This window comes from Palleronia sp. LCG004 (assembly GCF_032931615.1).
GTDB lineage: Bacteria > Pseudomonadota > Alphaproteobacteria > Rhodobacterales > Rhodobacteraceae > Palleronia.
In genome coordinates, this window is sequence record NZ_CP136759.1 from 903,640 (window position 1) to 1,016,048 (window position 112,409).

At 66.0% G+C, this 112,409-nt stretch carries 113 protein-coding genes and 2 tRNA genes (2 of these 115 only partly in view); 83 read left to right on the forward strand and 32 right to left on the reverse strand.

From position 1 onward, the window contains the following. Together ligA and recG are read left to right on the forward strand one after the other, a co-directional pair. Positions 1-679: the 3' end of an NAD-dependent DNA ligase LigA gene (ligA, locus tag RVY76_RS04335; protein ID WP_317376103.1), read on the forward strand. Its footprint begins 1,610 nt before the window's first position; only the last 679 of its 2,289 coding nucleotides appear in the window; its start codon lies beyond the left edge, outside the window; the stop codon is at positions 677-679. Further along, a complete protein-coding gene (gene recG / locus RVY76_RS04340) occupies positions 676-2,760 on the forward strand; it encodes an ATP-dependent DNA helicase RecG (protein ID WP_317376105.1) in 2,085 nt (694 codons plus the stop codon). Before ligA ends, recG begins: the two co-directional genes overlap by 4 nt. Here recG and RVY76_RS04345 read toward each other — a convergent pair. Further along, positions 2,744-2,998, reverse strand: coding sequence for a hypothetical protein (locus RVY76_RS04345; protein WP_317376106.1), 255 nt, complete (start codon positions 2,996-2,998; stop codon positions 2,744-2,746). The two genes, recG and RVY76_RS04345, sit on opposite strands and share 17 nt — an antisense overlap. Positions 2,999-3,271: 273 nt before the next feature. Between RVY76_RS04345 and trkA the strand changes: the two genes are divergently transcribed. The 5 genes from trkA (at position 3,272) to RVY76_RS04370 (ending at position 8,283) form a co-directional block, all read left to right on the forward strand. Next, entirely contained in the window at positions 3,272-4,648 is a 1,377-nt protein-coding gene (gene trkA / locus RVY76_RS04350) for a Trk system potassium transporter TrkA (protein WP_317376108.1), read from the forward strand. Position 4,649: 1 nt separating this feature from the next. Beyond that, positions 4,650-6,158 carry a potassium transporter TrkG gene (locus RVY76_RS04355; RefSeq protein WP_317376110.1) on the forward strand — a complete coding sequence of 503 codons (1,509 nt, stop codon included), beginning with the start codon at positions 4,650-4,652 and terminating at the stop codon, positions 6,156-6,158. A gap of 111 nt (positions 6,159-6,269) precedes the next feature. After that, positions 6,270-6,509: an RNA chaperone Hfq gene (hfq, locus tag RVY76_RS04360; RefSeq protein ID WP_317376112.1), complete on the forward strand. Its 240-nt coding sequence runs from the start codon at positions 6,270-6,272 to the stop codon at positions 6,507-6,509. Positions 6,510-6,543: 34 nt separating this feature from the next. Then, the gene (gene hflX / locus RVY76_RS04365; protein ID WP_317376710.1) at positions 6,544-7,794 is read left to right on the forward strand and encodes a GTPase HflX; all 1,251 of its coding nucleotides are present in this window, start codon (positions 6,544-6,546) and stop codon (positions 7,792-7,794) included. A gap of 57 nt (positions 7,795-7,851) precedes the next feature. Then, positions 7,852-8,283: a PaaI family thioesterase gene (locus tag RVY76_RS04370; RefSeq protein ID WP_317376113.1), complete on the forward strand. Its 432-nt coding sequence runs from the start codon at positions 7,852-7,854 to the stop codon at positions 8,281-8,283. 3 nt (positions 8,284-8,286) lie between these two features. Here RVY76_RS04370 and rocF read toward each other — a convergent pair whose 3' ends face one another. From rocF to RVY76_RS04395, 5 genes are all read right to left on the reverse strand, one after another. Continuing rightward, the gene (gene rocF, locus RVY76_RS04375; protein ID WP_317376115.1) at positions 8,287-9,207 is read right to left on the reverse strand and encodes an arginase; all 921 of its coding nucleotides are present in this window, start codon (positions 9,205-9,207) and stop codon (positions 8,287-8,289) included. A 7-nt stretch (positions 9,208-9,214) separates the two neighbouring features. Further along, positions 9,215-11,035: a translational GTPase TypA gene (gene typA, locus RVY76_RS04380; protein ID WP_317376116.1), complete on the reverse strand. Its 1,821-nt coding sequence runs from the start codon at positions 11,033-11,035 to the stop codon at positions 9,215-9,217. Positions 11,036-11,125: 90 nt separating this feature from the next. After that, a complete protein-coding gene (locus tag RVY76_RS04385) occupies positions 11,126-11,983 on the reverse strand; it encodes a mechanosensitive ion channel family protein (protein WP_317376711.1) in 858 nt (285 codons plus the stop codon). A gap of 70 nt (positions 11,984-12,053) precedes the next feature. Continuing rightward, on the reverse strand, positions 12,054-12,656 hold the full coding sequence (locus RVY76_RS04390) for a YitT family protein (RefSeq protein ID WP_317376118.1): 603 nt from the start codon (positions 12,654-12,656) through the stop codon (positions 12,054-12,056). 29 nt (positions 12,657-12,685) lie between these two features. Then, positions 12,686-13,900: an NADP-dependent isocitrate dehydrogenase gene (locus tag RVY76_RS04395; RefSeq protein WP_317376119.1), complete on the reverse strand. Its 1,215-nt coding sequence runs from the start codon at positions 13,898-13,900 to the stop codon at positions 12,686-12,688. Between the two features lie 147 nt (positions 13,901-14,047). Between RVY76_RS04395 and RVY76_RS04400 the strand changes: the two genes are divergently transcribed. The 3 genes from RVY76_RS04400 (at position 14,048) to RVY76_RS04410 (ending at position 15,438) form a co-directional block, all read left to right on the forward strand. Further along, positions 14,048-14,206 (forward strand): YqaE/Pmp3 family membrane protein, encoded by a 159-nt coding sequence (locus tag RVY76_RS04400; protein WP_317376120.1) that lies wholly within the window; start codon positions 14,048-14,050, stop codon positions 14,204-14,206. 211 nt (positions 14,207-14,417) lie between these two features. Then, positions 14,418-15,011 (forward strand): NAD(P)H:quinone oxidoreductase, encoded by a 594-nt coding sequence (gene wrbA, locus RVY76_RS04405; protein ID WP_317376122.1) that lies wholly within the window; start codon positions 14,418-14,420, stop codon positions 15,009-15,011. Between the two features lie 97 nt (positions 15,012-15,108). Further along, positions 15,109-15,438 carry an SMR family transporter gene (locus tag RVY76_RS04410; protein ID WP_317376123.1) on the forward strand — a complete coding sequence of 110 codons (330 nt, stop codon included), beginning with the start codon at positions 15,109-15,111 and terminating at the stop codon, positions 15,436-15,438. Here RVY76_RS04410 and RVY76_RS04415 read toward each other — a convergent pair. Continuing rightward, positions 15,435-16,088, reverse strand: a complete 654-nt coding sequence (locus RVY76_RS04415; RefSeq protein ID WP_317376124.1) for an alpha/beta hydrolase — start codon at positions 16,086-16,088, stop codon at positions 15,435-15,437. The genes RVY76_RS04410 and RVY76_RS04415 overlap by 4 nt on opposite strands. Positions 16,089-16,256: 168 nt before the next feature. Here RVY76_RS04415 and RVY76_RS04420 point away from each other — a divergent pair, with 168 nt between their 5' ends. The 11 genes from RVY76_RS04420 to RVY76_RS04470 all read left to right on the forward strand — a co-directional run bounded on the left by RVY76_RS04420 (position 16,257) and on the right by RVY76_RS04470 (position 24,674). Continuing rightward, complete coding sequence (locus RVY76_RS04420; RefSeq protein WP_317376126.1) at positions 16,257-16,718, forward strand: Rrf2 family transcriptional regulator; 462 nt, start codon at positions 16,257-16,259, stop codon at positions 16,716-16,718. 30 nt (positions 16,719-16,748) lie between these two features. Further along, entirely contained in the window at positions 16,749-17,795 is a 1,047-nt protein-coding gene (locus RVY76_RS04425; protein ID WP_317376127.1) for a cysteine desulfurase family protein, read from the forward strand. Between the two features lie 42 nt (positions 17,796-17,837). Further along, positions 17,838-19,379 (forward strand): Fe-S cluster assembly protein SufB, encoded by a 1,542-nt coding sequence (gene sufB / locus RVY76_RS04430; protein WP_317376128.1) that lies wholly within the window; start codon positions 17,838-17,840, stop codon positions 19,377-19,379. Between the two features lie 6 nt (positions 19,380-19,385). After that, on the forward strand, positions 19,386-19,592 hold the full coding sequence (locus RVY76_RS04435) for a hypothetical protein (protein WP_317376129.1): 207 nt from the start codon (positions 19,386-19,388) through the stop codon (positions 19,590-19,592). 20 nt (positions 19,593-19,612) lie between these two features. Then, positions 19,613-19,933, forward strand: a complete 321-nt coding sequence (locus RVY76_RS04440; RefSeq protein WP_317376712.1) for a heavy metal-binding domain-containing protein — start codon at positions 19,613-19,615, stop codon at positions 19,931-19,933. Positions 19,934-20,039: 106 nt separating this feature from the next. Continuing rightward, complete coding sequence (gene sufC, locus RVY76_RS04445; RefSeq protein ID WP_317376131.1) at positions 20,040-20,795, forward strand: Fe-S cluster assembly ATPase SufC; 756 nt, start codon at positions 20,040-20,042, stop codon at positions 20,793-20,795. Then, the gene (locus RVY76_RS04450; protein WP_317376133.1) at positions 20,795-22,093 is read left to right on the forward strand and encodes a SufD family Fe-S cluster assembly protein; all 1,299 of its coding nucleotides are present in this window, start codon (positions 20,795-20,797) and stop codon (positions 22,091-22,093) included. Before sufC ends, RVY76_RS04450 begins: the two co-directional genes overlap by 1 nt. Position 22,094: 1 nt before the next feature. Next, the gene (locus RVY76_RS04455) at positions 22,095-22,589 is read left to right on the forward strand and encodes a YIP1 family protein (RefSeq protein WP_317376134.1); all 495 of its coding nucleotides are present in this window, start codon (positions 22,095-22,097) and stop codon (positions 22,587-22,589) included. Beyond that, positions 22,586-23,179 (forward strand): Yip1 family protein, encoded by a 594-nt coding sequence (locus tag RVY76_RS04460; RefSeq protein ID WP_317376136.1) that lies wholly within the window; start codon positions 22,586-22,588, stop codon positions 23,177-23,179. Before RVY76_RS04455 ends, RVY76_RS04460 begins: the two co-directional genes overlap by 4 nt. 11 nt (positions 23,180-23,190) lie before the next feature. Further along, positions 23,191-24,411, forward strand: coding sequence for a cysteine desulfurase (locus RVY76_RS04465; RefSeq protein ID WP_317376137.1), 1,221 nt, complete (start codon positions 23,191-23,193; stop codon positions 24,409-24,411). 186 nt (positions 24,412-24,597) lie between these two features. Continuing rightward, positions 24,598-24,674, forward strand: a tRNA-Arg gene (locus RVY76_RS04470). Between the two features lie 153 nt (positions 24,675-24,827). On the opposite strand, the gene glpX is transcribed toward RVY76_RS04470, so the two are convergent. The 3 genes from glpX to RVY76_RS04485 form a co-directional block, all read right to left on the reverse strand. Then, entirely contained in the window at positions 24,828-25,799 is a 972-nt protein-coding gene (glpX, locus tag RVY76_RS04475; protein WP_317376138.1) for a class II fructose-bisphosphatase, read from the reverse strand. Positions 25,800-25,896: 97 nt separating this feature from the next. After that, a complete protein-coding gene (locus RVY76_RS04480) occupies positions 25,897-27,183 on the reverse strand; it encodes a homoserine dehydrogenase (protein ID WP_317376139.1) in 1,287 nt (428 codons plus the stop codon). A 38-nt stretch (positions 27,184-27,221) separates the two neighbouring features. Continuing rightward, positions 27,222-27,554, reverse strand: coding sequence for a hypothetical protein (locus tag RVY76_RS04485; RefSeq protein WP_317376140.1), 333 nt, complete (start codon positions 27,552-27,554; stop codon positions 27,222-27,224). A gap of 120 nt (positions 27,555-27,674) precedes the next feature. Here RVY76_RS04485 and RVY76_RS04490 point away from each other — a divergent pair, with 120 nt between their 5' ends. Continuing rightward, positions 27,675-28,178 carry a hypothetical protein gene (locus tag RVY76_RS04490; protein ID WP_317376141.1) on the forward strand — a complete coding sequence of 168 codons (504 nt, stop codon included), beginning with the start codon at positions 27,675-27,677 and terminating at the stop codon, positions 28,176-28,178. Positions 28,179-28,180: 2 nt separating this feature from the next. Here RVY76_RS04490 and RVY76_RS04495 read toward each other — a convergent pair whose 3' ends face one another. From RVY76_RS04495 to RVY76_RS04505, 3 genes are read right to left on the reverse strand one after another with little or no spacing between them, the layout of a single operon-like run. Then, on the reverse strand, positions 28,181-28,735 hold the full coding sequence (locus RVY76_RS04495) for a hypothetical protein (RefSeq protein ID WP_317376142.1): 555 nt from the start codon (positions 28,733-28,735) through the stop codon (positions 28,181-28,183). A 2-nt stretch (positions 28,736-28,737) separates the two neighbouring features. Further along, positions 28,738-29,265 (reverse strand): pilus assembly protein, encoded by a 528-nt coding sequence (locus RVY76_RS04500; RefSeq protein ID WP_317376143.1) that lies wholly within the window; start codon positions 29,263-29,265, stop codon positions 28,738-28,740. Continuing rightward, a complete protein-coding gene (locus RVY76_RS04505; protein WP_317376144.1) occupies positions 29,262-30,881 on the reverse strand; it encodes a TadE/TadG family type IV pilus assembly protein in 1,620 nt (539 codons plus the stop codon). Before RVY76_RS04505 ends, RVY76_RS04500 begins: the two co-directional genes overlap by 4 nt. A 224-nt stretch (positions 30,882-31,105) precedes the next feature. On the opposite strand from RVY76_RS04505, the gene RVY76_RS04510 reads away from it, so the two are divergent. The 3 genes from RVY76_RS04510 to rpoD all read left to right on the forward strand — a co-directional run bounded on the left by RVY76_RS04510 (position 31,106) and on the right by rpoD (position 35,747). Beyond that, positions 31,106-31,528, forward strand: a complete 423-nt coding sequence (locus tag RVY76_RS04510; protein ID WP_317376145.1) for a hypothetical protein — start codon at positions 31,106-31,108, stop codon at positions 31,526-31,528. Positions 31,529-31,651: 123 nt separating this feature from the next. Beyond that, complete coding sequence (gene dnaG / locus RVY76_RS04515; RefSeq protein WP_317376146.1) at positions 31,652-33,598, forward strand: DNA primase; 1,947 nt, start codon at positions 31,652-31,654, stop codon at positions 33,596-33,598. Between the two features lie 148 nt (positions 33,599-33,746). Next, positions 33,747-35,747: an RNA polymerase sigma factor RpoD gene (gene rpoD, locus RVY76_RS04520; protein WP_317376147.1), complete on the forward strand. Its 2,001-nt coding sequence runs from the start codon at positions 33,747-33,749 to the stop codon at positions 35,745-35,747. Here the strand turns inward: rpoD and RVY76_RS04525 are convergent. Beyond that, a complete protein-coding gene (locus tag RVY76_RS04525) occupies positions 35,741-36,343 on the reverse strand; it encodes a DedA family protein (protein WP_317376148.1) in 603 nt (200 codons plus the stop codon). The two genes, rpoD and RVY76_RS04525, sit on opposite strands and share 7 nt — an antisense overlap. 86 nt (positions 36,344-36,429) lie before the next feature. Here RVY76_RS04525 and RVY76_RS04530 point away from each other — a divergent pair, with 86 nt between their 5' ends. The 10 genes from RVY76_RS04530 to RVY76_RS04575 all read left to right on the forward strand — a co-directional run bounded on the left by RVY76_RS04530 (position 36,430) and on the right by RVY76_RS04575 (position 42,046). Next, positions 36,430-36,852, forward strand: coding sequence for a secondary thiamine-phosphate synthase enzyme YjbQ (locus tag RVY76_RS04530; protein WP_317376150.1), 423 nt, complete (start codon positions 36,430-36,432; stop codon positions 36,850-36,852). Further along, positions 36,849-37,217, forward strand: a complete 369-nt coding sequence (locus RVY76_RS04535) for a hypothetical protein (protein ID WP_317376151.1) — start codon at positions 36,849-36,851, stop codon at positions 37,215-37,217. Before RVY76_RS04530 ends, RVY76_RS04535 begins: the two co-directional genes overlap by 4 nt. Positions 37,218-37,332: 115 nt before the next feature. Continuing rightward, positions 37,333-37,800, forward strand: coding sequence for a transcriptional regulator NrdR (gene nrdR / locus RVY76_RS04540; RefSeq protein ID WP_317376152.1), 468 nt, complete (start codon positions 37,333-37,335; stop codon positions 37,798-37,800). Continuing rightward, positions 37,797-38,879 carry a bifunctional diaminohydroxyphosphoribosylaminopyrimidine deaminase/5-amino-6-(5-phosphoribosylamino)uracil reductase RibD gene (gene ribD, locus RVY76_RS04545; RefSeq protein ID WP_317376154.1) on the forward strand — a complete coding sequence of 361 codons (1,083 nt, stop codon included), beginning with the start codon at positions 37,797-37,799 and terminating at the stop codon, positions 38,877-38,879. The genes nrdR and ribD overlap by 4 nt, the downstream gene beginning before the upstream one ends. A 48-nt stretch (positions 38,880-38,927) precedes the next feature. Continuing rightward, on the forward strand, positions 38,928-39,530 hold the full coding sequence (locus RVY76_RS04550) for a riboflavin synthase (RefSeq protein WP_317376156.1): 603 nt from the start codon (positions 38,928-38,930) through the stop codon (positions 39,528-39,530). An 82-nt stretch (positions 39,531-39,612) separates the two neighbouring features. Further along, on the forward strand, positions 39,613-40,719 hold the full coding sequence (ribB, locus tag RVY76_RS04555) for a 3,4-dihydroxy-2-butanone-4-phosphate synthase (RefSeq protein ID WP_317376158.1): 1,107 nt from the start codon (positions 39,613-39,615) through the stop codon (positions 40,717-40,719). Further along, the gene (locus RVY76_RS04560) at positions 40,719-41,234 is read left to right on the forward strand and encodes a 6,7-dimethyl-8-ribityllumazine synthase (RefSeq protein ID WP_317376160.1); all 516 of its coding nucleotides are present in this window, start codon (positions 40,719-40,721) and stop codon (positions 41,232-41,234) included. Before ribB ends, RVY76_RS04560 begins: the two co-directional genes overlap by 1 nt. Next, a complete protein-coding gene (gene nusB / locus RVY76_RS04565; protein ID WP_317376162.1) occupies positions 41,231-41,689 on the forward strand; it encodes a transcription antitermination factor NusB in 459 nt (152 codons plus the stop codon). The genes RVY76_RS04560 and nusB overlap by 4 nt, the downstream gene beginning before the upstream one ends. Further along, entirely contained in the window at positions 41,686-41,907 is a 222-nt protein-coding gene (locus RVY76_RS04570; RefSeq protein ID WP_317376163.1) for a hypothetical protein, read from the forward strand. Before nusB ends, RVY76_RS04570 begins: the two co-directional genes overlap by 4 nt. Before the next feature lie 4 nt (positions 41,908-41,911). Continuing rightward, a complete protein-coding gene (locus RVY76_RS04575) occupies positions 41,912-42,046 on the forward strand; it encodes a hypothetical protein (RefSeq protein WP_317376165.1) in 135 nt (44 codons plus the stop codon). Here the strand turns inward: RVY76_RS04575 and RVY76_RS04580 are convergent, their stop codons facing one another. Further along, positions 42,047-42,817, reverse strand: a complete 771-nt coding sequence (locus tag RVY76_RS04580; RefSeq protein WP_317376168.1) for a hypothetical protein — start codon at positions 42,815-42,817, stop codon at positions 42,047-42,049. Continuing rightward, the gene (locus RVY76_RS04585; RefSeq protein ID WP_317376169.1) at positions 42,814-44,067 is read right to left on the reverse strand and encodes a hypothetical protein; all 1,254 of its coding nucleotides are present in this window, start codon (positions 44,065-44,067) and stop codon (positions 42,814-42,816) included. The genes RVY76_RS04580 and RVY76_RS04585 overlap by 4 nt, the downstream gene beginning before the upstream one ends. Before the next feature lie 345 nt (positions 44,068-44,412). Between RVY76_RS04585 and RVY76_RS04590 the strand changes: the two genes are divergently transcribed. Then, positions 44,413-44,871, forward strand: a complete 459-nt coding sequence (locus RVY76_RS04590; protein WP_317376171.1) for an MmcB family DNA repair protein — start codon at positions 44,413-44,415, stop codon at positions 44,869-44,871. Here RVY76_RS04590 and RVY76_RS04595 read toward each other — a convergent pair. Continuing rightward, positions 44,868-45,068, reverse strand: a complete 201-nt coding sequence (locus tag RVY76_RS04595; protein WP_317376173.1) for a DUF6324 family protein — start codon at positions 45,066-45,068, stop codon at positions 44,868-44,870. The two genes, RVY76_RS04590 and RVY76_RS04595, sit on opposite strands and share 4 nt — an antisense overlap. 120 nt (positions 45,069-45,188) lie before the next feature. On the opposite strand from RVY76_RS04595, the gene RVY76_RS04600 reads away from it, so the two are divergent. Further along, a tRNA-His gene (locus RVY76_RS04600) sits at positions 45,189-45,265 on the forward strand. A gap of 8 nt (positions 45,266-45,273) precedes the next feature. Here RVY76_RS04600 and RVY76_RS04605 read toward each other — a convergent pair. Further along, positions 45,274-45,564 carry a DUF6476 family protein gene (locus RVY76_RS04605; RefSeq protein ID WP_317376174.1) on the reverse strand — a complete coding sequence of 97 codons (291 nt, stop codon included), beginning with the start codon at positions 45,562-45,564 and terminating at the stop codon, positions 45,274-45,276. Between RVY76_RS04605 and RVY76_RS04610 the strand changes: the two genes are divergently transcribed. From RVY76_RS04610 to RVY76_RS04620, 3 genes are all read left to right on the forward strand, one after another. Further along, positions 45,563-46,594 carry a pseudouridine synthase gene (locus tag RVY76_RS04610; protein WP_317376176.1) on the forward strand — a complete coding sequence of 344 codons (1,032 nt, stop codon included), beginning with the start codon at positions 45,563-45,565 and terminating at the stop codon, positions 46,592-46,594. The two genes, RVY76_RS04605 and RVY76_RS04610, sit on opposite strands and share 2 nt — an antisense overlap. 157 nt (positions 46,595-46,751) lie before the next feature. Further along, positions 46,752-47,648, forward strand: coding sequence for an RNA polymerase sigma factor RpoH (gene rpoH, locus RVY76_RS04615; protein WP_317376178.1), 897 nt, complete (start codon positions 46,752-46,754; stop codon positions 47,646-47,648). A gap of 113 nt (positions 47,649-47,761) precedes the next feature. Next, the gene (locus RVY76_RS04620) at positions 47,762-48,742 is read left to right on the forward strand and encodes a Gfo/Idh/MocA family oxidoreductase (protein WP_317376179.1); all 981 of its coding nucleotides are present in this window, start codon (positions 47,762-47,764) and stop codon (positions 48,740-48,742) included. 27 nt (positions 48,743-48,769) lie between these two features. Here RVY76_RS04620 and RVY76_RS04625 read toward each other — a convergent pair whose 3' ends face one another. The 5 genes from RVY76_RS04625 to RVY76_RS04645 all read right to left on the reverse strand — a co-directional run bounded on the left by RVY76_RS04625 (position 48,770) and on the right by RVY76_RS04645 (position 54,695). Next, the gene (locus RVY76_RS04625; protein WP_410796010.1) at positions 48,770-50,587 is read right to left on the reverse strand and encodes a M3 family oligoendopeptidase; all 1,818 of its coding nucleotides are present in this window, start codon (positions 50,585-50,587) and stop codon (positions 48,770-48,772) included. Positions 50,588-50,648: 61 nt separating this feature from the next. Then, positions 50,649-51,587, reverse strand: a complete 939-nt coding sequence (locus RVY76_RS04630; RefSeq protein ID WP_317376180.1) for an amidohydrolase family protein — start codon at positions 51,585-51,587, stop codon at positions 50,649-50,651. Then, on the reverse strand, positions 51,580-53,175 hold the full coding sequence (locus RVY76_RS04635) for an ATP-dependent DNA ligase (RefSeq protein ID WP_317376183.1): 1,596 nt from the start codon (positions 53,173-53,175) through the stop codon (positions 51,580-51,582). The genes RVY76_RS04630 and RVY76_RS04635 overlap by 8 nt, the downstream gene beginning before the upstream one ends. A 22-nt stretch (positions 53,176-53,197) precedes the next feature. Continuing rightward, positions 53,198-54,208, reverse strand: coding sequence for a ligase-associated DNA damage response exonuclease (locus RVY76_RS04640; RefSeq protein ID WP_317376185.1), 1,011 nt, complete (start codon positions 54,206-54,208; stop codon positions 53,198-53,200). 67 nt (positions 54,209-54,275) lie between these two features. Next, the gene (locus RVY76_RS04645) at positions 54,276-54,695 is read right to left on the reverse strand and encodes a BLUF domain-containing protein (RefSeq protein ID WP_317376186.1); all 420 of its coding nucleotides are present in this window, start codon (positions 54,693-54,695) and stop codon (positions 54,276-54,278) included. A 142-nt stretch (positions 54,696-54,837) separates the two neighbouring features. On the opposite strand from RVY76_RS04645, the gene RVY76_RS04650 reads away from it, so the two are divergent. From RVY76_RS04650 to RVY76_RS04685, 8 genes are all read left to right on the forward strand, one after another. Then, a complete protein-coding gene (locus tag RVY76_RS04650; protein WP_317376188.1) occupies positions 54,838-56,259 on the forward strand; it encodes a circularly permuted type 2 ATP-grasp protein in 1,422 nt (473 codons plus the stop codon). A gap of 1 nt (position 56,260) precedes the next feature. Beyond that, positions 56,261-57,214, forward strand: a complete 954-nt coding sequence (locus RVY76_RS04655; RefSeq protein ID WP_317376189.1) for an alpha-E domain-containing protein — start codon at positions 56,261-56,263, stop codon at positions 57,212-57,214. Next, positions 57,211-58,044, forward strand: a complete 834-nt coding sequence (locus RVY76_RS04660; protein ID WP_317376191.1) for a transglutaminase family protein — start codon at positions 57,211-57,213, stop codon at positions 58,042-58,044. The genes RVY76_RS04655 and RVY76_RS04660 overlap by 4 nt, the downstream gene beginning before the upstream one ends. Before the next feature lie 211 nt (positions 58,045-58,255). Then, complete coding sequence (locus tag RVY76_RS04665) at positions 58,256-60,349, forward strand: DEAD/DEAH box helicase (RefSeq protein ID WP_317376193.1); 2,094 nt, start codon at positions 58,256-58,258, stop codon at positions 60,347-60,349. 285 nt (positions 60,350-60,634) lie between these two features. Next, positions 60,635-61,669, forward strand: coding sequence for an AbrB family transcriptional regulator (locus tag RVY76_RS04670; protein WP_317376195.1), 1,035 nt, complete (start codon positions 60,635-60,637; stop codon positions 61,667-61,669). A 64-nt stretch (positions 61,670-61,733) separates the two neighbouring features. After that, complete coding sequence (gene nth / locus RVY76_RS04675) at positions 61,734-62,408, forward strand: endonuclease III (RefSeq protein ID WP_317376196.1); 675 nt, start codon at positions 61,734-61,736, stop codon at positions 62,406-62,408. A gap of 33 nt (positions 62,409-62,441) precedes the next feature. Beyond that, positions 62,442-63,431, forward strand: a complete 990-nt coding sequence (locus RVY76_RS04680) for an adenosine kinase (protein ID WP_317376197.1) — start codon at positions 62,442-62,444, stop codon at positions 63,429-63,431. Positions 63,432-63,508: 77 nt separating this feature from the next. Next, positions 63,509-63,889 carry an HIT domain-containing protein gene (locus tag RVY76_RS04685; protein WP_317376198.1) on the forward strand — a complete coding sequence of 127 codons (381 nt, stop codon included), beginning with the start codon at positions 63,509-63,511 and terminating at the stop codon, positions 63,887-63,889. A gap of 3 nt (positions 63,890-63,892) precedes the next feature. Here the strand turns inward: RVY76_RS04685 and RVY76_RS04690 are convergent, their stop codons facing one another. Beyond that, entirely contained in the window at positions 63,893-64,279 is a 387-nt protein-coding gene (locus RVY76_RS04690) for an STAS/SEC14 domain-containing protein (protein WP_317376199.1), read from the reverse strand. A gap of 66 nt (positions 64,280-64,345) precedes the next feature. After that, positions 64,346-65,293, reverse strand: a complete 948-nt coding sequence (locus RVY76_RS04695; protein WP_317376201.1) for an ABC transporter ATP-binding protein — start codon at positions 65,291-65,293, stop codon at positions 64,346-64,348. A gap of 102 nt (positions 65,294-65,395) precedes the next feature. Here RVY76_RS04695 and RVY76_RS04700 point away from each other — a divergent pair, with 102 nt between their 5' ends. From RVY76_RS04700 to RVY76_RS04725, 6 genes are all read left to right on the forward strand, one after another. Beyond that, positions 65,396-65,611 carry a zinc-finger domain-containing protein gene (locus RVY76_RS04700; protein ID WP_317376203.1) on the forward strand — a complete coding sequence of 72 codons (216 nt, stop codon included), beginning with the start codon at positions 65,396-65,398 and terminating at the stop codon, positions 65,609-65,611. Continuing rightward, positions 65,608-66,132 (forward strand): hypothetical protein, encoded by a 525-nt coding sequence (locus RVY76_RS04705; protein ID WP_317376205.1) that lies wholly within the window; start codon positions 65,608-65,610, stop codon positions 66,130-66,132. Before RVY76_RS04700 ends, RVY76_RS04705 begins: the two co-directional genes overlap by 4 nt. A gap of 64 nt (positions 66,133-66,196) precedes the next feature. Then, complete coding sequence (gene polA, locus RVY76_RS04710) at positions 66,197-68,992, forward strand: DNA polymerase I (RefSeq protein WP_317376207.1); 2,796 nt, start codon at positions 66,197-66,199, stop codon at positions 68,990-68,992. After that, positions 68,989-69,528 (forward strand): pseudouridine synthase, encoded by a 540-nt coding sequence (locus RVY76_RS04715; RefSeq protein WP_317376209.1) that lies wholly within the window; start codon positions 68,989-68,991, stop codon positions 69,526-69,528. Before polA ends, RVY76_RS04715 begins: the two co-directional genes overlap by 4 nt. Positions 69,529-69,670: 142 nt before the next feature. Beyond that, positions 69,671-70,195, forward strand: a complete 525-nt coding sequence (locus RVY76_RS04720; protein WP_317376211.1) for a peroxiredoxin-like family protein — start codon at positions 69,671-69,673, stop codon at positions 70,193-70,195. Between the two features lie 84 nt (positions 70,196-70,279). Next, complete coding sequence (locus tag RVY76_RS04725; protein ID WP_317376212.1) at positions 70,280-70,927, forward strand: hypothetical protein; 648 nt, start codon at positions 70,280-70,282, stop codon at positions 70,925-70,927. A gap of 4 nt (positions 70,928-70,931) precedes the next feature. On the opposite strand, the gene RVY76_RS04730 is transcribed toward RVY76_RS04725, so the two are convergent. Further along, on the reverse strand, positions 70,932-71,519 hold the full coding sequence (locus RVY76_RS04730; RefSeq protein ID WP_317376214.1) for a DUF1285 domain-containing protein: 588 nt from the start codon (positions 71,517-71,519) through the stop codon (positions 70,932-70,934). A gap of 63 nt (positions 71,520-71,582) precedes the next feature. Here RVY76_RS04730 and RVY76_RS04735 point away from each other — a divergent pair, with 63 nt between their 5' ends. Genes RVY76_RS04735 through RVY76_RS04750 form a run of 4 tightly spaced genes read left to right on the forward strand, consistent with a single transcriptional unit; the run spans position 71,583 to position 78,307 of the window. After that, positions 71,583-72,581: a MoxR family ATPase gene (locus tag RVY76_RS04735; protein ID WP_317376216.1), complete on the forward strand. Its 999-nt coding sequence runs from the start codon at positions 71,583-71,585 to the stop codon at positions 72,579-72,581. Next, positions 72,578-73,450 (forward strand): DUF58 domain-containing protein, encoded by an 873-nt coding sequence (locus RVY76_RS04740; RefSeq protein WP_317376218.1) that lies wholly within the window; start codon positions 72,578-72,580, stop codon positions 73,448-73,450. The genes RVY76_RS04735 and RVY76_RS04740 overlap by 4 nt, the downstream gene beginning before the upstream one ends. After that, positions 73,450-76,218 (forward strand): DUF4159 domain-containing protein, encoded by a 2,769-nt coding sequence (locus RVY76_RS04745; protein ID WP_317376219.1) that lies wholly within the window; start codon positions 73,450-73,452, stop codon positions 76,216-76,218. Before RVY76_RS04740 ends, RVY76_RS04745 begins: the two co-directional genes overlap by 1 nt. Before the next feature lie 34 nt (positions 76,219-76,252). After that, positions 76,253-78,307 (forward strand): hypothetical protein, encoded by a 2,055-nt coding sequence (locus RVY76_RS04750; protein WP_317376221.1) that lies wholly within the window; start codon positions 76,253-76,255, stop codon positions 78,305-78,307. Between the two features lie 9 nt (positions 78,308-78,316). Here the strand turns inward: RVY76_RS04750 and RVY76_RS04755 are convergent, their stop codons facing one another. Next, positions 78,317-78,664, reverse strand: coding sequence for a hypothetical protein (locus RVY76_RS04755; protein ID WP_317376223.1), 348 nt, complete (start codon positions 78,662-78,664; stop codon positions 78,317-78,319). A gap of 32 nt (positions 78,665-78,696) precedes the next feature. After that, positions 78,697-79,401 carry a DUF599 domain-containing protein gene (locus RVY76_RS04760; protein WP_317376224.1) on the reverse strand — a complete coding sequence of 235 codons (705 nt, stop codon included), beginning with the start codon at positions 79,399-79,401 and terminating at the stop codon, positions 78,697-78,699. A gap of 93 nt (positions 79,402-79,494) precedes the next feature. Here RVY76_RS04760 and RVY76_RS04765 point away from each other — a divergent pair, with 93 nt between their 5' ends. The 5 genes from RVY76_RS04765 (at position 79,495) to RVY76_RS04785 (ending at position 85,036) form a co-directional block, all read left to right on the forward strand. Beyond that, a complete protein-coding gene (locus RVY76_RS04765) occupies positions 79,495-80,934 on the forward strand; it encodes an FAD-linked oxidase C-terminal domain-containing protein (protein WP_317376226.1) in 1,440 nt (479 codons plus the stop codon). A gap of 22 nt (positions 80,935-80,956) precedes the next feature. Further along, on the forward strand, positions 80,957-82,105 hold the full coding sequence (gene glcE, locus RVY76_RS04770) for a glycolate oxidase subunit GlcE (protein ID WP_317376227.1): 1,149 nt from the start codon (positions 80,957-80,959) through the stop codon (positions 82,103-82,105). A 1-nt stretch (position 82,106) separates the two neighbouring features. Then, on the forward strand, positions 82,107-83,486 hold the full coding sequence (gene glcF / locus RVY76_RS04775) for a glycolate oxidase subunit GlcF (protein WP_317376229.1): 1,380 nt from the start codon (positions 82,107-82,109) through the stop codon (positions 83,484-83,486). 183 nt (positions 83,487-83,669) lie between these two features. Next, positions 83,670-84,134 (forward strand): Hsp20 family protein, encoded by a 465-nt coding sequence (locus RVY76_RS04780; protein WP_317376231.1) that lies wholly within the window; start codon positions 83,670-83,672, stop codon positions 84,132-84,134. A gap of 113 nt (positions 84,135-84,247) precedes the next feature. Next, positions 84,248-85,036 (forward strand): alpha/beta hydrolase, encoded by a 789-nt coding sequence (locus RVY76_RS04785; RefSeq protein ID WP_317376232.1) that lies wholly within the window; start codon positions 84,248-84,250, stop codon positions 85,034-85,036. A 12-nt stretch (positions 85,037-85,048) separates the two neighbouring features. Here RVY76_RS04785 and RVY76_RS04790 read toward each other — a convergent pair whose 3' ends face one another. After that, the gene (locus tag RVY76_RS04790; RefSeq protein ID WP_317376233.1) at positions 85,049-86,749 is read right to left on the reverse strand and encodes a serine protease; all 1,701 of its coding nucleotides are present in this window, start codon (positions 86,747-86,749) and stop codon (positions 85,049-85,051) included. A 179-nt stretch (positions 86,750-86,928) separates the two neighbouring features. Here RVY76_RS04790 and RVY76_RS04795 point away from each other — a divergent pair, with 179 nt between their 5' ends. From RVY76_RS04795 to RVY76_RS04890, 20 genes are all read left to right on the forward strand, one after another. Next, complete coding sequence (locus tag RVY76_RS04795) at positions 86,929-87,846, forward strand: glycine--tRNA ligase subunit alpha (protein ID WP_317376235.1); 918 nt, start codon at positions 86,929-86,931, stop codon at positions 87,844-87,846. Next, the gene (locus RVY76_RS04800; protein WP_317376236.1) at positions 87,843-88,385 is read left to right on the forward strand and encodes a DUF6446 family protein; all 543 of its coding nucleotides are present in this window, start codon (positions 87,843-87,845) and stop codon (positions 88,383-88,385) included. Before RVY76_RS04795 ends, RVY76_RS04800 begins: the two co-directional genes overlap by 4 nt. After that, the gene (gene glyS, locus RVY76_RS04805) at positions 88,386-90,494 is read left to right on the forward strand and encodes a glycine--tRNA ligase subunit beta (RefSeq protein WP_317376237.1); all 2,109 of its coding nucleotides are present in this window, start codon (positions 88,386-88,388) and stop codon (positions 90,492-90,494) included. Positions 90,495-90,687: 193 nt separating this feature from the next. After that, positions 90,688-91,383, forward strand: coding sequence for a cell wall hydrolase (locus RVY76_RS04810; RefSeq protein ID WP_317376238.1), 696 nt, complete (start codon positions 90,688-90,690; stop codon positions 91,381-91,383). A gap of 60 nt (positions 91,384-91,443) precedes the next feature. Then, positions 91,444-92,358: a dihydroneopterin aldolase gene (locus tag RVY76_RS04815; RefSeq protein WP_317376240.1), complete on the forward strand. Its 915-nt coding sequence runs from the start codon at positions 91,444-91,446 to the stop codon at positions 92,356-92,358. Further along, a complete protein-coding gene (gene folP, locus RVY76_RS04820; RefSeq protein ID WP_317376242.1) occupies positions 92,355-93,359 on the forward strand; it encodes a dihydropteroate synthase in 1,005 nt (334 codons plus the stop codon). Before RVY76_RS04815 ends, folP begins: the two co-directional genes overlap by 4 nt. After that, positions 93,356-94,699 carry a phosphoglucosamine mutase gene (glmM, locus tag RVY76_RS04825; RefSeq protein WP_317376243.1) on the forward strand — a complete coding sequence of 448 codons (1,344 nt, stop codon included), beginning with the start codon at positions 93,356-93,358 and terminating at the stop codon, positions 94,697-94,699. The genes folP and glmM overlap by 4 nt, the downstream gene beginning before the upstream one ends. Position 94,700: 1 nt before the next feature. Then, positions 94,701-94,982: a hypothetical protein gene (locus RVY76_RS04830; protein WP_317376245.1), complete on the forward strand. Its 282-nt coding sequence runs from the start codon at positions 94,701-94,703 to the stop codon at positions 94,980-94,982. Next, positions 94,973-96,088 (forward strand): transporter substrate-binding protein, encoded by a 1,116-nt coding sequence (locus tag RVY76_RS04835; RefSeq protein ID WP_317376247.1) that lies wholly within the window; start codon positions 94,973-94,975, stop codon positions 96,086-96,088. Before RVY76_RS04830 ends, RVY76_RS04835 begins: the two co-directional genes overlap by 10 nt. Next, positions 96,085-96,675, forward strand: coding sequence for a transcriptional antiterminator (locus tag RVY76_RS04840; protein WP_317376248.1), 591 nt, complete (start codon positions 96,085-96,087; stop codon positions 96,673-96,675). Before RVY76_RS04835 ends, RVY76_RS04840 begins: the two co-directional genes overlap by 4 nt. Then, positions 96,672-97,571 (forward strand): ABC transporter permease, encoded by a 900-nt coding sequence (locus RVY76_RS04845; protein WP_317376250.1) that lies wholly within the window; start codon positions 96,672-96,674, stop codon positions 97,569-97,571. The genes RVY76_RS04840 and RVY76_RS04845 overlap by 4 nt, the downstream gene beginning before the upstream one ends. Further along, complete coding sequence (locus tag RVY76_RS04850) at positions 97,571-98,491, forward strand: ABC transporter permease (protein ID WP_317376251.1); 921 nt, start codon at positions 97,571-97,573, stop codon at positions 98,489-98,491. Before RVY76_RS04845 ends, RVY76_RS04850 begins: the two co-directional genes overlap by 1 nt. Positions 98,492-98,509: 18 nt before the next feature. Then, entirely contained in the window at positions 98,510-100,129 is a 1,620-nt protein-coding gene (locus RVY76_RS04855) for an ABC transporter substrate-binding protein (RefSeq protein ID WP_317376252.1), read from the forward strand. 5 nt (positions 100,130-100,134) lie between these two features. Beyond that, the gene (locus RVY76_RS04860) at positions 100,135-101,076 is read left to right on the forward strand and encodes an acetamidase/formamidase family protein (RefSeq protein WP_317376254.1); all 942 of its coding nucleotides are present in this window, start codon (positions 100,135-100,137) and stop codon (positions 101,074-101,076) included. Continuing rightward, positions 101,073-102,839, forward strand: a complete 1,767-nt coding sequence (locus tag RVY76_RS04865; RefSeq protein WP_317376256.1) for an ABC transporter ATP-binding protein — start codon at positions 101,073-101,075, stop codon at positions 102,837-102,839. The genes RVY76_RS04860 and RVY76_RS04865 overlap by 4 nt, the downstream gene beginning before the upstream one ends. Beyond that, positions 102,836-104,668, forward strand: a complete 1,833-nt coding sequence (locus RVY76_RS04870) for an ABC transporter ATP-binding protein (RefSeq protein WP_317376258.1) — start codon at positions 102,836-102,838, stop codon at positions 104,666-104,668. Before RVY76_RS04865 ends, RVY76_RS04870 begins: the two co-directional genes overlap by 4 nt. After that, positions 104,665-106,182 carry an ABC transporter substrate-binding protein gene (locus RVY76_RS04875; protein WP_317376260.1) on the forward strand — a complete coding sequence of 506 codons (1,518 nt, stop codon included), beginning with the start codon at positions 104,665-104,667 and terminating at the stop codon, positions 106,180-106,182. The genes RVY76_RS04870 and RVY76_RS04875 overlap by 4 nt, the downstream gene beginning before the upstream one ends. 53 nt (positions 106,183-106,235) lie before the next feature. Continuing rightward, positions 106,236-107,162, forward strand: a complete 927-nt coding sequence (locus RVY76_RS04880) for an ABC transporter permease (protein WP_317376262.1) — start codon at positions 106,236-106,238, stop codon at positions 107,160-107,162. Between the two features lie 4 nt (positions 107,163-107,166). Beyond that, a complete protein-coding gene (locus RVY76_RS04885; RefSeq protein ID WP_317376263.1) occupies positions 107,167-107,991 on the forward strand; it encodes an ABC transporter permease in 825 nt (274 codons plus the stop codon). Continuing rightward, positions 107,991-109,670 (forward strand): peptidase M14, encoded by a 1,680-nt coding sequence (locus RVY76_RS04890; protein WP_317376265.1) that lies wholly within the window; start codon positions 107,991-107,993, stop codon positions 109,668-109,670. Before RVY76_RS04885 ends, RVY76_RS04890 begins: the two co-directional genes overlap by 1 nt. 7 nt (positions 109,671-109,677) lie before the next feature. Here RVY76_RS04890 and RVY76_RS04895 read toward each other — a convergent pair whose 3' ends face one another. The 3 genes in view from RVY76_RS04895 to RVY76_RS04905 are tightly spaced (at most 13 nt apart) and all read right to left on the reverse strand, a layout consistent with a single transcriptional unit that may run on beyond the window. Next, the gene (locus RVY76_RS04895; protein WP_317376267.1) at positions 109,678-111,189 is read right to left on the reverse strand and encodes a tripartite tricarboxylate transporter permease; all 1,512 of its coding nucleotides are present in this window, start codon (positions 111,187-111,189) and stop codon (positions 109,678-109,680) included. Positions 111,190-111,202: 13 nt separating this feature from the next. Beyond that, positions 111,203-111,631, reverse strand: coding sequence for a tripartite tricarboxylate transporter TctB family protein (locus tag RVY76_RS04900; protein WP_317376269.1), 429 nt, complete (start codon positions 111,629-111,631; stop codon positions 111,203-111,205). Continuing rightward, positions 111,628-112,409 carry the 3' portion of a Bug family tripartite tricarboxylate transporter substrate binding protein gene (locus tag RVY76_RS04905; RefSeq protein WP_317376270.1) on the reverse strand. Its footprint extends 190 nt past the window's final position, so the window shows 782 of its 972 coding nt (coding positions 191-972); its start codon lies beyond the right edge, outside the window; its stop codon occupies positions 111,628-111,630. The genes RVY76_RS04900 and RVY76_RS04905 overlap by 4 nt, the downstream gene beginning before the upstream one ends.

The following is a 112,409-nucleotide window of genomic DNA, read 5'->3' on the forward strand; positions in this document are numbered from 1 at the left end:
CCGTGCGATCGAGGAGAAACGGCGCATTCCTCTGTCGCGCCTGATCTTCGCGCTCGGGGTGCGGCATGTGGGCGAGGTCGCGGCCGCTGATCTCGCGCGGCATTACGGCAGCTGGGCGAACTTCGTCGCTGCTTGCGACGCGGCCGCGCCGGCGGCTCTGCGCCATGCCGAGGCCGAAGAAGCGGTTGCCGCGGAACGCGCGACGGCCGCGGCCGAGAACCGGCGTGCGCAGGTGGCTGCTCGGTCGAAGGCAGTATGGCAGGCAGAGCCGGACATTTCCGAAGCGGCGAGCGCCTGGAACGAGATGACTGCGATCGACGGGATCGGGCAGGTCGTGGCGCAGGCCCTCGCGACGACTTTCGCGCAGACGCGCGAGCGGGCCTCCATCGACCGGCTGGTCGACCATCTGGACATCGAGGATGAGGCGGCAATCGGTGTGACCGACAGTCCCGTCGCGGGCAAGACGGTCGTCTTCACCGGCACCCTCGAAAAGATGACACGGGCCGAGGCAAAGGCGCGGGCCGAAGCGCTCGGTGCGAAGGTGTCTGGGTCCGTCTCGGGCAAGACCGACCTCCTGGTCGCCGGGCCGGGAGCGGGGTCAAAGGCTGCAAAGGCTGCCGAGCTTGGCGTTCAGGTGCTGGACGAGGATGGCTGGCGCGCGCTTATCGGCGAGGCATGAGCCGGCCGGAGGTCCTGTTTCCGCTTTTCGCGGATCTGACGGTACTCGATGGCGTGGGGCCGAAAACCGCGCAGCATTTCGCAGGTTTGCGCGTGGAGCGGCCGCGAGATCTGCTTTTCACGTTGCCCCATTCGGGGATCGACAGGACGAGGCGCGACTCGATCCGCGATGTGACGGCCCCGGCGACCGTGACGGTCGAGGTCACTGTCGGGCGCCATATTGCCCCGGCTGGCAAGGGACCTGCGCGTGTCGAGGTGACGGATGCGCGAACCTCCTTCTTTTTAGTCTTCTTCCATGCGCGCGGGGATTGGTTGGCGCGGCACCTGCCGGTGGGCGAGCGCAGGATCGTGTCCGGTCGGCTGGAATTGTTCGACGGCGTGGCGCAGATGGTCCATCCCGACCATATCCTGCGCCCCGACGACGGCGATGCGATCCCGGCCTACGAACCTGTCTATCCGCTGAGCGCGGGGCTGACGCAGCGGCTGATGATGCGCGCCATCGCCTCGGCGATCGCGCGTGCACCCGATCTTGGCGAATGGGCGGATCCGGCACTCGTCGCACGCGAAGGCTGGCCCAACTGGAAGGATGCGATCGCGGCAGCCCACCGGCCCGAGGGGGCGGGCGATCTGTCATCCGAAGCTCCCGCGCGGCAGCGGTTGGCCTATGACGAACTCTTCGCGCATCAGATGACGCTCGCGCTCGCTCGCGCGAAGCGTCGCGCGCGGAAGGGTGCCAGCACGCGCGCCGACGGCGTGTTGCGACGGCGGACGCTCGAAGCATTGCCCTATGCGCCGACTGGCGCACAATCGCGCGCGATCGCCGAGATCGAAACCGACATGGCCGGGTCCAACCGGATGAACAGGCTTCTGCAGGGCGATGTCGGTTCCGGCAAGACACTGGTCGCGTTCATGGCGCTGCTTGTCGCGGTCGAGGCTGGAGGGCAGGGCGCGCTGATGGCCCCGACCGAGATCCTCGCCCGGCAGCATCTCGAAGCATTGCAACCGCTGGCAGAGGCGGTCGGCGTGAGGCTCGAGATCCTGACCGGGCGTGACAAGGGAGGCGAACGCGAAGCGAAGCTCGCAGCGCTTGCCGATGGCGGAATCGGGATCCTCGTCGGTACGCATGCCGTCTTTCAGCAGGATGTCGCCTTTCACGACCTTCGGCTCGCCATCGTGGACGAGCAGCATCGCTTCGGTGTGCGTCAACGACTGGAACTCGGCGCGAAGGGCCGTGCGGTCGATGTGCTCGTCATGACCGCGACGCCAATTCCAAGGTCGCTGAGCCTTGCGCAATACGGCGATATGGATGTCTCGATCCTCGACGAGAAGCCGCCGGGGCGAAAGCCGGTGCAGACGGCACTGCTCAACATCGAAAAGCTCGGCGCGGTCGTCGAGCGGTTGCGGGCGGCCATCACCGAGCGGCGGCAGGCCTACTGGGTCTGTCCGCTGGTAGGCGAGTCGGAGGTGAGCGACCTCGCTGCCGCCGAGGAACGGTTCGAGCATCTTCGCGCGACATTGGGCGAAGGGAATGTCGGGCTCGTCCACGGTCAGATGCCATCCGCCGACAAGGACGCGGCGATGGCGCGCTTCGTGTCGGGCGAGGTTCCGGTCCTCGTCGCGACGACCGTGATCGAGGTCGGGGTCAACGTGCCTGCGGCGTCCATCATGGTGATCGAGCGCGCCGAGAGCTTCGGGCTGGCGCAGCTTCACCAGTTGCGCGGACGGGTCGGGCGGGGCTCGGCAGCTTCGACCTGCCTTCTGCTCTATCGTGCACCGCTGGGCGAGACGGCACGGCGCAGGCTCGAGATCCTGCGCGAGACGGAGGACGGATTCCGCATCGCGGAGGAGGATCTTGCGCTCAGGGGGGCGGGCGATCTGATCGGGCATGCCCAATCGGGCCTTCCGCGGTTCCGCGTTGCCGATCTCGAAAGGCAGGCGGGTCTCATGCGCATCGCACAGGACGACGCCCGGGCTTTTCTAGAACGGGATCCGGACCTTCAGTCGGAACGCGGAAGGGCGATACGTATCCTTCTGTGGTTGATGGAGCAGGACCGCGCAATCCGCCTCATATCAGTGGGTTAGGCTTAGCCAGCCAAAGAATCCACCTTTTGTTCACCAAAAGTTCTTGCAATGCGAAGGTCGAAGTGAGAACAAAGTGGCAACAGAGGATGGAGGCACGGCCATGAGAGAACGGATCAGGATCATCACGACGCGCTACGAAACGCTGGCCGAAGATGTTGCCGGTTGCACAGCGCTCTTTCTGCTTCTTCTCGCGGCTCTCCATTTTCCGGTCATTTTCTGAAGTCTCTGCCTGCGTCATTGCCGCAACCGGTCTGCATCTGACCTTCCCATCGTGAATGATGCTTCTCTCTCACCCGGGGCCTGTCTCTTGCCCGGTTGGCCGGTGCGCAATGCGCCACTCCGCCGCCATCCTCTGCCGGGATGTGCGGCGGTTTTTTTGGGGTCGCCATTAGTCCATGAGGGGGCCAGGATACGTTGCTGCCGCCCAGGGACAGGCAGGAACGATCCGGCTTGAAGCCTTCCCCTCCCGCATGGCAAGGTCACGGTCGATCGGTGCACCTGCGGAGATCCCATGCAAATCATCATCTGCGGTGCGGGTCAGGTTGGCTGGCAGATCGCCCGCCATCTTGCGGGCGAGCGCAACAACGTGACCGTCGTGGACAACAATGCGGATCTGGTGCGTCACGCGACCGATGCGCTCGATGTTCAGGGTATCCACGGTCACGCCTCCTATCCCGACATTCTCGAGCGCGCAGGCGCACGCGATGCCGACATGATCATCGCGGCAACCCATTCCGACGAGGTGAACATGGTCACCTGTCAGGTCGCGCATTCGGTCTTCGCCGTTCCGCGCAAGATCGCGCGGCTTCGGGCGCAGAGCTATCTCGACGCGATCTATTCCGATCTCTACCGTCGCGATCACATGCCGATCGACGTGGTCATCAGCCCCGAGAAGGAGGTTGCAGAGGCCGCGCTCCGGCGTCTTTCTGCTCCGGCCGCCTTCGACACGCAGACTTTTGCCGGCGGGAAGGTGCAGCTGCTTGGGATCGTCCTCGACGAGGAATGCCCCGTTCTCAACACGCCTCTGAAGCAGCTCACCGACCTCTTTTCGACGCTCCGCTCTTTGGTCGTCGGCATCAGGCGGGCAGGGCAGCTCTTCGCGCCCACGCCGGGCGACCAGCTGTTCGCGGACGACGAGATCTATATCATCTCGCACCGCGACGATGTCGGTCGCGCGATGGAGATCTTCGGCAAGGAGACCCGGAGCCAGGATCGCGTCGTGATCATTGGCGGCGGCAATGTGGGCCTCGCGGTCGCACGTGCGCTGGAGGCAAGCCCGAAGAGAATTCGCGCCAAGATGATCGAGCGGGATCGCCCGAACGCCGAACGGGCGGCCGACGCGCTTGACCGGACGATCGTGCTGCATGGCGATGGAATGGATATCGATATCCTGAACGAGGCCAACATCGCCCGCGCCGATGCTGTCCTGTGCGTGACCGACGACGACAAGGTGAACCTGTTGTCCTCGGTCCGGGCAAAGCAGGCGGGCTGCCGCATGTCGATATGCCTGGTCAACGATCCGTCCCTCCAGCCGATGATGCGTCCGCTCGAGATCGACGCCTTCATCAATCCACGTTCCACGACGGTGAGCTCGATCCTGCGGCATATTCGGCATGGCCGGGTTCGCGCGGTCTATTCGATCGGCGATGCCGAGGCCGAAGTGATCGAGGCGCAGGTCCTGTCGACCTCGCCCATGGCGGGACGGATCGTGCGCGATCTCGACTTTCCCGAGGGCGCGCTCATCGGCGCGATCGAGAAGGACGGAAAGATCGTCCGCCCGAGCAGCACGACACGGATCGACGAGGGAGATGTCATCGTCCTGTTCTCGTTGACCGCGGACGTGCCGGCGGTCGAACGCCTGTTCCAGGTCTCGATCGATTTCTTCTGAGATGCTGGAGCGTATAAGGACGCTTCCGCTGTTCCTGGCCCTGATGGGGGTCGGTGCCCTCGCGATGCTCGTGCCGGCGATACATGCCTACCGGATCCGCGATCTCGAGATTGCGCGGGTGTTCTTCTATTCGTCCATCCTGTTCCTGATCCTCACCACTCTTCTTGCGATCGCGACGGGAAAGGATCGGACCGATCGGCCGGTGCGTGCCGATCTGATGGCCCTTGCCGCGGCTTTTCTTCTCCTGCCGCTGATGCTGGCCGTGCCGGTGCAGCAATCGCTCGACGGAATGCGGTTGCTCGACGCGTGGTTCGAGATGGTCAGCGCCATGACCACCACCGGCGCGACCATGTATCCGTCCGAAGATGCCCTGATGCCGAGCGTGCATCTCTGGCGTGGCCTCGTGGGGTGGATGGGGGGCTTCCTTTTCTGGGTTTCGGCGCTCGCCATCTTCGCTCCGCTCAGCCTTGGCGGTTTCGAGGTCGTGTCGGCCGACCAGAGCAACGCGGCCCGCGCGCGGCTGCGGATGACCCGTCAGCGCGATGCGATGGAGCGGTTTTCCGTTCATGCGGCCCGACTGGCACCCATCTACGGAGGACTTACGTTCGCGCTCTGGATCCTGCTCGCCGCGACGGGGATGGATCCGCTGCGTGGAATGGTCGTCGCGATGGCCACCCTTTCGACCTCGGGGATCGAATTGCAGCCGGCGGGCACGCTTGGGATCGTCCCCGAGATCTTCATTTTCGCCTTTCTCATCTTTGCGATCTCGCGACTGACCTTCAGCACTGACCGGATCAGGCGGGCACCGGGATACCTGTTTCGCGACCCCGAGATCAGGCTGGCTGTGGTACTGGTCCTGGCGGTGCCGACGTTCCTTTTCGTCAGGCACTGGATCGCCGCGCCGTCGTACAACGGGGCCGAGGATATTCCCCAGGCGCTGCGCGTGCTCTGGGGCGGGCTTTTCACGACGCTGAGCTATCTCACGACGACGGGGTTCGAATCGTCGGCCTTTGCCGATGCGCGGACGTGGTCGGGGCTCGAGACGCCGGGTCTGATCCTGCTGGGCCTTGCGCTCTTCGGAGGTGGGATCGCGACGACCGCGGGGGGCGTGAAGCTTCTGAGGATCTATGCGCTCTACAAGCACGGCACGCGCGAGATGGAGCGTCTCATCCACCCTCATTCGATCGGCGGTTCGGGATCGGCCGCGCGACGGTTGAGACGCGAAGGCGCGTTCGTCGCGTGGATCTTCTTCATGCTCTTTGCGATGTCCGCCGCGGTGACGGCGGGTGCCTTGGCGCTGCTGGGTTCGCCCTTCGAGGCCTCGGTGGTCCTTGCCATTTCGGCCCTCTCCACCACCGGGCCGCTCGCCTATACCGCCGGCGAGGCACCGATCCTCTACGGCACCCTGACCGAGACGGCGCGGGTCGTGCTCGCGCTCGCAATGGTTCTCGGGCGGCTCGAGACTCTGGCGCTCATTGCGCTCTTCAATCGCGATTTCTGGCGCGATTGACCGTATCGCGTGTGAGTTTACGGGTGGAATGTCGCTGCAGGGCGTTTCATACTCCGACCGTTTCAACCCGCGCGCTTTGCCGCCAAGAATAACGAATGTCAGGGACACGTCATGGCTTCCGAAAAACAGAACCTGCAGGAGACCTTCCTCAACCACGTGCGCAAGACAAAGGTGCCCGTGACGATCTTTTTGATCAACGGCGTGAAACTTCAGGGCGTCATAACCTGGTTCGACAATTTCTGCGTACTGCTGCGCCGGGACGGTCAGTCGCAGCTGGTGTTCAAGGGCGCGATCTCGACAATCATGCCGTCGCAACCCATCCAGCTCTACGAAGGCGACGACGGTCAGTGAACCCGATCGTGTCCGCCGACGTTCACCGCACATGATGCGCGCATGGGTCCTGCACCCCGAACTCCTTTCCGAACGTGACCGTCGCGATGCCCAGCCTGCGCTGGACGAGGCGATCGCCCTGGCCGCGGCCCTTCCTGACCTGCATGTCGCGGGCGGCGAGATCGTGCGCCTCCAGCGACCGCACCCGAAGCATCTCTTCGGTACGGGCAAACTGGATGAGTTGAAGGCCAGGATCGAGGCCGAAGAAGTCGGGCTCGTCCTCATCGACGGTCCGGTAAGCCCTGTTCAGCAGCGTAATCTGGAAAAGACCTGGGGCGTGAAGCTCCTCGATCGGACCGGTCTGATCCTTGAGATCTTCTCGGATCGTGCGCGCACGCGCGAGGGTGTTCTGCAGGTCGAGATGGCCGCGCTCAGCTATCAGCGGACCCGCCTGGTCCGTGCCTGGACCCACCTGGAACGGCAGCGCGGTGGTCTCGGATTCGTCGGTGGCCCTGGCGAGACGCAGATCGAGGCCGACCGCCGTGCCATCGACGAACAACTCAATCGGCTCAAGAAGCAATTGGGGAAGGTCGTCAAGACACGGGAACTGCATCGCGCGGCCCGCGCCAAGATTCCGTTCCCGATTGTTGCGCTGGTCGGCTATACCAATGCCGGAAAGTCGACGCTTTTCAACCGGATGACCGGGGCGGACGTCATGGCAGAGGATATGCTCTTCGCGACGCTCGACCCGACGATGCGTGCGGTCGATCTGCCCTCCGGCAAACGTGTCATCCTCAGCGATACTGTTGGGTTCATCTCCGATCTGCCGACCCAGCTTGTCGCGGCCTTTCGGGCCACGCTCGAAGAAGTTCTGGCTGCCGATCTTGTCGTCCATGTGCGCGATATCAGCCATGACGAGACCGAAGAGCAGGCGCAGGATGTTCGTGCGATCCTCTCGGATCTGGGCGTAAGTGACGACACGCCACAAATCGAGGTGTGGAACAAGACCGATCTGCTGGACGCGGAATCGCGTGAAACGGCCCAAATGCTCGCGTCCCGCCGCGAAGGCGTGATATCGCTCTCGGCACTGACGGGTGACGGAATGCAGGCGCTTACCGATGCCATCGGTTCGGAGCTCGACGAGAAACGCAGCCGCAAGACGCTGACCCTGCCCTTCGAGGCGGGACAAAGGCGTGCGTGGCTCTACGAGCAAGGCGTGGTCGAGGACGAAGCACCGCAAGAGAACGGAATGGCGCTGACGGTCAATTGGACGGCGCGGCAGGCCCGCGCGTTTCACGACCTCTGATCATCGCTTGTCCTTGGGTGCCCGCCCGTTCACCCTTTCCACGACAGGGGAGGGTACATGGGCATTCTGATGGACAAGGACGCGCTGGATGCATTTCTCCGGCGCGAATTCCCGCAGATCGGGGATGACTTCTCGATCGAGGACGTGACGCTTGAAGGTGCGCGTGTACGCTTGAACGTGAGCGACAAGCATCTCCGCCCCGGCGGCACTGTATCCGGGCCCAGCATGTTCGCGTTGGCGGATGTCAGCGTCTATCTCGCGATCCTTGCACGACTTGGTCCCGTCGGCCTTGCGGTTACGACCAGTTGTGCGATCGACTTCCTTCGAAAGCCGGCATCGGGGAGGGATCTCGTCGCCTCGACGCGACTGCTGAAAGTCGGACGTGTGCTTGTCGTCGGTGATGTCCTGATCCATTCCGAGGGCATGGAAGAGCCGGTCGCGCGGGCGTCACTGACCTATTCGATCCCACCCGAAAAACCCGACAGCTGAAGTTCAGGCCTCGATGAAGCCCTGCGTGGGGCGATCGAAGATCCGCCGGCCCATCAGCGATGCGGTCAGGTCGACCATCAGCTGTGCTGTCTTTCCCCGCTCGTCGAGGGCCGGGTTGAGCTCGACGAGATCGAGAGAGGTCACGACATCCGCTTCACTCAGGACTTCCATCACGAGATGCGCTTCTCGAAATGTAAGTCCGCCGGGAACCGTCGTCCCGACCGCGGGAGCGATCATCGGGTCCATCAGATCGACATCGAGCGAGACATGCAAATCGCCACCCGCTGCCGCGACACGCCGGAGGAAGGCTCGCAACGGCGCGGCGATCCCGGTCTCGTCGATTTCGCGCATATCGTGGGTGGAAATTGCACTTTGTTCCAAAGCGCGCTTCTCCGCTCCGTCGACGGAGCGCAGCCCGATCATCGCGACGCGATCTTCGAGTACTGGCGCGACGAGCGGCGGAAAGGCATCGAAGCCCGACTGACCGGTCACGTATGCCACGGGACAGCCATGAAGATTGCCCGAGGATGACGAGGCCGGACTATGGAAATCGCTATGGGCGTCGAGCCAGAGCACGAAGAGCGGTCGCTTGCGGTCGGCCGAACGCGCGGCCATGCCTGCGACGCTTCCCATGGAAAGCGCATGATCGCCGCCCATGAACACGACGAGCCCATCAGAGGACCGCCCCCAACCGGCAAGCGCCTCGGTCCAGGCAACGGTTTCGGGCAGTGCGTGCAGATGAGCGGGGCCGTCGATCTGCCGGATCTCGCCCGGGGCGATATTGCCCGCGTCGCTTACGGAATGGCCGAGATCCGTCAAGGTCTCGGCGAGGCCTGCCACACGATAGGCGTCGGGCCCCATCAGACATCCCCGGCGTGCCTTGCCGCAATCCAGTGGCACGCCGAGGAGGGTGATCCGGGCCACAGGCTCCTCAGCCAGCGGCCTTGGCGTTCCGCTTGCGCTCGTTCGGGTCGAGATAGCGCTTGCGAAGACGGATGGCGTTCGGCGTCACCTCGACGAGTTCGTCATCGTCGATATACGAGATTGCCTGTTCCAGCGTCAGCGTGACCGGGGTGGTCAGGCGCACCGCGTCGTCGGTGCCGCTCGCCCGCACGTTGGTGAGCTTCTTGCCCTTGAGCGGGTTCACCTCGAGATCGTTGTCGCGGTTGTGCTCGCCCAGGATCATGCCGGTATAGACGTCTTCCTGCGCGCCGATGAAGAACTTGCCGCGATCCTCGAGATTCCAGAGCGCGTAGGCCACGGACTGACCGTTCTCCATCGAGATCAGCACCCCTTGCCGCCGGCCAGGGATCGGGCCCTTGTGCGGGGCCCAGGTATGGAAGACGCGGTTCAGGACGCCCGTGCCGCGCGTGTCGGTCAGGAACTCGCCGTGATAGCCGATGAGCCCGCGTGACGGGACATGTGCGATGATCCGCGTCTTGCCGGCGCCTGCCTGCTTCATCTCCACCAGATCGGCCTTGCGTGCGCCGGTCAGCTTTTCGATGACGGCTCCGGAATACTCGTCGTCGACGTCGATCGTGGCTTCCTCGATGGGCTCGAGAAGCTGTCCGTCGACTTCGCGGAGAAGCACCTGCGGACGCGAGATGCTCAGCTCGAACCCTTCGCGGCGCATGTTCTCGATGAGGACGCCCATCTGCAATTCGCCGCGGCCCGCGACCTCGAAGGCCTCACCGCCGGGCGTGTCGGTGACCTTGATCGCGACGTTCGTCTCGGCTTCCTTCATCAGGCGCTCGCGGATGACGCGCGACTGCACCTTCTTGCCGTCGCGGCCGGCAAGCGGGCTGTCGTTGATGCCGAAGGTCACCGTGATCGTTGGCGGATCGATGGGCTGCGAGGGCAGCGCACTGTCGACGGCAAGCGCACAGATCGTGTCTGCCACCGTGGCCTTGGCCATGCCCGAGAGCGTGACGATATCGCCCGCAACGGCCTCGTCGATGTCGTCGTAACCGAGGCCGCGGAACGCCTGGATACGCGAGACACGGAACTGTTCGATTTTCTGGCCCTGCCGGGACAACGCCTGCACCGTGGCACCGGCCTTGAGACGGCCCGATTCGACCCGGCCCGTCAGGAGCCGCCCGAGGAACGGATCGGCCGACAGGGTTGTCGCCAGCATGGCGAAATCCTCGTCCTGCCGGCTCTGCTGCTTGGGGGGCGGAACGTGCCGGACGATGAGATTGAAAAGCGCGTCGAGATTCTTACGCGGTCCGTCGAGCTCGCTGTCGCACCAGCCGTTGCGGCCCGAGGCGTAGAGATGCGGGAAGTCGAGCTGATCCTCGTCGGCATCGAGCGATGCGAAGAGATCGAAGACCTCGTCCAGCGCGCGGTCGGGCTCGGCATCCGGCTTGTCGACCTTGTTCAGCACCACGATGGGTCTGAGGCCGAGGGCCAAGGCCTTCGACGTCACGAACTTCGTCTGCGGCATCGGCCCTTCGGCCGCATCGACAAGAAGGACGACTCCGTCGACCATGGACAGGATCCGCTCGACCTCGCCGCCGAAATCGGCGTGTCCGGGGGTGTCCACGATATTGATGCGCGTCGATTTCCATTCGACGGACGTATTCTTGGCGAGGATGGTGATCCCGCGCTCGCGCTCGAGATCGTTGCTGTCGAGCGCGCGCTCGGCAACGGCCTGGTTCTCGCGAAACGCGCCGGATTGCTTCAGGAGCTCGTCGACGAGCGTGGTCTTACCATGGTCGACATGGGCGATGATCGCGATGTTGCGCAGATCCATTGGGACAGCCTTGGATGGGATGGGTTGCGCGCGCCTTACAATCATGCGGCATCCTTGGCTAGGTCTTTCGCTATTCGCGGCCCCGAAACCTCAGGTCTTGTCCTCTTCCGCCTCTGAAATCATGCGGAGAGGCTCCTTGAAGGTCATCGTGCGGTACGGGAACGGAATCTCGATCCCGGCATCGTCGAGCGCGCGCTTCACCGCCGCCACGACCTTGTCGCGCGACCGGCGAATGTCGACGGGCTTCGATCCGGTCCACCAGGTGATCTCGAAATTGATCGAACTGTCGGCGAATTCCTGGGCGAAGATCTGCACGTCGCGTACATCGTCGCGAACGGAGTCGACCTTGCGCACGGCGGCCTCGATGACGTCGCGTGCGGCATCCACATCCTCGCCGTAGGCGACGCCGCAGATGATCGTGGTGCGCCGAAGGCTGCCCGAGGTGCGGATGGTCACGGGATTCTTGAAGAACATCGCGTTCGGCGCGACGACGAGCTGGCCATCGGTCTGGCGGATATGGGTGTCGCGGATGGTGATGTCCTCGACCTGTCCATCGATCCCTTCGCATTCGATGAAATCGTGAACCTCGAACGGTTCGCGGATCAAAAGAAGAATTCCGGCGAGGAAATTCTCGAAGACGTCCTTGAACGCAAAACCGATGGCGACGCCGCCGACGCCCAGTGCGGCAAGCGCCTTCCCGGGCGTCACGGTCGGCAGGACGATCGTGATCGCGATGAGGATCACGAAGAGCCAGAGCCCGACCGTCAGGAGCATGACCACGACGTCGCGCAGCGCACGGCGGACATGCGCACGTTGGAGGGTTTTCGGAACGACCCACTGGACTACGCGAATGATGAACCACGCCACGACCACGAAAAGGATCGCGGCAACCAGCTGGGGCAGCAATTTCCAGAAGCCGGTCGAATAACTTTCGATCTGGTTGCGCATGGGCTCCGGAAAGATGGCCCACAGCGTGTCGAGAAACGTCTCCATGCCTTCCTCCCGTCTGCGCGACGGGTTAGGTCGCGACGTAGCGATCGCGTCGGTGATTGACCGCGACGATCAGGTTCAGGACGACGGCACCCAGCAGCGACAGTGCCACGACCGACGGAGCAAAGATTAGGGCGGCGATGCCGAAAAGCACGATGTCGAAGATGAGCTGCACATAGCCGGCCCGGAATCCGGTGCGGTCCTGCAGATAGAGGGCGAGCACGCCGATCCCCCCGAGACTCCCGCCATGGCGGAATAGAATGATGAGGCCAAGACCGATCAACGATCCCTGCAGTACGGTTCCGAGGACGGGATGAAGATAGGCGATCTCGATCCCGCTCGGCAGGAGAGAGGTCAGGATCGACAGCGCGGTGACTGACAGCAGCGATTTGATCGTGAAGGTCCGTCCGAGCCTGCGCCACGCAAGGACATAGAATGGTAGGTTGACGGCAAAGAAGACGATTCCGAAATCGAGCCCGGCGGAATAGCTCACGAGGAGCGCGAGGCCCGCCGTCTGGCCGGTGATCAGGCCCAGATGTGTGAGGATCTGGATGCCCAGTCCGCACATGAAAACGCCCAGGGTCATCCCCTGGGCGTCGTCGAGCAGCGTATGATCAGGCGTGTCGCTCATGCGATGCGGCACCCGCATGGGCCTGCGCTTCAGGCTCCGAGCGACTTGTCGAGGTTCTGGTCGATCTTCTCGAGGAACCCTTCGGTCGTCAGCCACTTCTGGTCCGGCCCGACGAGCAGCGCGAGGTCCTTGGTCATGTGACCGGATTCGACCGTGTCGACCACGACCTTCTCGAGCGTGTCGGCGAATTTCTCCAGCTCGGCATTGTCGTCGAGCTTCGCGCGATGGCGCAGACCGCCGGTCCAGGCGAAGATCGACGCGATGGAGTTCGTCGACGTCTGCTCGCCTTTCTGGTGCTGGCGGAAGTGACGCGTGACGGTTCCGTGCGCGGCCTCGGCCTCGACGATCTTGCCGTCGGGCGTCATCAGGCGCGAGGTCATCAGGCCGAGCGAGCCGAAGCCCTGGGCCACGGTGTCGGACTGCACGTCGCCATCGTAGTTCTTGCACGCCCAGACATAGCCGCCCGACCATTTCATCGCAGCCGCGACCATGTCGTCGATCAGACGGTGTTCGTAGGTAAGTCCGGCCTCATCGAACTTGTCCTTGAACTCCTCGTCGAAGACCTTCTGGAAGAGGATCATGAACTGACCGTCGTAGTTCTTCAGGATCGTGTTCTTGGTCGAGAGATAGACGGGATAGCCGCGGTTCAGACCGTAGTTGAACGAGGCGCGGGCAAAATCCTTGATCGATTCGTCGAGGTTGTACATCCCCATGTAGACACCGGAGGAGGGCGCGTCGAAGACCTCTTCCTCCATCACGGTTCCGTCCTCGCCGACGAACTTCATCGACAGCTTGCCCGGCCCGGGGAATTTCATGTCGGTGGCGCGGTACTGGTCGCCATAGGCATGGCGGCCGATCACGATGGGCTGGGTCCAGCCCGGCACCAGACGCGGCACGTTCGAGCAGATGATGGGCTCGCGGAAGACGACACCGCCGAGGATGTTGCGGATCGTGCCGTTCGGGCTGCGCCACATCTTCTTGAGACCGAATTCCTCGACCCGGCCTTCGTCGGGCGTGATCGTCGCGCATTTGACGCCGCAGCCGATCTCCTTGATCTTTTCGGCCGCATCGACCGTGATCTGGTCGTCTGTCCGGTCACGCTCCTCGATGCCGAGGTCGTAGTAGAGGAGATCGACATCGAGATAGGGCAGGATCAGCTTCTGTTTGATGAAATCCCAGATGATGCGGGTCATCTCGTCGCCGTCGAGTTCGACGACTGGGTTGGCGACTTTGATCTTCGACATGGAGAAACCTTTCGCGTGGTGAAGTGGCTTGCCCGGTCTTTAGCCCACGTGCCCGCGATAGAAAAGCGTATGCGATTGCATACGAACACCGTCGGCCATGTGGAACCATTCCGATCGCCCGCCCATTTGCCGCGAAAGGAGACATCCATGGACATCATCCGCATCATCCTGTCGATCATCCTGCCGCCTCTGGGCGTGTTCCTGCAGGAAGGCTTCGGCAAGCATTTCTGGATCAACATTCTGCTCACGCTTCTGGGCTACATTCCGGGGATCGTGCACGCGCTCTACATCATCCTCAGGCGGTAGGCCCACGGTCGCGACTATGGCCGGCATCGGGCTCATGCAAGGCGGGCGCAATGCGGATTTCAGGCTTGGTGCCCGTTCAAGAGCGGGATGGCGCCGGTCGAGCTGAAACCGCCCTGCCAGATCGCACAGGATCCGTTCATCCGCGCAGATGGTCAGCCGCGATACGCGGTGCCATATGCAAACAGCAAATCAGTTACAGGAGACCAACGAGATGGCGAAACCCAAGATCACGGTTCTGTTCTATTCGACCTACGGGACGAACCACACGGTCGCGTCGGCGGCCGCCGAGGCCGCGGAGGCCGCCGGCGCGGAGGTCCGTCTGCGTCGCGTGAAAGAGACGGCCCCGACCGAAATCGTCGAGGGGCAGGACGCCTGGAAAGCCCAGCTCGAGAAGATGCAGGACATTCCCGAAGTCTCGGCCGACGACATGGAATGGGCAGATGGCTATTTCCTGAGCTCTCCCACGCGTTACGGTGTCGTGGCGAGCCAGATGCGCGCATTCATCGATACGCTCGGCCCGCTCTGGCAGGAAGGCAAGCTTGCGAACAAGACCTTCACAGCGTCCACGTCGGCCAACACGTCCCATGGCGGTCAGGAAACCACCCTCCAGTCGCTTTATATCACCGCGATGCACTGGGGCTGCATTCTCGTGCCGCCGGGCTATGCCGACCCGGTGAAGTTCGAGGATAACGGCAACCCCTACGGCTTTTCGATGCAGGCCGGGGAATTCACCGATCTCCACCGCCGGTCCGTCGGGTATCAGGCGCGCCGCCTGGTCGAGATGACCCAGAAGCTCGTCGCCTGAGGCGATCCGAACCTTCGCCCCCGCATTTCCGGATGCGGGGGTTTCCCGTCCGCGACCCGAAGGCTAAGAGGGCCGCACCGACAGCGAGACGGATTCCATGCGGCCCTACGTGTTTCTAGCCCTAGCCATTGTTCTCGAAGTCGTGGCCACCTCTGCACTGGCGAGATCCGCGAATTTCACGAAACTCGTCCCGAGCACGATCTCGATTCTGGGCTACGCGGCTTCGTTCTGGCTGCTCTCGTTTCCCATCAGCATTCTGCCGACAGGGATCGTCTACGCGATCTGGTCCGGTCTCGGGATCGTCCTCATCACGCTTGTCGCATGGTTCTGGTCGCACGAGGCGCTCGACGCGCCGGCCATTGCGGGCCTCGCCCTCATCCTCGCGGGCGTCGTGGTCATCAACCTTTTCTCAGATACGATCCACTAGCGCGAGTTTTCGGTCAGCCTGCGCTTCACGTAGTCCTGCACGGTTCCGATCATCGGCTCCATATGCGGGTCCTCGAAGAAGTGCCCGGCACCCTCGACTTCCTCGTGGGTGATCGTGATGCCCTTCTGATCGTGCAGCTTTCCGACGAGGGTCTGGGTATCCTTTGGCGGTGCCACGCGATCTGCGGTACCGTTCACGATCAAACCCGAGCTGGGGCAGGGCGCGAGAAAGCTGAAATCGTACATGTTGGCTGGCGGCGAGACCGACACGAATCCCGTGATCTCGGGGCGGCGCATCAGCAGCTGCATGCCGATCCATGCACCGAAGCTGAACCCGGCCACCCAGCAATGCTTGGCGTTGTTGTTCATGCTCTGGAGATAGTCGAGCGCGGATGCGGCATCGCTCAACTCGCCCACACCCTGGTCGTATTCCCCCTGGCTGCGTCCGACGCCGCGGAAATTGAACCGCAGCACGGTGAAACCGAGATTGAGAAACGCGTAGTGAAGATTGTAGACGACCCGATTGTTCATCGTCCCGCCGAATTGCGGGTGCGGATGCAGAACGATCGCGATCGGCGCGTCGCGATTCTTCTGCGGATGATAACGGCCCTCGAGACGGCCTTCGGGACCGGGAAAAATGACCTCTGGCATGTAGGTGCTGGCTTTCCTGTCAAAAGCGGTCCCTGACGTCGTTGACGAATTGCGTCGGGTACCTTAGAAACATTCTAATCTGACCGGCCAGGCGGCCCGCCACGTCGGACAGCAGGTAATCGGGGGCGCAACCGGCGTCAACTGCAAGGCGGAGGCGAGGAACGGTCGATGAAGCTCAGCACCAAGGGACGGTATGCGATGGTCGCGCTCAGTGATCTGGCGCTTCAGGGTGGCGACCGGCTCGTGTCGCTGTCTGATCTGAGCAAACGACAGGACATCTCGCTTCCCTATCTCGAGCAGCTCTTCGTCAAGTTGCGCCGCAAGGGGCTCGTGCAGTCCGTGCGCGGTCCCGGCGGCGGCTACAGGCTCGCACGGCCGGCCTCGGAGATCCGCGTCTCCGACGTGCTCGAGGCCGTCGACGAGACGGTGAGCGCGATGCATCGTGGCGTGGGCGTAATGGGCGGAACGTCCGGCACGCGTGCGCAATCGCTGACCAATCGGCTTTGGGAGGGATTGAGCGCACATGTTTATGTTTTTCTGCATCAGACGCGGCTGTCTGACGTGGTCGAAAACGCGCTCGCACCATGCCCGGCGGTGCCGTCGCTTTTCGAAGTCGTTGACGAGGGCTGAGCCGCAAATATGCGGGATCGCGAGGGATCGATGACCGGACGCTGCTATCTCGACTGGAATGCCAGCGCGCCGCTGCGCCCCGAGGCGCGTGCGGCGATGCTCGATGCACTGTCCGTGGCGGGCAATCCGTCTGCGATCCACGCCGAGGGGCGTGCCGCCCGCGCGATCGTCGAGCGTGCACGTGCGCAGGTCGCGACTGCGCTCGGTGCTGATGCCGCCGATATCGTGTTCACTTCCGGTGCGACGGAGGCCGCCGCGCTGGCTGCCGCAGGAATGAGCCTCGATTGCGCACCGGTCGAGCATGAGGCGATCCTCGCCTGGTGCCGTGCTGCGCTGGGGGTCGACAATACCGGTGCGGTTGCAGTGACGGACCCCTCATGCACGGCCCTGCAGGCCGCCAACTCTGAAACCGGTGTGCTTCAGGATCTTCCCGAAGGTCTCGCTCTCGTCGACGCGACGCAGGCCTTCGGCAAGATCCCCTTCGCCTTCGACTGGTCGGGCGCGCGAATGGCAATCGTTTCCGCGCACAAGATCGGCGGCCCCAAGGGAGTGGGGGCGCTGGTCCTGAGGCGCGGGCTCGACATCGAGGCGCGGATCCGCGGGGGCGGTCAGGAAATGGGGCGTCGCTCGGGTACCGAGAATGTCGCGGCAATCGCTGGTTTCGGTGCTGCGGCCGAGGCAGCCACGCGCGACCTCGATGCAGGTACGATGAAAAACGTGGCGGCACTCCGCGACCGGTTCGAGACATGGGTGGCGGATCGGGACGAAATGACTATCTGCGTGGGCAAGGGCGCGCGTCGCCTGCCCAATACAAGCCTCCTCGTGACGCCCGGCTGGAGAGGCGAGACGCAGGTAATGCAGATGGATCTGCGCGGCTTCGCGGTAAGTGCCGGATCGGCATGCGCTTCGGGCAAGCTGCGCGGCAGCGGAACCCTTTCCGCGATGGGCTTCGACGAGGCCACGGCGGGATCCGCACTTCGCGTGTCGATAGGCCCCGAGACGCGCGAGGACGACCTCGCGCGCTTTGCGGAGGTTTGGTGTGCCGCGAGAGACAAGCACAGGGCGCGCGCCGCCTGAGAACGTGACCGGATGCAGGACGTCCGGAGAAGGAGATGAGCGATGAGTGACGAAACCATGCTTCAGGACAAGGCCAAGGAAGGCGTCGACAAGCAGACGGTCGACGCGGTGGCGCAACTGAGCGGCACCTACAAGCACGGCTGGAACACCGAGATCGAGATGGATTTCGCGCCGAAGGGCCTCACCGAGGATATCGTGCGCCTCATCTCCGAGCGGAACGAGGAACCGGAATGGATGCTCGAGTGGCGGCTTGAGGCGTTCCGCCGCTGGTCGCAGATGAAGGAGCCCGACTGGTCCATGCTGAAATACGCCCCTGTGGATTATCAGGAGCAGTATTACTACGCGAAGCCGGCTTCGATGGTCGAGAAGCCGAAGAGCCTCGACGACGTCGACCCCAAGCTGCTCGAAACCTACGCGAAGCTCGGCATTCCGCTCAAGGAGCAGATGGTTCTGGCCGGTGTCGAAGGTGCCGAAGGCGCGCCTGCCGAGGCCAAGGAAGGCGAGCGCAAGGTCGCCGTCGATGCGGTCTTCGACAGTGTCAGCGTCGGTACGACCTTCAAGAAGGAACTCGAGAAGGCCGGCGTCATCTTCTGCTCGATCAGCGAGGCGATCCGCGAGCATCCCGATCTCGTGCGGAAATATCTCGCGAGCGTGGTGCCGACGCAGGACAATTACTTCGCAACGCTGAATTCGGCCGTCTTCAGCGACGGGTCGTTCGTCTACATCCCGCCGAACACCCGCTGCCCGATGGAGCTCAGCACCTATTTCCGGATCAATGCCGAGAATACGGGCCAGTTCGAACGTACGCTGATCATCGCTGACAAGGGGTCCTATGTCAGCTATCTCGAGGGCTGCACGGCACCGATGCGCGACACCAACCAGCTCCACGCCGCGGTGGTCGAGATCGTCGCACTCGACGATGCCGAGGTGAAGTACTCGACCGTGCAGAACTGGTATCCCGGCGACGAGAACGGCAAGGGCGGCATCTACAACTTCGTCACCAAGCGCGCCGATTGCCGCGGTGACCGCTCCAAGGTTAGCTGGACCCAGGTCGAGACCGGATCGGCTCTTACCTGGAAATACCCGTCCTGCATCCTGCGTGGCGACGACAGCCAGGGCGAGTTCTATTCGATCGCCATCACCAACAACTGGCAGCAGGCCGATACCGGCACGAAGATGGTGCATCTGGGCAAGAACACCCGCTCGCGCATCGTGTCGAAGGGGATCAGCGCGGGTCACGCGCAGAATACCTATCGCGGTCTCGTCTCGATGCATCCGAAGGCCACCAACAGCCGCAATTACACGCAATGCGACAGCTTGCTGATTGGTGGCGATTGCGGGGCCCACACGGTCCCCTACATCGAGGTCAAGAACAACTCGTCCCGCGTCGAGCATGAGGCGACGACTTCCAAGGTCGACGACGACCAAATGTTCTACTGTCAGCAGCGTGGCCTCGACGAGGAGGAAGCCGTGGCGCTCATCGTCAACGGCTTTTGCAAGGAAGTGCTTCAGGCGCTCCCGATGGAGTTCGCGATGGAAGCGCAGCAGCTCGTCGCGATCTCCCTCGAAGGATCGGTGGGCTGATCGCCGATGGGTGAGCTCGATCCGCTTCGCGCCCCTGAGCGCCCGCGCTTCTTCGTCTGGTTGACGGTCGGCGTGGGCGTGGTTCTGGGGCTTATCGTGAGCATGTCGTGGTGGCTGCAGAACCCGCTCCCGCGCGTGTTGATCGTGCTGGTGATCTCTGCCGCGATCGGCTGGATCGCCGGCCGCATGATGTTCAAGAGGAGGCGGAAATGAGCTTCTGGTCGAAGTCCGAGATGATCGTCACCACGACGCCCAGCGTCGAGGGACGCAGGATCACGTCCTACAAGGGAATAGTCGTGGGCGAGGCCATCCTCGGCGCGAATGTCTTCCGCGACATGTTCGCCGGCATCCGCGACATCATAGGCGGCCGGTCCGGGGCCTACGAGAAGAGCCTCAACGAAGCACGCGAGACTGCGCTTGCGGAAATGGAGGACCGCGCCCGCGAGGCCGGAGCGAACGCCGTCGTGGGCGTCGATCTCGATTACGAGGTGGTCGGCAAGGAGAACGGAATGCTCATGGTCTCGGCGAGCGGAACGGCCGTCATCGTCGAGTGAGCGTCGCGGCCTTGGGCTGCGGAAGAACAGATGCGGGCTGGGGATCGAGCGCGATCCCCGCCCAGATGCGAAAGAACGCGCCGTGCAGGTGCGGAAAGGATGAAAGATGTTGAAGATCAGCAATTTGCACGTCAAGCTTGAGGAAGAGGATAAGCAAATCCTCAAGGGTGTCGATCTCGAGGTCGAGGCGGGCAAGGTCCACGCGATCATGGGGCCGAACGGGTCCGGCAAGTCGACGCTGAGCTACGTGCTCTCCGGTCGCGACGGCTATGAGGTGACCGAGGGCGAAGCACTTCTCAACGGCGAAAACATCCTCGATATGGAGCCCGAGGAGCGGGCAGCGGCGGGCGTCTTCCTGGCGTTCCAGTATCCGGTCGAGATTCCTGGCGTCGGCAACATGACCTTCCTGCGGACGGCCGTGAACGCGCAGCGGAAGGCCCGCGGCGAGGCCGAGCTCAGCTCCACCGATTTCCTCAAGGTCGTGCGCGAGAAGGCCAAGGAACTGCAGATCGACGCGGATATGCTGAAGCGGCCCGTCAACGTGGGCTTCTCGGGTGGCGAGAAAAAGCGCAACGAGATCCTGCAGATGGCCATGCTCGAGCCGCGCATGTGCATCCTCGACGAGACCGATTCCGGTCTCGACGTCGACGCGATGAAGCTGGTGGCGCAGGGTGTGAACGCCCTTCGGTCCGAGGATCGTGGCTTTCTCGTCATCACGCATTACCAGCGGCTTCTCGACCACATCCGTCCCGATGTGGTTCATATCATGTCCGACGGTCGCATCGTGAAGACCGGCGGACCAGAGCTCGCGCTCGAGGTCGAGAAGAACGGCTACACCGACATTCTCGCGGAGAACGCCTGATGGCCATGCCCAAACCCAAGCAGGACGCGACCGATACGCGCCTCGACGCGCTTTCGATCCCCGACAATTCCGGCTGGTCCGAGGCCGCTCGTCAGGAGGCGGTTGGCCGGCTCCGGATGATGGGCATGCCGCATCGCCGCGACGAATACTGGCGGTTCACCAATCCCGCCGATTTCAACGCGGTGGAACCGGTCGATGCCGCCCCGATGGACATCTCCGACGAGGCGCCGCTCTACGAGGGGATGGATCAGCTCCGCATCGTGTTCGTGGACGGCGTCTTCGATGCCGGGGCATCCGACGACCTTTCGGGCGAGGGGATCGAGATCGCCCGTCTGGCTGATGCCGGTCTGGCGGACATCCACTGGGCGCGCGATCTCTACGGCCTTCTCGAGGCACGTGGCCAGAACCCGGTCGATCGGCCGCTTTGCGCGCTGAACACGGCCTTCGCCACGGACGGCATCCTGATCCGCGTGACCGGAAAGGTCTCACGCCCGGTCAGTATCGTCTATCTCCACGAAGATGCACGATCCGATGCGATCCTGCATCATGTCGTGCAGCTGACCGAAGGCGCGGAGCTGACGCTCCTCGAGACCGGATGCGTCGCGGCGCGTTCGAACACGTTGATCGAAGCCGATGTCGCCGACGATGCCACGCTTCATCACGTTCGCAGCCAGGGCCGCAATCATGATCGCCGCACGGCGAGCGCCGGGTTCGCGCGTCTGGGCCGTGCCTCCACCTACAAGTCCTTCACGTTGTCGGCCAATGGCGCGCTGACGCGGAACGAGAACGTCGTCGAGTTCACCGGGGACGATGCCGTCGCGCATGTCGCGGGGGCTGCGATCGGGGACGGAGCGCGGACGCCCTTCCATAACGACGACACGGTCTTCGTCACGCATGATGCCGTGAATTGCGAAAGCCGGCAGGTCTTCAAGAAGGTGCTCAAGAACGGCGCGGTCGGCGTGTTCCAGGGCAAGATCCTCGTCAGGAAGGACGCACAGAAGACCGACGGCTACCAGATCAGTCAGGCGCTGCTGCTCGACGACGACAGCCAGTTCCTCGCCAAGCCCGAGCTCGAGATCTATGCCGACGACGTGGCATGTTCCCACGGTTCCACCACGGGCGCGATCGACGAGGAGGCTCTGTTCTATCTTCGCTCCCGCGGGGTGCCAAAGGCACGTGCCGAGGATCTCCTCGTTCTGGCCTTCCTCGCCGAGACGCTCGAAGAGATCGACGACGAGGATATCGCCGCGGCGCTGAACGAGCGTCTGGCCGCCTGGCTCGATCGGCACGCGAGCTGACGTGGCACTGACGGGCGACATCCTGCGCAGTTATCGCGGTCCCGGCCCGGTGCTGCGCCGTCGCCTGGGAGGGCCGGACGGACGCGGTGAGGCCCGGGCGCTCATCACGCTGATGCTTGCCTGCGGGCTCATCTTCGTGGCGCAATGGCCGCGGCTCAGCCGCGAATCGCATCTTTCGGGCCGTGAGGTCGACATGCTGATCGGCGGCGCGCTTCTGGGGTGGCTCTTCATCGCGCCGCTCGTGCTCTATGCGCTGGCGGGGATCAGCCACGTGATCGCCCGCATCTTCGGCGGCAGGGGGAGCCATCTCGACGCGCGGATGGCGCTCTTCTGGGCACTACTGGCGGCCGCACCGCTTTGGCTGCTATGGGGGCTCGTGGCGGGTCTGATCGGTCCGGGTCCGGCACTCGACGTCACGGGGCTGGTCGCGCTCGTGGCCTTTCTGGCGCTGTGGCTCGCGGGCCTTTACGCCGTTGAATTCGGAGAGAGAGCATGAACCTCCTGTCGCCCCGCATTCTGGGGCAGCTTGCGCTCGACACGGTGCGGGCCCCGCGACCGACATTCGCACGGCTGCGCGCGCTCGATCTCGATCGCGGGACGCTCTGGCAGGCGCTGCTTCTGGTGGTTGTCGTCTCGATCCTGCTGGCCGAACTTGCCAACATGTTCCTGCTCGCCACAATCGCGCAGGATGCCGATCCGGTCCTGATGCTGAGCCCGTTCGCCTTCGGGGCCATGCAGCTCGTCGTCCTGATCATCAGCGTCCTGCTGATCGACAAGGTGGGGCGCGCGTTCAAGGGGACGGGCGATCTCGGCGACGCGATTCTCGCGGTCACCTGGCTGCAATTCGTGATGGTATGTCTCCAGATCCTGCAGGGGATCCTCCTCATCGTCATTCCGCCGCTGGCGGGCATCGTGATGATCCTGGGGCTGATCCTGTTCTTCTGGCTCCTGACGAATTTCGTGGCCGAGCTTCACGGCTTCGACAGCCTCGGGCGTGTCTTCGGCATGATCCTCTTCGTGCTGATGGGTGTGGCGCTTGGTCTCTCTTTCCTGCTGACCCTCGCGGGCGTATCCGTCGCGAGATAGGAGGCTTTCCAATGTTCGACGTCCAGAAGATCCGCGCGGATTTCCCGATCCTGTCGCGGGAGGTGAACGGCCGACCGCTCGTCTATCTCGACAGCGGTGCCTCTGCGCAAAAGCCGCAGGCGGTGATCGACGCGGTGACGCGCGGCTATGCCGAGGATTACGCAAACGTGCATCGCGGCCTGCACACGCTGAGCTCGATCTCGACCGAGAAGTACGAGGCTGTCCGCGGCAAGATCGCGGCCTTTCTCGGCGCGACCGACGAGAACAGCATCGTCATGAATACCGGGACGACCGAAGGGATCAACATGGTCGCCTATGGCTGGGCCATGCCGCGGATGGAAGCCGGCGACGAGATCGTGCTGAGCGTGATGGAACATCATGCCAATATCGTGCCCTGGCATTTCTTGCGCGAACGGCAGGGCGTCGTTCTGAAATGGGTCGACACCGACGTCAACGGCGCGCTCGATCCGCAGGCCGTCATCGACGCGATCGGCCCCCGGACCAAACTCGTCGCGATCACGCACATGTCGAACGTGCTCGGAACGGTCGTCGACGTGAAGAGCATCGCGCAGGCCGCGCGGGAACAGGGCGTCGCGACTCTCGTGGACGGATCGCAGGCAGCCGTCCATATGGCCGTCGATGTCGAGGAGATCGGCTGCGACTTCTATGCCATCACGGGCCACAAGCTTTACGGGCCCTCCGCGTCCGGGGGGATCTATGTCCGGCCCGAACGCATGGCCGAGATGCGTCCCTTCATGGGGGGCGGCGACATGATCCGCGATGTCCGCAAGGACGGCGTCGACTACAACGTCCCGCCGCTCAAGTTCGAGGCAGGCACCCCCGGTATCGTCGCTCAGATCGGGCTCGGCGCCGCGCTCGACTACATGACCGATATCGGGATGGAGGCGATCGCCGCGCACGAGGCGTCGCTGCGCGACTACGCGATCGAGCGTCTGGGCGGATTGAACTGGCTCAACGTGCAGGGCAAGGCCCCCGGGAAGGGCGCGATCTTCTCCTTCACGCTGGACGGCGCAGCCCATCCGCACGACATCTCGACCGTCCTCGACAAGCGCGGGATCGCCGTGCGTGCGGGTCATCATTGCGCCGGACCGCTGATGGACCACCTCGGCCTCACGGCGACCGCGCGTGCATCCTTCGCGGTCTACAACACCCATGACGAGGTCGATGCGCTGGTCGACGGGCTCGAGCTCTGCCACGAACTCTTCGCGTAAGCGTCGAGAGAAACGGTACAGAAGGGCGGCGCAGGGCTGACGGCTGCGACCATTCCAGCGGGTCATGTCGGCCCGCATGAGATGAGGGCGGGGCCCCGAAAACAGAGTGGTCCCGGATCTCAATCCAAGGCTTGAGGACCCCGCCAATATCCCGTATGGACCCCTCAGAACGTCGCCGAACGGCACGCACCCATAGCTCAGCTGGATAGAGCGCTGCCCTCCGAAGGCAGAGGCCTCAGGTTCGAATCCTGATGGGTGCGCCACTTCCCCCGATACAAGCGCGAAGATGTGTCCGATGCCGGCTTGGCAAAGGCATCGCAAATAGCCGCACGCGCGTTCGGGCGTTCTGCCGATCCCGCGCCGAAAAGTTGCATCCCCGGCCGCCATCAAGACGACCGGGGCAGTGTTCCGTCTCCTCAGGCCGAGCGGCCCACCGGGTTGCGATAGACCATGCGGCGCACCGATCCGGTCTTGGACCGCATGAGGATCGTCTCAGTCGTCAGGTAGCCGGGCTCGCGCTTGATGCCGTCGACCACCGAACCGTCGGTCACGCCCGTCGCGGCGAAGATCACGTCGCCCGATGCGAGGTCGTCGCGCGTGTAGACGCGGTTAAAGTTCGTGATGCCGGCCTTTTCGGCGCGGCCCTTCTCGTCGTCGTTGCGGAAGATCAGCTTTGCGTACATCTGGCCGCCCATGCATTTCAGCGCGGCCGCCGCCAGGACGCCCTCGGGCGCGCCGCCGGATCCCATGTACATGTCGATCCCCGTGCGGGCCGAATCGGCGCAATGGATGATGCCTGCCACGTCGCCATCCGTGATGAGCCGGATCGCGCATTCCGTGGTCCTGAGTTCGGCGATCATCTCCTCGTGGCGCGGACGCTCGAGAACGCAGACCGTGATGTCGCGGGTAGAGCATCCCTTGGCCGAGGCGAGGGCGCTGACCCGTTCGGCCGGGCTCATGTCGAGGGTCACGACGCCGGTCCGGAAACCCGGCCCGATCGCCAGCTTGTCCATGTAGACGTCGGGGGCGTGCAGCATCGCGCCGCGACCCGCCATGGCGATCACGGTCAGCGCGTTCGGCATGTCCTTGGCGGTCAGTGTCGTTCCCTCGAGCGGGTCGAGCGCGATATCGACCTCCGGACCCGAGCCCGTTCCGACTTCCTCGCCGATATAAAGCATGGGAGCCTCGTCACGCTCGCCTTCGCCGATGACGACGCGGCCCGCGATGTCGAGACGGTTCAGTTGGTCGCGCATGGCGTTGACGGCGGCCTGGTCCGCGGCCTTCTCGTCGCCGCGACCGATCCATCCCGCCGAGGCGAGGGCGGCGGCCTCGCTGACCCTCGCAAGGCCGAGGGAAAGCATGCGGTCGTTGAAATCTGGGCTGGGCATCAGGGTCTCCGGGGCTGAAAAAACGGGTCAGCCCGGGGATAGCCGCTGGAGACGCGCACGCACAAGGCTGTTACCGCAGCCGGTGGGCAAACTTTCTTCAGACGTCCTCGATCCTGAGCGCCACGATCTCGCCTTCGAGGACGCCGGTATCCGCCATCGCGTCGATCGCCTCGTCGAGCGCGCGGCGCATCGCCCTGTGCGTGACGATCAGCACCGGTGCCGACCCTTCGGTATGGTCGTACTGGCGCATCCGGTCGATGGAGATGCCGGCCTCGCCCAGGCGTGCCGCGATCTTGGCGAGCGCGCCTGGCCGGTCGGTCAGCACCATCCGGAGGTAGAAGGGGGCTGGCGTCGCGGCCTCGGCCCGCCGGGCGGGCACGAGCCGTGCTGCCGGTTGTCCGAAGGTCGAGACGCGGTTGCCCCGCGCGATGTCGACGATGTCGGAGAGGACGGCGCTGGCGGTGGGGCCTTCACCGGCCCCCGCACCGCGCAGCACGACCTGACCCACCGCATCGCCGTCAAGCACGACCATGTTCGTCGCCCCGTCAAGTTGCCCCAGCGGCGAGGTCTGCGGGACGAGGCAGGGCGACATCCGCGCCTCGAGCCCGCGACCCGTCATCTGCGCGACACCGAGCAGCTTGACCGCGAAGCCCATATCGGCGGCGTGCCGGATGTCCTCGATCTTGATCCGCTCGATCCCCTCGAGCGCGACACCGTCGAAATCGACCTTCGTGCCGAAGGCGATGCTTGCCAGCAGCGCGAGCTTGTGGCCCGCATCGATACCGCCCACATCCAGCGTCGGATCGGCCTCGAGATATCCTAGCTCGGAGGCTTCGGCGAAGACCTGGTCGTAGGTCAGACCGGCGCTCTCCATCCGCGTGAGGATGTAGTTGCAGGTGCCGTTCATCACGCCCATCACGCGCGTGATCTCGTTGCCCGCAAGCCCTTCGGTCAGGGCCTTCACGCAGGGAATGCCGCCCGCGACGGCGGCTTCGAACCGCAGCACCGCGCCCTGCGCCTCGGCCCGTTCGGCAAGCGCCTGTCCGTGATGCGCGAGCAGCGCCTTGTTCGCCGTCACAACGTCGTGGCCCGCCTCGATCGCGGCCTCGACCGCGTCCTTCGCCGGCCCGTCTTCGCCGCCGATGAGTTCGACGAACACGTCGATATCGTCGCGGCGGGCAAGTGCGACGGGATCGTCCTCCCATTCGTACTCGCCCAGACGGACGCCACGATCCTTGTTCCGGTTTCGCGACGAAACCGCCTTGATTTCAATCGGCCGCCCGCCGCGCGCCTCGAGCAGGTCGGCATGCCGTTGCAGAATGCGGATCGTGCCCGTGCCGACGGTCCCGATGCCGGCAATGCCAAGGCGAAGAGGGCTGGTCATGTCGTCGGGCTCCTTCTGGGTCACGGTCGGGGGCGGGCTTAGCGGGTTTCGCCCGCGCCTGCCAGTGCCGCGGCGTCCGCGCGAAGCCGATCGGGCGCAGCTCCGAGGCGCGCGCGATCCTCGGCACTGAGCCCCGCGCCTCGAAGGGCCGCGGCGCGTGCGCGCAGAGCCTGCGCACGCGAGGCGAGCGCGGCCGTATCCTCGGGCGTCGCGCGGGTGGCGCGCGCACGCTCCGCCGCGATGACCGCCGAGAGCGGCAGCAGCTCGGGATAATCCGCACGGGCGAGTTCCGCGTCCTCGGGGACGTCGATATCGGGAAGCGCGCAGCCAGCGAGCATCAGCACGATCAGGAAAGGGCGCAGGCGCTGCATGTCGATGCTCTTCTTCGCGGTCCCTGAGAGAATAGCGGAGGCCGCACCCGTGCCGCAACGGCGCTTTTCTCGGACCGGCCGAACGCGTATGCGGGACCGACCGCGCCGAAGGAGAGAAAGATGCAGCCCGTCTCTAGGATCGACGCCCTTCCGGGAGAGGAGGTGAGCCGCCTCGGTGCCTCGCCCACGCGGAGGGTGATCGGCGTCGTGATGATCTGCGCGCTCGGTGCGCTGCTCATCTGGCTCGCGGTAAGTCAGCCGGCCGAGATTTTCTGGCGGCTGCTTCTGATCGTCCTCGGCGGGCTCGGGATCTGGTGCGGCATCGCGCTCTGGCGGGCGACGGCGGGGTCGATCGTGCTGAAGCCCGAGGGGCTCTTCACCGAAACCGACGCGCCCCTCGTCCTGATGGACGAGATCGACACCGTCGAGAGGGGGGCATTCGCGTTCAAACCCTCGAACGGGTTCAGCGTGAAGCTGAAGGAGCCCGCGCCCTTCGCATGGGCTCCGGGCCTCTACTGGCGTTTCGGTCGCAGGATCGGGGTCGGCGGCGTCACATCGCCCGGAGAGGCCAAGGCCGTGGCGGAACTTCTCCAGGTCCTGCACGGGCGCAGGACGGAGGGCTGAGATCAGGCCCCGGCCTCGTATTTGAGCTGCGGCCGGAAGCGCGGCGTGACGATCGCGCTGTGATGGAAGCGATGCGGTGAAAGGCCGATCTTGAAGACCGGTTCGTAATCCATCCAGGTCTCGACGATGATGGCGGTCGAGCCGTTCGACAATGCGGGGATCGACGGCGAGAGCTGGGCGAGTGTCACGTCCGTGATCGGAGCCGGGGCATTGCCCGTCGAGTCGGACCAGACGAGCTCGTGCTTCCCGTCGGGTTCGTTCCAGATAGCCACGGTCACGCGCAGCGACGTCTCGTTCTTTCCCTGGGTGAGGAAGGTATGGATTCGTCCCAGCCCGTCGACGAATCGCGGACCGACCGGATCGCTCTGCCGCGAGAGCATGTCCGCGATGGTATAGGTCGTCCGCAGGTTCGCGTTCTGCTGACGATAGCCGTCGATGAACGTCATCGAGGCGAGCGCGACCCAGAGCAGCAGCGGCAGGATCATCACCGCCTCGACCGAGTATGATCCGTCCTCGCACCGCGCGAAGCGAACGAGGCGTTTGCGGGGCAGGGGCATCGTCATTCCGTCGGCTCCACCACGAAGAAGGTGGCCGAGACGAGTGCGAACCCGCCGCCCGGCTCCCGGGGGAGGATCTTGCCCAGCCCGATATTGGGGAGGATCGGGTCGTGCAGCACGCAGAACCGCAGCATCATCATCTCGTTGGTGCCGCCGACCTGGAAATTCGTTGCCGGAGCGATCTCTTCGGTGCGGTCGACACAGCGGACACGACCGTCCGGGGGGGCGAAATCACCGATCACCTGAGGCTCCATGGCGAGCATCAGGTCCGTGCGGCAATCGGGCATGATGAGGATCCGGTCGCAGAGCGCGGCCTTCAGCGTTTCGGGGTCGCGCAGTTCGGGCGTGCCGAGCCGCAGATCGCGCACCACGATATCGGTCGCGCGGTCGAGCATCGCCTGGCGCATCTGGATGAAGCTCGCCTCCATCGTGATGAGGAACGGCCAGAGGATCAGCGGAAAGAGGATCACGAACTCGACCGTTCCTGTCCCGTCCTCGCGCCCGAGAAAGGATTGCAGCAGCCGCCTCATTCCACCAGCCTCAGCTGGTTGATCGCGTTCGATATCGCGGCAAAGGCGTAGTCGATCTTCTGGCCCTTCACGTTGAAGTAGTTGTTGGCCGAACTGGCGCAGTTCTGCATTCGCGTGGCGTAGGATTCGGAAATGTCCATCGCGATTGAAAAGACGAGGATGCCTTTTGCCTTGGCTTCGCTGCACATCCTTTCCAGGCGGATATTCTTGGTCGCGGCGCTGAGCGGGTCATAGATCTGCGTGTGCCAGAGATTGTACTCGTTCGTGTCGTTGTTTTGCAGATAGCGATAATAGTAAGCGTGCCAGTCGACCGAAACGATCGACCAGACCTCCCGCCATGTCAGCTGTCGGGCATTGGTGCCGCCGATGGGTGCCTGTTCCCAACGACGGAGCGACGGGATGTACCATTTCTCGTTCGACACGCCGTCCTGGTCGCGATCGCCTTTTTCGGTATCCTCTACCGAAATGCGGAGCGCGCTGTCGCCACTGCCGCCGTTCGGATCGCGCCAGAGCCAGATATCCGAGAGAGCCGTGCCGTTGTATTCGGGCTTCAGGTCCTCGGTCGAAAAGTTTTCGCCATCTGTCATGATGACGAGAACCTTCATTCGGTTGTCCTCGCCGTAGTCGTAGGGCCGACCGGAAAATTTCTTGTCGATATGCCCGCTATTCGCAAGCGCCGTGATTGCAGGGCGAAGCGACGGATCGAGGAGCGCCGTACCCCATTTGACACCCGCATCGATCGAGGTGCCGCCGCCAGGCTTGAGTGCATCGATACGGGCATGAAGCAGGGCTTCGTTCTCGGAAAGATAGACGATCTCTCCGTCGGACCGGCAGGGAATGGCTGCGCGCGGACGGTGTTCGGCGATCGAAGTTCCGGAACGGCCATCCGCATACGGGTCGTAATGTCCCGATTGAGGACGTGTCTTCGTAAAATCGACGGCGGTCGTCTGATAATCCTGAGGCAGAAAGTCGACGCAGTTGGAGTAGTCGTGCGGCACGCTGAGCTTGAAGCGGTTCAGCATCGGTCGTCCGGCGTTGACCTCGGTCTGGTATGGCACGAGCGAGACCGAGATGTCGCCCTGCTTGCCCTCGGTGCGACCGGAAAGAACCGCAGTCACGAAATCCTTGGCGGCGGTTCTCAGATAGGTCATCCGGTTGTTGCCACCCATGGATCCCGAAATATCGAGCACCACCGACACCTCGACATCGCGAACGTCTTCGCGCGCGGCACTCGCGGTCGCTGCCTTGAGGGTGTCGATCCCGACTGCTCTGAGGAACATGGTGTTCACATCGGCGGTGGCGGTGGCAGAGACGAGCCGTGAATTGATGCTTTCGACGACACTGACATCGCCGAGCCGCGAGAGCAGCCCCGCCTTTGAGAAATAGTCCCGTACCACGGCCTCCGGCTCTGCAAGCTGTTCGAGATTGGCTGCCGACAGGACCGCCTGGTCGAGCGTGCTCTGCATCCTCAACCGTTCCGAATCGTGGCGCAGGATGTCGACGCCGATGCCCCCGGCGATCAGCATCACCGCGAAGAGGAAGATGCCGAACACCACGAGGGAGCCCTCCTCGGAGACGAGGAAGGACCGGGCGCGGTCGTTGTTTCCGTCTTTCATGGCCGGGCGACACCTCGATTGCGGGGCGTCATGGATCCCACGCGCTGTCCTTCTGCCGTGGTTTCGCGGCAGGAATGGGGCGGGGCGGGGGCGGAACGGGTGCGATTTCGCTCAAATTGCGCGCGATCCGTCCGGAGGGCCGCGCATCCTCCACGGGTTGCGTCCACCGACCGCGCGGCCCAATATCGGCGCACCGAATATACAAGTCAGAAGAGTGAGGTTTCATGCGTTTGATGGTGACACTGGCCGCGGGCGTGGCTCTGCTCTCGGGATGTGGCGGCGCGTCCGATCCGCTTGCCGTCGATCCCGAGAATGCCGCGCGCGCCGCGGCGACGCCCCCCGAGATGGCGGCCGTGATTTCCGCGCTCGAACCGCTCGAGGGGCGCGAGCTCGACGAGGGGCTGACGCTTCGCCAGGCGCGCGCGGATGGGGGCCGTCTTGTCCTCGATCTCGTGGCGGATGCCGCGGCGATCGCGACCTCGGCCGAACGCGATGCGTTCCGCTTCAGCTTCGAGCGTGACTTCGCCCAGCAGATGTGCGCGGCACCCGCGCTCAGGTCCTTCATCTCCGAACGCGGTGGTGTGACCGCCAATGTCAGCGCCCCCGACGGATCGCCGATCCTGTCGCGCAGCATCGACGACTGCTGATCGCTGAAGTGCGGGCGGCCGTCTGTCGGCCGCCCGCGACAAGGCGCTCCTGCGGGGCAATGCGACCCGAACCCCGCGGCACTGCCCCTCGACTTTTGCCCGGGTCGCGGCGATATGATCCCCATGAGCCTGCCACCCGGATTTCTCGACGAATTGCGCAGCCGACTGAGCCTCTCGCAGGTCGTCGGCCGCAAGGTCATCTGGGACACGCGCAAGTCGAACCAGGGCAAGGGCGACATGTGGGCCCCGTGCCCGTTCCACCAGGAAAAGTCGGCAAGCTTCCATGTCGATGACCGGAAGGGCTTCTACTACTGCTTCGGCTGCCACGAGAAGGGCGACGCGATCAGCTTCGTGCGCGAGACGGAGAACCTGAGTTTCATCGAGGCGGTCAAGCTCCTCGCTTCGGAGGCGGGGATGGAGGTTCCCGAACGCGACCCGCAGGCTCAGGCCAAGGCGGACCGGCGCGATGTCCTCGTCGATGTGATGGAGGCGGCGGCACGATTCTTCCAGATGCAGCTTTCGGGCAATGCGGGACGCGAGGCGCGGCAGTATCTCGAGGGCCGCAAGCTCGACCGCGCGGCGCAGGAGCGCTGGCAACTGGGCTTCGCGCCCGCAAGCTGGGACGGCCTGCGGGATCACCTGACCGGGAAGGGGATTCCCGTCGAACGGATCGTCGAGGCGGGGCTTGCCAAGACGTCCCAGAAGGGGCGCGCGCCCTACGACACGTTCCGCAATCGCATCATCTATCCGATCCGCGACGCGCGGGGGCGCTGCATCGCCTTCGGCGGCCGCGCGATGGATCCCGACGATAACGCGAAATACCTCAATTCGCCGGAAACGCCGCTCTTCGACAAGGGGCGCACGCTCTATAACATGGGGCCTGCGCGGGCCGCGGCCGGGAAGTCTCCGCTGATCGTGGCCGAGGGCTACATGGACGTGATCGCGCTCAGCGAGGCGGGTTTCGCATCCACCGTGGCACCGCTCGGCACCGCCGTGACCGAGGATCAGCTCCGGCTGATGTGGCGCATGTCGCCCGAACCGATCGTCGCGCTCGATGGCGATGAGGCGGGCCAGCGGGCGGCATTGAGGCTCATGGACCTCGCGCTGCCGATGATCGAGGCGGGACAATCGCTCAGGTTCTGCCTGATGCCGCCGGGGCAGGACCCGGACGACGTTCTGCGGTCGGGCGGGCGCGAGGCGATGGAGAAGCTCCTCTCCCAGGCGCAGCCGATGGTCGATGTGCTGTGGCGGGCCGAAACCGCCGGCCGCATGCTCGACACGCCCGAGGCGCGCGCCGCGCTCGACAAATCCTTGCGCGAACGGCTCGGCCGGATTCGCGACCCGTCTCTCCGCCGTCATTACGGCGACGCGATCAAGGAACGGCGCTGGCACCTCTTCAACCCGCGGAAGAAGCGCGACCCATGGGTGCCGGGCCGGGGCAGGGTGCAGCCGCCGGCCTCCGCCACGACGACGACGCGGGCCTCGGCCCTCGCGCTGGGCGGCGCGTCGGTGGAGCATGGCCTGCGCGAGCAGGTGGTCCTCGCGATCCTTCTGCGTTTCGGAGAGCTTCTGCCGCGGGTCGAGGACGCGCTTGCCGAAGTCGAGTTCCGAGGCGACGGTCATTCCGGGATCGCGGCGGCGCTTTTGCGGCATTCCGGGCGGACCCCCGCGGAGCGTCGCGCCGCGATCGAGGCCGAGCTTGCAGGATCGGCCCTTGAAAACCTGCTGTCGGCGCGCCATCTGGCCGTGGTGCCCGCCCTTCGCGGGGACGACAGCGATCTTGCCGCGATCTGCCTCGGCAACGAACTGGCGAAGATGCTCGCGGCACAGGGGGCCGCACGCGAGATCGCCGAGGCGATGGAGGATCTCGCAGCCGAGACCGGAGAGGCGCTGACCTGGCGTCTGGGCGAGGCGGCACGTGCGAGGGACCGTGCACAGCACGGTCAGTCCGAGGACACGACCGAATACGAAGAGGCCCCGAACGGCGTGAAGCTCAACAGGTCCGAACGCGATGCTCTCGACGTGCTTTTGGAGCAGATCGGGCTATCTGGCGGTGGTGATCGGAAGTGACGGTGACGCTTTGTGAAGAGATGCGCTGATTTGGTAATCGAATCGAGGTAAACACTTCGCGAATCGGTGCTCACCCGTGATTCGCGATTGGGTCCGAAGCCGCCGGGGTGACAATCGGTGGACGGGCACGGTGGAAAGGATTGGCAACATGGCCGCGAAAGACAACGACGACCGCAAGCCGGACGATCAGGACGGCGAAGTCATGCTCGACATGAGCCAGGCCGCGGTCAAGAAGATGATCGCCGACGCCCGCGAGCGTGGCTACATCACCTATGACCAGCTGAACCAGGTCCTTCCGCCGGAGCAGGTGAGCTCGGAGCAGATCGAGGACGTGATGTCGATGCTCTCGGAAATGGGCATCAACGTCATCGAGGAGGAAGAGGCCGAGGACGAGGACAAGAAGACCTCGACCGACGTTGCCACGACTTCCACCTCGCGCGAAGTCGCCGTTTCGACCACCGAATCGGAGAAGCTCGACCGGACCGACGACCCGGTGCGGATGTATCTGCGCGAGATGGGCAGCGTCGAGCTTCTGAGCCGCGAGGGCGAGATCGCGATCGCCAAGCGGATCGAGGCAGGGCGCAACACGATGATCGCGGGCCTCTGCGAGAGCCCGCTGACATTCCAGGCGATCACGATCTGGCGCGACGAGCTTCTGACCGAAGACATCCTCCTGCGCGACGTCATCGACCTCGAGACGACGTTCGGTCGTTCCATGGGAGAGGAAGGCGACGACGAAACGGGCGTCGTGGGCGACATTGCCGGGGCCAAGCGTGGCGAGACGCAGAAGTCCGGTGGCGGCGATCAGCAGGAACTGGATGCCGACGGCAACCCGATCTCCAAGGGCGACGACGACGAGGACGAGGATGATCAGGCGAGCCTCAGCCTCGCCGCGATGGAATCCGCGCTGAAGCCGCGTGTGCTCGAGATGCTCGACGTGATCGCGCGCGACTATGCCGAGCTTTCGGAGATGCAGGATCTTCGCATGTCCGCGACGCTCAACGAGGATGGCTCGTTCAGCGACCGCGACGAGGAGAAATACCAGAAGCTTCGCGGCGAGATCGTGCTGCTCGTCAACGAGCTGCACCTGCACAACAACCGGATCGAAGCGCTGATCGACCAGCTCTACGGCATCAACCGCAAGATCATGTCGATCGACTCGGCGATGGTGAAGCTGGCCGATCAGGCGCGCATCAACCGTCGCGAATTCATCGAGGAATATCGCGGCTATGAGCTCGACCCGACCTGGCTCGACCGGATGGGATCGAAATCCGGACGCGGCTGGCAGGCCCTGATCGAACGCTCGACCGGCAAGGTCGAGGATCTCAGGGGCGAGATGGCGCAGGTCGGACAATATGTCGGCGTCGACATCTCCGAGTTCCGCCGCATCGTCCAGCAGGTCCAGAAGGGCGAGAAGGAAGCCCGCGTCGCCAAGAAGGAAATGGTCGAGGCGAACCTTCGGCTCGTCATTTCGATTGCCAAGAAATACACGAACCGTGGTCTGCAATTCCTCGACCTGATCCAGGAGGGGAACATCGGCCTCATGAAGGCCGTCGACAAGTTCGAGTATCGCCGCGGCTACAAGTTCTCGACCTATGCAACATGGTGGATCCGGCAGGCGATCACGCGTTCGATCGCCGATCAGGCGCGCACGATCCGCATCCCGGTCCACATGATCGAGACGATCAACAAGCTGGTCCGCACCGGCCGCCAGATGCTGCACGAGATCGGCCGCGAACCGACGCCCGAAGAGCTGGCAGAAAAGCTGCAGATGCCGCTCGAGAAGGTCCGCAAGGTGATGAAGATCGCCAAGGAGCCGATCAGCCTCGAAACCCCGATCGGCGACGAGGAAGACAGCCAGCTCGGCGATTTCATCGAAGACAAGAACGCCGTTTTGCCGCTCGATTCGGCCATTCAGGAGAACCTGAAGGAGACGACCACCCGGGTTCTGGCCTCACTCACCCCACGCGAGGAGCGCGTCCTGCGGATGCGTTTCGGAATCGGCATGAACACCGATCACACGCTGGAGGAAGTGGGCCAGCAATTCTCGGTCACGCGCGAGCGGATTCGCCAGATCGAGGCGAAGGCGCTTCGGAAGCTCAAGCATCCGAGCCGGTCGCGCAAGCTGCGCTCGTTCCTGGATCAGTGACGGGGAAAGCGCGGCACGATTGTCGTGCCGTGCTTCTTGCGACGCCATAGCCGCCAGATCAGCGTCCCGAGGCTGAGCGCGATCGCGATGGCCGGAAAGGTCACGATCGTCTCGGTCTCCCGGATGCGGCCCCAGACCTCGGCGATCCATTCGCCGAGATTGTGGCCGATCACCAGCAGCAGCCACGCCCAGATAGCCGACGCGACCGCGCTGACCGCCGCATAGAGCGGCAGGCCGATATTGCCGCTGGTGGCGAGGGCGACGGGCACGAATGTACGGCTGCCCGGAATGAACCTCGAGATCGCCGTCAGCAGGACGGGGCGGGACATGAACCGTTCGTTCAGCCGCTGCGCCACCGGCTGGTCGAGGGCGCGTGCCACGCGGCGACTTCTGCGGAACTGCTTGCCGAGCAGGAACAGCCCCACATCCGACACCCATCCCCCCGCCGCGACGGCCGCGAGCGTCGGGCCGAGCCTGAGTGTGCCGCGCTGTTCGAGGACGCCGGCCGCAAGCGCGACCGTGTCGCCCGAGATCGTCGTTCCGACGAAGACGAGCCAGGCACCGTGTTCGGCAAGTATGGGGTCGATATCGATCATCGGTCCTTTATGCCTGTCGGCCTCCCGACATGAAAGCGGCCTCGCGAAGGGTTGTGCCAGAGACTCGGCCCGGTCATGATCGGCGGATGCAGACCGAGTTTTCCATCGACACGAACGGCCCCGGCCTGATCGAGTTCACCGCCCGGATCGCGGATTGGCTGCCGCCGCGCGACGGTCTGCTGACGGTTTTCGTGCGGCATACGTCGTGCTCGCTGCTGATCCAGGAGAACGCCGATCCCGACGTGCAGAGCGACCTTCTGGGTTGGCTCGTCCGGCTCGTTCCGCCGGCGGATTCCGCTTCGATGAGGTTCATCACCCATCGCGCCGAAGGGGTCGACGACATGCCGGCCCATATCAAGGCGGCGCATCTTCCCGTCAGCCTCCAGATCCCGGTTCAGGACGGGCGCATGCGGCTCGGGACGTGGCAGGGCGTCTTTCTCTTCGAACATCGCGAGGCCCCTCATACCCGGCACGTGGCCCTGCATTTCGCACCGGACCCGGTCGAATGAAGGGGCGCGCCATCGCTCTTGCGGTTCTGCTGCTTGCGGGGCCGTCCCATGCCTTCGTCGCGCAGAACGGCCTCAGGGTCGAGGATCGAGGGCCGGGCGAATTCCACGTGCCCTACAGCTCCCTTTCGGGGGCGCGGGCCTTCTGGTGTGCGGCGGGCGATTACGCGATCCGCGTGCTGCATGTGCACCCGGCGACCCGCATCTACCGCACCAGCGCGCCGCGACGCGCCTCGGGCGAGGGGATCTCGTTCTCGCTCAGCTCCGAGAACGCGACATCGCCGGGCCTCCTCCGGCTTTCGGGTTCCCGCGGGCTGACGGCGGGCAATGCAAGGTTCCAGTGCGAGCTCACACGGCGGCGCGACTGACGTTTCCTTCCGGTCCCGTCTCGGCGTTCCGGGGGCGGCTTTCGCCCTACCCAATGGCTGCGGCACTGCATATAGTGGCCGCGTCACGATCTGGGCCTTGACCGAAGGATAATGCATGCGCTGCCCGTTTTGCGGAAATGTCGACACCCAGGTAAAGGATTCCCGGCCTGCCGAGGATCACGTGGCGATCCGGCGGCGGCGGTTCTGTCCAGCCTGTGGCGGGCGGTTCACTACCTACGAACGCGTGCAGCTGCGTGACCTCGTCGTCATCAAGACCAACGGACGGCGCGAGGATTTCGATCGTGACAAGCTGGAGCGGTCCGTCCGCATCTCGATGCAGAAGCGCCCCGTCGATCCCGAGCGCGTGGACCAGATGATCAGCGGCATCGTCCGTCGGCTGGAGAGCATGGGCGAAACCGACATTCCCTCGAAGGTCATCGGCGAGATCGTCATGGAGAGCCTCGCGCGGATCGACACCGTGGCCTATGTCCGGTTCGCCAGCGTCTACAAGAACTTCCAGGTCGCCGACGATTTCGAGAAATTCATGAGCGAACTGCGCCCCGCCGCGCCGAAGCCGGAGTGAACGACGCGGACGCGATGCGCCATGCGCTGTCGCTCGGGCGGCGCGGGCTCGGTCGTGTCTGGCCGAACCCGGCCGTCGGCTGCGTGATCGTGTCGGGCTCCCGCATCGTGGGACGGGGATGGACCCGACCCGGCGGTCGCCCTCACGCCGAAAGGGTCGCGCTCGATCAGGCGGGGCCGCTCGCGCGCGGTGCAACCGCCTATGTGTCGCTCGAGCCCTGCGCGCATCATGGCCGGACACCGCCATGCGCCGAGGGGCTGATCGAGGCCGGGGTCGCCCGTGTCGTGACCACGATGGAGGATCCCGACCCCCGCGTGGCCGGGCGCGGTCTTGCGATGCTGCGCGCGGCCGGCGTCACGGTCGAGACGGGGATCTGCGTGGATCGCGCGCGGGCCGATCAGGCGGGATTCCTCAGCCGCATCAATCTCGGCCGGCCGATGGTGACGCTGAAGCTCGCCACGTCCTTCGACGGGCGGATCGCCACCGCATCGGGCGAATCGCGTTGGATCACGGGGCCCGCTGCACGGCGCGTCGTCCATGCCGCGCGGCTCGACCATGACGCGGTGCTCGTGGGCGGGGGCACCGCCCGCGCGGACGATCCCGAACTCACGGTCCGCGAGCTCGGCGCGCGGCATCAGCCGATCCGGATCGTCGCCGCCCGCAGGCTCGACCTGCCGGCGAGCGGGCGGCTCGCGGCCAGTGCGGGGCCGGACCTCTGGCTGCTCCACGCCGATGCGCCCGACGGGCGGCGCGGCTTCTGGGAGGGGGCGGGCGCGCGGCTCATTCAGGTTCCGCTCGACGGGGGCAGGCTCGATCCCGCGGCGATGCTGGCGGAGCTCGGCGCGCAGGGTCTGACGCGGATCTTCTGCGAAGGGGGCGGCAGTTTCGCGGCGGCATTGCTGCAGGCGGGACTGGTCGACCGGCTGGTCAGTTTCAATGCGGGTCTCGCGCTCGGGGCCGAGGGGCAGCCGGCGCTCGGAGCGATGGGGGTTTCGGCCCTTGCCGATGCGCCACGCTTTCGCCTTCTTGACACGCGCGCGATAGGGCCCGACGTGATGACGACATGGGAGCGGGCCTGACAGGGCCCCGCCACGCGTCCGGCCAGAAATCGACGAAGGGAAAGCGACATGTTCACCGGCCTCATCACAGACATGGGCGAGGTGCTCGAGACCGACCGCCCCGGCGACCTGCGAGCCCGGATCGCGACCGGTTACGACGTGGCGTCCATACCGATCGGGGCCTCGATCGCCTGCAACGGCGTGTGCCTGACCGTCATCGAGACCGGAACCGATCCGCGTCCGTGGTTCGCCGTCGAGATCAGTGCCGAGACGGTGTCCAAGACCAATATCGGCGAGACGGGCTGGCCAGTCGGCACGCGGATCAACCTCGAACGCGCGTTGCGCGTGGGCGACGAGCTCGGTGGGCATATCGTCTCGGGCCATGTCGACGGGACCGCACGCATCGTCGAGATGCACGACGAGAACGGCAGCACCCGCATCACGATCGAGGCCCCGAAAGAGCTTGCGCGGTTCATCGCGCCCAAGGGGTCCATCGCGCTCGACGGGACGTCGCTGACCGTGAACGCGGTCGACGGGGCGCGGTTCGACGTGAATCTCATCCCGCATACGAAATCGGTGACGACCTGGGGCAGGGTGGCCGAGGGCGATCTGCTCAACATCGAGATCGACACGATGGCCCGCTACGTCGCGCGGCTCGCGAATTACGGGTGAGGGTTTCGCGGCGAAACCTCGGCTGGTCTTTTTCCCGCCGCCGGTCTATCCCGCAATCCGCAATGCGAACGGGCGAGGCGCGATGACCGACAGGGACGAGTTCCAGGATGCGATTTCCTCGATCGAGGAAATCATCGAGGATGCACGGAACGGACGCATGTTCATCCTCGTGGATCACGAGGACCGCGAGAACGAGGGTGATCTCGTCATTCCCGCGCAGATGGCGACGCCGGACGCGATCAACTTCATGGCGACGCATGGGCGCGGCCTCATCTGTCTGACGCTGACGGGGGCGCGCTGCGACGCGCTCGGGCTGCACTTGATGACGGCGCAGAACGCCTCTCGCCACGAGACGAACTTCACCATCTCGATCGAGGCGCGCGAGGGGGTCAGCACCGGCATCTCGGCGCATGACCGCGCGCGCACCGTCGCGGTTGCCATCGACAGCGCAACGAGCCGCGCCGACATCGCGACGCCGGGTCACGTCTTTCCGCTGCGCGCCCGCGAGGGCGGCGTCCTCGTCCGCGCGGGCCATACCGAGGCGGGCGTCGATATTGCGCGGCTCGCAGGCCTCAACCCGTCCTCGGTCATCTGCGAGATCATGAACGACGACGGAACGATGGCGCGCCTGCCGGACCTCGTGGCCTTCGCGCAGCATCACAACATCAAGATCGGCACAATCAGCGATCTCATCCGGTATCGCCGGCGCAACGACAACCTCGTGCGTCTGCACCGCGAGCAGATCGTGACGAGCGAGTTCGGCGGCGACTGGACGATGAGGATCTACGCCGACGAAACGCAGGGTGCCGAGCATATCGTACTCATCAAGGGCGACGTGTCGGGCGACGAGCCGGTGCTCGTGCGGATGCATGCGATGGACCCGCTGCTCGATGTGGTCGGGCTCGGAGAGCCGGGGCGTGCCTCGGAATTCGGCCACGCGATGGAGCTTATCGCCGAGAACGGGCGCGGGGTCCTCGTTCTGCTGCGCGACGTCCACATGAAGCTCGTGGCCGATGACGAGGTGTCGCCGCAAACATTGCGTCAATACGGGCTCGGCGCGCAGATCCTCAGCACGCTCGGCATCCACAAGCTGGTGCTGCTCACGAATTCGCCCCGGCCGAAAGTGGTCGGCCTCGATGCCTACGGGCTCGAGATCACGGATACCCGCAAGATATCGGAGATCGGCTGATGGCCGGACAATCGCATCATACCCTCGACCTGCCGACCTTCGAGAAGGCCCCGAAGGTCCTGATCGTGGTGGCCCCGTATTACAAGGACATCGCCGACGACATGATCGCCGGCGCGCGCCGCACGCTCGAGCAGGCCGGTGCCGAGGTCGAACTCGTCGAGGTGCCGGGCGCACTCGAGATCCCGACGGCGATCCGCATCGCGCAGCGAAACGGCGATTTCGACGGCTACGTCGCGCTCGGCTGCGTCATCCGGGGCGAGACGACGCATTACGACACGGTCTGCAACGACAGTTCGCGCGCGCTGACGCTTCTCGGACTCGACGGATGCTGCATCGGCAACGGCATCCTCACGGTCGAGAATTACGACCAGGCGGCCGTGCGGGCGGGCGAGCAGGACAAGGGCGGAGGCGCGGCCGCCGCCGCGCTGCACCTGATCGCGCTGTCGCGCAAGTGGAGCCGGACCGGCAAGGGCATCGGCTTCAAGCCGCGCAACGAAGACGGCGCAGGCGCATGACCGACAAACGAAAGATGAAATCCGCGGCGCGCCTCTATGCGGTGCAGGCGTTGTTCCAGATGGAGCATTCGAGCCTCGGCATCGACCGGGTCCGCGTGGAGTTCGAGGATCACCGCTTCGGCGCGGTCTATGACGAAGGCGAGATGATCGAGGGGGACGTCACGCTCTTTCGCGCGATTCTCGACGGGGTCGTCGACAACCAGTCGCGCATCGACCAGCTGACGCATCACGCGCTCGTCGCGAAATGGCCGATCGACCGAATCGACCCGACATTGCGCGCGACCTTCCGCGCGGCCGGGGCGGAGCTTCTGGCGCGAACGACCCCGCCCAAGGTGGTGATCGTGGAATACGTGGACGTCGCCAAGGCGTTCTTTCCCGAGGGACGGGAGCCGAAATTCGTCAATGCCGTCCTCGACCACATGGCGCGGGAGGCCCGTCCAGAGGCCTTCGCGTGAAGCCCGCGCGCGATCCGCTCGTCACGTTCAACGAGCGCGTGAAGCTGCTGTCGAGCACGATCAACGCACTGGGTCTGGGGATGGTCGGCTTCGCCGTCCTGCGGCCGCTCACCGATTCGATCGAGAATGTGAGCCGCGAGACGGGCTACTGGGCGATCATGGGACTGGTCGTGCACCTCGTTTCACACTATATTCTCAGATACCTGAGAAAGGTGTGAGACCATGACCTTCTTCGAACTCATCGTGCCGATCATCGCGCTGGCCTTCGCGGGCGGCGGAATCCTCTATATCCGTTACGAGGATCGCAAGCTCGACCGCAAGCTCGAGGCGCAGCATACCGAGCCCCGCATCCGCTGATCAGCTGGGCCGATCGTCCGGCGGCGTGGTAACGCCGTATTCCTCCAATTCTTCCGGTAGCAGGATGTAGATCTCGTCCGGCGGCGTCACGAGAGCGTGGCGCATGATCCGCGGATCGATTCCCATATCCACCAGATATTCCATGACCTGACCCTGGCCGCGCTGGATGTCCTCCACGGCCATGAAGGCGGGTTGCACGCTGTTCTGGCCGAAATAGTGCTGATGCACGCCGACCGAGCCGGCATCGTCCACGAGCCGCTCGGACCCGCCGACCAGCATGTAAGGGCAGGCCGAAAGGCAGACATCCCCCTCCGCGATACGCGTCGTCGCGTCCTCGTCGCGGAGAAAACGCCCGAGTTCGAGCGCGTCTGCGACCGATCCGCCCGGGGAATGCAGATAAACCTGTCGCGGCGCGCCGTCGGCAAAGCGATTGCCCAGCGTCTCGGTCATGCGCGCGCCGTCGCCCGCCGCGATCTGGCCCACCAGCCTGAGGGCGGGCCCGTCGTCGAGCGTTATCTCCGACAGGGTCAGACGACGCGGCATGTCGCCCGTGGGCGGGAATGGGGCGCCGGGGGATTCCTTCGGCAGGTCGGAAGGGCGATAGCGACGGGTCTGATCGCCCGGGCCCACCGGCTGGTCGAGGCGTGGGGCGGAGGGCGAGAATCGCAGCCCCTGCAGGGACGGCCCCATATCGCCCAGAACGAGCAGTCCGCCGATCACGATCTGCAGGCCGAGGATTCCCTTGAGGATGCCGCTTGCGCCAACCCTCATTCCGCGGGGTTTCTGATCGGTGTCGGACGGTGGGCGACATCGGTGTCGGGGGGCAGGTCGGCCTCGACCTCGCGCAGGGCGGCCACGGCCGCACGCAGCTCGGCCAGGGTCAGCGAATCCTCGACCGGCATGCGATCGCGGCTATGCCGTATCGCGCCCTGCGTCACCATCAGGATCATCACGAGGACGGCGGGAAGCAGGTCGATGGCGATGGCCCCCGCCCAGCTCGGAACGAAGTTCCCGGCATAGCGGATCACCGCATCGGCCGCCGAGATCGGGGTGTATGACACCTCCTCCGACGGCGTCATCTCCTCGACCGCGGCGGCAGCCTCGGCAAGCGTGGCCGCGCGCTGGCCCAGCACCTCGAGAACCGAATCGATCGTCGCCTGCTGGCCGGCAGCGGTCTCGGCATTGGTGTTGAGCCGCGGCAGGACGACCGAAGCCGACAGATCCTGCGCGGCGCGGCTGACGAGGGGGGCGACGGACAGCTGGCGCAGTTGCGTGATGAGACCCGCGAGGCGGACGGCCTCTTCGCTGAACTCGACGCTGCGCGCCTCGACCGGGCCGGGCTCGACGGTAAGCGCGCGCATCCGCGACAGGATCGCGTTGCCCTCGGCGAATGCCTGATCGATCACCGGGCCCTGCGCGTTGATCTGCGTCTCCAGCGCCGTGAGCTCCTGCGCCTTCTGGCGCAGCACGCGAAAGACCGCGCCGCGGCCCGCGATGCCCGACAGGTCGCCGGTCGCTTCCTGCTCGCTCAGATCCTGGAACGACTGGCGGACCCGCGCGACGTCGCGCTCGAGCCCCTGCGCGGCCAGCGCGATCGTGTTGGCCCGTTCGAGCGAGCCCTGATAATCCTGTACGGTATGGGCGAGATGCTGTTCGACGGCCGCCGCCCCTGCAAGCGCCGCCGCGTTCAGCCAGGACGACATCGCGACGATGGCGACGGAGCCCAGCACCATCGAACCCAGCAATCCCAACCGCGCGCGGGCGGTCCGCATCGCCGGCAGAAGCCGCATGAGGTAGGTCCAGAAGACGAAGATGCCGACGCTGACGGCGATGGAATAAGCGAGCGCGGCAAAGACGGACAGGGCCCCGTCGGTATCGAGCAGCGACCGCACGCCCAGATAGGTATAGATCCCGGACGCCGCCGACAGGACGCCGAGCGCCGTGCCCGACAGGCTGTCGAGAACGCCCAGATGTCCCTCGAGCTCGCGGACGTGATGCGGATTGGGTGAGGTGTCCGACATGAGGCTCCCTTCGCCGATCGTGACGCGCATTATGCGCGCTGCCACGACCTTTGCCAAATCACCGCAAAGTCAGGAGGATCGGCGGGACCACCGCAACCGTAAGGGTGCGTAATTCCCGAGGACCTGTTGATACAGGTGGGCGCCAGGTAGTCGAACCACGGTCCGGCCAGAGCCAGCTCCCTCGGAATTGAGTAAGGCCACCGGAATTTGACCCCGGCACGAGAAGGGCAGTACCCGCCTGCCAATCGAGATAAGCCCCTACGCCCCCTGCGGCAAGAGGGACGGGACGGCATTTTGCAGACGGGCCGCCTTGCATTTCGTTGCCTCTTTGTTCACACCCGGGGCATGATCGATCCCAACCTACCGGCACTTGCGAAACCGGGGCAGATCCTCGCCCGGGGGGTCAGCCGTCATCTGGCGGGCCACGGATTCGCCTGCGTCGAGGAACTGGTCCCTTCGCGCGGGCTCAGGGTGGACGTCATGGCGCTCGGGCCCAAGGACGAGATCTGGGTGGTCGAGTGCAAGTCGAGCCGGGCGGATTTCATGTCCGACGGCAAGTGGCAGGGCTATCTGGAATGGTGCGACAGGTTCTTCTGGGCGGTCGATCCGGACTTCCCGGTCGAGATCCTGCCCGAGGGCACGGGTCTCATCATAGCGGACGGCTACGATGCGGAAATCGTCTCGACCGGCCCCGAGAGCAGGCTGGCACCCGCGCGACGCAAGGTGGTGATCCGCAAGTTCGCCTTTCACGCGGCGCGCAGGTTGCACCTCCTGCGCGATCCCGGGCTCGCGATCGGCGTCTAGCGCTTCTTCTTTACGGGCTTACGGGCATGGGCCGCGGCGGCGCGGATCTCCTCGGCGATCTCCTCGGCCTCCTCGGGATCGAAATCCATCGGCACCTCGATGCCGCCATCGGCCGTGACGTAGATCCGGACCATCCCGGCATCGGTCGGTCCGATCTGGAGATTCGCGCTCGTGTCGCTGGGATCGTTGATGCTCATTTCAGCCCTCCGCTGATCGGTTTCGGGCGGCGGTAGCCGCTTGAAACGGGCGTTGCAAGCGCTTCGCGTGCCTTTCGGGGCCTTGCAATCGCTTTTCGGCTTCGATATTTCAGCCCCAGTGCCGCCTTAGCTCAGTTGGTTAGAGCGCCTGATTGTGGATCAGGAGGTCCCCCGTTCAAGCCGGGGAGGTGGTACCATCCCCCCTTCATTCGATCGTGATCCTCTGGCGCAGGGTCTCTCCGGTCTCGTCGAAGATCAGGATCTCGTCGTCGCGCGTGACGATCGCGATCCAGGTCGCCCCGCGGGTAAAGGCGAAAGGCACCTCGCCCTCGGGGAGGGCGATCGTCTCGGGCAGGGGCGGCACCGCGGGCGGAAAGCGCGTGACGAAAAGGACGATCAGCGTTACGAGCCCCGCCAGCATGGTTGCGGTCAACGCGATCACCAGCCATTTCAGAAAGGTCAGCGCCCCGTCCCGGGGTTGGGGGATCTCATCCATGCCGTCGAGCCTCTTGCGCGTCATCCTGGGCGACGATCCGCCGCCGCGTCTTGATAAGGCGCTGGCCCGCGATGTGCCAGACGACGCGCATCTGAGCCGCTCGCGCATCGCCAAGCTCATCTCCGAGGGCTGCGTGCGGTGCGAGGGCGTCGTGCTGTCCACGCCGAAGGCGCGCGTCGCGGCGGGCGATGTCATCGAGATCGCCGTTCCGGAGGAAAGCCCCACGCATCTGTCGCCCGAGGACATGCCGCTCGACCTCGTCTACGAGGACGAGGATCTTGCCGTGATCGACAAACCCGCGGGCCTCGTCGTGCATCCCGCGCCGGGCACGCCCGACGGCACCTTGGTCAACGGGCTCATGCACCATTTCGGCGATGCGCTGTCGGGTGTCGGCGGAGTGAAGCGTCCGGGGATCGTCCATCGCATCGACAAGGAGACGAGCGGATTGCTCGTCGTCGCGAAATCGGATCGCGCGCATCACGGGCTTGCCGCGCAATTCGCGGCCCACAGCGTCGAGCGGCAATACCTTGCGATCTGTCACGGCATTCCCGATCTGGCCGATCCGCGGCTTCTCGGGATTCCCGGCATATCGGCCGAGGCGAGCGGTACGCTCAAGATCGCAACGGGAATCGCCCGGCATCGGACGGACCGGCAACGGCAGGCGGTGACGTTCCACGGCGGCAAGCATGCGGTCACCCGCGTCACCGTCGAACGGCCGCTCGGGCCCTCGGCCGCGCTCGTCTCCTGCCGGCTCGAGACGGGGCGCACCCACCAGATCCGCGTCCACATGCGCCATGCCGGGCACGCCCTGATCGGCGATCCGGTCTATGGCGGGCAGCGAAAGATATCGCCCCATCTGCCCGGCGCAGCTGAGGTCCGTGCGTTCGCGCGGCAGGCGCTTCATGCCGCGACGCTCGGTTTCGAGCATCCCGCCAGCGGCGAGACGCTCAGCTTCTCCAGTGCCCTGCCGACCGACATGCAAAGCCTGATCGAGGCGCTCGAAGGCCAAAGCCCGCTGACAACTCGGTGAGATCACGCCGAAACGGGATGATTCTCGGACCCAAGCGCGCAAGACTTTCTTAACCCCGGTAAGCAAGTCTGAAATATCCGCCTCGTACTTGAACTGAACCGATCAGTTCACCATCTGATAGGACAACAGGCGAATAACGCCCGAAGGAGGGACCGACATGGCGACATACGCTAATCTTCCGGCACCGTCCCCCGAACAGGGGCTGAACCGGTATCTACAGGAAATCCGGCGGTTTCCGATGCTGGAGCCCGAAGAGGAATTCATGCTCGCCAAACGGTGGGTCGATCACGAGGATACCGAGGCCGCCCATAAGATGGTGACCTCGCATCTGCGCCTCGCGGCCAAGATCGCGATGGGCTATCGCGGCTACGGTCTTCCGCAGGCCGAGGTGATCTCAGAGGCCAATGTCGGCCTGATGCAGGCCGTCAAGCGGTTCGATCCCGACAAGGGTTTCCGCCTCGCGACCTATGCGATGTGGTGGATCCGCGCCTCGATCCAGGAATACATCCTGCGGTCCTGGAGCCTCGTGAAGCTCGGGACCACCAGCGCCCAGAAGAAGCTCTTCTTCAACCTGCGCAAGGCCAAGAATCGGATCGGCGCGCTCGAGGATGGCGATCTTCGCCCCGAAAACGTCAAGCGCATCGCCACCGATCTCGGCGTGACCGAGGACGAGGTCATCTCGATGAACCGGCGTATGTCGGGCGGCGATGCCTCGCTCAACGCGACAATCAGCGCCGATGGCGAGGGTACGGCGCAGTGGCAGGACTGGCTCGAGGACGAGGATGCCAATCAGGCCGACGATTACGAGGCCCGCGACGAGCTCGAGACGCGGCGCGCGCTTCTCGAACAGGCGATGGACGTTCTCAACGATCGCGAGAAGGACATCCTGACCCAGCGCCGTCTGCAGGAGCAGCCCATCACGCTCGAGGATCTCAGCGGTCAGTATGACGTCAGCCGCGAACGGATCCGCCAGATCGAGGTGCGGGCGTTCGAGAAGCTCCAGAAACGCATGACCGAGCTCGCCAGCGAGAAGGGCATGACCGAAACCGCCTGACGATGGCTGGGGCCGAACAAGGGGCCGGGCGCGGGAAACCGCGTCCGGCCTTTTCTATGGCAGGCCCCGGAGTGCTTCACTAGGTTGTCCCCGAACGTCAGGAGGGACAATTCATGAGCGACATCGTCAGGTTCGGCATCCTCGGTGCGGCGAACTTCGCGCGGCGGCAGATGGCTCCGGCCATACACTCCGCAACCGGTGCCACATTGACCGCGATTGCAACGCGTACTGCGGAGAAGGCGAACACCTTCAAGGATATCCAGCCGGATCTTCAGGTATTCGATGATTACGAGGCGCTGATCTCTTCGGATCTGATCGACGCGGTCTATATCCCTCTGCCGAACCATCTCCATGTCGAATGGAGCCTGAAGGCGCTGAAGGCCGGCAAGCACGTGCTCTGCGAAAAGCCGATGGCGATGCGCGCGGCCGATTACGACGACCTCATCGCCGCGCGCGACGACAGCGGCAAGCTCGCCGCCGAGGCGTTCATGATCGTCCACCATCCCCAGTGGATCAAGGCGCGGGAGATCCTCGCCGACGGGACGCTGGGCGAGCTGCTGCACGCCGATGCGTATTTTTCCTTCAACAATGCCAGTGACGTGGACAATATCCGCAATCAGCCCGGAATGGGCGGCGGCGGATTGCGCGATATCGGCGTCTATGCCTTCGGAAGCGTCCGCTACGCCACGGGACAGGAGCCGGTCGAGCTGACCTCGCGCCTCGTGTCGGAGCAGGATTTCGACACGATGGCTTGGATGCAGGGGCGCTTTCCGGGCTTCGGTTATCAGGCGATGGTCTCGACCCGGATGGCCAAGCGGCAGGCCGTGACGTTCCAGGGAACGAAAGGCGTGATGACGCTCAGTGCGCCGTTCAATGCCGGCGTCTTCGACCAGGCCGAGATTGTCCTCGATCTGGCCGAAGGGGACCGCCGCATCCTGCGCTATCCCGGCGTCAATCAGTATGTCCTTCAGGTCGAGGCGTTCTGCCGCGCGGCCAATGGACACGAAAGCTATGCCTGGCCTCTCGAACAGGCACGGGGCACGCAGGCGATGATCGATACGGCCCTCGCCGGCGAACGCATCGCGACGGAATGAAGAAAGGGGCCCGCGGGCCCCTTTCTCTCAGTCTTCCATGGCTTCGAGCTCGTCGATCATGCCCTCGATCATGCCGAGCCCCTTTTGCCAGAAGGCCGGGTCCGATGCGTCGAGGCCGAAGGGTTCGAGCAGTTCCTTGTGGTGCTTGGACCCGCCGGCCTTGAGCATGTCGAAATATTTCTCCTGGAAACCGGGCGTTCCGTCCTCGTAGGCCGCATAGAGCGCGTTCACCAGACCGTCGCCGAACGCGTAGGCGTAGACGTAGAACGGCGAATGGACGAAATGCGGCACGTAGGTCCAGAAGACCTCGTAATCGTCCATGAAGTCGAATGCGGGCCCGAGGCTCTCGGCCTGCACGGACATCCAGAGCGCGTTGATCGCGTCGGGCGTCAGCTCGCCCCCGCGGCGCGCCTCGTGCAGCTTGCACTCGAAATCGTAGAACGCGATCTGCCGCACGACCGTGTTGATCATGTCCTCGACCTTCCCGGCGAGGAGGACCTTGCGCTCGGCCGTGTCCTTCGCGCCTGCGAGAAGCTTGCGGAAGGTCAGCATCTCACCGAAGACGCTCGCCGTCTCTGCGAGGGTGAGCGGCGTGGAGGCCAGCATTTCGCCCTGCGGCGCGGCAAGACGCTGATGCACACCGTGCCCGAGCTCGTGGGCCAGCGTCATCACGTCGCGCGGTTTGCCGAGGTAGTTCAGCATGATGTAGGGATGCGCGTCGGTGACGGTCGGATGCGCGAAGGCCCCCGGTGCCTTGCCGGGCGTCACGGCCGCATCGATCCAGCCCCTGTCGAAGAACGGCTCGGCCAGCTGCGCCAGCTCCGGCGAAAAGTCGGAATAGGCGTCCATCACCATGCCGCGCGCGGTCGTCCAGTCGACGATCTTGTCGGTCTCCATCGGCAGCGGCGCGTTGCGGTCCCAGACCTGCATCCGGTCGAGCCCGAGCCATTTGCGCTTCAGCTCGTAGTAGCGGTGCGACAGGCGCGGATAGGCATCGACGACCGCGTTCCTCAACGCCTCGACCACCTCCGGCTCGACATGGTTCGACAGGTGCCGACCGGTCTGCGGGGTGGGCATCTTGCGCCAGCGATCCTCGACCTCCTTCTCCTTGACGAGCGTGTTATGAACACGCGCGAAGGTCTTGATGTTGGACGAAAAGACGCGCCCGAGCTCGCGCGCCGCCTCTTCGCGCACCGTGCGATCCTGCTCGGTCAGCTTGTTGAGCGTGGCCTCGATCCCCATCACCTCGCCGTCGACCTCGAATTCGAGGGCGGCGATCGTCTCGTCGAAGAGCTTGTTCCACGCGCTCGCCCCAACGACCGACTGGTCGTGGAGGAACTGCTCGAGCTCGTCGCTGAGCTGATGGGGCCGCATCGCGCGAAGCCGGTCGAAGACGGGCTTGTAGCGTGCCACCTCGCCACCGCCGGCAAAGACGGCGTCGAGCTTCTCGTCGGGAATGCGGTTGATCTCGAGGCTGAAGAAGACGAGCGGCGTGGTATAGGTCGTGATCTTGTCCTGCGCGTCGCTCAGGAACGCGGCACGATGCGCGTCGGTCGTCTCCTGGTAATAGCGCAATCCGGCGAAGGACATGATCCGGCCCGCGACCATCTCGATCTTCTCGTAGCGGTGGATGCAGTCGATCCATCCGGCCGCGTCGAGATCGGCAAGCTTGCCCTGATACTCCTCGGCGAAGCGCTCGCACGCCTCCTCGAGCCAGTCCATGTCGCGCTTGAGCTCGGGCGCGTCGGGCGCGGCGTAGAGGTCGCTCAGCTCCCATTGCGGCAGATCGCCCAGATCCTTGCCGCCGGGGCTGGCATTCGCATCGAAGAGGGGGGTGGTCATCATCGGCTCCTGAAATCGGAAATCGGCTTTTGAGATAGGATGCGGTCCGGCGGGACGAAAGGGCCTAGCGGAATCCGAAGAGCTGCTCGGGCGTGTCCACGAGGATCTTCTGGCGCGTCTCGCTGTCCTCGACGGCGCGGAAGAACGCGTCGAGAAGCTGCCCCGCATCGGGCATCGGCGTCTCGCCCAGCAGGATATGCGGCCAGTCTGACCCCCAGAGAAGGCGATCGGGATTGGCCCGGGCCAGACGCGCGACGAGGTCGTCCGCCTCGTCCCATGGCGCGTCAGAGAACCGGTAGATGCCCGAGATCTTGGTATAGGCGTCGCCGTCGCCCACCAGCCGTTCGAGCGTCTCCACACCTTCGGGCGATCCTTCGCCGCCGAGGATCGGCCAAGCCAGATGGTCGAGCACGACGGGACAGGGCAGGGCGCGCAGATCGTCGGCCATCGAGGCGAGGTGTTCGTGCGCGTTGACGAGGATCTCGACATGCATGTCCCGCTCGGCCAGCGCGGGCGCGAAACGCTTCACCCCCTCCCACGAGATCACGCCGGGATGCACGTGGTTCAGCCGGATCGCCTTGATCCGCGCATCGGCCAGCCGGTCGAGATGGGCCTCGGTCGCGTCGTCGCCGATGAGGCCCACGCCGCGGGCGCGATCGCCCAGACGTTTCAGCGCCTCGATCGTCACGGTGTTGTCGGTCCCGTAAAGCACCGAGTGGACGAGCACGACGCGGTCGATCTCGAGCGTCGTCAGATGCGTGTTCAGAAGATCGATCCAGCCGTCGAAGCCGCGATCGCGCGGCGGATCTTCGGGCCGCCCGTCCCAGAGCCTGAAATCGCCCCGCCCGCCCAGCATGTGGACATGCGTGTCGCAGGCCCCTCGCGGCGGCAGGGTCGATGGCACCTTGGGCCTTTCGGCAGGTGCCATTCCGGCAGGCAGCTCGGCCATCGTGTCGTAGTCGCGGTCGGGCGTCGCATCGGGCAGGGTGTCGTCTTCATCCATAGGCTGCCAGCATCTCCTTCAGGTCGTTCAACGTGTTGGCCTCGGCCAACGGCTTGTCGTGACGCCAGCGCGCCATGCGGGGAAACCGCAGCGCGACGCCCGACTTGTGGCGGGGGCTTTCCTGTATGCCCTCAAACGCGATCTCGAAGACATGTTCCGGACGGACTTGCCTTACCGGTCCGTAGCGTTCGAGCGTGTTGCGCCTCACCCAGGCGGTGATCTTGCGGAATTCCGCGTCGGTCAGGCCCGAATATGCCTTGGTGAATGGGACGAGCGCATTGCCGTCCCAGACCGCGAAGGTGAAGTCGGTGAAAAGGTTGGCACGCCGCCCGTGGCCCTGCTGGGCATAGATCATCACGGCGTCGATGGTCAGCGGATCGACCTTCCACTTCCACCAGTCGCCCTTCTTGCGCCCGTCCCGATAGGGACTGTCGCGGCGCTTGAGCATGATCCCCTCCGAGACATGCTCCCGCGAGGTGTCGCGGGTCCGGGCGAGGGCATCCCAATCGTCGAAGCCGAGCAGCGGAGAGATCCTGAGCGGCATGTCGTCGGGCACGCTTCGCGCAAGCGCGTCGAGCAGGGCACGACGCTCCTCGAACGGTTTCGCGCGGATATCCTCGCCCTTCCATTCCAGCATGTCGTAGGCATAGAGGATCACGGGCGCGTCGGTCAGCAGCTTCTTCGGCACGGTCTTGCGGCCGATGCGCTTCTGCAGGGCGTTGAAGCTCATGGGGGTCCCGTCCCGCCAGGCGAGCACCTCGCCGTCGAGGACCGTGCCCGCCGGCACGTGGTCGATCAGGCGGGCAAGTTCGGGGAACCGGTCGGTCATCAGCTCTTCGCCCCGCGACCAGAGGAAATGCTGGCCACCCCGCAGGACGAGTTGCCCGCGGATCCCGTCCCATTTCCGCTCGGCCGCCCAGGCCTCGGGCGGGGCGTCGAGCGTTTCCGGCCCCTCGTCGAGCTGGTAGGCGAGGTAGAAGGGATAGGGCTTCGACAGGTCCGCCGTCGGATCGTAGCTGAGGATCAGGCTCTCGAAGCTCGTCTTGTCGGGCTGCCAGTCGCCCATCAGTCGGTGGGCGAGGTCGGGCTCGTCGATGCCCGTCGCCCGCGACAGCGCCCGCGTCATCAGCTTCTGGCTCACCCCCATGCGAAAGCCGCCGGTTATGAGTTTATTGAAAACGAAGCGTTCGGTCTTGGGCAGCTCGTCCCAGGCCGCGAGAATCCGCGCCTTCTTGTCCGCGTCGTCGAGCTTTCCGAGCGCCCGGACCTCGCCGATCCAGTGGCTGAGCGTCCGGTCCGAGGCGCGCGTCGCGTCCGGCAGGATAAGGGCGATCGTCTCTGCCAGATCGCCGACGATCGGATAGCTCTCCTCGAAAAGCCAGAGCGGGATGCCTGCGCGTTCCGCCGCCCATTCGCGAAGCCTGCCGGTCGTGACCGTGCGCTTGGGCCGCCGCCCCGACAGAAGCGCGATGGTCCAGAGCTTGTCGTCCTCCGTGGCATCGCCGAAATAGGCCGAGAGCGCATCGACCTTGAGCGTGGTCTTCGTGGTCTGGTCGAGCGCGGTGAAAAGCGCGGCAAAGCGTTTCACGGGGCGTCCCCCCTCGCGGCGCTCATTCCGGGTCCTCGGTGTCGAGGCTCTCTCCCTCGTATTCCGTCTCGACGATCGCGGCGTCGTAGCCCTGATCCTCGAGCCAGCGGCGAAAGATCGAGGTATAGCCGTGGGTGACGAAGATCTTCTCCGCTCCCGTCTCGGCGATGGCGGTATTCAGGCCCTCCCAGTCGGCGTGGTCCGAGATGACGAAGCCCCGATCCGCCGCACGCCTGCGCCGCACGCCCCTGAGCGCCATCCACCCCGACGCGAAGGCGGTGGAGCTCGGGCCGAAACGCCGCGCCCATGGCGTGCCCAGCGCCGAGGGCGGGGCCACGACCAACGCGCCCTTGATGGCCTTGAGGTCGGTCTCGGGCGTCACCCGGATCGTGTCGGGCAATGGGATGCCCTGTCCGCGCATCACCTCGTTGGTGTTCTCCACCGCGCCATGGGTCAGGATCGGGCCGATGTCGGAATTGACAGCTGTCAACAATCGCTGTGCCTTGCCCAGCGCGTAGGCCCCGATGATGGACGTTTTGCCCTCGGCCGCGTTGCGCTGCCACCAGCCGTTCAGCTCGGCCGTGACGCTGTCCTCGTCTGCCCATTTGAAGACCGGCAGGCCGAAGGTGCATTCCGTGATGAAGGCGTCGCAGGCGACGGGCTCGAACGGCTCGGACAGGCCGTCGGGCGTCACCTTGTAATCGCCCGACACGACCCAGACCTCGCCGCGATGCTCGATCCGGATCTGCGCCGATCCCGGCACGTGGCCCGCGGGGTGGAAGCTGACCGTGACACCGCCAATCTCTCGCCGCTCGCCATAGCGCATCGTGTCGATCGAGATCTCGCCCAGGCGGTGACGCATCACGGGTGCCGCGGCGTCGGTCGCGAGGTAGCTCGACATGCCCGGTCGCGAATGGTCTGCATGGCCATGGGTGACGAGCGCGCGATCCACGGGCCGCCAGGGATCGACGAAGAAATCCCCCAGGGCGCAATATATGCCCTTGTCCGTAAAGCTGAGAAGCGGCGCGGCCATGTCTGGATAGGGTAGCGCGGGCCGACCCGAGGCCAAGGCGGCGTGTCAGGATGACGCCGGTGACCTCTCAGGCGGCGATCGGCGCGAGCCTCGTGATGAGGCTGCAGGCGGTCGGCCCCTGCGAGTTCGCCAGCGCCTTACGGACCTCGGCTTCGACCCGGGCCGCGTCGGCCGTCGCGGGCGGAACCACGATATCGCCCATCGACCAGCTTGCGAAGCACCGCGCCTCGACCTCGTGATCGAGGAGGATCCTCACATCGGTATGCCGCGGGTCGCCCTTGATCGTGTCGACCAGCAGATCGACATGTTCGGCCTCGCCCTCGATCGCCTGGATGAAGACGATGTCGGGGTCGTCGCCGGCCAGGATCAGCACGCCGGTGATGCCCAGCTCGGGATTGTTGCGACGCGAGCAGCGGAGGATTTCGGGCAGATCCGCGGCAAAACTCTCTGCCTTGGCCCGGCTCGAATACAGCAATTGACGCAACATCTGGCTCGGGTCTCCGGGGAATTCTGCTTGACCGCATCTAAGAACGAAGCATTTCCAAATCGTTAACGGCCGACGGCGCGGCATCTTGCAGATGGCCGTCACGCCGTTAAGGTGAAATGACAACAGGAGCTTAGCCCGCCACATGCCAGATCGCCATTTCAACGAAATGTATCACGACGGATCGGTGCGTCCGCCTTATTCCGGCCTCGAGGCCTGGGCGCGCGACATGCCTTCGGACCTCCGGGGCATGAAGCAGAGCGAGGCGGAAAAACTTTTTCGGCGCATCGGCATCACGTTCGCCGTCTATGGCGAGGGGGGCTCTCCCGACCGGCTGATTCCCTTCGACATGTTCCCGAGGGTCTTTTCGGCCGGTGAATGGGCCAAGCTCGAACGCGGGATCAAGCAGCGCGCCCGCGCGCTCAATGCCTTCCTTTCGGACATGTACAACCGCGGCGAAATGGTGCGCGCGGGACGCATTCCCGCGCATCTGGTCTATCAGAACGACGCCTACGAGATGGCTGTGAGCGGTTTCACCCCTCCGGGCGGCGTCTTCAGCCATATCGTCGGCATCGACCTGGTGCGGACCGGACCCGACGAATTTTACGTGCTCGAGGACAATTGCCGCACGCCGTCGGGCGTGAGCTACATGCTCGAGAACCGCGAGATCATGATGCGGATGTTCCCGCAGCTGTTCCAGCAGACCCGGGTGGCCCCGGTCGAGAACTATCCCTCGCTGCTCAAGCGCACGCTTGCGAGCGTCGCGCCCAAGAAATGCGACGGGGATCCGCGCGTCGTGATCCTGACGCCGGGCCATTTCAACTCCGCCTATTACGAGCATTCCTTCCTCGCCGACATGATGGGGATCGACCTTTGCGAGGGGCAGGACCTGTTCGTCGAGGGCGATTTCGTCTGGATGCGGACGACCGAGGGCCCGAAGAAGGTCGACGTGATCTATCGCCGGCTCGACGATGCGTTCATCGACCCGCTCTGCTTCCGGCCCGACAGCATGCTGGGGATTCCCGGCCTCATGAACGTCTACCGCTCGGGCGGTGTCAGCATCGCGAGCGCGCCGGGTGCCGGCGTGGCCGACGACAAGGCGATCTATACCTATGTCCCCGAGATGGTGCGCTTCTATCTCGGAGAGGAGCCGCTGCTGCAGAACGTGCCCACATGGCAATGCGCCCGCGAGGACGAGTGCAAGTACGTGCTCGACAACCTGCCGGAGCTGGTCGTGAAGGAGGTTCACGGATCGGGCGGTTACGGCATGCTCGTCGGTCCGAAATCCACGAAATCCGAGATCGAGCTTTTCGCGACGAAGATTCGGGAAAATCCGCACAACTACATCGCGCAGCCCACGCTGAGCCTGTCGACCTGTCCCACCTTCGTGGAGGAAGGGGTCGCACCGCGCCATGTCGATCTGAGACCCTATTGCCTTGTCGGACAGGAGGTGAACCTCGTGCCCGGCGGGCTCACGCGGGTCGCGCTCAACGAGGGGTCGCTTGTCGTGAACTCCTCGCAGGGCGGTGGCGTGAAGGACACCTGGGTCATTGCGGGGAGCGAATGAGATGCTGAGCAGAACCGCAGAGAACCTTTTCTGGATCGCGCGCTACATCGAGCGTGCGGAGACCAATGCCCGCCTTCTCGAGGTGGGGACCCGCAATGCCATGCTGCCCGATACGGCAGGCGGCAACCGGAACGAATGGGCGTCGGTGCTGATGGCATCGGGGACCAAGGCGCAGTTCGATGCCAAGTACGACGCCGCCGTCGAGCGCAACGTCGAGACGCATCTGTTCTTCGATGCCGACAATCCGTCCTCGGTGTCGTCCTGCCTGAACGCGGCGCGCGAGAACGGCCGCATCGTCCGCACGGCACTGACCACCCAGGTCTGGGAGGCGCTCAACACCGCGCATTCCGATCTGCACGATCTGTCGCGGCAGGAACGCTCGACGCTGTCGACGACGGACCTCATCGAATGGACGTTGCGGACCTGTAGCCTCATCCGCGGCGCGGGGCTCGCCACGCAGCTGAGAAACGACGGCTACGACTTCACGAATATCGGGCACTTCCTCGAGCGCGCCGACAGCACGGCGCGCATCCTCGACGTGAAATATTACGTGCTTCTGCCCGACGTGGCCTTCGTCGGATCGGGCCTCGACAATTACCAGTGGCGCACGGTGCTCAGGGCGATGAACGCCACGCGGGCCTTCCACTGGGCCTATGGCGGCGAGGTGACGGCCTCCAAGATCGTCGATTTCCTCGTCCTGAACCGTCAGGCTCCGAGATCGCTCATCAATGCGACCGACGGCGTGCTGCATCATCTCCAGCGGCTCGAGAACCAGTACGGGCGCAGGACCGATGCCCAGATGCAGGCGCGTGCCCTGGTCGAAAAGCTCGACCGGACATCGACCGAGATCATCTTCGATCAGGGGCTGCACCAGTTTCTTCGCGGATTCATCAGCGAAGTCAATTCACTGGGCGGCGTCGTTCACAATGCCTATCTCAGCGGGGACGCACGATGAGACTGAACGTCACGCACAGAACCCATTACAGCTTCGACGCGCCGAAGCGGACCCTGACGCAGAGCCTCCGCCTCTGGCCCACCGATTTCGACGGCCAGAAGGTGGAAAGCTGGTCGGTGGATATCGAGGGCCACGAGGCCGAGCGGGGCGCCGCGCTGCGCGACGGGGCGGGCGACTGGATCGAGACGGTGGCGATGCGGAACGTGTCGGACGTGACGATCGCCGTCAGCGGCATCGTCGAGACGCGGGACCTGACAGGCTTCGTGCGCGGCCTGCGCGAGAAGGTCTCTCCCATCGCGTATCTGCGGCCGTCGCCGATGACGCGGCTCGACGATGCGCTGCGCGAGCTGTCCGCCGATGCCGTGGAGGGCGCGACGAACCCGCTCGACCGCGCGCATGCGCTGGCCCGCGCGGTGAGCGACGCGATCCCCTATCATAGCGGTGCGACCGAATCCGGCACCACGGCGGCCGAGGCCTTGGCGCTGGGGCAGGGCGTCTGCCAGGATCAGGCGCATGCGCTCATCGCGATCGCGCGCGCGGCCGGGATGCCCGGACGCTACGTCTCGGGCTACCTGCATGCCAGCGCGGACGGCACGCTGCACGAGGCGAGCCATGCCTGGGCCGAGATCTGGGTGGAGGAGATGGGCTGGGTCGGTTTCGACGCGGCCAACAGGTGCTGCCCCGACGAGAAATACGTGCGGCTTGCCTCGGGGCTCGATTCCGTCGGTGCGGCCCCGATCCGCGGCCTCGCGATCGGTGGCGGGATGGAGCATCTCGACGTCGACGTGAAGGTCGTCGAGGCGAGCCAGCAGCAACAGCAACAGCAGTGACGCGGCGGGGCGCGGCCGTGCCGGTCGCGCCCCCCGCCTGCCCGACATGCCCTGTCCGTCGATGGCCTTCGCGGGGCATCTGCCGCGCGGTTTCGCGATTTCACAGGTATACACCGCGCCTCCGTCGCGTTAGGAGAGCGTTTTCCGGCCCTTCCTGTCGCCGGATCGCGACGCGCATGCGCCGCACTCAGCATCCAGATCGGCTTTCTCCATGATCCAGACCCTCTCCGATGCGCTCGCCGAGCGTGGCTACGACACATTGACCCCGGTTCAGGAGGCCGTGACGGCCCCCGAACTCGACGGGGCGGACCTGCTCGTCTCGGCGCAGACCGGGTCGGGCAAGACGGTGGGGTTCGGGCTCGCCATCGGGCCGACGCTGCTGGAGCAGGACGGGACGCTCGGGGCGGCTGCGGCACCACTCGCGCTCGTCATCGCGCCGACGCGCGAGCTTGCGTTCCAGGTCATGCGCGAGCTGACATGGCTTTATGCCAAGGCCGGCGCTCGGGTCGCCTCGTGCGTGGGCGGGATGGACATGCGCGACGAGAGACGCGCGCTCGAGCGGGGCGCGCATATCGTCGTGGGGACGCCGGGGCGGCTTCGCGACCACATCCAGCGCGGCTCGCTCGACATGACGTCGCTCCGGGCGGTCGTGCTCGACGAGGCAGACGAGATGCTGGACCTCGGCTTTCGCGAGGATCTGGAATTCATGCTGGGCGAGGCCCCCGAGGAGCGCCGCACGCTGCTTTTCTCGGCCACGGTGCCGCCGATGATCGTGACGCTCGCCCGGAACTACCAGCGCGACGCCGTGCGCGTCACGACGCTTTCGGACCGCAGCCAGCACAGCGACATCGCCTATCAGGCGTTGCGCGTCGCGCAGCAGGATGCCGAGAACGCCATCATCAACGTCCTGCGCTACCACGAAGCGCAGAACGCGATCGTCTTTGCCAATACGCGCGCGACTGTGAACCGTCTGACCGCGCGGTTCGCCAATCGCGGTTTCGCCGTGGTCTGCCTTTCGGGTGAGCTCAGCCAGACGGAGCGGAGCCATGCGTTGCAGGCGATGCGCGACGGACGCGCCCGGGTCTGCGTCGCGACGGACGTCGCCGCGCGGGGCATCGACCTGCCCAACCTTGAGCTCGTGATCCATGCGGAGCTGCCCTCGAACGCCGAGGGGCTTCTGCATCGGTCGGGCCGGACGGGACGCGCGGGGCGCAAGGGCATCTCGGCGCTCGTCGTGCCGCCGAAGGCCCTGAAGCGGGCCGAGCGGCTGCTCAAGACCGCCCGCGTCACCGCGGAATGGACGACGGCCCCCGACGCGGACGAGATCCTTGCCCGCGACGAGGAACGGCTGATGGCCGATCCGACGTGGAAGGACAAGATCAGCGAGAGCGAGGCGCGCTTTGCCGAGCGTCTGCTGTCGGAGCAATCGGCCGAGGCGGTGGCGGCGGCATATCTGCGCCTCTACCGGACCAAGCATTCCGCCCCCGAAGAGCTCGCCGCACCCGACGCACGCCCCGCGCCGAAGAAGGACGTCCCCTTCGGCCCGAGCGCATGGATCGCGTTGTCGGTCGGACGCGCGGACCGGGCCGAGCCGCGCTGGCTGCTGCCGCTGCTCTGCCGGGCCGGTGGGCTCGACAAGGACGCGATCGGCGCGATCCGCGTTCAGCAATCCGAGACCTTCGTGGAGCTGTCGGAGGCGAGCCTGTCCGGCTTCCTCTCCAAGCTCGGCCAAGGTGGCACGCTGGAAGAAGGCGTGAGCGTCCGCAAGCTCGAGGGCACACCCGATCTCGGCAAGGGGCCACGGCCCGCGCATGCGGAGCCCAGGAAACAGCCGGCGCGATCGCCGGCGACGCCGAAGGCTCCGGTCGCGGAAGCGCGCCACGAAGAAAAGCCCGCCCATCCGAAGGCGCGGCCCGACGCATCGGACCCCGCAAAGCCGCGCGAAAGACCGGCTGCCGCGCCGAAGGCACCGGTCGCGAAACCCAGGTCCGACGACAGGCCCGCGCATCCGAAGTCGCGGGAGCGGACGAAGGACCGGCCGTTCGACCGCAAGGCCGAACCCGGTGCGGAGAGGCCTTTCCGCAAGAAGGACGGCCCGCCCGCGAAGCGCGCGGCCAACGGGCCGTCGGCGGCACCCCGGAAGGGCGGAGGCAAACCCCGGAGTGGCCCGCCTGCGGGCAAGGCATCGGCGTCGGACACGTCCAAGCGGTTCAAGCCGCCCCACCAATCGGCATCCGGCAAGCCCCGCCGCGACGCGGGCGGCGGTGCCGGTCCGCGCAAGACACCGCGGCCGAAGCGCCCCTGACTTCGGTCTCTGCCGTCGGTCGGATCTGCGCGCTTCTTTCGGCCGGGATGCGGGGGTGGCCGGTGTCGATGATGTGCCGCGAATAGTCGCATCTGCATCTTTCGGTTCGGCATCGGCACGCTCGATCCGTTTCGCGCGACGCGAATTGGGACGGGCGCTGTCGATCTCGGTCGGGGGGCGATCTATCTATCCGCGAAAGGGCCGGTGCAGCGCATCGCGTCCATGCCGTTCCGTCCGGGCAATGCATGGATGACGGTGACTGGATCATCGGAGTTGAGAGGGACCATGGCAGATGCGAAGGCCAGTGCGACCGCCATGGTGGCGGCGCTCTCCGGGGCGGCTCTGGCCACCCTTCTGGGTCTGCCCGCGGGCGCGCTGATCGGAAGTACGCTCGGCGTCGCCGCCGCGACGGCCATGGGGTTCAGGGTGGCGGTGCCCTCCCGGTTGCGCGACGTCGCGTTCGCACTGATCGGCATCTCGCTCGGTTCGGGGATAGACGAGGACGTCTTCGGGCAGATCGGCCAGTGGACGCTGAGCCTCGCGATCCTCGTCGTGGCGCTGATCGCGACGATGGCGGCGGGAATCGTCGTGCTGGACCGCGTTTTCGGCCTCGACCGCGAGACGGGCGCATTGGCGAGTTCACCCGGCACGATGTCGAACGCCATCGCAATCGCCGTGGATGGGCGCGGCGACGCCACTGCGGTCATGTTCCTGCAGCTCATGCGGCTCTTCGTGCTCGTCGTCGCCGTCCCGCCGCTTGCCGTCTTTCTCGATGGCGGCGGCAGTGCGGCACCGGGGCAGATCGATCCGATGGGGTGGGTCCCGCTCTTGGCGGTCTTTGCGCTGTCGCTCACCCTCGGGACGATCGGCGGGCGGGTCGGATTTCCGGCCGCCAGCCTGCTGGGGGGCATGCTGGTCAGCGCCGGGGCCCATGCCTTCGGGCTGGCGCACGGGGGCGCGCCCGGCTGGCTCGTCATGCTCGCCTTCGCGATCACCGGGGCCGTTCTCGCCTCGCGGCTCGAGCGGATCGGCCGGGGGCAGATCCGCCGCTATGCCGTCGCGGGGGCGGCCTCGGTCGGGATCGCGCTGCTTCTGTCGCTGGTCTTCGCGATGGTCGTGAAGGCGCTGACGGGCCTGCCGTTCGGGCAGGTCTGGATCGCCTTCGCGCCCGGCGGGATCGAGGCGATGGCCGCGATCGGACTCTCGCTCGGCTACGATCCCGCCTATATCGCGATCCATCATTTCGCCCGGATCTTCGCGCTCGTGCTGATCGTGCCGGCCTTCCTGCGGCTGACGCCCGGCGGGGCCCGACGCTCCTGACCGGCGGGCCGAGGGGTGCCGAAGGGGCTTGATGGCGAACGGGGTGCGGGGCATAGAGCGGCCCATGCCGAAGGCGCTTTCCTATCGCGAGATCGACGAGATCTTCACCCGCTTCGAGGCGGCCGAGGCCGAGCCCAAGGGCGAGCTCGACCACGTGAACGCCTACACGCTCGTCGTCGCGGTCGCCCTGAGCGCGCAGGCGACCGATGCGGGCGTGAACAAGGCGACGCGGTCGCTCTTCGCCAAGGTGCAGGACCCGCAGGCGATGCTCGATCTCGGCGAGGAGGGGCTGGTCGAGCATATCAAGTCGATCGGCCTTTATCGCAACAAGGCCAAGAACGTGATGAAGCTCAGCCGCATCCTCGTCGAGGAATACAACGGCGAGGTTCCCTCGTCGCGCGCGGCGCTCGAAAGCCTGCCGGGCGTTGGACGCAAGACGGCGAACGTGGTGCTGAACATGTGGTGGGGCCATCCCGCGCAGGCCGTCGACACCCATATCTTCCGCGTCGGCAACCGCACCCGCATCGCGCCGGGCAAGGATGTCGTCGCGGTCGAGCGTGCGGTCGAGGACAACGTGCCCGCGCGGTTCCAGCGCCACGCGCATCACTGGCTGATCCTGCATGGCCGATATACCTGCCTCGCGCGCAAGCCCAAATGCCCCGCATGTCTCATCGCCGATCTCTGCCCGTTCGAGGACAAGACGCCGATGCCGCAGAATGCCGCCGCGCCCCGGACGTGATCCGGGGCCCCTCCGACCGCCAGGGAGTACAGGATGACCAGAAGCTATGACGTGATCGGCATCGGCAATGCCGTCGTGGACGTCATCACCCATGCCGATGACGGCTTTCTCGAGCATATGGGCATCGAGAAGGGGATCATGCAGCTCATCGACCGGGAGCGTGCCGAACTGCTCTATGCCGCGATGGGCGAGCGTGTGCAGGCCGCGGGCGGATCGGTCGCCAATACAGTGGCCGGGGCCGGGCGGATGGGCCTGAGCTCGGCCTTCGTGGGCAAGGTCAAGGACGATGCGCTCGGCCGGTTCTACGTCGAGAACATGGAAGAGTTCGGGACCGCGTTTCCCAATGCCCCCGTCGCCGAAGTCGAGGCCCCCACGACACGTTCGATGATCTTCGTCTCGCCCGACGGCGAGCGGTCGATGAACACCTATCTCGGGGCGGGGGCCGATTTCCGCGCCGAGGACGTGCCCGGAGACGTCTTTTCCGGCGCGAAGTTCCTGTTCCTCGAGGGCTATCTGTTCGACAAGGACGAGGGGAAGACGGCGTTCCGGCAGGCGGCCTCGCTCATGCACGCGGCCGGAGGGCAGGCTGGCCTCGCGCTCAGCGATCCGTTCTGCGCCGAACGCCACCGCGCCGATTTCCAGCGGCTCATCGCCGAGGAGATCGATCTCGTCATCGCGAACGAGGCGGAATGGACGACGCTTTACGAAACCGATCTCGACACCGCGCTCGACCGTGCGGCGGCGGCGTGTCGCATCGTGGTCTGCACGCGTTCGGGCGACCCGGTGATCGTGATCGGCGACGGCAACCGGATCGAAATCCCCGTGACCCGCGTGGTGCCCGTCGATGCGACGGGCGCGGGCGACCAGTTCGCAGCCGGATTTCTCTACGGTCTCGTGAACGGTCGCGACCTCGAGACCTGCGGGCGGATGGGCGTCCTCGCCGCCGCCGAGGTGATCGGGCATGTCGGGCCGCGCCCCGAGGCCGACATGGTTGCGATCTTCCGCGAGAACGGCCTTCTCTGAGCGATTGGCGGCCTCGCAGGCGGGGCCGTGCCGCGCTAGGCCTTGACCCGACGATTACCCGATGACGGAGCCACGACATGCCCTTCGACTATGACGACCAGAACATCTTCGCGAAGATCCTGCGCGGAGAGATCCCGAACGATACCGTCGCCGAGACGGAGATGTCGCTCGCCTTCAACGACATCTCGGCGCAGGCCCCGGTGCATGTTCTGGTGATCCCCAAGGGGGCTTATACCTGCCACGACGACTTCGCCGCCAATGCGAGCGATGCGGAGATCGCGGATCTGACGCGCCTGACGGCGCGCGTGATCGCCGAGAAAGGGCTCAGCACGGGCGACGACGGCGCGGGCTACCGCATCATCACCAATTCGGGGCGCGATGGCGTGCAGGAGGTTCCGCATTACCACCTGCACATCCTGGGCGGTCGGCCTCTCGGGCGGATGCTCGAGAAGGGCTGAACCCTAGTCCGGACGCGCGCCGACGAAGGCCCAGGCCTCGTCGGTCTGCTCGCGCGGGAAGGTCTTTGCCTCGATCGGCAGGATCTTTCCCATCCATTCTATCATGCGCGACGGTCCGTCAGGTGCGCCCACCACGACGTACTTGTCGACCTTCCCGAGCGAGCGGAATCGCGATTTCAGCGTTTCCCACTGGAAACTCGCGCCGGTCTCGGACCCTTCGAACCTGTCGAAGATCATCAGCATCGACACGTTGTCATGCGTCTCGAACTGCTCGTTCATGTAGGCACCCATCGCCTCCATGTCCTCGGCGCTGACCTCGCCCATGATGTGAAAGGCGAAGACGTCGTTCTCGGTCGTGGGGGCTTCTCGGACGGTGGGGGTGACGAACATCTGGAGGCTCCTTTCGCTGTTCCGCTCAAAGCGCGCCGGAGCCCCGCGTGGTTCCCCCCGCGGACCTCAGGCCGCGTCGGGCGCGCGGGTCCGGGTCAGCTCGAGGAATACGTCCTCGAGATGCGGCTCCTCGATCGACACGTCGGCGATCGTCACGCCCGCCTCGCGCAGGGCGATCAGGATGTCGCCCGGCGAGGTGCGCGTCTTGGAATAGTTGATCGCGAGGAGCCCGCCGTCGCGGCGTTCGAGCTCGGCATCCTGGGGCAGGGCGATCTCGGCGGGGGCGGGGCTTTCGGGCTGGATCACCAGCGTCTTGGTGTCGATCCGACCGATCAGCTTTGATGTCGTGTCGCGCACCAGCATTCGTCCCTGATGCATGATCGCGATCTCGTCGCACATCTCCTCGGCTTCCTCGAGGTAATGCGTCGTCAGGATGATCGTCATGCCCCCCTCGTTGAGCTTGCGGACATTGCGCCAGAGCATCTGGCGAAGCTCAATGTCGACGCCCGCCGTCGGCTCGTCGAGCACGAGGATCCGCGGATTGTGGACCAGTGCCTTGCCGAGCAGCAATCTGCGCCGCATCCCCCCGGAGAGGTTCCGCGCATAGGCGTCGCCCTTGTCTTCGAGCCCGATCATCTCGAGGATCTCGTCGGTGCGGCGTTCCGATTTCGGCACGCCGTAAAGCCCCGCCTGCACGTCGAGCGAGGCACGCGGCGTAAAGAACGGATCGAGGTTGAGTTCCTGCGGCATGACCCCGATCGCGGCGCGCGACTGGCGCGGGTTCACATCCTGGTCGAAGCCCCAGATCTTCACCTCACCCTTCGATTTCACGACGAGGCCCGCGAGGATGTTGATCAGCGTCGATTTGCCCGCGCCGTTCGGCCCGAGCAGTCCGAAGATCGACCCGCGCGGAATGTCGAGGTCGATATCGGTCAGCGCGTCCTTGGCCGGTTCCCCGCCCGAGCCGGCATAGGTCTTGGAAAGGCCGGAAATCTCGATGGCGTTGTCGCTCATGGGGTCACTCCACTTGCCCCGGGTGACGGGACGTTTATGATCTGTGGCTGACCTAGGCCCCGGTCCGCACCGGGGCAAGCCCGACCATCCGAAGGAAGACCCATGTCCGAGAAACCCGTCGATCTCGAAGGTCCGAAACAGCCGACCGGAGCCTATGACGAGCCCGAGACCGAACTGGTCGAGACCACACGCGTCAGCTGCGACGGTGGCATGACCCATCCGCGCGTCTGGCTGCAGATCCCCGAGGAACGCGGCTGGGTCGAATGCGGCTATTGCGACAAGCGCTTCGTCCTCAAGGACGGTGCGGACGCGCATTGATCCGCGGGGCGGCAGCGCTCTGCCTGGCGCTTGCCGGCCCGGTTGCGGCCGCCACCGAATACGGCCTCGTCGCGAACAAGACCGGGCTGTCGCTGGTCTTTCCGCTGCAGGTCGAAAGCCCCGAGGGCCGGGATCTCGGCGTGACGCTGCGCGAGCCCGGGTCGGAGGACGTGGCCCTCTCCGCCCTGCTCGAAGGGGGCGCGTTCTTTCGCGTGCTCGTCCCGCCCGGGACCTACGTCGTGCGGTTCGCCCCGCTGGACGGCGATGGCCCGTCCCTCGAGACCCGTCCCCTGACATTCGAGATCACGGGTCCTGCCAGCAAGGGCGGGCATCTCCTGACGCTCGACGAGGGCGGCATCGCGGGGACGCGTCCCATCGCGCTTTGCCAGAGCTACGGCTACGATGCCCATGCGATCACAGAGCTCAGACAGTATTGGGACGATCTGCGCGACGGGTCCGAAGTGGGCGAGGCGCTGCCGGTCCCGCCGCGCCGCGAGCTGTCGGAACGTCTCTGCGACTGAGGGGGGCACTGGCCGTCGCGGCCTGCCCGTGGCAGAAGGCGCGCGCAGCATAAGGGAGCCGGTCATGGCGTTCGGAAAAGGACATCACCTCCACCTGGTCGACGGGTCGGCCTTCATCTTCCGCGCCTATCATGCGCTGCCGCCGCTCACGCGCAAGTCGGACGGCCTGCCGGTGGGCGCGGTGTCGGGCTTCGTCAACATGATCTGGAAGATGATCGAGGACAATCGCGGCCCCGACGCGCCGACCCATGCGGCCGTGGTCTTCGACAAGGGGTCGATCACCTTCCGCAACGAGCTCTACGATCAGTACAAGGCAAATCGCGAGGCGATGCCCGAGGATCTGCGCCCGCAGATCCCCCTGACGCGGGACGCCACGCGCGCCTTCAACCTCGCCTGTCTGGAGCAGGAGGGGTTCGAGGCCGACGACATCATCGCGACGCTTGCGATCCGCGCCCGCGACGCCGGCGGCCGCGTGACGATCATCAGCTCCGACAAGGACCTGATGCAGCTCGTGGGCGGCGGGGTCGAGATGTTCGACGCGATGAAGAACGTGCGGATCGACGCGGAGGGCGTGCACGCCAAGTTCGGCGTCGGCCCCGATCGCGTGGTGGACGTTCAGGCACTTGCGGGCGACAGCGTCGACAATGTGCCGGGCGCGCCCGGCATCGGCATCAAGACGGCTGCATTGTTGATCAACGAATTCGGTAGCCTGGAGGATCTTCTTGAGAGAACGGATGAGGTTCCGCAACCCAAGCGCCGCCAGACCCTGATCGACCATGCCGACCAGATCCGCCTGTCAAAGACGTTGGTGCAGCTCGATTGCGAGATGGATCTGGAATACGATCTCGACAGTCTTGAGGTGAAGGCCCCGGTGGCGGACGATCTCATCGCCTTCCTCTCCGAGATGGAGTTCCGCACCATCGTCAAGCGCGTCTCGGATGCCCTGGGCGTCGAGGCACCCGCCGTGACCGCCACCGCCGAGCAGGCCCCGGCCCCCGCGGAAAAGGCCGAACAGCCTCCGTTCCCAGAAACCTACGACTGGGTCCGCGACGAGGCGACGCTCGAGGCATGGATCGCGAAGGCCCATGCCCGCGGCTATGTCGCGGTCGATACGGAAACCACCGCGCTCAACGAGATGCAGGCCCTTTTGGTCGGTGTGTCGCTGGCCCTCGCCCCGGGCGAGGCCTGCTATATCCCGCTGACCCACAAGGAGAATGCCGAGGCCGATCTCTTTGCGACGGATGCGCTGGCCGAGGGGCAGATCGCCCAGGACCGCGCGCTGGAACTTCTCAAGCCGCTCTTCGAGGATTCGTCGGTCCTCAAGATCGGACAGAACCTCAAATACGACGCCAAGATCCTCGCACGGCTGGGCATCGGCCTCGCGCCGATCGACGACACGATGCTGATGAGCTACGCAATGAATGCGGGGCTGCACAATCACGGCATGGACGTGCTGTCGGAACGCTATCTGGGGCACAACCCGATCCCGATCAAACAGCTCATCGGGTCGGGCAAGAGCCAGATCACCTTCGACAAGGTTCCGGTCGACAAAGCCGTGACCTACGCGGCCGAGGACGCGGATATCACGCTGAGGCTCTGGCAGCTCTTCAAGCCGCAGCTGCACCGCTCCCGCGTCACGACGGTCTACGAGACGCTGGAGCGTCCGCTGATCCCGGTTCTGGCCCGGATGGAAATGGCCGGTGTCGAGGTCGATCGCGAAACGCTGAGCCGCATGTCGGGGGCTTTCGCGCAGAAAATGGCAGCCCTCGAATCAGAGATCCACGAGCTCGCCGGCGGGGAGTTCAAGGTCGGATCGCCCAAGCAGCTGGGCGAGATCCTGTTCGACAAGCTCGGCCTGCCGGGCGGGAAGAAGGGCAAGACGGGAGCTTACGGGACCGGGGCCGACATCCTCGAAGACCTCGCGACGGAACACGAGCTGCCCGGCAAGGTTCTCGACTGGCGGCAGGTCAGCAAGCTGAAATCGACCTATACGGACGCGCTGCAGGACCATATCGACCCCGAGACGGGGCGCGTTCACACGTCCTATTCCATCGCGGGTGCCGCGACCGGAAGGCTCGCATCGACCGATCCGAACCTGCAGAACATCCCGATCCGCACCGAGGAGGGGCGGCGCATCCGCGAGGCATTCGTCGCGCCGAAAGGCAAGACGCTGGTGGCGCTCGACTACAGCCAGATCGAGCTCAGGATCCTGGCCCACATGGCCGGGATCGAGGAGCTGAAGCAGGCCTTCCGCGAGGGGCAGGACATCCACGCGCTTACCGCGTCCGAGATGTTCAACGTGCCCATGGACGAGATGACGTCCGAGATCCGCCGACAGGCGAAGGCGATCAATTTCGGCGTGATCTACGGCATTTCCGGCTTCGGGCTCGCCCGCAACCTCCGCATCCCGCGCGAAGAGGCGCAGGGCTTCATCGACCGCTATTTCGAACGCTTCCCCGGCATCAAGGACTACATGTCCGAAACGACCGCCTTCGCCAAGGAACACGGCTACGTCCAGACCATGTTCGGACGTCGCATCAACACGCCCGAGATCAACGCAAAGGGTCCGGGCGCGGGATTCGCGCGCCGTGCCGCGATCAACGCCCCCATTCAGGGCACCGCAGCCGACGTGATCCGCCGCGCGATGATCCGCATGGACGACGCGATCGCCGACCTTCCCGCGCGGATGCTGCTGCAGGTCCATGACGAACTTCTCTTCGAGGTGGACGAGGGTCACGAGGCGGCCCTGATCGATCGCGCGCGAGACGTGATGGAGGGTGCATCGTTGCCGGCCGTGCATCTGAGCGTCCCGCTCGAGGTCGATGCGGGGCAGGGTCCGAACTGGGCCTCCGCCCATTGACGCTGATCGCGTTCAACAAGCCCATGAACATCCTCAGCCAGTTCACCGACGAGGGGCGCTGGCGGGGGCTCTCGCGGTTCGGCCTGCCGCCGGGTGTCTATGCCGCCGGTCGGCTCGACCGCGACAGCGAGGGGCTGCTTCTCCTCACCGATGACGGACGGCTTCAGGCGCGCATCACCTCGGGCGATACGGCCAAGACCTATCTCGTCCAGGTCGAGGGCGAGCCGGACGATGCCGCGCTGGATGCATTGCGGGCAGGCGTGACGATGAAGGACGGCCCCACCAAACCGGCCGAGGCCACCCGCATCGCCGGGCCGGATCTCTGGCCGCGCGACCCGCCGGTGCGCTTTCGCAAGAGCGTGCCAGACGCCTGGATCTCGCTCACCATCCGCGAGGGGCGCAACCGGCAGGTCCGCCGCATGTGCGCGCATGTGGGCTTTCCGTGCCTCAGACTGGTGCGCTGGCAGGTCGGGCCGCATGCAATCGACGGGCTTGCGCCCGGCACCTGGCGCGAGGTGCCGCCCGTCGCGCGTTAGGGCCTGTCTGCGCCCCTGGGTCGGATCGCCGCGGCCCGAAACGGCTCGCGCGCGAAACATCCGGGCATCCTTGCCGTTGACGCCTCGCAAACCGGGGCGCGCCGTTGCCCCGGCATTCCATAGCGACGACAGGACATATCCCATGCCGAGCACACCCATCCCGGGCAAGAACGCCCCCGATCTCGACCTCAGGCTCATCATCGGCACCGACTGGAGCCTCAAGGCCCAGAGCCCCGATGCATTCTCGATGATCGTCTTCTTTCGCGGGCTGCATTGCCCGATCTGCAAGAGCTACCTCAAGGAGATCGCGGCCCAGCTTCCGACCCTGACCGAAAAGGGCGTCGCGGCCGTGACCGTCTCGATGGAAAGCGAGGACCGCGCGAAGGAGGCCCATTCCGACTGGGATCTCGGCGATCTGCCGATGGCCTGGGGGCTGACCGAAGAGCAGGCCCACGACTGGGGGCTTTATCTGTCGGAGAAGATCAAGGACGGCGAGCCCGATCTCTTCTGCGAGCCTGCGCTGTTTCTCGTGAAGCCCGACGGGACGCTTTATCTCGCCAATATCTCGAACATGCCGTTCGCGCGTCCGCCGATCGGCGATCTGGTCGACAAGATCGACTTCGTGATCGAGAAGGACTACCCCGCTCGCGGAACGCACGCGGCCTGATCGCGCGGCACAGGATGCGTCCCCGGGGTTTCGCCGCGAAACCTTGGGGACGATCATGACGATGGAGCGAGGAGTACGCCGACGATGGATTATTCTTGGGTCGTCTCGAATTCCGAAGTGATCAACCTCGTGCTCCAGGCGATCATGGTGTTGATCTGGGTCGCCTATCTGCAGCTCTTTCTCTTCAGCTATCTGCGGCAAAGACGCCCGGTCGTGCTGATCAACCGGTCCGTGGGCAGTTCCGAGAATGCACGGTGCTTCGTGTCGAACATGGGGGCCGAGCCTGTCCACCTCACGGCGCTCGTCGCGGACCTGACGATCGGTGACGAGGTCCATCGCAGCTTTGTGACGGATCGCGACGAGCTGGAGAAAAGCGGGATGTCGCAGCCGAGCGAGGGCACGAATCAGGGGCCTGTCGCTCCGGGCGGTTTCGTCGATGCAGGCAGCTTCGGCGAAATCGTGCGCCGTGCGCTTTCGCATATCGAGGACAAGGACGACGAGAACGAGGTCAGTCGCCTCAGCCTCATGGCACTCTGCAGTTCGGGCTATTCGAGCCATATCGTGGCCGGCGCGCGCACGTTCGAGATTGGCATGCGGGACGGCGCGCGGCACTTCATCCCGGTCGAGCCCACGACACTGCAGTATTCGTCCCGCCGGCATCAGCGCAGCAATTACGAGATTCTGCGCAAGCAGCTCGCGGACGAACGCGCCGATCTCGAGAACCCGCGCTGATCGTTCAGGGAAGCTCGTCCGACGGAATGATCGGAAAGAATTCGCCGCCCGAACGCAGCCCGAACCAGTCCCGGCCGTCGACCGTGTCGGTCTCTCCAAGCTCCACGAGGCGATAGAAGCTCTTGCGGTCGATCAGCGCCTCGAGATTGCGGCGTATGATGACGTAGGGGGCGGGCTCTCCGGTTTCTGGATCGCGCGTGACGCGGATCGGGTGGTCAGGCCCCGCCCGCGCCGTGTCACCGACATTCGTCTCGAAGACCAGATCCGAACCCTCGCGGGTGAAATCCACCGCGACGAAGGGTGCGTCCTCGACCCGGATGCCGACCTTTTCGACCGGCGTGACAAGGAAATAGGCGTCCCCCTCGCGGATCAGGATGGTCGAGAAGAGCCGCACCAGCGGCTTTCGCCCGATGGGCGTGCCCTGATAGAACCACGTCCCGTCGCGCCGGATCTCCATGTCGAGATCGCCGCAATAGGGCGGGTCCCAGCTTTCGACCGGCGGGAGGCCGCCTTTCGACGCGGCACGCGCGCTTTTCTCGAGGCTGCCGGCGTCTGGCTTCACATCCTTTTGTCTCTCAGGCTCTTTTGTCATTTGTGCCCGCCGTCGTAGGTGTCCATCATGACCTTGGCACGTAGACCTGAAGAGGATTTTGTCATGGCCGATCCCATCCTGGACGAGATCGACGCCCTCGGCGACAAGCTCGCCGCCGCGCGCGAGAGCATCACGGCACGTTTCGTGGGGCAGCGCCGGGTGGTCGACCTCGTCCTGACGACGCTTCTCTGCGGGGGGCACGGCCTGTTGATCGGTCTGCCGGGCCTCGGCAAGACGCGTCTGGTCGAGACGCTTTCGACCGTGATGGGCCTCGACGGCAAGCGGGTGCAGTTCACGCCCGACCTGATGCCCGCCGACATCCTGGGCTCCGAAGTGCTCGAGACCGGGCAGGACGGCAGCCGGGCCTTCAAGTTCATCCGCGGGCCGATCTTCTGCCAGCTGATGATGGCCGACGAGATCAACCGCGCGAGCCCGCGCACCCAATCGGCGCTTCTGCAGGCCATGCAGGAAAAGCAGGTGACGGTTGCCGGTCAGTCGCACACGCTCGCCGCGCCGTTCCACGTGCTGGCGACGCAGAACCCGATCGAGCAGGAGGGTACATATCCGCTGCCCGAAGCGCAGCTCGACCGGTTCCTGGTCGAGATCGACGTGCCCTATCCCGACCGCGCGACCGAACGTGACATCCTGCTGACCACGACCGGCGCGGAGGAGGCGGTCTCGCATGCCGTCTTTACCGCCGACGAGCTGATCGCGGCGCAGAGATTGCTGCGCCGGATGCCGGTGGGCGATGCGGTGGTCGAGATGATCCTCGACCTCGTGCGCGCCTGCCGTCCCGAGGACGAGACCGCGCCGCAGCCCGTCCGCGATCACGTCGGGTGGGGGCCTGGGCCGCGTGCGGCGCAGGCGCTCATGCTGACGGTGCGGGCCGCGGCGCTGCTCGACGGTCGCCTCGCGCCGAATGCCGAGGATGTGGCGGACATGGCGGTGCCGGTGCTGACGCACCGCATGGCGCTGAGCTTTGCCGCGCGGGCCCGCGGCGAGACGCTCGACCGCATCATCTCCGAGATCGTCGATCAGAAGACCCGGGCGCAGGCGGCGTGAGCGATCCCGCCCTCCTGAGGTCCCGGGCCGAGGCGCTCGCCGCGCCGCTTCCGGCGCTTCTGGCAGGGGCGCAGCATCTGGCCCGGACAGTGATCCTCGGGAGCCACGGCCGCCGGCGGCCGGGTCACGGGGACGAGTTCTGGCAATACCGCCCGGCGATGCAGGGCGATGCGGCGCGTTCGGTCGACTGGCGGCGCTCGGGGCGGTCCGACGGGCATTTCGTGCGCCAGATGGAATGGCAGGCGGCGCAATCGGTCATGCTCTGGGTCGACCGGTCGCGCTCCATGGCCTTCGCGTCGGGCGACGCGCCGCAGAAGGGCCAGCGCGCGGCCGAAGTCGCGCTTGCCGTGGCGATCCTGCTCGACCACGGGGGCGAGAGAGTGGGCCTTTCGGATCACGACCTTCCGCCGAGGACAGGTGCGCTGCAACTCCTGCGGATGGCGCAGGCGCTCGGGGCCGAGGGCGATGCCCCGGAATACGGTGCGCCGCTCGCGCGCGAGATGCCCTCGCGGTCGCGGGCGCTTTTCGTGTCGGATTTCATGGGTGACATCGCTCCGGTCGAGGGCGCATTGCTCGAGGCGGCCGATCGCGGGATCGGCGGCGTTCTGCTGCACGTGCTCGACCGTCAGGAGGAGGCCTTTCCCTTCGACGGGCGAACGATCTTCACCTCGATGGGTGGCACGATCCGCCACGAGACGCTGAAAGCGGGCGATCTGCGGGCGCGGTATCTCGACCGGCTGGCCGAACGGAAGGAGCGGTTGAGGTATCTCGCGCGCGTGACCGGCTGGCAATACAGCCTGCACCATACCGATGGACCTGCGAGTGCCGCACTGCTCTGGCTCTATGGCGCGCTGGAGCGGCACGCCTGATGTGGGTTCTCGGTCCCATCGGCTTTACCGCGCCCTGGCTGCTGCTGGGGCTTCTGGCGCTTCCCATTCTCTGGATCCTTCTGCGCGCGGTGCCGCCCGCGCCGATCAGGCGGCAATTTCCGGGCGTCGCGCTGCTTCTGGGTCTGCGCGACGACGAGCATCAGTCGGATCGCACCCCCTGGTGGCTTCTGCTGCTGCGTGCGCTGGCCGTGGCCGCCCTGATCGTCGGGTTCGCGGGGCCGGTGCTGAACCCGTCCGAACGGGTCGCGGGCAACGGGCCGCTTCTGGTGCTGCTCGACGGGACATGGGCCGATGCGCGTGACTGGCCGCGCCGGATCGACAGGGTGGAACAGGCGCTGGCCGAGGCCGCACGCGACGACCGGCCAGCGGCGATCGTCACGCTCACCGATCCGCCCGAGGGCGATCTGCCGTTCAGAGCCGCCAGCGACTGGAGCGCGCTGCTTTCCGGGTTCGCGCCGCGGGCCTGGCAGCCGGCGAATGCGGTCGACTGGGCCGAAGGCCTCGAGGGCGATTTCGAGACGATCTGGCTGTCGGACGGCACGGCGCAGGATTGGCGGCCGGATGTGCTGGCAGCGCTCGAGCAGCGTGGCACGGTCTCGGTTTTCGAATCGCCGCGGCCGATCTACGGGCTCAAGCCACCGACCTTTGTCGACGGGTCGATCGCCATCGACGCGCTGAGGGCCGGAACGGCGGGCGAGAGCGAGGTGACCATCGTCGCGCGCGGGCTCGATCCGAACGGGGTGGAGCGAGAGCTTGCCCGCGAGGAGATGAGCTTCGAGGGCGGCGCGGGCGAGGCGGAGCTGACCCTGTCGTTGCCGCCCGAGCTGCGCAACCGCATCACCCGGTTCGAGATCGAGGGCGTCCGCTCGGCCGGTGCGGTCGCGCTGACCGACGACGGGCTGAGACGGCGCGAGGTCGCGCTCATCTCGGGGGGCGACGATCGGGAGGGGCTGTCGCTGCTGTCGCCGCTTCATTACCTCGAGCAGGCGCTGGACCCCGTTGCGGACCTGATCGACGGGTCGCTTTCCGACGTCCTGCTGGCCAATCCGGACGTGATCGTCCTGGCCGATGTCGCGACGCTGCCGCAGGCGCAGGCCCAGGCGGTCGCCGACTGGGTCGAGGAGGGCGGTCTGCTGTTGCGCTTTGCCGGCCCCCGGCTGGCGGCGAGCGAGGCGGGACGTACCGATGCCGATCCGCTGATGCCCGTGCGGCTGCGGGCCGGGGGGCGGTCGGTCGGCGGCGCGATGAGCTGGGGCGAGCCCCGGACGCTCAGCGCATTTTCCGAAACCTCGCCTTTCTACGGGTTGCCGGTGCCGCCGGACGTGACGGTCGAGGCGCAGGTGATGGCCGAGCCCGATCCGACGCTGTCCGAACGCACGATCGCATCGCTGAGCGACGGCACGCCGCTGGTGACGCGCGACCGGATCGGGCAGGGGCAGGTCGTGCTTTTTCACGTGACGGCCAATGCGGAATGGTCGTCGCTGCCGCTTTCGGGACTTTTCGTGTCGATGCTGGAGCGCCTTGCCGTCTCGACCCGCCCGGCGCGCCCGACGGCCGAGGATCTGGCCGGCACGGTCTGGAGCGTCGATGCGGTGCTGACGGCGTTCGGCCAGGTCGACGAGGCGGGGACCTATCCCGGCATTTCGGGCGAGGCTCTGGCAGAAGCGCGTCCCGGCCCCGAGACGCCCCCGGGTCTCTATGCGGGCGAGGACCGGCGCATCGCGCTCAACGTCTTCGGGGCCGATGCGACGCTCGCCATGGCGGAATGGCCCGCGCGCATCGCGGTCGAGGGGCTCGGGATCGCGCGGGAGGTCGAACTGAAGGGCTGGCTCCTGGCGGGTGCGATCGCAATTCTCGCGTTAGACGTATTGGCTTCGCTCTGGCTCGCAGGGCGGTTGACGGGGCCGCGGGTCGCGGCCGCGCTGACGATACTCGCGCTTGCCATGCCGTTGGGAGAGGCGCGCGCGCAGGAGGGCGAGCGCCCGCCGCTGGGCGAGTTCGCGATCAAGGCGACGTCGGAGGTCGTGCTGGCACATGTCCTGACGGGCAATGCCGAGATCGACGGCATCGCGGAGGCCGGGCTCGAAGGGTTGTCGCGCACGCTCTTCGCCCGGACCTCGATCGAGCCGGCCGACCCGATGGGCGTGAACCTCGAGACCGATGAGCTTGCCTTCTTCCCGTTCCTCTACTGGCCCGTGACCGAGGATCAGCCGATCCCGTCGGACGAGGCCTATGCCAAGCTCAACACCTATCTGCGCGGCGGCGGCATGATCCTTTTCGACACCCGCGACGCAGACGTGGCGGGGTTCGGTTCGGCGACGCCCGCAGGGGCGAAGCTCGAGGAACTCGCGCGGCCGCTGGATATTCCGCCGCTCGAGCCGGTGCCGCAGGACCACGTCCTCACGCGGACATTCTATCTGCTGCAGGATTTCCCGGGCCGCCACGCGGGCCGCGATGTCTGGGTCGAGGCGGCCCCGCCAGACGCCGAAACGATCGAGGGCATGCCGTTCCGCAATCTCAACGACAACGTGACGCCGGTCGTGATCGGTGGCAACGACTGGGCCGCGGCATGGGCGATCGACGATGCGGGAAACCGGATGTTTCCGGTCGGTCGCGGCTTTGCCGGAGAGCGCCAGCGCGAGATCGCGCTGCGGTTCGGCGTGAACCTCGTGATGCATGTGCTGACCGGCAACTACAAATCCGATCAGGTGCACGTCCCCGCGCTGCTCGACCGGCTGGGACAATAGGCGGCGCGTCCGCCCGACAGAAGGACAGGCTGGAGTGACCGGAAACATCGTTCTCGACCCCCTCGTGCCGCTCTGGGCACTGGCGATCCTTGGTGCGCTCGTGGTTCTCGTCGCGGGTCTCGCGCTCTGGCGCGGGCTCGGGGGGTGGTGGTTGAGGGGGCTCGCGGGCATCGCGCTTCTCGCGGCGCTGGCAGGACCGTCCTTTCAACGCGAGGATCGCGCGCCGCTCAGCGATATCGTCATCGCCCTGGTGGACGAGAGTGCGTCGCAGGACCTGTCGGATCGCGGTGACCAGAGCGCGGCGGCGCTGGCCCGCATCGAGGCGGAGGTCGCCAATCTCGAGAATACCGAACTGCGCGTGGTGCGCATGGGCGACGGTGCCGGAGACGAGGGCAGTCTGTTGATGACGGCTCTGTCCGATGCCATGGCCGAGGAGCCCGCCGGACGTCTGGCGGGAGCGATCCTGATTTCGGACGGGCGGCTTCATGACGTGGAGCGCGCGCCGGACCTGCCGGCACCTCTGCACCTGCTGCTGACGGGGCGTGAGGAGGACTGGGACCGTCGGTTGAACATCCTGAACGCGCCCGCCTTCGCGATCCTGGGCGAAGAGGTCGCGCTGAGGCTCAGGATCGACAATCAGGGCGATGTCCCCGAGGCACAGACGGGCCCGGTGGAGATCGAAATCGCGGTCGACGGGGGCGAGCCCTCGACCTTCACCGTTCCTGTCGACGAGGATCTGGAACTGCCCGTGACGCTGCCGCATGGCGGTCGCAACGTGATCCAGTTCCGCGTTCCGGCGGTCGATGGCGAGCTGACCGACCGCAACAACGAGGCCGTCGTGCAGATCAACGGCGTCCGTGACCGGTTGCGCGTGCTCCTCGTCTCGGGCGAGCCGCATCCGGGCGAGCGGACCTGGCGCAACCTTCTGAAATCGGATTCGTCGGTCGATCTGGTGCATTTCACCATCCTGCGGCCGCCGGAGAAACAGGACGGCGTGCCGGTGGACGAACTCAGCCTCATCGCGTTTCCGACGCGCGAGCTGTTCCTCGACAAGATCGACGAGTTCGACCTCATCATCTTCGACCGGTATCAGCGGCGCGGGATTCTGCCGGCGATCTATCTCGACAACGTGCGTCAGTATGTCGAGACGGGAGGCGCGGTGCTGATCGCGGCCGGGCCAGACTTCGCCACGGCCGCCTCGCTCTATCGCTCGCCGCTGGGGGAGGTTCTGCCGGGCGCCCCGACGGGACAGGTGATCGAGGAGCCGTTCCTGCCGGAACTGACCGAGATCGGCGAACGGCATCCTGTGACGCAGGGCCTGACTGGCGGCGGCGAGGATCCCGAATGGGGCCGCTGGCTGCGCGAGATCGAGCTCGAGGCGACGGGTGGGCAGGTCGTGATGACGGGAAGCGGGGGCGGACCGCTCCTGATCCTCGACCGGGTCGGGGAAGGGCGCGTGGCCCTTCTGGGGTCGGACCATGCCTGGCTCTGGTCGCGCGGTTTCGACGGCGGCGGCCCCCAGCTCGAGCTGCTGCGCAGGCTCGCGCACTGGATGATGAAGGAGCCCGAGCTCGACGAGGAGGCGCTCGACGCGACGGCCGAAGGCCAGGAGATGACGATTACCCGCCGGACGCTCGGCGAGGATGTCGGCGATCTGGAGATCACGGGGCCGGGCGGCGAGGTGACCGTGATGCCGATGGAGGAGGTGGCACCGGGCCGGTTCCAGGCGCAATTCACCGGCCCCGAGACGGGGCTCTATCGGCTGGTCGAGGGCGAGGAGGAGGCCGTCATCGCGCTCGGGCCATCCGCGCCGCGCGAGTTCGAGCAGACGGTCGCGAGCGGAGATCTGCTCGAGCCGGTGATCGACGGGACGCGCGGCGGGATCCGCGCCATCGAGGACGGCGTCCCGGATCTGAGGACCGTTCGGGAGGGTCGTGTCGCGGCCGGTCGCGGATGGCTCGGCATCACGCCGCGCGGTGCCTATCTGACGGCCGACGTCACCACGCGGGCGATCCTGCCGGCATGGGCCTGGCTTCTGATCGCGGCGGCATTGACGCTCGGTGCATGGCTGCGCGAGGGACGCCGCTGAGCGGCGCGCTCAGCGCAGCTTGAGGCTGTATGTCTCCTCGCCCCATCCGTCGGTCAGGGTGCGGGCCCGGATCTCCACGGATTGGGTTCCTTCGGGCATGGCGATCCCGGTTTGCGAACGGGTGAACGGTTGCTCGGTCACATGCGGATGAGAGAGCTTGCGGGTGGCGAGGATCGTGCCGTCGGCAAGTTCGACCCGCCAGGCATCGGCGAAATCCTCCCATCCGGTATCGGCGTGACGGAGCGTGACCGAGACGGTCCAGCCACCCGGTTCGGATTTTGCCACGGCGTTTTCGATCGCGGCCGGATCGGCGGAGGCGGCGGCAGGCATCATAAGGATCGCGAGGAGATGTTTCATGGAGGAAGTCCTAGCACGCGGGGGGCGGTCTGTCAGAGCCGGCCCATCAGAATATCGCGAGGCCGCGACATGAACTCGCGCGACCACACGATCCAGATGGCGATCGTCGCCGCCGCCCCGAGAGCGAGCGGACCCGCGAGCCATGCGAGGGCCGCCAGCGCGAAATAGATGGCCCTGAGGCCCCGGTTGAAGTTCACCGCGGCGCGGATGTTCAGCTCGGCCGACTGCGCCGCGCGCGGCAATGCGAGGGGATCGCGCGGATCGTTCGGCACGGCAGCCATGACCACCATGGAATAGCCGAAGAGCCTGTTCGACCAGACGAATTTCAGGAAGGCGATCATCAGGAAGATGATGATGGGCAGGAGCTTGACCTGCCAGACGATGACGGGAATTCCCGTCTCGCCCAGGCCCTCGGCCACGCCCTGCAGGCGTTCGACATTGCCGCTGACGGCGAGTGCGCCGCCGATCGCGATCACGCTTGTCGAGGCGAAGAAGGACGTGCTCTGCCGCAGCGACGACAATGCCTGCGCGTCGAAGATGCGCGGATCGCGTTCGACCATGCGCTCCATCCAGTCGCGCCGATACTTCATCATCAGCACCGTCACCGAAGGGCGTCGCAAGCCGGGATGCTCGATCCTGAGACCCACGAGCCACCATCCGAGGAAGGTGAGAGCGAGCGCGCCGTAATCCCAGGGTCCGAGAAGCGGCGGCAGCAATGCCGAGACGAGGTGATCCATTCCGGCAGGTTTCGCACCGGGCCGCCCCTGCGGCAAGGGCCGCTCTTGATCCCGTCGTGCGGGAGGTCCACACTGCGCCCCGGAGGATCAATCATGGACATGCCTGTACCGAATGCCGCCATTCTGTCGCGCAAGGCGGATGTCGTGCGCCGTCTCGAAGGGGCGCTGCCCCCGGGGACGGTGATCCACGAACCGAACGAGACGCGCGCCTACGAATGCGACGCGCTCACCGCCTACAAATGCGCGCCCCTCGCGGTGGTCCTGCCGCGTTCGACCGAAGAGGTCGCGACGGTCCTGAAGATCTGCCACGACGAACGCGTCCCGGTCGTGCCGCGCGGATCGGGCACGTCGCTTGCAGGTGGGGCGTTGCCGACCGCCGATTGCGTCATTCTGGGGGTCGCGCGGCTCAACGAGGTGATCGAGACGAATTACCCCGACCGTTATATCCGCGTGCAGAGCGGGCGCACCAATCTGAGCGTCACCGGCGCGGTCGAGGAGGACGGGTTCTTCTACGCGCCCGATCCGTCCTCGCAGCTGGCCTGTGCGATCGCGGGCAACATCGCGATGAATTCGGGCGGGGCGCATTGCCTGAAATACGGCGTGACGACGAACAACCTGCTGGGCGTCACGATGGTGATGATGGACGGCACCGTGACCGAGATCGGGGGCGGGCATCTCGACGCGTCGGGCTATGACCTTCTGGGGCTCATCTGCGGCTCCGAAGGGCAGCTGGGCGTCGTGACCGAAGCGACGCTCAGGATCCTGCCGAAGCCCGAAGGCGCGCGGCCCGTTCTGATCGGGTTTTCCTCGAACGAGGTCGCGGGCGCCTGCGTCAGCGACATCATCAAGGCCGGTGTCCTGCCGGTCGCGATCGAGTTCATGGACCGCCCCTGCATCCGCGCGACCGAAGCCTTCGCGGGCGCGGGCTATCCCGATTGCGAGGCGCTTCTGATCGTCGAGGTCGAGGGATCGGAGGCCGAGATCGACGAGCAACTCGGCAAGATCACCGCCATCGCACGGACCCACAATCCGGTCGAGCTGCGCGAGAGCGGGTCGCCCGAGGAATCGGCGCGGATCTGGCTCGGGCGAAAGTCGGCCTTCGGCGCGATGGGTCAGATCAACGACTACATCTGCCTCGACGGCACGATCCCGGTGAACGAGCTTCCGAAGGTTCTGGGCGGCATCCGCGACCTGTCCGGGAAATACGGCCTCGACGTCGCGAACGTGTTCCACGCGGGCGACGGCAACATGCATCCGCTGATCCTCTTCGATGCCAACAAGGAGGGCGATCTCGACAAGGCCGAGGAGATGGGGGCGGACATCCTGCGCCTCTGCGTCGAGGTGGGGGGGTGTCTCACCGGCGAGCACGGGGTGGGCGTCGAGAAGCGCGACCTGATGGAGGCGCAGTTCACCCCCGATGATCTCGAGGCGCAGCTGCGCGTGAAGGACGTCTTCGACCCTGACTGGCTTTTGAATCCTGCGAAGGTCTTTCCGCTTTCGGTGACGGAAACGCGCCGCATCGCCGCCGAATAGACCGGTCCCGAAAGGACGATCCATGCAAGATCTCGCACCCGCCACCGAGACGGAGCTTTCCGAGGCGATCGCGAATTCCGACGGCCCGCTGAGCATTCGCGGGGGCGCGACGCGCGGCTTCGCCGTTCGGGGGCGCACGCTGTCGACGACACGGCTTTCGGGAATCAAGCTTTACGAACCCGGCGCACTGACCATCGTGGCACGTGCGGGCACGCCGCTTTCCGAGGTCGAGGACGCCCTCGCCGCCGAGAACCAGCGCCTGCCGTTCGAGCCGATGGATCATCGCGCGATCCTCGGCACCTCCGGCACGCCCACGATCGGAGGGGCCGTCGCGATGAATGCGAGCGGTCCGCGCCGGATCGTGGCCGGGGCCTGCCGCGACTGCCTGATCGGCGTGCGGTTCGTCGACGGCACCGGCAAGATCGTCAGCAATGGCGGGCGCGTGATGAAGAACGTCACCGGCTACGACCTCGTCAAGATGATGGCGGGCAGCTACGGGACGCTCGGCGTCCTGAGCGAGGTGAGCTTCAAGGTGCTGCCCGCGACCCCCGCAAGCGCGACGCTGAGCCTTCGCGGGCTTTCGCCGCGCGCGGCGGTCGATGCGATGTCCGCGGCGCTCGGCTCGCCCTACGAGGTATCGGCGGCGGCGCATCTGCCGGGCGCGGATCCGGTCACCCATCTGAGGCTCGAAGGGTTCGAGGCCTCGGTCGCCTATCGGGCCGAACGGCTGACCGCGCATCTGGCGCGACACGGCACGGCCGAGGTGGAAACGGATGCAGGCAAGGTCGCCGCACTCTGGGAGGAGATCCGGGACGCACGGATGTTCGCGGGAAGCGGCGGCGATCTCTGGCGAATTTCGGTCAAGCCGTCCGACGGCCCGCGGGTGACGGACGCGCTGGGTGACGCGCCCATGCTGATGGACCTCGCGGGCGGCCTCGTCTGGGCATCGGTCGCGGAAGGGACGGATCTGCGTGCGGCCATCGCGGGGATGCCGGGCCACGCGACGCTGTTCCGTGCCTCGGACGAGATGCGCGCGCGGATGGGCACGTTCCACCCGGCACCGCCGCCGCTTGCCGCGATCGCGCGTGGCCTTCGCGCGCGGTTCGATCCGCGTGGCATCCTCAATCCCGGCCTCATGGACGAGGCCGCGAGAGACCTCGAGAAAGCCTGACATGCAGACCCATTTCACGCCCGAACAGCTTGCCGATCCCGCGACCGCGCGCAGCAACGAGATCCTGCGCGCCTGCGTCCATTGCGGTTTCTGCACGGCGACCTGTCCGACCTACCAGGTTCTGGGAGACGAGCTCGACAGCCCGCGCGGCCGGATCTACCTCATCAAGGACATGCTCGAGAACGACCGCCCGGCCGACGAGAAGACGGTCAAGCATATCGACCGCTGCCTGTCCTGCCTGGCCTGCATGACGACATGCCCTTCGGGCGTGCATTACATGCATCTCGTCGATCACGCGCGCGCCCATATCGAGGAGACCTACAAGCGGCCCTGGCGCGACCGGGCGCTGCGCTGGACGCTGGCGCGAATCCTGCCATATCCGGGGCGCTTCCGGTTGGCGTTGCTGGGGGCCAGGATCGGGCGGCCCTTCGCGCGGCTGATGCCGGACGTCCGGTTGCGCGCGATGCTCGAGATGGCACCTGACCGAATCCCCGCGGTCAGCCGCAACGACGACCCGCAGACCTTCCCGGCCGAGGGGGAGCGGAAGATGCGCGTGGCGCTGCTGACGGGATGCGCGCAGAAGGCGCTCGACACCGATATCAACGATGCCACGATCCGCCTTCTGACCCGCCTCGGGGCCGAGGTCGTCGTGGCGAGGGACATGGGATGTTGCGGCGCGCTCGTCCACCACATGGGCAAGGAGAGCGAGAGCCACGCGGCCGCGAAGCGCAACATCCGTGCCTGGATGGGCGTGAAGGGCGAGGGGGGGCTCGATGCCGTCGTGGTCAACACCTCTGGATGCGGGACGACCGTGAAGGATTACGGTCATATGCTTCGGAACGACCCGATGGCCGAGGAGGCCGCCGAGATCAGCGCCAAGGCCAAGGATGTGAGCGAGGTGCTGATGGAGCTTCTGCCCGGCGATGCGCCGCGCGGGATCAACCAGGCGCGTGAGGATATCGCCGGGATCGATGCGGCCCATGCGGGCGAGACAGGCGACGGGCCGATCCGCGTGGCCTATCACGCCGCCTGTTCGCTGCAGCATGGCCAGCAGATCAAGACGCATCCGAAGACGCTTTTGAAACGCGCGGGCTTCGAGGTGGTGGAGCCAGCAGACAGTCATCTCTGCTGTGGATCTGCGGGGACCTACAATTTGATGCAGCCTGAGATCTCGGCCGACCTGAAGGCGCGAAAGATCCGCACGCTCGAGGCGAAGGCACCGCAGATCATCGCGGCCGGGAATATCGGCTGCATGGTGCAGCTTGCCGGTGGCACGAAGATCCCCGTGGTGCATACGGTCGAATTGATCGACTGGGCCACGGGCGGCCCGCGTCCGTCCAAGCTCGGCAGTGCGCCGCTCGACGTGCCGGAACCCGCCTGACGGATGCTTCGGCGGGGCGGATGTCCGGGTGCGAAATTTCACGCCGGGGGAGTTGAACGGAGACTGCGATAATCACATATGCGCTGCACCGGACGCCGCTAACGGGTTCGGTGCAAAACCAATCTGCCCGTCCACGCAACGGAGGGCAGGCTCATGTTATCGCTTGCGAAAAGGATGACCCCAATGCGCAGTTTCGATCTTGCCCCGCTTTACCGTGCCACCGTCGGTTTCGACCAGATGGCCGACCTCATGGACCGCGTGATGTCCGACCAGAGCGGCGCGCAGACATACCCCCCATACAATATCGAGAAGACCGGCCACGATTCCTGGCAGATCCAGATCGCCGTCGCGGGTTTCGCCGACGAGGAGCTCTCTGTTGAGCAGCGTGAGAACGCGCTGATCGTCTCCGCCCGCAAGGCCGAGGACGACACGCAGCGCACGTTCCTGCATCGCGGGATCGCGACCCGTGCATTCGAGCGCCGCTTCGCGCTGGCCGACCATGTCCGCGTGACGGGCGCGTCCCACGCGAACGGCATGCTCGATATCTCGCTCGTGCGCGAGGTTCCCGAAGCGCTGAAGCCGCGCCGGATCGAGATCGCGAAGGGCGCGACCGTCGACAGCCGCCGCGTCGAAGCCGAAGACGCGTAAGCGCCGATCCGGTTTTCCGCTCGATCATGGGCCGCACCATAAGGGTGCGGCCCTTTTTCTATGGCAATCCCGGAAAATTCCGTCACGTTCGACCAAAGAGGAGCCGAGAGACGATGTCGAACGACGACGCCTACGACAACAGTGGCCATATTCCCGACGCCGCCAGCTATCCCCCCCGCTGGGAGGCCGAAGCCCTTGCGTTCCGTCATGCGCTCGGCCCGCGCGCGGTCACGAACTGGAGCTACGGCGACAACGTGCGGCAGGTCTTCGACCTCTTCATGCCCGAGGACCCGCCGAAGGGCCTGATGGTGTTCATTCACGGAGGCTATTGGCGGCGGTTCGAGCCCGGGATCTGGTCCGCGTTCGCGCAAGGGGGGCTGGATGCGGGCTGGGCGGTGGTGATGCCGGGATACACGCTCGCCCCGGAGGCGCGCATTTCGCGCATCACGCGCGAGATCGTCCAGGCATTGAGCTTCATGGCGGAGACGGTCCCCGGTCCCATCAGGCTTTCCGGCCACTCCGCAGGCGGGCATCTGGTCGCGCGGATGCTTTGCGGTGACGCGATGCTGCCCGCCGCCGTCGCCGCGCGGATCGAGGGATGCGTGCCGATTTCGCCGCTCGGCGATCTGCGACCGTTGATCGACACCGCGATGAACGCGGATCTGGGCCTGACTGAGCGTGAGGCGGCAGGCGAAAGCCCCACGCTGCTGGGGCGGGGGCTCGATGTGCCGGTAACGGTCTGGGTCGGCGGGGCGGAACGACCGGCCTTCGTCGATCAGGCGCGTGGCCTCGCCGCCGCCTGGGGCGCACCCTGCGAGATCGTCGAGGGTCGCCACCATTTCGACGTGATCGACGACCTCAAGGATCGCGACAGCGCCCTCATGCGGGCGATCCTCGGCTGATCATCGCCGTCTTCAGTTCCAGCAGCCCACGAGCACGGTCATGTCGCGGGCGTGATCCTCGATCTGCCGGCGCGAGGTCGGCGCGAAGGCGGGAAGATCGGCACTGATGCCGTTCTCGGACAGGAACTTCCGCAGGGCATCCGCATCGGCGGCGAAGGCCACGTTCTCGGGGAGGGTCCTGCCGCCTGCGGTATCGGTCGCCAGCAGCATGCCGAGCACCGCGCCCGACCCGTCGAGAACCGGACCACCCGCATCGCCCGACCGCGCCGCGAGTGTCAGTCGGCGCTTGCCCTCCTCTCCGTCGAGCCCCCGCAGATCGGCAAGCGTGCCGTAGGTCAGGGATGGCGCGCCCAGCGCCCCGTCGAAGCTGAACCCCGAAAGCACGACGGCCGCATCGAGGCGCGGAACGGCATTCAGGAACGTCGCCTGGCTGCGTGGGGCCAGCGGTTGTTCGGGCGCCAGGAGGGAGAGGCCGAGATCCGCGTCGCTGTCGACCACGCGCGCCTCGATATCGCGGTCGAGCGTCACGCGCGCGCATCCCGCGGTGGCATCCGCCGTCGTCAGCACGTGACCCGTCTGCGAGACGTAGAAGCCCGACCGCAGCAGGTCGGGCCTGCGGATCGTCAGACCGGCGAGCAGGTCGATGCCCTGATCTTCCGAAGGTTCCGCTTCGTCGTCGTCCATCACCGTGTCGCGGTCGATCGCGAAGCTCGTGCGCATTTCCTCGACGATGCGGGTGCGCCGCGCCTCGTCGCCTTCGGGCCAGACGACCGTGAAGCCCTTGATCCGGCCATCGTCCAGCCGCGCCTCGGTATGCGAAACGATGCCATCGCCGCGCCCGACCAGCGTGAAATCGCGCTCGCGCATCTCGCGCGGACCTTCTTCCGGCACGATCTCGAGTGTCTGCATGACAGCGTAGAGGCCACGCAGCGTGGCCCCGTCGCCCCGTTGGCTGATGAGCAGCACCTGCGCCGCGTCACCGTCATCGCGCGCGACGTATCGCGCGAATGGCGGCGCGTAGCGGTCGAAGGCCACACGCTCGGTCGGCATGTCGATCGCGATGCCCGCGACATCGTCGGCGACGCGCCTCATCCCCAGACCGTCGAGAACGGTATCGTATTCCTCGATGAGCGCGGCCCGCTCGGCTATGGTCATCACACCCGTCGCGTCGAAGCCGCGCGCTGCCTGCCATGCCTGCATCGCCTCGCGGGTGCCGCGACCGAATGCGCCGTCGATCCCGCCTTCGTAGAATCCCGCGCCGCGCAGGGCGACTTGAAGCTCGCGTCGTTCGGAGGCGGAGAGAAGGCGTTCCGACCGGAGCGCCTCGGCCCGCGTCTCGCCCCGTGGGGCGGCCTCGCGGCGGGGTTCGAGTGCGACGCGTTCGGGCATCGCCTCGTCCGGCCAGAACTGCGCGCGATAGCTGGTCCCGTCGCTCAGAAACGCGTCGCCGGGGATGAGGCGCGCGGCCCTGAGCCGCGCGCGCGTCTCGGCGGCCTCGGCTTCGGTGAAGGGGCCGAGGGCGATGGCGTACCAGCGCGTATTGCCGATCCGGAAACCGTTCACCTCGTCCAGGCGCAGGGCATAGCGGCGCGCGGCGTCGATCGCCTCGGCCTCGCTCGGCTGTGCCTCGACCTGCACCCAGGCGCCCTGGGCCCCGGCGCTCGTCGTCATCGCGATGAACGCCACGCAGGCGGCGCGAAGAAATCCGGTCATTCGTTGCTGCGCCTTCTCGTCGCGGTCGCATCGGTGCGACCCGTTCATGGCGGAGGTCATCGCGAAAGCGGGAGCGAGGTCAAGAAACCGGTGCGTGAGCGGCGCGCGCGATTGACCCTTGTTGCGCATCTGCCTATGCAGGCCACGCTTTTACCGACCCCCTCCCGAGGATCCCGCAGATGAACCGGCCGCGCTGTTTCCAGGACATCATCCTCGCGCTCCAGAGCTATTGGGCCGAGGCAGGCTGCGCGGTGCTGCAGCCCTACGACATGGAGGTCGGGGCGGGCACGTTCCACCCGGCCACCACGCTGCGCGCGCTCGGCCCGCGGGCCTGGTCCGCAGCCTATGTCCAGCCGTCGCGCAGGCCGACCGATGGCCGCTATGGCGACAGCCCGAACCGCTGGCAGCATTATTACCAGTTCCAGGTGATCGTGAAGCCGTCGCCGCCGGATCTCCAGGCGCTCTATCTCGGGTCGCTGGCCGCGATCGGCATCGACGCAGAGCTGCACGACATCCGCTTCGTCGAGGACGATTGGGAAAGCCCGACCCTCGGGGCCTGGGGCCTCGGCTGGGAGGTGTGGTGCGACGGCATGGAGGTGAGCCAGTTCACCTATTTCCAGCAGGTCGGCGGCCACGATTGCCACCCCGTCTCGGGCGAGCTGACCTACGGGCTGGAACGCCTCGCGATGTACGTGCTGGGCTATGACGACGGCAACGCGATGCCGTTCAATCCGCCCGACGCGCCCATTCCGCTGACCTATGGCGACGTCTTCCGCGAGGCGGAGGCGCAATATGCCCGCTGGAACTTCGACGTGGCCGACACGGAAACCCTGCTTCGCCACTTCGTCGATGCGGAGGCCGAGGCCGCGCGCATCCTGGCCGAGCCGGAAACCGATCCCCGCACCGGTCGCCACATCGTCATGGCGCAGCCCGCCTACGACCAGGCGATCAAGGCGAGCCACATCTTCAACCTGCTCGATGCGCGGGGCGTGATTTCGGTCACGGAGCGTCAGGCCTATATCGGTCGGGTGCGCGCGCTGACGCGGGCCTGCGCAGACGCGTTCCTCGCCACGGATGCCGGCGGAAGGGCCGCATGACGGGAAAGATCCTCGTCCTGCTGATCGCGGCAATCGGTATCGTGGCCGCGATCTCGGTCTGGTACCTTCAGGTCTATTACTACTACGAGAATGTCGACGAGGGCCGCAATTCCGTGCAGATCGTGCGTCCGGACAGCGAGGCTCCGGCGCTTTTGCGAGCCGAGGAATACCATGCGATCGATGCCAATTCCTCGCCCATCCGGTATCGCGCCTGTTTCGAGATCGCGCAGCCGAACGTGCCGGGCGGGGCGCTGGACCGTGCGCGCGAGGATTTCACGCCCTATCCCGGGGCCGAACCGCTCAACGCGCCGTTCTGGTTCGACTGCTTCGACGCGGCCGGGATCGGCGCGATGCTGGAGGAGGGGCGCGCCGCCGCGTTCCTCGGGACCAAGAACTTCGCCTATGGCGTCGACCGCATCGTCGCGATCACCGACGACGGACGCGGCTATGTCTGGCACCAACCGAACAATTGCGGCGAGCTTGCCTATGACGGCAGTCCGGTGGGCGAGGAATGCCCCCCGCGAGAGGATGTGAACTGAATGCCCGACCTTCTGATCGAACTTTTCTCCGAAGAGATCCCCGCCCGGATGCAGGCGCAGGCCTCGCGCGATCTGCGTCGCCTCGTGACGGATGGCCTTGTCGAGGCCGGGATCACCTATGCCCATGCCGGGGCGTTCGCGACGCCGCGCCGCCTGACGCTCGCGCTCGAAGGGTTGCTCGAACGCTCGCCTGACACGCGGGAGGAGCGCAAGGGTCCGAAGGTCGGCGCGCCCGACAAGGCTGTCGAGGGCTTCGCCCGCGGTGCCGGGGTCGCACGCGAGGATCTCGAGGCGCGGGATACGGGCAAGGGCGAGGTCTATTTCGCCGTCATCGAACGTCCGGGCCGCCCCGTGGCCGAGATCGTGGCCGAAGTGCTCGAGAGCGCGATCCGCACTTTCCCCTGGCCGAAATCGATGCGCTGGGGAACGGGCACGCTGCGCTGGGTGCGCCCGCTGCATCGCATCCTCTGCATTCTGACGCGCGAGGACGGGCACGAGGTCGTGGATCTTTCGCTCGACGGTATAGTGGCGAGCGACGTCACCGAGGGGCACCGCTTCATGGCCCCGGGCGAGATCCGCGTCACGGGCTTCGAGGATTACGAGGCCAAGCTCCGCCGTGCCAAGGTGCTGATCGACCCCGAGGAACGCGCCGAGACGATCTGGAACGACGCCACGAACCTTGCCTTCGCGAGCGGGGCCGAGATCGTCGAGGACCGCGCGCTGCTCTCCGAGGTCGCGGGCCTCGTCGAATGGCCGGTGACGTTGATGGGTCGGATCGACGAGGCCTATCTCGACTTGCCGCCGGAGGTTCTCCAGACCTCCATGCGCGAGCATCAGAAGTTCTTTTCGGTGCGCGATCCGAAAACGGGCCGCATCACCCGCTTCGTGACTGTCGCCAACCGCGAGACGGCGGATGACGGTGCGACGATCCTGTCGGGCAACCAGCGCGTGCTGGCCGCGCGCCTCGCCGATGCGGCGTTCTTCTGGCAGAACGACCTTGCCGTCGCGCGGGACGGCAAGATGCAGCCCTGGATCGACAACCTCGCCACCGTGACATTCCATGCCAAGCTCGGGACCGAGGCCGACCGCACCGCCCGCATCGCGGCGCTGGCACGCGAACTCGCCTCCTCCGTCGGGGCCGATCCGGACATGGCGGAGCAGGCGGCAAAGCTCGCCAAGGCCGACCTGACATCCGAGATGGTCTATGAATTCCCCGAACTGCAGGGGGTCATGGGGCAGTATTATGCCCGCGAGGCGGGTTTTCCCGACGAGGTCGCGACCGCCGTGGCCGAACATTACGCGCCGCTCGGGCCGTCGGACATCGTGCCGACCGCGCCGGTTTCGGTCGCCGTGTCGCTGGCCGAGAAGATCGACAAGCTCACGGGCTTCTGGGCGATCGACGAGAAGCCGACGGGATCGAAGGACCCCTATGCGCTGCGGCGGGCGGCGTTAGGTGTCATTCGGCTTCTTCTGCTTAACGAACTTCGACTACGGCTCTTTGATGACGGCATTGTCTCGAAGACGGATTTCTTTCACGCAGAAAGTGAAGTTGGTCTTGTCGGCCCGAAACCGGAAGAATACGGGCCGGATCTTCTCGCCTTCATCCACGACCGCCTGAAGGTCCATCTTCGCGACGAGGGTATCCGTCACGACGTGATCGACGCCTGTCTCGCCATGCCGGGCAACGACGACCTGACGCTGCTGGTCAAGCGTGTCCGCGCGCTGGGGCAGTTCCTCCAAACCGAGGACGGGACGAATTTGCTGCAAGGGTTCAAGCGCGCCAACAACATCCTGACACAGGCCGAGGGGCAGGACGGCGTCGAATATTCCTTCGGCGCGGACGCGAAATTCGCCGAAACGGACGAGGAACGCGCGCTGTTCGCAGCCCTCGACGCGGAGGGGCCGAAGATCGAGGCCGCGATGCGCGACGAGGCGTTCGGCACCGCCATGTCCTCGCTTGCCGCACTGCGTGCGCCGATCGACGCATTCTTCGACAACGTGCAGGTCAATGCCGATTCGCAGATCGTCCGGCGCAACCGGCTGAACCTGCTGAGCCGCATTCGCGCGCTCTGCCTCGACGTGGCGGATCTCGCCCGGGTCGAGGGCTGACGCCAGCGCGTTCGAATCCCTGTCGAAAAAGGCAAGAGGTTTGATTCAATCGGCGGGTTTCGCCGGTGCGACAGAACGTCGCGTTAACCCATGGTGGCCGCTTCGATAGCCCTCGGCCATTCCGAATTTCGACGCGTTCACGGCCCGAGTGGGGACTTGTTTGGTCATGGGCGCGCCAGAAGGGGAGACGAACATGATTGCCAGAACCTGTCGTTCCGCGACGCTCGTCGCGGGACTGGTCGTTGCGTCCGCCGCTGCGACGCATGCCGACATCATCCTTTCGAGCAAGGGCAGCACCGAGATCACCGAGGCCGACCGCCTCGGCGTCGAGGATGCCGAACCTGTACCCGCCGCGCGCCTCGTGCCCGCGATCATCAAGGAGGAGGTTTCGGAGACCTTCGTCGACGAGACCCTGCGTGGCTTGCGGCCCGTTGCGCGGCCCATAACGTTCATCAGCCACACCAAGGCGTTCCTCGATGCGCAGCCCGTCGCGACCGGCGGCAGCGACTGGGAATGCCTGTCGGAGGCGCTCTATTTCGAGGCGCGCGGCGAATCGGTCGAGGGGCTTTTCGCGGTGGCGGAAGTCATCCTGAACCGCGTCGACAATGCCCGCTTTCCCGATACCGTCTGCGAAGTCGTGAACCAGGGGACGGGACGGATTCACGAATGCCAGTTCAGCTATACCTGCGACGGCATGCCCGAGGTCGTCCGCGAGAAGGAGGCCTTCCGCAAGGTGGGCAAGGTCGCTCGCCTGATGCTCGACGGTGGTGAGCGGACGCTGACCGAAGGTGCGGAGTTCTATCATACTCGTGCCGTCCGGCCGCGCTGGTCGCAGATCTTCGACCGTACCACGACGATCGGGGCGCATCACTTCTACGCCCGGGGTTGAGGCTTTCATCACGGATCGCGAGAGGCTATGGGGCCGGGCGACGTGGAAAGGACCGCGCCCATGGCGAGCGATCTCAGAATGGCCTTCGAGCATCCCGAAGCGCGCGCGGCCGCAACCGGTCCCGACCGGCCGCATGACCGCATCTCGCTGCGCGACCATGTCGTCGAGGTCGAGATCGGGGCCTTCCAGGCCGAGCGCGGCCGCACGCAGCGCGTCTGTTTCAACGTCGTGGTCGAGGTGCGCCCGCATGAGGCCGAGCTTGCCGACGACGTCGACCGGATCCTGAGCTACGACCGCATCACCGAAGCGATCGCGGCCGAGCTCGACGCCGAACGGTTGAACCTGCTCGAGACGCTGGCCGAGCGGATCGCCGATCGCATCCTGACCGAACCGCTGGCCCTGCGCTGTTTCGTGCGGATCGAAAAGCTCGACCGGGGGCCCGGCGCGCTCGGGGTCGAGATCGTCCGCTCTGCCGCATCCGAGCGGCGATTGGCCGAGGAGACAGACGCCCCGCGGCCCTTCGTCGTCTATCTTTCGAACGCCGCCATCGCCTCGCCGAAGCTGCGAGGCTGGATCGACCGGATCGCCGCGCGGGGGCCAGCCATCCTCTGTGTCGGTGCGCCGAACGAGGCTTCGCCGCGCAGCGATGCGGAGGCGGCGCAGCGGCGCATCGACCTCTGCGCGCTCGAACAGAATGCCTGGGTGCTTGCGGGCCGCGATCCGCGGGCCGTCGTCGTCGGCACCCGGACCGAGCTCGACTGGGCGATGCGCCACGGCCACGTGTCGGTCTGGGCCCCTTCGAAGCTCGTCCTCGATGCCGTGGCACCGCCCGAGACGGGGCCGCGCGACGGGGCAGGGCTCTGCCTGTGGTTCGCGGACCAGATGCGGGCCCGCGAGATCCTCTTCATCGGGGCAGATGCGCCCGGGGGCCAATCGGTCCCGACGATGAAAGTCGATGCGGAGGACCTGCCATGAGCCATTACCGACCTCTCGTCCAGTCGGGACCGTTGAGACCCGACGGGGCCGTGACGCTTGCCGGTGGCTGGACCTGGTTCACCCATGCGGCAAGGCTCAGGCGCGGCGCACCGCCTGTGATCGTTCCGGCAAGCGAAATTCCCGCCGAGATGCTCGAACGGCTCAACCGGCCGCGTGCACCGCTCGGGCGGCTCGACATGTCGCGGCCGAACCTCATGGGCATCCTCAACACGACGCCCGACAGCTTTTCCGATGGCGGTCATTTCGACACGGCGGAGACGGCCGAGACGCAGGCGTTGCGTCTTGTCGACGAGGGGGCCGACATCCTCGATATCGGCGGAGAGAGCACACGCCCCGGTGCCGAGGACGTGCCCCCCGACGAAGAGATCGCCCGCATCCTGCCCGCAATCCGGATCGCGCGCTCCGAATGGACGGGCGTCATCTCGGTCGATACGCGCAAGGCGCGCGTCGCCCGGGCGGCAATCGGGGAGGGGGCCGATTTCATCAACGACGTGAGCGCGATGGCCGACCCCGAGATGGCATCTGTCGTGGCGGATGCCGAGGTGCCCGTCTGCCTGATGCATATGCAGGGAACGCCCGCCGACATGCAGGGCGACCCGCATTACGACGACGTCCTGCTCGACGTCTACGACCATCTGGCCGAACGTGTGGCCGAGGCCGAGGCGCACGGCATCCCGAGAGAGCGTATCGCGGTCGATCCCGGTATCGGCTTCGGCAAGGGTCTGGAGCATAACATCGCATTGCTGCACGGCCTCTCGCTGTTCCACGGGCTCGGCTGTGCGATCCTTCTCGGCGTATCGCGCAAGCGGTTCATCGGGACGATCGGCCGGGCCTCCGAGCCGTCCGAGCGGTTGCCTGGATCACTCGCCGTGGCGCTTGCCGGCATCGCGCAAGGGGTTCAGATCACCCGCGTCCATGATATGGCCGCCACGCGCCAGGCTCTCGCGCTCTGGCAGGCAACGAGTGGAGGATCCACATGACCCGTTCGCTATTCGGCACCGACGGTGTGCGCGGCACGGCCAACACGCATCCGATGACGGCGGAACTCGCCATGCGGCTCGGGGCCGCGGCGGGGCGGTACTTCCGGCGCGGCAGCGGCGGCGTCCACCGTGTCGTGATCGGCAAGGATACCCGCCTGTCGGGGTACATGTTCGAGACTGCCATGACGGCGGGGTTCACCAGCGTCGGGATGAACGTTCTTCTCCTCGGGCCGGTGCCGACGCCAGCGGTCGGGATGCTCACGCCCTCGATGCGTGCGGATGCGGGGGTGATGATCTCGGCCTCGCACAACCCCCATCAGGACAACGGCATCAAGTTCTTCGGTCCCGACGGCTTCAAGCTCGGGGACGATGCCGAGGCCGAGATCGAGGCGATGGTGGCCTCGGGCGTGGATCCCGCGCGTCCGGCCAATATCGGACGTGCCAAGCGGGTCGATGACGGACGCTTTCGTTACGCCGAACGGGTCAAGGCGACGCTGCCGCAGGGACAGAGCCTGAACGGCCTCAAGATCGTCATCGATTGCGCGAACGGGGCCGCGCATCGCGTGGCACCCGAAATCCTCTGGGAGCTCGGGGCCGAGGTCGTGGCGATCGGCAATGCGCCCGACGGGCGCAACATCAACGAAGGGTGTGGATCGACAAGGCCCGAGGCCTGCGCCGCGCGCGTCATCGCCGAAGGGGCGGATCTCGGGATCTGCCTCGACGGGGATGCGGACCGCGTGATGATCGTCGACGAGACGGGGCAGGTGGCCGACGGCGATCAGGTCATGGCGCTCTTCGCGCGGCGTTGGGCCGAGGAGGGGCGACTCGCGGGGGGCACGCTGGTCGCCACGGTGATGAGCAATCTCGGGCTCGAACGGTTCCTCGAGGGGCACGACCTGAGGCTCGAACGCACGGCCGTCGGCGATCGCTACGTCGTCGAGGCGATGCGGGCGGGCGGCTTCAACCTCGGGGGCGAGCAGTCGGGCCATATCGTGATGACCGACCACGCGACGACCGGTGACGGGCTGTTGGCCGGTCTGCAGTTCGCCTCTGCGATGGTCGCGACCGGCAAACGCGCATCCGAGCTTGCGCGCCAATTCGACCGCGTGCCGCAGAAGCTCGAGAACGTGCGGTTCGCCGCGGGCAGCGACCCGCTTTCCTCACCGGCGGTGAAGGCAGAGATCGAGGCCGCCGAGAAGCGGCTCGCTGGGGCGGGGCGACTGCTCATCCGCAAGTCCGGCACCGAACCGCTCGTCCGCGTCATGGCCGAGGCCGAGGATCAGGACATCCTGAACGAAGTCGTCGGAACGCTGGTCGAGCGCATCTCGGCCGAGGGCTGACATGCCTTGGCGCAAACTGCGCGCGGATGATCTTTCGCGCGCAGAACCGGTCGCCGGAGTCACGGCGACCAATTTATCGGCAGCTTCGCCCTTCGGGTGCCTGCCGCGGCATCGTTCGCTGACGGATCGTGCGATTTACCACGTCGGACTGGACTATCCGGCGCTTCTGGCGCAATCTCTACGAAACGATCGATCGTCGATCATGGGCAATGGGGCCTCGTATTCCGCCGCTTTGAGTGGCGATACGGGGCTTTTTTCGTTCTGGGGACCCGAATGGCACTGAAGCTCGGCCTGATATTCTCGACCACCGGCAGCTATGCCGCGCTGGGTCGCAGCGCACTGGCCGGCGCTCTCGGTGCGATCGAGGGGCTTGCCGAACGCGACGGGATCAGGATCGAGCCGGTCATCCGCGATCCGGGCGGCGACGTCGCGCGCTACGAGGCGGCGGCGTCCGAACTGCTCGACCAGGGCGTGCGCCACATCGTCGGCGCGATCACCTCGTGGAGCCGGAAGGACATGATCCCCGTGCTCGAACGCAAGGATGGCCTTCTGTGGTATCCGGCCCCCTACGAAGGGTTCGAATGCAGCGACCACGTCGTCTATCTCGGGGCCGCTCCGAATCATCATGTCGTGCCCGCGATAGACTGGATCGCAGGGCAGGGAATGCGGCGGGTCTATCTCGTCGGATCGAATTACGTCTGGGGGTGGGAAACCCTGCGTCTGGCGCGCGAGGGGCTGGGCGCGGCCGGGATCGAGATCGCGGGCGAACGGTACGTGCCGCTCGGATCGACCGATCATTCCCATGTCGTGGATGAGATCGCGCGGACCCGGCCTGATTGCGTGATCAACAGTCTGATCGGCCCGTCGAACGAGAGCTTCCTTGCCGGCCTCGCGGCACGCGATCCGGCGCGGTGCGGCCGCGCCGGACATATGGCGAGCTTCAACCAGACCGAGGCCGATCTCGACGCGCTGGGGTCGGCTGCGGACGGCCTTCTGTCCGCCGGCGGTTTCTTCGAGGAGGATGCAGGCCCCGCACTGCGCCGGGCGGCGCGCGATCATGCGCCGAACGGCCGGGTCTCGGCCTTTCTGGCGAGCGCCCATGCTGCCGTGGAGATTCTGGCGGATGCCGTCCACCGCGCCGGAACGGACGCGCCGCGGGCGGTCTTCGCCGCCGCCTCCGACAGGCCGGTGCCGACCGCGATGGGCAAGATCCGGATCGATCCGGTGATGCGGCACGCGGCCCTCGCACCGCGCCTCGCACTTGCGCGGAACGGACGGTTCGACATCATCGGTCGCGCGACGGACCCGGTTTCCGCCGACCCCTATCTGACGACATGGACCGGGCCGGGAAAGGCACCCGCCCGGCCCGAGCTGAGGATCGTGACATGACCTCCTTCCCCCTGCACAACTTCGCCGGCCGGAGCGCGCTTGTGCTTCATCGCTCCGAGGAACCGATGCGCCGTGTGGCCGAACGCTGCGACCGCCTCGGCATCCGGGCGACGCGTCATTCGGGCGACCTCGATGCCCGGGCGCTGCGCGGCATCGACATGGTGATCCTCGACATCGACACGGGCCATGACGGGCAGTTCCCGTGGGAACCGGGTCAGGCCCCGCTGCCGTTGATCGGCCTCGTCGGCTCGGAAAGTCCCGGAAGGCTCGCCTGGGCGCTAGGGCAGAAGGTCGATGCATATCTGCCGGTCTCGGCGCTCGGGACGCTCTTTTCGGCGCTCGTGGTCGCGCACGAGACGTTCGCGCGAAAGGGTCACGAGCGTGAACGGGAGGCCGAGGCCGCGCGCCAGCGCGCCGGACGGCTCGACGTGATCCGCGGCGTTCTGGCTCTCATGCAAGACGGCGTGGACGAGGCGCTGGCGCTGAAGAAGCTTCGCGCAATGGCGATGGTCGAGCGGATCTCCATCGAGGACGCGGCGCGCCGCGTCCTGTCGGAAGGCGATGCCGCCGAGATGGGCAGGCGATGAGCGTCGCGGGCGACCCGTCCCCGCGCGCGCCGCGCCGCGCCGGTGCGACCGGCACGCTCGCGCGGCTCGTCCGTCGGCCGCGCGCGGTCTTCGGCCTCGTCGTGATCGCGCTGATGGTCGGGGCCGCGATCTTTGCGCCGATCATCATGCCGCATGATCCGTTCGCGCAAAGCTTCGACGGGCTCGACCTCATGGGGGCACCTTTGCCGCCCGGCGGATCCTATCCGCTCGGCACCGATCTTCTCGGGCGCGATCTCGCCTCGCGGCTGATCCTCGGGACGCGCACGTCGCTCATCATCGGGGTTGTGGCGAACGGCATCGCGGTGATCCTCGGCGCGGGCGTGGGGATCACGGCGGGCTATTTCGGCGGATGGGTCGCGGCGATCCTGATGCGGTTCACGGACCTCATGATGGCGTTTCCCGCATTGCTGCTCGCCATCGTGCTGGCCGCGATCTTCCAGCCGTCGCTGATGATCGTGGCACTCGTCATCGCGATGGTGAACTGGGTACAGATGAGCCGGGTGATCTATACCGAGACGCGCAGCCTGGCCGAGCGCGAATTCATCCAGGTCCAGCGCGCGATCGGGTCGGGCACGTTCCGCATCCTCTTTCGCCACCTGCTGCCGCACCTTTTGTCGTCGATCATCGTGTTCGGAACGCTCGGGATCTCGACGACCGTACTGCTCGAGGCGACACTCAGCTATCTCGGCGTGGGCGTGCAGCCTCCGATGCCCTCCTGGGGGAACATCATCTTCGAGAACCAGACCTACTTTTCGACGGCGCCGTGGCTGGTCTTCTTTCCGGGCCTGCTGATCGTGCTGCTGGCGCTGGCCTTCAACCTCGTGGGCGACGCGCTGCGCGACATCCTCGACCCGACGCTGAAGGGGCGGCACTGATGTGGGGCTACTTCCTGCGCCGCCTCTTCGAGAGCGCGCTGATCCTGCTGGGGATCACCTTCGTGACGTTCCTGCTGCTTTATCTGGTGCCGGCCGATCCCGCGCGGCAGATCGCGGGACGCTCGGCCACGGCCGAGACGGTCGCCAATATCCGGGCGCAGCTCGGGCTCGACGACCCGCTGCTCGTGCAATACTGGCGCTATCTGACGGGTCTGTTCCAGGGGGATCTCGGGCGGTCCTACCTGCAGCGCGCCCAGGTGTCCGAACTCATCGCCGCGCGCCTTCCGGCGAGCCTCATGCTCATGGTCACGGCGATCGCGACCGAGCTCGTCATCGGGCTCACCATCGGGGTGATCGCGGCGCTGAGGCGCAACAAGCCGGCCGATCATTCGCTGATGATCTTTTCCTTCGTCGCGATCTCGGCCCCGCAATTCGTGATCGGCATCCTGCTCCTCTACGTCTTCGCGGTGCAGCTCGGCTGGTTCCCGATCGGCGGTTACGGGACATGGGCGCATTTCGTGCTGCCCTCGCTCACGCTCGGGCTGCTGGGTGCGGGCTGGTACAGCCGGATGATGCGGTCCTCGATGATCGAGGTGCTGAACCAGGACCTCGTGCGGACTGCGCGTGCCAAGGGCCTGTCGAAGCTCAGGATCGTGACGCGCCACGTCATGCCCAATGCCATCCTGCCGATCATCGCGATGATCGGGATCGATATCGGGCTCTTCATGTCGGGCATCGTCGTGGTCGAGAGCGTCTTTGGCTGGCCCGGCATCGGGCAGCTTGCATGGCAGGCGATCCAGCGGATCGACATCCCGGTCATCATGGGCGTGACCATGGTCTCGGCCGCCGCCATCGTCATCGGCAACCTGCTGGCCGATCTGGTGGCGCCGCTGATCGACCCGAGAATAAAAACCAAGTAACCAACAGTGGAGAAACAGATGAAAAGCATCCTTCTTTCGGGCATTGCCCTCGCCGCGCTCGGGGCCACTGGCGCGCTTGCGCAGGTCGACGAGGACGCGGCCCAGGGCGGCGAGATGATCGTGACCTATCAGGACGACGTGGCGACGCTCGACCCCGCGATCGGCTATGACTGGCAGAACTGGTCGATGATCAAGTCGCTCTTCGACGGGCTGATGGGCTACGAGCCCGGAACGACAACGCTGAGAAACGAGCTCGCCGACAGCCACGAGATCAGCGAAGACGGCATGACGCATACCTTCACGCTGAAGGACGGGATCACCTTCCACAATGGTCGCGAGATCACGGCAGAGGACGTGAAGTATTCGCTCGAGCGGGTGACCGACCCCGAGACGCGCAGCCCCGGCGCCGGCTTCTTCGGCATGATCGAGGGCTTCGAGACCTGGAACGCGGGCGAGGGCGAGGGGCTTTCAGGCATTCGCGTCGTGGACGACAAGACCGTCGAGATCACGCTCTCGCGGCCCGACGCGACCTTCGGGCACGTCATGGCGCTGAACTTCGCCTCCATCGTCCCGCAGGAGGCCGTCGAGGAGGCCGGCGAGGATTTCGGCCGCCGCCCCGTCGGATCGGGCGCGTTCCAGCTTACGGAATGGACCCCCGGTCAGCAGCTCGTCTTCGAGCGGTTCGAGGAGTATCACCGCGAAGGCGTTCCGAAGCTCGATCAGGTGACGTTCTCCATCGGGCTCGAGCCCACCGTCGCGCTGTTGCGCCTGCAGAGCGGCGAGACCGACGTCCCCGGCGACGGCATCCCGCCCGCGCAGTTCCTTCAGGTCGTCAACGATGCCGAATACGCGGATCGGCTGGTCGAGGGCGGTCAGCTCCATACCGGCTACATCACGCTCAACACGCAGATGGAGCCCTTCGACAATGTCGATGTGCGGCGCGCGATCAACATGGCGATTAACAAGGATCGCATCGTGCAGATGATCAACAACCGCGCCGTGCCTGCGAACCAGCCGCTGCCGCCCACGATGCCGGGCTATGACGAGAATTACGAGGGCTACGCCTACGATCCCGAAGCCGCGAAGCAGATGCTTGCCGATGCGGGCTTTGCCGACGGCTTCTCGACCGAGCTCTACGTCATGAACGTCGATCCGAACCCGCGCATCGCGCAGGCGATCCAGCAGGACCTGAGCCAGATCGGCGTCAACGCCGAGATCCGCAGCCTCGCACAGGCCAACGTCATCGCCGCCGGCGGCGAGCAGGACCAGGCCCCGATGATCTGGTCGGGCGGGATGGCATGGATCGCCGATTTCCCCGACCCGTCGAACTTCTACGGGCCGATCCTGGGATGCGCCGGTGCGGTGCCGGGTGGCTGGAACTGGTCTTGGTATTGCGACGAGGAGATCGACGCCCGCGCGGCCGAGGCCGACGCGATGGTGGGCGACGAGGCCGGGCGCGAAGATGCGTGGCGGCAGATCTATGTCGACATCATGGACGCGGCCCCGTGGGTTCCGGTCTTCAACGAGCAGCGCTTCACGCTGCATTCCGACCGCATCGCGGGCGATGACAGCCTGTTCGTCGATCCCGTCCACATCCCCGTCAACTACGACTACATCTACTCGACCGAGGCGCAGTAAGACCGATGTGCAGGAATTGCGACTACACGATCCACGGCCATCACCATCACGGGTGGGATCATTCGATCCCGCCCGCAGAAACCGTGGCCCCCGGAAGCCGGCTGCATTTCCGCTGTCTCGACAGCTCGGGCGGCCAGTTGTCGAAGGACAGCACGACCGCGGATGTGGCGACGCTCGACTTCGGCAAGATCAATCCGGTGACCGGTCCCGTCTATGTTGACGGGGCCGAGCCCGGCGACATTCTCAAGATCGGGATCGAGGCGTTCCATCCCTCGGGCTTCGGCTGGACGGCGAACATTCCGGGCTTCGGGCTTCTGGCCGATCAGTTCACCGATCCGCACCTCAAGGTCTGGGATTACGACCCCGACAGCCTCTCGCCTGCGCTTTTCTCGGACATCGCGAAGGTGCCGCTCAAACCCTTTGCGGGGACGATCGGCCTCGCCCCGGCCGAGCCGGGTCTTCATTCGGTCGTACCGCCGCGTCGCATGGGCGGCAATCTCGACATCCGCGATCTGGCCGCTGGCACGACGCTCTATCTCCCCGTCGAGGTCGCGGGCGCGCTGTTCTCCATCGGCGACACGCATGCGGCGCAGGGAGACGGGGAGGTCTGCGGCACCGCGATCGAAAGCCCGATGGATGTCGAGGTGACGCTCGACCTCATCAAGCAGGAAAAGCTCGCCTTCCCGCGCTTCACGACGCCCGGGCCGGTGACGCGCCACCTGGATGCCAAGGGCTACGAGGTCACGACCGGCATCGGCCCCGACATGATGAGTGGCGCGAAGGACGCCGTGTCTGCCATGGTCGATCTGCTTTGCAAGTCCCACGGCTTCTCGGCCGAGGATGCCTATCTCCTCTGCTCGGTCGCGGGCGATCTCAGGATTTCCGAAATCGTGGACATGCCCAACTGGGTCGTGTCCTTCTACTTCCCGCGGATCGTCCTGGAATGAGCGAGGCCGTCGCGACCCCGGTCCTTTCCGTCCGCGACCTGTCGGTGCAGGTCGCGACGGAGGAGGGCGCGAAGACGGTGCTCGACAAGCTGTCCTTCGACCTGCTTCCGGGCCGGACGCTCGCGCTCGCGGGGGAAAGCGGGTCGGGCAAGTCGATGACCGCGCTCGCCATCATGGGGCTGTTGCCACAACCGATGGCGCGGGTCGCGGGCGGCTCCATCCGGCTCGGCGATGTCGAACTCACGGATCTGGGCGAGTGGGGCTATCGCCGGGTCCGATCGGCCCGGGTCGCGATGATCTTCCAGGAGCCGATGACGTCTCTCAACCCGCTCATGACGATCGAGCGGCAGCTTGCCGAGGTGCTGCTCGAACACGGCATCTGCGGACGGCGCGGCGTGAGGGCCCGTGCGCTCGAACTGCTCGAAGCCGTGCGGCTGACCGAACCGCGCCGACGGCTTCGGCAGTATCCGCACGAATTGTCCGGCGGCATGCGTCAGCGGGTGATGATCGCCATGGCGCTTGCCTGCGACCCGGAGATCCTGATCGCGGACGAACCCACGACCGCGCTCGACGTGACGGTTCAGGCCGAGATCCTCGATCTGATCCGCAACCTGCAGGCCGAACATGGAACGGCGGTACTGATGATCACGCACGACATGGGCGTCGTGGCCGAGATGGCCGATCGCGTCATCGTCCTGCGCCATGGCCGCGAGATGGAGGCCGCCGAGACGCGGACGCTCTTCGCCGCGCCCAAGACCGAATACGCGCAGGACCTGCTCGCCGCCGTTCCGCGCCTCGGGACGGCCCCGCCGCGCGCTGCCGTGGCCGAGGCCCGGAACATCGTGGAGGTCGAGGATCTGAGCGTCCGCTTCGCGATGCGGGGCGGCGTGCTGGGGCGCACCATCGCACGGGTGCACGCGGTCGAGGGCGTCTCCTTCCATATCCGCGAGCGCGAGACTCTGGCGCTGGTGGGGGAATCGGGTTGCGGCAAGTCCACGATCGGCAAGGCGCTTCTGGGGCTCGTCCCTTGGGAGGGCTCGATCCGGGTGGGCGGCGTCGAGACGCATGGCCGGTCGCGCGCCACGATGCGGCCCGTCCTGCGCGACATCCAGATGGTGTTCCAGGACCCCGGTGCCTCGCTCGACGCGCGGATGAGCGTGGGCGAACAGGTGGTGGAGCCGATGCGCGTCCACGACCTCGCCCACGGGTCCGAGCTTTCGGACCGGGCGGAATGGCTTTTTGGCCGTGTGGGGCTTTCGGCCGACATGCTGTCGCGGTTTCCGCACGAATTCTCGGGCGGGCAGCGGCAGCGCATCTGCATCGCGCGCGCGCTGTCGCTGTCGCCCAAGGTCATCGTCGCGGACGAGAGCGTCTCGGCCCTCGACGTGAGCGTCCAGGCGCAAGTCCTAGAATTGCTGCGCGAATTGCAGGAGCAGGACGGCCTGGCCTATCTCTTCATCAGCCACGACATGGCGGTGGTCGAACAGGTTGCCGACAGGGTGATGGTCATGCGATTGGGTCAGGTCATGGAAGAAGGTCCCCGAGACGCGGTTCTGCGCGATCCGCAACATCCCTACACGAGACGGCTGATCGCCGCCGTGCCCGTTCCCGATCCGACGACGCGGCGGCCGGCTTTGCCCGCGACCGAAGGGGTCGAAGCGGCGAGCCCGATCTTTCCCGTGGGCAGTGCCCCCGGGCGCATCGCCCTCCACGATATCGCACAGGGCCACCGTGTGGCCCGCGAGGCGGCTGTCACACCATGAGCGCATCGGACACGATCCTGAAGGTCGAGGACCTGTCGATCGCCTTCGGCGAGACGCAGGCGCTGAAGAACCTGTCATTCGAGGTGCCCCGCGGTCGCACGCTCGCCATCGTGGGCGAAAGCGGCTCGGGCAAGTCGGTGGCCTCGCTCGCGACAATGGGGCTTCTCAAATTCACCGGAGGGCGGATCACCTCGGGGCGGATCTGTCTTACGGGCGATGAGGGCGAGACGGATATCGTCACCGCCCCCGAAAAGGTGCTGCGCCGGATCCGCGGCAACCGCATCTCGATGATCTTCCAGGAGCCGATGAGCTCGCTCGATCCGGTCTTCACCGTGGGCAACCAGATCACCGAGGCGCTGAGGCTCCATCGCGGAATGACTGGCCGTGCCGCGCGCGACGAGGCCGAGCGGCTTCTCGATCTCGTGCGGATGCCCAATGCCCGCCAGCAACTCGGCCGGTATCCGCACCAGCTTTCGGGTGGGATGCGTCAGCGCGTGATGATCGCGATGGCCGTGTCGTGCCGGCCGGACCTCCTGATCGCGGACGAGCCCACGACCGCGCTTGACGTGACCATTCAGGCGCAGATCCTGCAGATCATCCGCGACATGCAGGCGGAATTCGGCACGTCGGTCATCTTCATCAGCCACGACATGGGCGTCGTGTCGCAGATGGCCGACGAGATCGTCGTGATGCGCGCCGGCCGCGTGATGGAGCGCGGAACCGCCCGTGACGTGATCCTGAACCCTACGGACGACTATACCCGCGCGCTGATGGCCGCCGTCCCGAAGGTCGGCGCGATGCAGGGGCGCGACGCGCCGCGACCTTTCCCGCTGCCGGGCGAGGCCGAGACGGAGATCGACCACGCGGTGCCCGACCGGGCCGAACCGCTCGTCCGGCTCGAAGGGATCACGACGCGCTACGACCTCACCTCCGGGCTTTTCGGGCGGGTCACGCATCGCGTCCATGCGGCCGAGGATATCTCGTTCGAGATCGCGCCGGGCGAGACGCTCGCGCTGGTGGGGGAATCCGGCAGCGGCAAGTCCACGGTCGGCAAGACCCTGCAACAGCTCGTGGCCCCGGTCTCGGGGCGGATCCTCTATCGCGGGACGGATATCCTGTCGCTCGCCGATGCCGAGCGCGACCGCTTCAAGCGCGAGATCCAGTACGTGTTCCAGGACCCCTACGGGTCGCTCAATCCGCGCCTGACCATCCGTCAGAGCCTGACGGAGCCGATGAAGGTCCACGGGCTTCTGAAGGATCCCGACACGCAGGTCGCCGATCTCCTCCGCGCCGTGAACCTGTCGCCCGATCAGGCCGACCGGTATCCGCACGAATTCTCGGGCGGCCAGCGACAGCGGATCTGCATCGCCCGCGCGCTGTCCGTCGATCCCGGCCTCATCATCGCGGACGAGGCGGTCTCGGCCCTCGACGTGAGCGTTCAGGCGCAGGTCATCAACCTGATGATGCGGCTGCAGGCCGAGCGGGGGCTGGCCTATCTCTTCATCAGCCACGACATGGCCGTGGTCGAGCGTGTCAGCCACCGCGTCGCGGTCATGTATCTGGGCGAGATCGTCGAGATGGGCACCCGGCGGCAGATCTTCGAGACGCCGCAGCACCCCTATACCAAGCGCCTGCTCAGGGCCGTGCCGGTGATGGATCCCGAGGCCCGGCCCGAACGCGTGTCCCTTTCCGGCGACATCCCGAGCCCCGTGCGCCCCGTCAAGGATCCGCGCCGCGCGCACGGTTTCGTCGAGGTCGCGCCGGGGCATCTCATGGCCGACGACCATCACCTCTTCGAGCAAGAACAACAGGGAGAACTCCAAGCATGACCAGAACGATGAAAGCCCTGCTCGCCGCCACGGCGCTCGGCGCGGCCGGGATGCCCGCCTTCGCCGACGGGACGCTCACCGTGGCCCAGCGCCAGGACCCGCAGAACTGGGATCCGGTCGACACCTTCCTGCTGGCATGGGGCGGAATCGCGAGCAACATCTACGACGGCCTCGTCCGCCGCGACGAGAACCTCGAGCTTCAGCCCGGCCTCGCCACGGAATGGGAGACGCTCGATGACGGGATGCGCTATCGCTTCACGCTGCGCGACGGCGTCACTTTCCACAACGGCGAACCCTTCGATGCCGAGGCCGTGAAATACACCTTCGACCGTCTTCTGGGCGAGCAGGGCGCGCAGGGTCCGCAGCAGTCGAACTATACCACGATCGACCATGTCGAGATCATCGACGACCACACGATCGACATCCACATGGCCCAGCCCGATCCGGTGATCCTGACCAAGCTTTCGGGCTATGGCGCGATGATCGTCCCGCCCGACTACATCGAAGAGATGGGCGAGGAGCATTTCGATCTGAACCCGGTCGGCACGGGCCCCTTCCAGTTCGTGAGCTACAATCAGGGATCGCGTCTGACGCTCGAAGCCTATCCCGACTATTTCGAGGGCGCGCCGGAGCTCGATGAACTCGTCTTCCGCTTCATCACCGAGGATTCGACCCGCCTGGCCGAGCTGCAATCGGGTGCGGTCGACGTGCTCAACAACGTGGCCTATTCCGCGATTCCGACGATCGAGAACGCTCCGGGGCTCGAGATCGTGTCGGTGCCGGGGCCGACGATCTATTCGCTCGCCCTCAAGACCGCCGAGCCGGCCGCGACGGCGGATGTGCGGGTGCGCCGTGCGCTGAACATGGCGGTCGACAAGCAGGCGCTGATCGACGCGTTCCTGGGTGGCCGTGGCACGCCCATCGGACAGCTGCAGGGCGATCTGTCCTTCGGCTTCGCGCCCGACCTTCCCGGCTATCCCTACGACCCCGAAGAGGCGCGCAAGCTTCTCGACGAGGCCGGTGTGGCCGAAGGCGCGCGGATGACGATCGACTATCGCGCCGGCAATTCGACCTTCAACGAGGTGGCGCAGGCCCTGACCGGCTTCTTCTCGCAGGTGGGGCTCAATGTCGGGCTGAACCCGGTCGAGGACGCGGTCTTCCTCAACGAGATCGTGCCGCAGGGCCAGACCGACGAGATGTTCCAGTTCTCCTGGGGGGGCTGGACCTTCGATTTCGACAACACTGCGTATCTCTCGTACTACGAGGGTGAACGCTGGAACCCCTACGGCACCTCCGAGAGGATGCAGGAGCTTCTCGACGCCCAGCGCGAGACGTCGGACGTCGAGGAACGCGAGGCGATCCTGCAGGACGTGGCCCGCGAGGCGCACGAGCAGGCCTACCACATCCCGCTCTACAACGAGGACCAGATCTACGCGGTGTCCGACCGCGTGCAGAACTTCGTGGCCGCGCCCGACATCCGGCTGCGCCTCGTGGATGTGACGGTCGAGGAATGAGACGTTCCGCGGCGCGGGCCCCCCGTGCCGCGGAACCCCTCTGAGGAGCGGCGATGCCGATACTGGGATACATAGCCAAGCGCGCGTTGCAGGCGCTTTTCGTGGTGGTGGCGGTGACGCTCTTCATCGCCTTCGCGATCCGCCTGACCGGCGATCCGGCCATCATGATGATGGGCGACAGCGCCACCATGTCGGCCGAGGATCTCGCCCGCATCCGCGAAGGGCTGGGCCTGAATCAATCCTTCGCTGCGCAATACTGGGACTTCCTGAGCGGGCTTCTGACGGGCAATTTCGGGGATTCGTTCTTTCGCGGCCCCATCGCGCCCATCCTCGGCGACGCGCTCGGCGCGACCCTCTTGCTCGCCCTGACCTCGCTTGCGGTGTCGCTGCTCATCTCGGTCCCGCTCGGCATCTACGCCGCCCGGCATCGCGGCAGCTTCGCCGATCAGGTGGTCCGGATCGTCTCTCTCACGGGATTGTCCTTTCCGAATTTCTGGCTCGGCATCATGCTGATCCTGGTCTTCTCGGTCACGTTCAGATGGCTGCCCGCCTCCGGATTCCAGGGACCGGTCTCTCTGATCCTGCCGGCCGTGACGATCGGGGTGATCCTGACCGCGACCAATCTCAGGATCGTCAGGACCACCATGCTCGACACGCTGAACAAGCAGTTCATCATGGTTGCCCGCGCCAAGGGGCTGAGCGAGCGGTCCGTGATCTACAAGCACGCGCTCAGGAACAGCTCCATCGCGCTCGTCACCTATCTGGGCCTCCAGTTCGGGTCACTCATGGGCGGCCTCGTCGTGGTCGAGCTGGTCTTCAACTGGCCGGGCATGGGCACGCTCGCCGTCAACGCCGTGGCGCAGCGCGACTACCCCATCCTTCAGGCGGTGATCTCGGTCATGGCGATCATGATCGTGGCCGCGAACCTTCTGGTCGATCTGCTCTACATGGCGCTCGACCCGCGCATCCGGCTGGAGTGAGGCGATGTCAGCGTTCAAGAGCTTCGAATTCGTCGCGGGCCTCACCCTCATCGTCTTGATTGGCGGTGCGGTCCTGCTTTCGCCGCTGCTTTTTCCGGGCGGCGGCATGGCGCAATCGCTGGTCGACCGGCTGACGCCCCCGTTCCAGACATGGGATTATCCGCTCGGAACCGATCCGCTCGGGCGCGACATCCTTTCGCGCGTGGTGGTGGGCGGCCGCGTGTCGTTCTTCGTCGGCATCACCTCGGCCGTCGGTTCGGTCGTGATCGGCACGATCATCGGGCTCTTCGCGGGATATTATCGCGGGGTCTGGGACACGTTCCTGATGCGCTTCGCCGACATCCAGCTGGCGCTGCCGTTCATCCTGCTCGCCATCACCGTAATCGCGATCATCGGACCCGGGCTCGACCGGATCATCCTGCTGATGATCGTCGCGCAATGGGTGCAATATGCGCGCCTCATCCGCGGATCTGTCCTTTCGCTGAGGCAGGCAGAATACGTGCAGGCCGCGCAGAGCTACGGGCTCAGGGATCGCGCGATCCTCTTCCGGCACATCCTGCCGAACGCGATGGGGCCGCTGGTCATTCTCGGGACGTTGAACGTCGCGACGAACATCCTGCTCGAAAGCAGCCTGACCTTCCTCGGCCTCGGGATCGATCCGCTGATCCCGAGCTGGGGCGGCATGCTTGCCGACGGGCGCAACTACATCCAGACGGCGCCATGGGTCACGATCTTCCCCGGTCTCGCCATCATGCTGACCGTGCTGGGGCTGAACCTGCTGGGCGACTGGCTGCGCGACCGGCTCGACCCGCTCGGAAGGACCACCTGATGCATATCGACGAGACATATCCCCGCACGATCAATTCGCTGCCCGAAGGGGCCACGGAAGTGTGGCTCTTCGAGAGCCTGCCCGCCCGTCGCGCCGCCGAGGCGCGGGGCGGTCCACGCGTGCGCTCTGCCTACAAGACGCTCCTCCACGACGTGATGGAGGACGGGCTTCTCGATGGCGCGACGCGCGCCACGATCCATTATCCCGTGGTCGACGGCTGTCCCGAGGATCGCTTCCGTCTCGAATGCTACCCGCTCCATGAGCTGCACGAATGGTGCGAGATCGCGTTTGCCCCCCGCGCGCATGAGGGCGACGGATTGCCGGAATACGTGGTCGAGACCGATCTCGCGACCCATCGGGTCCGCGTGCCGGTTCGTTGGGTCGAGGACGCATCCGGCGGGCGCATCCTTGCCGCCTGCGGCTGGGCATCCGGGGCCGGGGACGCGCACCTGCCCACCGAATACGAGGCCATTTTCGGCCGTGCCTGCGCGGCGATGGCCGATCTGCCGCTCGATCCGCTGAACGCGGACGAGCCCGACGGCCCGTTCTTCGACCGCCTCGAGATCGACGCGACCGTTCCGGCCGGGGATCTGACGCTTCCGGTCGGCCACGAATGCATTTCCCTCGCCGAAGCGCTGCACGAGGACATCTACTTCGCGAGTCTCGAGATCTTCCGTCATCGTCTCGGCCTCGGACCCGAAGAACGGTCGGTGAAATCCGGTCAGGTCGTGCCCCGCATCGTCACGGGCGACGAGCCGCGCCTGTCGATGCGGCTCGTCGACGGAACGGCGGACGCGGACGCACCCGGCGCAAGCCCCGCGCTCGACGACGCGACGCATTGGCTCACGCCCGGAGAGATCGCGGCGCATCTGGGTGCCATAGGCGGCACCCGGTACGAGGCACGGTCGCGTCAGGGCAGGGCGGTTCCGGGCACGTATGTCGCGGGCCGGGGGCAAGCGATGCTCGCCATCTCGGCCGGGCAGCACGCGAACGAAAGCTCGCCCATGGTGGGGGCCCTGCGCGCGGGGCGCGATCTGGCGAAGACGGGTCGGGTTTCGTTCACGCTCAACCCGCTCGAGAATCCCGACGGGTATGCCGTCTTCCGCGACCTCTGCCGCGCGCAGCCGCGCCACATGCATCACGCCGCGCGCTATACCGCGAGCGGTGCGGATCTGAGCCATGGCCAGGGCCGCTTCGAAAGCGCGATCCGCGACATCGCCCGCGATCATCTTCGCGCCAAGGTCCACGTGAACCTGCACGGCTATCCCAGCCATGAATGGACGCGTCCGCTTTCGGGCTACATCCCGCACGGCTTCGGGCAATGGACGATCCCCAAGGGATTCTTCCTGATCCTCCGCCACGATCCGGATGAAGCGGAGCTTGCGGCACGTGTGCTCGGCGCGGGGCTCGCCGCGCTCGCGGAGTTTCCCGAACTCGTCGCGCAGAACCGCCGGATGCTCGCGCTCTACGACAGCTATGTCTCCGGCCGGTCGTTCGACGTCTATGCCGACGCGATCCCCTACACCATCCGGGAGGAGGCCGATCCCGGCTATCCCGTGACGCTCATCACCGAGGCACCGGACGAGACCATCGGCGGCGAGGATTTCCGCATCGCGCAGGAAGGGCAGTATCGCGTGGTGATGGCCGTGGCCCGCGCGCTCGGCACGGGCCACGCCTGAAGGGCGGTCAGTCCGTCGGGCGCGTCGCATCCATCCGGCGGTCCCTGACGGCCAGCCAGACCGACAGCGCAAGGAATAGCGCGGTCAGCACGTAGAGCACGATCGAGATCCAGCTCGACAGCAGGATCGACCAATCCCCGTCCGAGATCGACATGGCGCGGCGCAGGTTCCGCTCCATGTCGCCGCCGAGCAGCAGCCCCAGAACGAGCGGCACGAGGCTGATGTCGAGCTTGCGCAGCAGATAGCCCAGCATCCCGAAGAGGATCATCACCTCCAGATCGAAGACCGAGTTGGCGATCGCGAACACGCCCACGAAGCTCACCGCCGCCACGACGGGCATCAGCGCCCATGTCGGCACCATCATCATCCGCGTGAACAGCCCGATCAGCGGCAGGTTCAGCACCAGCAGCGCGATGTTCGCAAGGTAGAGCGACGCGACCAGCCCCCAGACGAGATCCGGCTGCCGCGCGAAGAGAAGCGGTCCCGGCTGCACGTTGAGCGAGATCAGCATGGCCAGCATCACGGCCGTCGTCCCCGACCCCGGCACCCCGAGCGACAGCATCGGGATGAGCGCGCCGCCCGAGGCCGCGTTGTTGCCCGCCTCGGGGGCCGCCACGCCGCGCGGATCGCCCTTGCCGAACCGTCCCTCGCGGTTGCTGACCTGCTTTTCCATCGAATAGCTCATCACCGCGCCCAGCGACGCGCCCGCGCCGGGCAGGACGCCCGCGACGAAGCCCACGATCGATCCCCGCGCCATGGCCGCGCGTGTGGCCCAGATCGTGCGGAAATCGGGCAGCCAGCTCTGCACCCGGATCGAGGCCGACCGATCGCGCGCGCGACGCTCCAGAAGGAACAGGATCTCGGAAATCGCGAAGAGCCCGACCAGCGCGACAATCGCGTCCACCCCGTCGTAGATATGGTAGTTGCCGCCGGTGAAGCGGGGGATGCCGCTGATCGGGTCGATGCCGATCGTCGCGATCATGAGGCCGATCACGGCCGACAGCAGCGTCTTGCGCGGATCGACGCCCGCGATGCCGCCGATCGTGGCGAAGGCCAGGATGTAGAGCGCGAAGTAATCCGCCGGTCCGAAATAGATCGCCGCCTGCGCGAGGAGCGGCGCAAAGAGCGTGAGGCCGATCACCGACACGGTCGCCCCCACGAAGGAAGCCACGCCCGAGATCGCCAGCGCATCGGCCGCGCGGCCCTGCTGGGCCATCGGATAGCCGTCGAGCGTCGTCATCACCGCCGGTTCGTCGCCCGGAATGTTCAGCAGGATCGAGCTGATCCGGCCGCCATACATGCAGCCGAAATAGACCGCCGAAAGCAGGATGAGCGACGAGGTCGCGTCGAACCCGAAGGCAAAGGTCAGCGGGATGAGGATCGCGACGCCGTTCACGGGCCCGAGGCCCGGCATCGCGCCGATCAGCGTGCCCGCGAAACATCCGAGCAGCAGGAGCGCAAGATTGAGGGGGGTCAGCGCCACGGCGAAGCCGCCACCGAGCGCGATCAGGGTTTCCACGGGGGTACTCTCCTCAGAACCATGTGCCGAGCGGGGCCAGCGGCAGGCCCAGCACCCGGTCGAAAAGCGCCCAGAGTGCCGGCGCGATCACCGCGCCCAGCACGACCGATTTTCCGGCCGGCCCGTCCAGCACGATCGCCAGCAGCGCCACGAGCAGGAATGTCGCGATGAGAAATCCGAGCGGCACCAGCAACCACGCATAGCCCAGCAGCACGACGAGCGCGGCCCCCTGTCGGAGCAGCCGCTCGGGGCGTGGCCAGGCGACCTCGCTCCCGGGCCAGACGACGAGCGATGCGGACAGCATCATCGCCGGAATGCCCACGATGACGGGAAAGACCGCCGGGCCCAGCACGTCGCCGAACGGGGCCTCGTAGAGCCGCGCCTGCATGACGAAAAGCGCCGCGATCACGAAGACCGCGGCGCCGACGATCCGTGTCGTCATTCGATGATGCCGATCTCGCGCGAGATCTTGGCCATCTGCTCTTCCTGCTGCTGGACGTATTCGGTGAACTCGTCGCCACCGCGCCAGATCGGGATCAGTCCCGATTCCTTGGCCGCGCTCTGCCATTCCTCGCTGTTGTAGAGCGTCTCGAGCCGGTCGACCCATTGCTGGTACGCTTCGTCCGAGACGTCGCCGCCGGTATAGAGCCCGCGCCAGTTGTAGCCGGTCACGTCGACGCCCTGGCTCACCGCCGTGGGCAGGTCGGGGAAGGCCGGGATCGGCTCGTCGGACAGCACGGCCAGAACCTTGATGTCGCCCGACTCGATGAAGCCCGCGATCTCCCCGATATCGGTCGATACGACGTCGACCTGGCCGCCCATCATCTGCGTCACCGCATCGGTGCCGCCGTCGAACTGGACCCAGCGCAACGCCGAAAGGTCCTCGAGCCCCGCGGCGTCGGCGACCTGCAGAAGGCGGATATGGTCCCAGCCGCCTGCGCCCGACGACCCGGCGGTCACGAGCGATGCGGGATCGTTCGCCATCGCTTCGCTGACCGCCGCGAGATCGTCGTATTCGCTGTCGGCATCCACGGCGATCACGCCGACATCGGCCCCCAGCATGGCGATGTAGCGCATCGCGTCGAGCGGCGCGGGATAGCGGCCCTGCGCGATCTGCGTGATCCCGACGGTCGAGGTCGCGACGATCAGGTTCTCGTCACCCGGGCGTTCCCCGTCGACCATCGCAAAGGCCACGGCCCCGACGCCGCCGGGCATGTTCG

Coding starts and splice junctions, on each gene's coding strand:
- folP (WP_317376242.1), top strand. CDS start 92,355: ATGAGCCATTACCGACCTCTCGTCCAGTCGGGACCGTTGAGACCCGAC.
- RVY76_RS04535 (WP_317376151.1), top strand. CDS start 36,849: ATGAAGGGGCGCGCCATCGCTCTTGCGGTTCTGCTGCTTGCGGGGCCG.
- RVY76_RS04620 (WP_317376179.1), top strand. CDS start 47,762: ATGAGCGACATCGTCAGGTTCGGCATCCTCGGTGCGGCGAACTTCGCG.
- RVY76_RS04790 (WP_317376233.1), bottom strand. CDS start 86,749: ATGACCGGATTTCTTCGCGCCGCCTGCGTGGCGTTCATCGCGATGACG.
- RVY76_RS04595 (WP_317376173.1), bottom strand. CDS start 45,068: ATGAGCATCAACGATCCCAGCGACACGAGCGCGAATCTCCAGATCGGA.
- RVY76_RS04560 (WP_317376160.1), top strand. CDS start 40,719: ATGGCCGGACAATCGCATCATACCCTCGACCTGCCGACCTTCGAGAAG.
- RVY76_RS04695 (WP_317376201.1), bottom strand. CDS start 65,293: ATGAGCGACAACGCCATCGAGATTTCCGGCCTTTCCAAGACCTATGCC.
- RVY76_RS04680 (WP_317376197.1), top strand. CDS start 62,442: ATGACCAGAAGCTATGACGTGATCGGCATCGGCAATGCCGTCGTGGAC.
- trkA (WP_317376108.1), top strand. CDS start 3,272: ATGCAAATCATCATCTGCGGTGCGGGTCAGGTTGGCTGGCAGATCGCC.
- nth (WP_317376196.1), top strand. CDS start 61,734: ATGCCGAAGGCGCTTTCCTATCGCGAGATCGACGAGATCTTCACCCGC.
- sufC (WP_317376131.1), top strand. CDS start 20,040: ATGTTGAAGATCAGCAATTTGCACGTCAAGCTTGAGGAAGAGGATAAG.
- glpX (WP_317376138.1), bottom strand. CDS start 25,799: ATGCCCAGCCCAGATTTCAACGACCGCATGCTTTCCCTCGGCCTTGCG.
- RVY76_RS04485 (WP_317376140.1), bottom strand. CDS start 27,554: ATGCAGCGCCTGCGCCCTTTCCTGATCGTGCTGATGCTCGCTGGCTGC.
- RVY76_RS04585 (WP_317376169.1), bottom strand. CDS start 44,067: ATGTCGGACACCTCACCCAATCCGCATCACGTCCGCGAGCTCGAGGGA.
- ribB (WP_317376158.1), top strand. CDS start 39,613: ATGACCGACAGGGACGAGTTCCAGGATGCGATTTCCTCGATCGAGGAA.
- RVY76_RS04345 (WP_317376106.1), bottom strand. CDS start 2,998: ATGACGCAGGCAGAGACTTCAGAAAATGACCGGAAAATGGAGAGCCGC.
- RVY76_RS04850 (WP_317376251.1), top strand. CDS start 97,571: ATGTGGGGCTACTTCCTGCGCCGCCTCTTCGAGAGCGCGCTGATCCTG.
- RVY76_RS04755 (WP_317376223.1), bottom strand. CDS start 78,664: ATGAAACATCTCCTCGCGATCCTTATGATGCCTGCCGCCGCCTCCGCC.
- RVY76_RS04870 (WP_317376258.1), top strand. CDS start 102,836: ATGAGCGCATCGGACACGATCCTGAAGGTCGAGGACCTGTCGATCGCC.
- RVY76_RS04420 (WP_317376126.1), top strand. CDS start 16,257: ATGAAGCTCAGCACCAAGGGACGGTATGCGATGGTCGCGCTCAGTGAT.
- RVY76_RS04900 (WP_317376269.1), bottom strand. CDS start 111,631: ATGACGACACGGATCGTCGGCGCCGCGGTCTTCGTGATCGCGGCGCTT.
- RVY76_RS04510 (WP_317376145.1), top strand. CDS start 31,106: ATGCGTTTGATGGTGACACTGGCCGCGGGCGTGGCTCTGCTCTCGGGA.
- RVY76_RS04390 (WP_317376118.1), bottom strand. CDS start 12,656: ATGAGCGACACGCCTGATCATACGCTGCTCGACGACGCCCAGGGGATG.
- RVY76_RS04580 (WP_317376168.1), bottom strand. CDS start 42,817: ATGAGGGTTGGCGCAAGCGGCATCCTCAAGGGAATCCTCGGCCTGCAG.
- hfq (WP_317376112.1), top strand. CDS start 6,270: ATGGCTTCCGAAAAACAGAACCTGCAGGAGACCTTCCTCAACCACGTG.
- RVY76_RS04395 (WP_317376119.1), bottom strand. CDS start 13,900: ATGTCGAAGATCAAAGTCGCCAACCCAGTCGTCGAACTCGACGGCGAC.
- RVY76_RS04425 (WP_317376127.1), top strand. CDS start 16,749: ATGACCGGACGCTGCTATCTCGACTGGAATGCCAGCGCGCCGCTGCGC.
- RVY76_RS04410 (WP_317376123.1), top strand. CDS start 15,109: ATGCGGCCCTACGTGTTTCTAGCCCTAGCCATTGTTCTCGAAGTCGTG.
- RVY76_RS04670 (WP_317376195.1), top strand. CDS start 60,635: ATGGCAGATGCGAAGGCCAGTGCGACCGCCATGGTGGCGGCGCTCTCC.
- RVY76_RS04550 (WP_317376156.1), top strand. CDS start 38,928: ATGTTCACCGGCCTCATCACAGACATGGGCGAGGTGCTCGAGACCGAC.
- RVY76_RS04800 (WP_317376236.1), top strand. CDS start 87,843: ATGACGGGAAAGATCCTCGTCCTGCTGATCGCGGCAATCGGTATCGTG.
- rpoH (WP_317376178.1), top strand. CDS start 46,752: ATGGCGACATACGCTAATCTTCCGGCACCGTCCCCCGAACAGGGGCTG.
- glmM (WP_317376243.1), top strand. CDS start 93,356: ATGACCCGTTCGCTATTCGGCACCGACGGTGTGCGCGGCACGGCCAAC.
- RVY76_RS04875 (WP_317376260.1), top strand. CDS start 104,665: ATGACCAGAACGATGAAAGCCCTGCTCGCCGCCACGGCGCTCGGCGCG.
- RVY76_RS04530 (WP_317376150.1), top strand. CDS start 36,430: ATGCAGACCGAGTTTTCCATCGACACGAACGGCCCCGGCCTGATCGAG.
- RVY76_RS04730 (WP_317376214.1), bottom strand. CDS start 71,519: ATGACAAAAGAGCCTGAGAGACAAAAGGATGTGAAGCCAGACGCCGGC.
- RVY76_RS04745 (WP_317376219.1), top strand. CDS start 73,450: ATGTGGGTTCTCGGTCCCATCGGCTTTACCGCGCCCTGGCTGCTGCTG.
- sufB (WP_317376128.1), top strand. CDS start 17,838: ATGAGTGACGAAACCATGCTTCAGGACAAGGCCAAGGAAGGCGTCGAC.
- rpoD (WP_317376147.1), top strand. CDS start 33,747: ATGGCCGCGAAAGACAACGACGACCGCAAGCCGGACGATCAGGACGGC.
- RVY76_RS04815 (WP_317376240.1), top strand. CDS start 91,444: ATGGCGAGCGATCTCAGAATGGCCTTCGAGCATCCCGAAGCGCGCGCG.
- RVY76_RS04660 (WP_317376191.1), top strand. CDS start 57,211: ATGAGACTGAACGTCACGCACAGAACCCATTACAGCTTCGACGCGCCG.
- RVY76_RS04465 (WP_317376137.1), top strand. CDS start 23,191: ATGTTCGACGTCCAGAAGATCCGCGCGGATTTCCCGATCCTGTCGCGG.
- RVY76_RS04495 (WP_317376142.1), bottom strand. CDS start 28,735: ATGCCCCTGCCCCGCAAACGCCTCGTTCGCTTCGCGCGGTGCGAGGAC.
- wrbA (WP_317376122.1), top strand. CDS start 14,418: ATGGCGAAACCCAAGATCACGGTTCTGTTCTATTCGACCTACGGGACG.
- RVY76_RS04655 (WP_317376189.1), top strand. CDS start 56,261: ATGCTGAGCAGAACCGCAGAGAACCTTTTCTGGATCGCGCGCTACATC.
- RVY76_RS04810 (WP_317376238.1), top strand. CDS start 90,688: ATGATTGCCAGAACCTGTCGTTCCGCGACGCTCGTCGCGGGACTGGTC.
- RVY76_RS04830 (WP_317376245.1), top strand. CDS start 94,701: ATGCCTTGGCGCAAACTGCGCGCGGATGATCTTTCGCGCGCAGAACCG.
- RVY76_RS04645 (WP_317376186.1), bottom strand. CDS start 54,695: ATGTTGCGTCAATTGCTGTATTCGAGCCGGGCCAAGGCAGAGAGTTTT.
- RVY76_RS04785 (WP_317376232.1), top strand. CDS start 84,248: ATGTCGAACGACGACGCCTACGACAACAGTGGCCATATTCCCGACGCC.
- polA (WP_317376207.1), top strand. CDS start 66,197: ATGGCGTTCGGAAAAGGACATCACCTCCACCTGGTCGACGGGTCGGCC.
- RVY76_RS04480 (WP_317376139.1), bottom strand. CDS start 27,183: ATGACCAGCCCTCTTCGCCTTGGCATTGCCGGCATCGGGACCGTCGGC.
- RVY76_RS04725 (WP_317376212.1), top strand. CDS start 70,280: ATGGATTATTCTTGGGTCGTCTCGAATTCCGAAGTGATCAACCTCGTG.
- RVY76_RS04865 (WP_317376256.1), top strand. CDS start 101,073: ATGAGCGAGGCCGTCGCGACCCCGGTCCTTTCCGTCCGCGACCTGTCG.
- RVY76_RS04605 (WP_317376174.1), bottom strand. CDS start 45,564: ATGGATGAGATCCCCCAACCCCGGGACGGGGCGCTGACCTTTCTGAAA.
- RVY76_RS04370 (WP_317376113.1), top strand. CDS start 7,852: ATGGGCATTCTGATGGACAAGGACGCGCTGGATGCATTTCTCCGGCGC.
- RVY76_RS04650 (WP_317376188.1), top strand. CDS start 54,838: ATGCCAGATCGCCATTTCAACGAAATGTATCACGACGGATCGGTGCGT.
- RVY76_RS04460 (WP_317376136.1), top strand. CDS start 22,586: ATGAACCTCCTGTCGCCCCGCATTCTGGGGCAGCTTGCGCTCGACACG.
- RVY76_RS04590 (WP_317376171.1), top strand. CDS start 44,413: ATGATCGATCCCAACCTACCGGCACTTGCGAAACCGGGGCAGATCCTC.
- RVY76_RS04890 (WP_317376265.1), top strand. CDS start 107,991: ATGCATATCGACGAGACATATCCCCGCACGATCAATTCGCTGCCCGAA.
- RVY76_RS04490 (WP_317376141.1), top strand. CDS start 27,675: ATGCAGCCCGTCTCTAGGATCGACGCCCTTCCGGGAGAGGAGGTGAGC.
- RVY76_RS04700 (WP_317376203.1), top strand. CDS start 65,396: ATGTCCGAGAAACCCGTCGATCTCGAAGGTCCGAAACAGCCGACCGGA.
- nusB (WP_317376162.1), top strand. CDS start 41,231: ATGACCGACAAACGAAAGATGAAATCCGCGGCGCGCCTCTATGCGGTG.
- RVY76_RS04450 (WP_317376133.1), top strand. CDS start 20,795: ATGGCCATGCCCAAACCCAAGCAGGACGCGACCGATACGCGCCTCGAC.
- RVY76_RS04610 (WP_317376176.1), top strand. CDS start 45,563: ATGCCGTCGAGCCTCTTGCGCGTCATCCTGGGCGACGATCCGCCGCCG.
- typA (WP_317376116.1), bottom strand. CDS start 11,035: ATGGATCTGCGCAACATCGCGATCATCGCCCATGTCGACCATGGTAAG.
- RVY76_RS04630 (WP_317376180.1), bottom strand. CDS start 51,587: ATGGATGAAGACGACACCCTGCCCGATGCGACGCCCGACCGCGACTAC.
- RVY76_RS04880 (WP_317376262.1), top strand. CDS start 106,236: ATGCCGATACTGGGATACATAGCCAAGCGCGCGTTGCAGGCGCTTTTC.
- RVY76_RS04760 (WP_317376224.1), bottom strand. CDS start 79,401: ATGGATCACCTCGTCTCGGCATTGCTGCCGCCGCTTCTCGGACCCTGG.
- RVY76_RS04845 (WP_317376250.1), top strand. CDS start 96,672: ATGAGCGTCGCGGGCGACCCGTCCCCGCGCGCGCCGCGCCGCGCCGGT.
- RVY76_RS04640 (WP_317376185.1), bottom strand. CDS start 54,208: ATGGCCGCGCCGCTTCTCAGCTTTACGGACAAGGGCATATATTGCGCC.
- RVY76_RS04765 (WP_317376226.1), top strand. CDS start 79,495: ATGGACATGCCTGTACCGAATGCCGCCATTCTGTCGCGCAAGGCGGAT.
- RVY76_RS04795 (WP_317376235.1), top strand. CDS start 86,929: ATGAACCGGCCGCGCTGTTTCCAGGACATCATCCTCGCGCTCCAGAGC.
- hflX (WP_317376710.1), top strand. CDS start 6,544: ATGCGCGCATGGGTCCTGCACCCCGAACTCCTTTCCGAACGTGACCGT.
- RVY76_RS04575 (WP_317376165.1), top strand. CDS start 41,912: ATGACCTTCTTCGAACTCATCGTGCCGATCATCGCGCTGGCCTTCGCG.
- RVY76_RS04885 (WP_317376263.1), top strand. CDS start 107,167: ATGTCAGCGTTCAAGAGCTTCGAATTCGTCGCGGGCCTCACCCTCATC.
- RVY76_RS04690 (WP_317376199.1), bottom strand. CDS start 64,279: ATGTTCGTCACCCCCACCGTCCGAGAAGCCCCCACGACCGAGAACGAC.
- RVY76_RS04735 (WP_317376216.1), top strand. CDS start 71,583: ATGGCCGATCCCATCCTGGACGAGATCGACGCCCTCGGCGACAAGCTC.
- RVY76_RS04835 (WP_317376247.1), top strand. CDS start 94,973: ATGGCACTGAAGCTCGGCCTGATATTCTCGACCACCGGCAGCTATGCC.
- RVY76_RS04355 (WP_317376110.1), top strand. CDS start 4,650: ATGCTGGAGCGTATAAGGACGCTTCCGCTGTTCCTGGCCCTGATGGGG.
- RVY76_RS04415 (WP_317376124.1), bottom strand. CDS start 16,088: ATGCCAGAGGTCATTTTTCCCGGTCCCGAAGGCCGTCTCGAGGGCCGT.
- glcE (WP_317376227.1), top strand. CDS start 80,957: ATGCAAGATCTCGCACCCGCCACCGAGACGGAGCTTTCCGAGGCGATC.
- nrdR (WP_317376152.1), top strand. CDS start 37,333: ATGCGCTGCCCGTTTTGCGGAAATGTCGACACCCAGGTAAAGGATTCC.
- RVY76_RS04400 (WP_317376120.1), top strand. CDS start 14,048: ATGGACATCATCCGCATCATCCTGTCGATCATCCTGCCGCCTCTGGGC.
- RVY76_RS04860 (WP_317376254.1), top strand. CDS start 100,135: ATGTGCAGGAATTGCGACTACACGATCCACGGCCATCACCATCACGGG.
- recG (WP_317376105.1), top strand. CDS start 676: ATGAGCCGGCCGGAGGTCCTGTTTCCGCTTTTCGCGGATCTGACGGTA.
- RVY76_RS04385 (WP_317376711.1), bottom strand. CDS start 11,983: ATGCGCAACCAGATCGAAAGTTATTCGACCGGCTTCTGGAAATTGCTG.
- RVY76_RS04625 (WP_410796010.1), bottom strand. CDS start 50,587: ATGATGACCACCCCCCTCTTCGATGCGAATGCCAGCCCCGGCGGCAAG.
- RVY76_RS04855 (WP_317376252.1), top strand. CDS start 98,510: ATGAAAAGCATCCTTCTTTCGGGCATTGCCCTCGCCGCGCTCGGGGCC.
- RVY76_RS04685 (WP_317376198.1), top strand. CDS start 63,509: ATGCCCTTCGACTATGACGACCAGAACATCTTCGCGAAGATCCTGCGC.
- glyS (WP_317376237.1), top strand. CDS start 88,386: ATGCCCGACCTTCTGATCGAACTTTTCTCCGAAGAGATCCCCGCCCGG.
- dnaG (WP_317376146.1), top strand. CDS start 31,652: ATGAGCCTGCCACCCGGATTTCTCGACGAATTGCGCAGCCGACTGAGC.
- RVY76_RS04840 (WP_317376248.1), top strand. CDS start 96,085: ATGACCTCCTTCCCCCTGCACAACTTCGCCGGCCGGAGCGCGCTTGTG.
- RVY76_RS04500 (WP_317376143.1), bottom strand. CDS start 29,265: ATGAGGCGGCTGCTGCAATCCTTTCTCGGGCGCGAGGACGGGACAGGA.
- RVY76_RS04720 (WP_317376211.1), top strand. CDS start 69,671: ATGCCGAGCACACCCATCCCGGGCAAGAACGCCCCCGATCTCGACCTC.
- RVY76_RS04440 (WP_317376712.1), top strand. CDS start 19,613: ATGATCGTCACCACGACGCCCAGCGTCGAGGGACGCAGGATCACGTCC.
- RVY76_RS04780 (WP_317376231.1), top strand. CDS start 83,670: ATGCGCAGTTTCGATCTTGCCCCGCTTTACCGTGCCACCGTCGGTTTC.
- RVY76_RS04505 (WP_317376144.1), bottom strand. CDS start 30,881: ATGAAAGACGGAAACAACGACCGCGCCCGGTCCTTCCTCGTCTCCGAG.
- RVY76_RS04665 (WP_317376193.1), top strand. CDS start 58,256: ATGATCCAGACCCTCTCCGATGCGCTCGCCGAGCGTGGCTACGACACA.
- RVY76_RS04525 (WP_317376148.1), bottom strand. CDS start 36,343: ATGATCGATATCGACCCCATACTTGCCGAACACGGTGCCTGGCTCGTC.
- glcF (WP_317376229.1), top strand. CDS start 82,107: ATGCAGACCCATTTCACGCCCGAACAGCTTGCCGATCCCGCGACCGCG.
- RVY76_RS04435 (WP_317376129.1), top strand. CDS start 19,386: ATGGGTGAGCTCGATCCGCTTCGCGCCCCTGAGCGCCCGCGCTTCTTC.